The following is a 115,343-nucleotide window of genomic DNA, read 5'->3' on the forward strand; positions in this document are numbered from 1 at the left end:
GATGCAATTGCGGATTACCTTGCAAACAACCAGTCTTCTCTTTTAGTACAAATGACAAACTATTTTCCAACTACATATTTTGGAGCAGTAGCATTAGTAGAAAATGCAAATTGGAAGGGACCTTTATATGTAATAATCTTTGCAGTTATTTCATTTGTCTTCTTTGTGTTGTTTTATTACATAGCAGAGCGTACATATTTAAAAGGGGTTATTGGACTTTCAACGAGTACAGCAAAGAAACAAGTTATTTCGGCGGAAGGTTTACAGAAATCAACAGTACAAAGTTCGCATTTAAAAGCGTATGTGAAAAAAGAATTTAAAACGTTATTCCGTACACCACAATTTTTCTTAAATTGCATTGTACAAACTTTCGTTATGCCAATTATGTTGTTCTTTATTTTATTTGTGCAAGATGGAAATTTAAAGTTTATTACAGAGTATATTAACAATCCAGAGACAACGGGATTTGCAATTGGTGTTGGCCTTTGTGCATCGTTATTTTTAATGGGTAGTAACGTCATTGCAACAACGTCATTTTCACGAGATGGAAGCTCTTGGTTTGTGAATCGTTATTTACCAGTAAAGGCTTCGGATATCTTTTTTGCGAAAGCAATCACTGCTTGGTTAATTAATGTGATCATTTTAGCAGTATTCGGTATTACGATGGCAGTTGTAGCTGGGATTTCTCCAGTCTTTATGATACTGTGGTTTTTACTAAGTGCGAACGGGTTGTTATTAATTAATTTAATCGGAACACGCTGGGACGCGCAAACTGCAGATATTCATTGGGATACAGAGCAGAAATTATTTAAAAGTCGATATACAACTTTATGGAATTTTTTAGCTAATATTTTAATAGCTTTAATTATTGTGGGGGGAGTAAGTGTATTATACTTCTTCCTTCATGTCGGACTGTGGGTTATGTTTATCGTTTTATTTGTAATGTTTACGATTGTAAATTATATCTTTATTAAAATGTTAAAATTAGGTGCTGAACGTATACTGTCAAATATTCAATAAGAAGATAGATCCTCTGTATTCATGCAGGGGATCTGTGTATAGATGGAGGAGAAAAAGGTGAAGAAAATAGCAATTGTAACAGGGGCAACTCGTCTGAATGGAATTGGTGCAGCTGTATGCAAGGTGCTTGCTCAAAAAGGGATAGACATTTTTTTCACGTACTGGCCAAAGTATGATAAAGCGATGCCATGGGGAATGAGTGATCAAGAACCCTTTTTGCTGAAAAAGGAAATTGAAAGTTACGATGTTCGATGTGAAATGGCAGAAATCAATTTATCGCAGTCTTATTCGTCAAATCGTTTGTTTTATATGGTATCAGAACGGTTAGGTGATCCATCTATTCTAGTTAATAATGCAGTATATTCTACTCATACGAGAATTGAGGAATTAGATGTAGAGCAGTTGGATAAACATTATACAGTTAATGTTCGGGCTACTATGCTATTAAGTTCATTGTTTATAAAACATTATTCACTTAAAACGGGCGGGAGTATTATTAATCTTACTTCAGGACAGTCAGTAGGTCCAATGCCAGATGAACTAGCATATGCAGCAACGAAAGGGGCAATTGAAGCATTTACAAAGTCAGTAGCACCAGTTGCGATGGAGAAGGGGATTACAGTGAATGCTGTAGATCCAGGACCGACGAATACAGGATGGATTACAGAGGAGCTGAAGCATCATTTAGTATGGAAGTTCCCGCAAGGTAAAGTAGGAGAACCGGTGGATGCTGCGCGCTTAATTTCTTTTTTAGTAAGTGAAGAAGCGAAATGGGTTACTGGGCAAGTCATTCACTCGAATGGTGGTTATTCATAAAAATATTATGTTAACAAATGTTGAGAAACAAAAAACGAAAGAAAATTTTATTTTTTTGTATAAATAAAATGTCAAGAAAGATAAAAATTTGATAGAAGAGTATATCGTCATATGAAGATAGTAATTCTTAATGTGACAATATACTCTTTTTCTTTTACTTGCGAGTAGAAAAATGAAGTAGAAGAAACTCGAATATTAAAATGAGTTTATCAGTTTTTGTACGTATTATTATGAAGATTACTGTCGGAAAGATGATAATTCGTATGAAAAGGGATTTTTTAAGGGGGAATCGAATCGTAAAGGGGAGGATAAATTATGTAAAACATAGGGGGATTTATATGAAAATGAAAAAGGTCGCTATCGCATCGATAACAATTGGTACAATGCTTACTATGGCAGCTTGTAGTCCTTCAGCAGATAAAGAAACAGAAAAGAAAGAGCAAGTAACTGCGCAAAATGATGGAGAAGCAAAAACGACAAGTGCAGATGAAGCGTCAAAAACAATGAAAGATACTGAAAAAGAAACAAATACTTCTTCAAATGAAAAAACAGATAAGGATGCAAAAAATACGAAAGAATCATCAGGGACAGAAAGTAACGGCAAAACGTCAACTCAAAACGAAAATGTAAAAACAAAAGAAAAAGAGACGACAGGAAAAACGAATGATCAAACGACTAGCGGGAAAACAACAGATCAAAGCACAAGTACAAGCACAAACAATAATGGAAAGACAACGAAAGATCCGAAGAAAAGTGTTGCTGTGAAAACGAATGTTAAAGAAGTTGTAGCATTAATTGATAGCTTGGACAAGCAGTTAGCTGCTAATCCAAAATTGGAAACAGTGAATAAGCTTGGCAAACAAATTAATGAAAAGTGGGATGTGATTGAAAAAGAGCTAGAAGCATCACATCCGACGGATTCTAAAACAATCGGTCAAAGTATGTATCCGTTAATTGTAGGAGCGGAGAAAGAAAAAATCGATATTAATAAAATGAAATCATTAACGACGAAAACGAAAAAAGATTTAAATCAGTTATTGACGAAACTTTCATAGTTTCAAAAGCCTACTCGTGTGAGTAGGCCTTTTTTAGGTTGTTGTAATGTGCACAGTATAACTTATTTATTTTCATTTTCAATTACGATGCGAAAGGAACTGAATGCTTGTTGACTGATATAATCTTCTTCGCTAACTTTATAAGGAAATGGAAAAGCGACGAGTTGCAAATTACTTTCCTGATCCACTGAAGGCAATGTGAAATTAAAGATTTGTCTTGTTTCAGGTGCAACCTTAGTATAAACGACTTTTCTATTGTTAAATATTTCAACTTGTTTCCAATCTTTAAAAGCCACGATTGCGTAAGTCATTTCATCATTTGTTTCATTACCGTTTGATAAAATTAATTGCTTGCCTTCCTTTTCAAAGAAGACAGTTTGTAAGTTCTCTTCACGGTTCGTAACAAATACTGGTTCGTAAAGACCATCTTTTAAAATAGCATCTGGATCTATAAGGGAGAGTTTTATTTTTTCGTTTTCTTTCTGAAGAGGATGCATTGAATATCGCATACTTAGAATATCTTCTAAAATAGCTGCTTTATTTAAGTTATTATCTTTTAATTTGTATTCAGGTTTTTTAATTATTAAAAAGGTTAATTCACTTGCATTAGGAGAAGTGTGTAAAGAGATTTTCGTAGTAATTGAACTGTTTGGTTTCATATCAAAAAAATAGTGTGATATTTCATTAGTAGTATCTTCTATTTTAAAAGGTTTTTGTTCGTAATCTTCTAGAACAATTAATCCATATTTTCGGTTTTCATTAATAGTATGTACGAATGATAATGTTACATTAATTTTATTATCCTCACTAGTAATTGTACTACCATTGTTAATATGTTGGCCTTGATTATCCTTCAATCCGTAAGAAATAGTATTGGTTTGTTGCTCTCGTTTATTTTCTATGGAAGGTGGATGAGGTTGTATGAATGAAGTATTGAACAAAATATAAATTGTAAGTAATGAAATAAGTAAAACACCGCTAATAATATATATTTGTTTCATAAATAGCACCTCAATATATGTAAAATATTAGAGAAAAAAGATATGCAAGATACATATCTTTTTTCTCTTTCTTACCAGAAAGCTTTTGTTTCGTGATTCACATCATTATAACCACTTAATTTATAGGTATGATTACCGATAGCGTAATCATCTCCATAATAAATGCTTGTGTTGGTCGCTGTAGCACTTACAAAGGATGATTTTTTTGCACTATTACTTTTCGTATTCACTAATGAGCCATCGCCATTGAAAGTTCTTGCTTTTGCATAAACATAGTCTTCGGTCGTAGTTGATTTCGATTTAGCAACTGTATAGGGGTTACCAAAAAAGGGAGTATATACGCTAATGTTAGAGTCATTCTTAGGTGCAGCTGCAATAGTCAAACTAGGAACACTAGATGTTTTTGTTGATTGAATTGTATCAAAGTCAACTAAAACGGGCTGCTTGTCTACAGTATCGACCTCTGAAGCACTTGCGTTATTAGTAAAACCAAAACCTAAAACCGCTAACCCTAAAGTTGTCACCGATAAAGATTTTTTCATATTCACTAATTTTCCCACCTTTTTAAATTTTTGAGTTCGAACTCAATTCATACAATATATGAAAATTTCGAAACTCTCAATGGTTTATCCCATACTTAACGTTTCTTTTACTTTCGATTCAACATGTCTTCATTTGCAAAAAAGCGAATATATCTTCTAATGCTTAGCCAGCAAGGGATACAGGTTTAATTTTATGAAATTCATGTAAATTTAAATCTATTCATGTCAGAATCTCTGTTATTTTTAAGTTCATATGGGAAACTTATTAAAAAAAGGATGGTGACAAAAATGACAATCGATCGAATTTGTACAATTGGACCCGCAAGTAATAATAAAGAAACGTTAGCACAGTTAATAAAGAATGGTATGAAAATTGTTCGACTGAATTTATCGCATGGCACGCATGAAAGTCATAAAGACATCATTCGTTTAGTGAAATCATTAGATGACTCTATTAAATTTTTGGGTGATGTACAAGGACCTAAAATAAGATTAGGTGAAGTGAAGGGAGAGCAAATTACACTTCAGGCAGGAGATTCTTTTATTTTACATACACAATCAGTTACAGGGAGTAATACAGAAGCGAGTGTTGATTATGAAGGAATTGCGAATGATGTAAAAGTAGGCAGTAGAATTTTAATTAATGATGGAGAAGTTGAATTAATTGTTGAAAAGATAAGTACGGACAAAATAGAAACGAAGGTAAAAACAGGTGGCAATATCTCATCTCATAAAGGAGTTAATTTACCAGATGCGGCTGTTCGTTTACCAGCTATTACAGAGAAAGATAAAAAAGATATTCAGTTTCTTTTAGAGGAGAATGTTGATTTTATCGCGTGTTCTTTCGTAAGAAAACCTAGTCATATAAAAGAAATACGAGATTTTATACAACAGTATAAAGAAACGTCACCTAATATAATTGCAAAAATAGAAACGATGGAAGCAATCGAGAATTTTCAAGATATATGTAAAGAAGCAGATGGAATTATGATTGCAAGGGGCGATTTAGGAGTAGAGTTACCGTATCAATGCATTCCGCTTTTACAGAAAATGATGATTCAGGAATGTAATCGAACGAATACATATGTCATTACAGCAACACAAATGCTTCAATCTATGGTAGATCATTCTATTCCAACAAGGGCAGAGGTGACTGATGTGTTTCAAGCTGTACTGGACGGAACGAATGCAGTTATGCTTTCAGCTGAAAGTGCATCAGGAGAGCATCCAATCGAAAGTGTAAGAACATTACGTCTCGTTTCAGAATTTGCGGAACATGTTAAAAAAGATGGACCTTTTGCGATGAAAGATGTACTGCAATTACTGCGTGAGTCTCTGGATGAGTAATAAATAAAAAGAGGGCGGATATACATCCGCCCGCGTGTTTTTCATTCATACTATTCTTGCTCTTGCTCATCCAAAATCTTTTCAAACGCAGCAGATACTTTATCAAACTCTTCATCATTTTCAATGTATGAAAACTCATTATCTTCTTCTACTTTTAAAAAGAAAATATCAATGTCTTCCTCAGTTTCTGTTTGGATATCTTCAACAAAGGCAACTGCAATATATTCTGCACCTTCGACATCCATCGCTCCAAGTACTTCTACTTCTTGCTCTTCGTTATTCTCATCACTAAGAGTAAACACTTCGCCAACTTCAATATCAGACATATTCATTCTCCTCCTGTTCGACTCTAAAAATAGAGCACTCAAACTGTATACATACTAACATATCTTTCCATGAAAAACCAAATTCATACATAAGAAAAACGACTGATAGTTCTTTAGTATAAGTATCCAGCTATTAGGAGCATTATTTGTCTGTGCTATATTACTTAATCCATTCAACAATTGTATCCATAGTCTGTCTTGTTTTGTCACGCTTTGGCTCTTCTTTACGGTAACCAAAGGCAACCATAACTGATACTTCAAGATTATCGCCTTGTATAATGCCTTCTTGACGAAGTAAAGAATCTACTTCCTCTTTATCAAATCCTTCTATTGGACAAGAATCAATACCGATTTGAGCTGCGCTCGTCATCATATTACCTAAAGCGATATAAGATTGCTTGGATGCCCAATCAAATACAGCACGATCGGATTGTAATAAGTTAAAATCTGTTTCCTGGAACTTTTTGAAGAATTCATATCTAATTTTTTGAGTGTCTTCAGGCAATCCAATAATATCGTTCATCATATATTTAATATACTCTGCATCATAATGCATATCTTTAATGTTTCTTGAAAGAACAATAACAAAATGACTAGCTGTTGCAAGTTGCCCACCAGCGCCCCATGAATACGGTTGTAGTTTTTCTCTTAATTCTTTATTTTGTACGACAATAAATTTCCAAGGCTCATATCCAAAAGAAGAAGGAGATAATCTGCCTGTTTCTAAAATGAATTTGAAATCCTCTTCTGAAATTTTGTGCATAGGATCGAATTCTTTACATGCATGTCTGAAATGAAAAGCCTCCATAATCTTTTCTTTTGTAATTTCGTTTGTATTTGTCATAAAAGTTCCTCTTTTCATGAATTTATTTTTGTAAGTAAATTATATTTTTAAAGTAACATAGATACAAGTACGCACATTTATGTGGTATAGTATCAAAAAAGATACTAATGTTAAGGGAAGGGATTTATTATGGATTGTCCAAACGAAAATAATATAAATTACCCATTTTTAAATAAATATTCTTGTCCAGTTGAAGCTATGGTTGAGGTGATTGGAGGGAAATGGAAAGGGGAAATTTTGTATCATTTATTAGATGGTACAAAGCGGTTTAATGAATTAAAAAGATTAAAACCAAATATCACACAAAGAATGTTAACGCTGCAGCTGAGAGAACTTGAAGCTGATGGCATTATACATCGTGAAGTATACCGTGAAGTGCCACCTAAAGTTGAATATTCGTTAACTGAGCTTGGTGAATCACTACGTCCAGTGATTCTATTAATGATGGAATGGGCAACTCATAATATGGAGAAGGTTTTGGAGAATAGGAATACGAAAAATAATAGTTAAGAGTTGAAATTGATATAGACGAGTTATGTGAAATAGTTGTAGAAATAAAAGGTGTTTCCATACGTGAAAACACCTTTTATTTCTATATTTTTTACTTTTTAACTTCAACTGCTGAAGTTGGAAAGTTATTTAAGTTTGCAGTTTGACCATACCAATCAGCATGTTTAAAAACAACACCTTTTCCATATCCGTCAGTTGAAGTATGTTCCCATAGTGTTGTTGAATAGCTAGCAGTAGGAGCTGCTGTACGTACAGAAACAATTTGATTTTGCCAACTAGCAGACAAGTTTTTATAACCGCTACTTAGAGAAAAATACTCGCTACCTTGATTTGTGAGTTTATAGAAGTCTGTACTACCAGGTCCGCTTCCTCCAACACCAAGGAGAGTGATTGAATGATTCAACCTTTGTTTATCCTTTTCAATAAAAGACTCTAAACTTTCTTTGCTCGAAAATCCATAAGATAACCAGTCTCCATTTTGATTTTGTTTCGGTAGAACTAACGTTATTTTTACGTCTTCCTTTGATGGAGCACTCAATTTGTTAAACGAATCAACAGTCTTTTCATCTACAGTTACATATTCGAAAGAGGAAATCGTATAATCTTTTTCGGTACTAGCTGATACTAATCCCATTCCTCCAGTTAACGACGAAACAGTTAATAATGCACCTGCTACCAACTTTTTAAGCATGGATTCATCTCCTTAAAACTTAGATTTTTTACATAACTAAAATGTATGTTAATTCGAATGTATTATAAATATTTAGAAATTTATAAAAATTAAACAGAATATTCTTTTATTATTCTGGAGTAAGGAGGGGAATTTAAAAAAGGATTTACTTAAAAAGTAAATCCTTTTTGGGTATTAGCAATGAAGTTATTGTGTAAGTTTTGCAATTTGCTAACCGACTTCAAAACTCTACTGATTAAAGTTTCATTTCATCCTGTTATGAATCATACACTTCTTTTGCATTCGTAGAAGCAGCATCTAATAAAAGGAAAATGGCTGCTATCATATGTAGAAAGATGTCTATATAAGGAAAGAAGGCAACTAGAGTAACGATAATACCGATATAATGAGGGTACGTATTCATGCCTTCTTTTTTAGCTAATAAAATAGTATTGATATGTAAAACAATCAATAGTAGTAAAGGTAACCCATATAGGTTAACAAGACTTGGAAATACATAATAACAAGGAAGTAATAAAAGATGATAGATCCCTGTAGTCCACTTTAGTGCTTGAATGTAGGTTTTCAAAGTGAATCCTCCTAAAACAATTCGTATCTATATATTACCAAAAATAATAGGTAATTGGATATTGTTTATTTGTATTTTTAATAGATTATAATAATTTTATGTAAACTAATTGTTAGGTATCTATAAAATAGAAAAACCACCCAAACGAGGGTGGTTCGTATTATAAATAATTACTTAAAGAAGAAATCGGAACCTTCACCTCACTACCTTCCTTCATATTCCGCAACACAACAGTGTTTGTACTAAGTTCGTCTTCCCCAATAATAAGCACATAAGGGATATTCTCTTTATTGGCATAATTAAGGGCACGTTTTAATTTGCGTCCTGCTAGTTCTAGTTCGACTTTTAAGGAAGTGGTAGAACGTAATTGCTGGGCAATTTGTAAGCATTGTAACTCTGTCCCGAGTGGGATGATAAATAGATCCGCTGTAGATGAGATTGTTTCTTTCTGCGATAGTGCTGTATAAATAACGTCTAAACCGAATGAAATACCGACTGTTGGATAGTTTATATTATCACCACGGAAAGCTCCGATAATGTTATCGTATCGACCACCGCTACCGATGCTAGATGTAATCGATCCATCTTTTAAAAAGATTTCATATACAGTACCTGTATACATTGTGAGTCCTCGCGCTAAAAACGGGTTGAATATCGTATTTTCATTTATTCCAAGGGCGATTAAATATTGCTGTAATTGTTGTAGTTCGTTTACTCCATCGGCAACGAGTGGATTATTGAAAGCTTCTTTAAAGTCAGCGATAGTAAGTTTTAGACAAGATAATACGGTATTACATATCGTATCAGCCATTTCTTCAGAAATTCCGCGCTCTAATACATCTTTTCGTACACCATCAATCCCAATCTTTTCGATTTTATCTAATGATAAAATGACGTCACTTGTTAACTCAGTAGGGATGTTAATGGCCTGAAGAATACCATTTAACAATTTTCGGTTATTATATTGAATCGTTATCTCTAAGTTTAACGTTCGGAACAGCTCAAACGCCATAGCCATAAGTTCAGCTTCTGCCATGACAGACTCAACACCGACGATATCAACGTCGCATTGTATAAATTCACGAAATCTTCCTTGTTTAATTGGCCCATCTCGAAATACTTTCCCAATCTCATAACGTTTAAAAGGGAGGCGGAGGTTCGGATTCATTGCCACAACCTTTGCGAATGGAATAGTTAAATCGTATCGTAAGGCGAGCTCACGTTTTCCTTGATCCTGAAGTGTATATATTTCTTTTAATATTTCATCGCCACCGCCGTACTTGTAAGACATAAGCTCATACATATTTAACGTCGGCGTTTCTAAAGGTTTGCATCCGTATCGTTCAAACGTATCTTCACAAGCTCTTTTAATTTTATTTCGCAGCACTTGCTCCTCTGGTAAATAGTCTTTCGTTCCTTTTACATTTCTCATTTCCATCATAATCACTCCTTTTTCAAATTAAAAAAAGCTATGCAGGTATAAAAATACCCACATAGCTTTATGAACGCTTCGTGGGTCAACAGGAAAAGCCCTGTACCCACGAAGAAAAATTTTTCTTCGGATACACGGCGTTACGTTTGATGATGAAGTTGGAAAGAAGTATTAAAATTTAGCATTGCAAATCTCTCCTTAACGTAAGTTTTTCCAAATTATATCAGATGATTTTTGAATTATCAATATTTTTAGTTTTGAAATATACGTGAAGTTATGTAGGAGAAATGGAAAAGGGTGTATAATAAAACTTAATAATATGAAATAACCTTTTAAGGAGATCACTATGAAAAAAGATAAAACAAATGCGATGCGAATATTAGATAAAGAAAAAATTGAATATTTGATGATGTCATATGATCCAGACGATGGGAAAATTGATGGCGTATCAGTAGCCGAGAAAATTGGAAGAGAAGTGAGAGAAGTATATAAAACGTTAATCGCTCAAGGAAATAGTAAAAATTATCATGTGTTTATTATTCCGGTAGATGAGGAACTAAATTTAAAAGCTGCCGCAAAAGCAGTAAGTGAAAAGAAAATTGAAATGATTCCTGTAAAAGATATTACGAAAGTTTCAGGATATATTCGCGGTGGTTGTTCACCAGTTGGAATGAAAAAGCTATTTTCTACATGTATTGATGAAAGTGCCCAATCACTTGAAACGATGATTGTAAGTGGAGGGAAAATCGGTATACAAATTGAGCTTAAAGTAGATGACTTGGCGAAAGTGACGAGAGCGCAGTTTGGAGAGGTAACGAAGTAAATATACATAGGAAAAGAAGTTCTAGTTTTATCCCGCTATTTGCCGGGCAGTAAGACCCTCATCTCAAATTTCAGCGGAAGCAAAGAAATTAGGTGGGGATCAACTGCCCGTAAAAGCCCGATTGGTGAGGGCTGATTGTCCTTTTTTATTTACAAACTGGATAAAGATTGAATGTTTAGTTTGATATAGGCATGTAATCTGAATTGTTTGTTTGGCTTTGGGAGAAGGACTTAAAATAAACAACTAGAGTCACTTTTAAAGATAGACAAAGGACGGGAGAGTGTTTTAATGAAGGTTCAAGAAATGCAATAAGAAAGCGTATATTCGGGAATGTCAGTATGTTTGAACCCCCCTATGCTAAGAGTATGCAAGATTTTATACAGTTTTTTTGCTAATCCAGTAACAAACAAGAACCCTAAAACGGTACCAGGATAGGAATGTATACAACATGTATTGAGTCATAGAACTAAAAAGAAGGTTCCTGTGTGAGAGCAGGGTTCTCCTTTTTCACTGCTACCGATAATGAGACGTTATGTTAACTAGGTTTGAATATTGTATACAGACTAAAAACAGAGAAAACTACCTGTCGTGTAGGTTGTTTTTTCTGTTTTTTTGATGATAGTTGTTAACTGATGTCTCACATTTCAAAAAACAACTTTTTTGTTTGCTTGTCCACACCATTTCACCTCTTTATGAATTATATAGTATTAAAGGAGGTGAAAAGAATGAATGAAGATATTATTTCAATTGGGGCAAATTGTATAGTGAGAATTAGAAACAGATTCTTTCTTCTAGTAGAAATTGAAGTGGAATTTGGAAATGTAGCCATAGAGGAATTTGTTTTTATTCGAATATCTGAGCAAGAAGCTAGAACATTGTTAGCAGGGGGGATTCAACGTTGTACTATTTCTAATTGTATTCCTAGGTCTCATGATGATTTAGAAGTAGAATTCATTTGTGTTTTAATCGTGGGTGGGGAAGCATTTGCGGTTTTTGATGTAGAAGACGATGTTGATGAAGCTGTACTTGTTCCAATTTCATTAAGAGAAGCCGAGCGTTTAATCTGTAGAGGAGCAAGACGATGTACAGTTATTAATAGATAAGAGTAAGCCTTTTGGGAGCTAAAGAGGTTTCATTTTGTGTGGCTTCTTTTAAGAATGATTATGTAAATATGAATATCCTCCAGAGTACTTAACTGGAGGATATTTTTGTAGACTTCTAGATGTATTAACTACCAATAACGAAAATTATGTAAATAAAATGTTCACTGGATTCCCATAGAAAACTGTGGTGAGATGAAATGTTTGATTTTGAAGCACTTCAAAATCTTAGCTAGATTGCCATGTATCGGTACCCCACAATAAAAAGGCAGGAACATATCAAATATGTTCCTGCCTTTCATTTTAGAGAGATGTTTCCTAACAGTTGATTTTGTTAACGAAAGTCGACTTTAAATCCATATTTTGTGTGAAATAAAAGCATATAATAAAAGTATGAGGTGATGATGTGAAGGAGATAAACATTCATAAAATAATTGCGGATAAGAGAAAAGAAAAGGGAATTACGCAGGAAGAGTTAGCGATGTATATTGGTATTACGAAGGCATCTGTTTCCAAATGGGAGACAGGGCAGAGTTATCCGGATATTACATTTTTACCACTGTTAGCATCGTACTTTAACATAAGTATTGATGAACTAATTAGTTATACACCACAAATGGAGCAGGAAGATATTAAGGATTTATATCATAGACTAGCGGAAGCTTTTAGTGAAGAACCATTTGATGAAGTAATGATAGAGTGCAGAGGAATAATCAAAAAATATTATTCTTGTTTTCCGTTATTACTTCAAATGGGACTACTTTTTATTAATCACCATATGTTAACAGAGGATACGGATAAAAGAATTGAAATGTTAGAAGAGGCAATGTCTCTCTTTAGCAGGGTACAGGAAGAAAGTGACGATGTTTCTCTTGTGAAAGAGGCGGTATCGTTTCAAGCAACTTGCTATCTTATACTCAATAAACCAAATGAGGTGCTTCAATTACTTGGCGGAACGATACGACCTAACGTTCCAGCGGAAGATCTAATCGCACAAGCGTATCAAATGCTTGGAAATGTTGAAAAGGCAAATGAAATAATGCAAATTAGTATGTACCAACATTTAATACAACTCGTTGCGACAATACCGAATTATGTAGTAGTAAATGCCTCAAGCGCTGAAAAGGTAGAGGTAATTTTAAATAGAGCTTTCATGTTAATAGATATATATGAAATAGAAACATTACATCCTAATATGACTTTAAAAGTATACTATGCTGCTGCGCAAGTATATTGTATGCAAGGTAATTTTGAAAGAGCATTAGAAATGTTACGGAAATATGTAGCGGTTTGTGCGGCTAGCTTTACAGTAAATAGCCTGCATTTACATGGAGATTCCTATTTTGATGCGATTGATGGATGGTTTGCAGAGTTTCCGCTCGGCGCTAAAACAGTTAGAAATGAAGAGATTATAAAGCGAAGCATGTTACAAAGTATTGCAGAGAATCCAGTTTTCGCTCCAATGAAAGATGTAAGAGAGTATAAAAATATAATAACGAGTTTGAAATTTAAATTGGATATAAAAGAATAGGGGGACAAAATGATGACTTTTGATGAATATGAAGTAGCGATCAATAGTGAGTGTACTTTACAAGGTACGATTACAAAGCCAAAAGCTGATGGGAAGTATGCGGCTGTTGTCATTATCGCGGGATCTGGAGAGATTGATCGTGATGGAACGATCGTACCGCTAAAGCTTGAGGCGAACATATATAAAGATTTAGCGAATGTAATAGCGGGGCTGGGTGTAGTGACGCTCCGCTTTGATAAGCGCGGAGTAGGAAAGAGTGATGGAGAATTTCTGAAGACTGGAATGTGGGATTTAGTTAGTGATATAGAGTCTACGATTACGTATTTAAAAGAACAACCATTTGTTGATCCAGAAAATATCATTTTAGCTGGTCATAGTGAAGGATGTATGTTGGCAACAGTAGTAAATGCAAGAACACCAGTTAATGGGCTTATCCTTCTTACAGGGGCTGCGGAATCATTAGAAGAGGCTACGAAAAGACAAAGGGAAATTGCATATAAAGAACTAAAGGAGCAGAAAGGAATAAAAGGAAAACTAATGCGCCTTCTCAATGTAGAGAAACGTGGAGAGAAGCAAATGGAAAAAATAAAAGAGAAAATGATGAATACAGAAAAAGATACGATTAAAGTTGGTTTTAAACCGATGAACGCAAAGTGGTTTAGAGAGCATTTTCAGCATGACATTTATAAAGATTTAATGAAAGTAACGTGCCCGGTATTAGCAATCGCTGGTGATAAAGATATTCAGGCTGATCCTGAAAGAGCGAAGCGGATCGGTGATTATGTGAAGGGTGATTCTGAAGTACATGTAATAAAAAATATGGATCATAGTTTGAAAGTTTTTGAAGGTGAGTTTAAAGCATTAGATTTTAAAAAGAATTATGAAGAAGGGGCAAGAAAGCCACTTCATCCAGAGTTGGAAGAAATAATTGTGAATTGGCTGGATACAATTTTTAACTCGCAACATGCGGGTAGTAAGATTCCCGGCTCAATATTAGGCGAAAGTGAGGAAGTCGGAAGGAAGAGTAATTGTCTGTAAAAAAACGGTTGTTGTAGGTTGATTTAGTTTAGTATATGAATTTATTTTTTTTGCGAATTCATTCATTATAAAATGTTCGTTTTTATTAATTAACGAGATAAAAACGAACATTATTTTATTTTAAATAAATTGGGTAATTAGACTATAACATTAATGCTTATCATTGAATATAATAATGATATAATGGAGGTGGTGTTATATGGCTCTTACTACAGGACCAATTGAAAACGTAGGAAATCAACCTGCTAATGCAAATAAAGTTAGGGTGAAGATCCTTAACCGTACTGCGGGCCCACTTACTGGAGTAGCTAGAGTTTTTAGACTTGACGGTTCATTAGTATTAATTGAACATGTAAACTTCAATGTGAATTCTAATGCTTCTACTTTTGCAACTCTAAGTTTAGTTCATCCTGCTCTTGGACAAGCATTTGAATATGAAGTTCAAATTGTTCCTAATCAACCTGGTGGACTATATAATGTTTATGGACTAACAGCTGAAAATGTTATTATTACTGCACAACGTGTTGTGAACTCAGAATTGACACAGTTTCTTTAATTAAAATAGATTGGTGCCTACATGGTATCCAATCTATTTTTGTACGTATTATTCAGAGAAAGAATGGTTTTACACAAAAATAAAGATAGTTATGGAAAAGGGAAAAGTCGAGCTATCATCTTAATTTTTATTATTTCTGTCTTAGACCGTATCTGTTTTGTGGCACGGTTTTCTTTGAATGCATTTTATTCAAACTGTTTTTTAAAGTATTTATCAAATATGCATTATTGCATAAATAAATTTAAATTTATAAGTTAATATTAAACTACTTTTTAGTTGTAAAGAATATGTTAATAATCTTTATAAGAAAAGGATATTCCTTGTAAAAAGTGAAATTGTTTGGAATGTGAATAAACAAAAAGTTTAGAAGTGATACAGACTGGATAGAGTCTTGTATTAAATAAACAGAAAAGGGGTATGGGTTTCTAAAAGGTTTCGGGGGTTAGAAAGCACTTTTTAGTTAATAGCTTTAAATTATATTTTAAAGGGGAATGGGTATATGAAGTTTCGAAATACAAAGATTGCTATGGTTACACTATCTTCATTTTTTATTTTAGGTTCTGCATCTCTATCATTCACAGATACTATACACGGTGAAGTGGTTCCTGCATCAGCACAGGAGATTATTGTAAAAAATTATGACGATACATATTATAATAACGCAATAGGGAAAACGGGGTTAGAATTAAAGAAGGAACTGCATAATATTATTGATAATCATACAAAGTTATCATACAGTGCGGTTTGGGAAGCGTTAAGAGATACTGATGAAGATCCAAATAATAAAAATAATGTGATACTCTTATATACTGGTCGTTCGCAAGGGAAACTTACGAATGGATCAGGAGTAAATAACTGGAACCGAGAGCATGTTTGGGCAAAATCTCACGGTGACTTTGGAACGACTGCAGGACCTGGAACAGATCTACATCATTTAAGAGCGACGGATGTATCTGTAAATAGTTCACGTGGAAATCTAGATTTTGATAATGGTGGTGTGAATCATTCTGAAGCGACAGAATGTAAATATGATAGTGATTCTTGGGAACCTCGTGATAGTGTAAAGGGAGATATTGCTAGAATGCTGTTTTATATGGCTGTTCGTTACGAGGGAGACAACGGCGAAATAGATTTAGAACTAAATGAAAAAGTGAATAACAATAAAGATCCATACATGGGGAAACTATCTGTCTTATTAAAATGGAATGAACAAGACCCGGTCGATGATTTAGAGCGAAAGCGTAATGAAGTGATTTTTACAAAATATCAACATAACCGCAACCCTTTTATTGATCATCCAGAATGGGTAAATAAAATCTGGAACTAAGATTTTTAAAGGTATTATATTTTGATAAAAGGGATTGATCATTATGATCAATCCCTTCTTATATTTTTACTAGAATAAATGATTTTTATAGGACTAGTGAGGGAAATAGAATAGATATTTATATGGAACGATAGTACTTATTTATCTAGTTAAGTATTTAGTAAGGTCCCCACTCAATATTCACCCCAACAATAAGAAAAACAAGTCCAATGATAAACCAAATGAGTGCAAGTGGAGCCATGAAACGAATCCATTTTCCATAAGAAATCCCGCTTGCTGCGAGAACGCCCATTAAAACACCGGAAGTTGGATTTAAGCAGTTTACTACACCTTCTCCGAGCATAACAGCCTGTACTGTAACTTGGCGTGTAATGTGCATGAAATCAGCTAATGGAGCTAATATCGGAATAAAAATAACCGATTCTCCTGTCCCGGATGAAATAAGGAAATGTAATGCAGCACTACTTACGTACATACCGATAACGCCAAATACAGGGCTTTGTCCTTCAAGAGACTGTGCGAGCTGGTTAACGATAGTATCAAGTAATTTGCCTTGTTCTAAAATGACTGAAATACAGCGAGCCATTCCGACAATTAAAGCACCATAGATAAGGTTTTGGCAGCCAGTTAGAAAAGTAGAAGCGATATCGTTTGCTTTCATGCCACCTATTATTCCGGCTGTAATTGCTATGAAAATAAAAGTAGCGGTCATTTCTGCGTCCGTCCAATGCAGACGAAAAGCGCCTATTAAAAATGCAATTAATGATAAAGCTGAAACGAGTAAAATTAATTTATGACGTATCGTCCAAGGAACTTCCTTTTTCTCTGCTTCTTTTTCGCTTGAAAGAGTGTTACTTGGAAACCAGTTGTCGCCAAGGATGCTTCCTTTATTCGATTTTTTCAAGCGCTTTACATACCAATTTATATATAGAATGGTAGCAAGTAAAAAAGATATATAAATTGCTGTGCGTAAACCAATTCCCGAAAACATCGGAAGTTCTGCGATCTTTTGTGAAATGCCTAAAGGTGAGGGGGATAAAATAGTAGCATTAAAACCAGCATAAGTGCCTAAATAAATAATTGCTACGCCAACGATAGCGTCCCATTTTAATGTGCGGGCAACGATGATGCCGATAGGGATAAAGCCGATAACTGAGTTAACGATAATGCCAGTCGTTCCGAGAATGGAAAAGAGTGCGGCGACAATACATATGAAAAGTAATTGCTGATTACGAAATTTGTTAATAACATGATAGATTAAACCGTCAAGGGCACCTGTCTTTTCAAGAATTGCAATGGCTCCACCTGTAAATAAAATTAGAAAGATAATAGGAGCAGCAAGTGTCATTCCTTTTTCAATAGCGGTAAAAAAAGAAACAAATCCTACAGGTGATTGCGGAACAGAATGGTAGCTACCTGGTATTGTCGTTGTAACGGTCCCGTTTGTAACCCTTTTAAATTCTCCAGCAGGAACGAAATAAGTAGCAATGGCGCAAAGTAAGGCAATAAAAAATAGCAGTACGTACGCATCAGGCATTTTAAACTTTGGTTTACTAGGTTGTTTTTTTGCCTCAGTTTGTATTTGCATAAAATCCCTCCTTCTTCACTTGGTTAATTTTTAATATTCTGAATTTAATCTGTGAAATAGATTATAATAAAGGTAGCTTCTTAAGGCAATAGTTTTTATATCCTTTTCCCGCACGTACAAATTATTGCAATATTAGACAGGGAAACGATAATAAGCCAAGAATATGTTATGTAGAAAGAAAAAGGAAAAGAGGGAACAAGATGTGGAAAACTACTGATCTATGTGATGAATTTGAAAAGGAATTACAAATATGTCGCCAGTCTTTTCGGTCTTTTGGGAAGAAAGAACAATTCCACGGGAAAATTGCAACTGTAAAAGTGAAAGATGATAATGTACTAGTGAAGGAAGGATTGCAAACATTACCAGAAGGAACAGTATTAGTTGTTGATGGCGGAGCGTCTACGAATTGTGCGTTACTTGGTGATAATTTGGCAGCTATTGCGGAAGAAAGAAAGCTAGCAGGAATTATTGTGAATGGGTATGTTCGTGATTCTAGTGAACTAAAGAATATTAATATTGGTATTTTAGCGTTAGGAACGATGCCAAATAGAAGTGTGAAAGAAGGAAAAGGAGAACGAAATATTTCATTGCACTTTGGACAAGTGGATTGGAATCCAAATGAATATGTCTATGCGGATGAAGATGGCGTCATTATTAGTGAAAAGAGTTTACATCGTTAAGAGTTAATAAGTTATTATTCTTAGAAAATAAATCCGATAAAGCATGGACAAAATTCTTTGTCAATAGTAAAATAATACAGAAATTTAAAATTTACAGAATGTATAGGTTTATCGTTTTACGATAACTTAAATGGAAGTAAGTTGTGCCAAAAAAAGTGAATGTTATCACAATGATACGTTCATAAACAAAATTATTTTTCCTATACAAATATAGCCGCGAATAATGCGGGTAGGAGGTGTTGTACATTTTTGTTCGACACTTACAAAAAGAGAGTGTCAATCGCACGCCCTTGAAGGGCCTTTTTTTGTGTAAATGGTAGTAAGGGAGGAAATTTTGGGATGGCAATGTTGAAAAAGTGGCTGCTTACGTCGTTAATGGCAGTGACACTTGTATTTGTTTCTTTTGCGAATACAGTACATATTACGTTTGCTGAAGAAAATACAGCAAAACTTGCAATTATTGGGGAATCACAAAAGGGCATTATGTTATGTCCGAAAGAAGAGCAAATTAAAGATGGGGAAACAGCTTTAAGTTTGCTGCAAAAGGTCATGGGGGACAAAGTAGAATCTGAAACGATGTCGTTTGGAACATATGTAAAAGGAATCGATGGTTTAATGGCCGGGGCTACAAGTGCTTGGCTGTATGATGTAAATGATAAGTCTGCAGAAGTCGGAGCAGATAGTTATAAATTAAAATCTGGAGATGTTGTTGTCTTTCGCTTTGTTTCAGACTGGAGCAATATAAGCCAGGAAACATTGAAAGAAACGTTAGATAAGTTCGGGACGTGTAAAACAGAAGAACCTAACGGTGGCAAAACAGAAGAACCAAAATCAGAAGGTCAAGATGATAAAACGCCAGGTGGGAAAAACCAAGGTGACCAAGACGGTAAAACGCCAGATGGGAAAAACCAAGGTGACCAAGACGGTAAAACGCCAGATGGGAAAAACCAAGGTGATCAAGATGGTAAAACGCCAGATGGGAAAAACCAAGGTGACCAAGACGGTAAAAAGCTAGATGGGGAAAACCAAGGTGACCAAGATAGTAAAAAACCAGAACAACCAGAGCAAGAGAATGTTCAAATTTCAGCGAAGCAATTAGAGGAAGCAATCTCAAAAACATCTGAAAAAATGTTACAAGATGGAATTGAAAGTGACTGGGTAGCTGTAGCGCTTTCTCGTTCTGGAAAGAATGTGCCAATTGAGGCAAAATTAAATTATGTTAAGTCAGTAACTGAAAAAGTAGAAAAGCGCATTAATCGTTTTTCAGCGACAGATTTAGCTAGAACAATTATTATGATGAATGCAATGAGTGCAGACCCTAAAAATGTAGGTGGACATAATTTAGTTCAAAAATTGTATGAGTCAGATAAGGTGAATTCTGTTACAGGTTATGCATTTGCTTTACTTGCATTTGATACGAAGAAGTATGAGATTCCAGTTGAATCAAAATGGAACAGAGTTGCTCTAGTGGAAGCACTGTTAAATAATCAACATACAGACGGTGGATGGACTTATAATAGTTCAGGTAGTAAAGATAGTGCTAGTAGTGTTGATGTAACAGGTATGGTTTTATCAGCATTAGCTCCTTATCAAGAGCGATCAGATGTGAAACCAGCTATACAAAAAGCTGTTGCATATTTATATAACGAACAGCTGCAAAATGGTGGTTTTTCAGCTGATGGACAAGAAAATTCAAATAGTACTGCGCAAGCAATTATTGGATTATCGCTTGTTAAAGATGTAGATCAAAATCGTCTTCATAAGGCAATGCAAAACCTATTATCATATCAACTTTCAAATGGTGAATTTAAATGGTTACCAAGTGATCAAAATGGTAACGGAATGGCTACAGAACAGGCTCTTTTAGCATTACTTCAATTTAAGGAAATGGGAAAATCTATTTATGATTGGTCTAATGTAGACGCTGGTGATGTAATTAAGCCAAAACCGATTGAAGAGCCAGAAAAGGTCGTTGAACCAGAAAATAATGTAGTAGAAAAAGAAGTTACTGAAGAACCGAAAGAACAAGACCAAGTACAACAAGAAACAAAAGATGAAAATCTAAAAGTAGTTGTAGATAACGAACCGGTTAAGAATAAAAAAATCGGAAACGGTAACAGTCTACCAAAAACAGGAGCATCTTCTCATAGTCCAGCAACAGAAGTAGGTATGGGTGTATTATGTATTGCTTCTGCATATGTATTATGGAGACGTAAAGCAGCTTAACAAAAAATTAGGAGCAATTATTTGCTCCTAATTTTCGTATGAAAGGTGAGAGATAGGATGAGTAAGGTGAAATGGTTCATTTCTTTACTGCTTTCGCTCGGGCTACTTGCCGGATGTGAAGAGACAGCTGTAAAGCCTGAGAAGAAGGTAGAACCGAAGCAAGAAGAGGTAGCGAAACAAGAAGAACAAAAAGATGAAGCGAAGCCGGAAGAAAAAACAGAAGAAAAGCAAGCTGAATCAGAGCAAAAGCAGCAAGAAGAGCAGAAAGAGAAACAAGAACAAAAAGTAGAAGAGAAGCCGAAAGAGGAAAAGCCGCAGGCACAACCAGAGGTAAAGAAAGAAGAGAAACAACAACCGAAAGAACAGCCGGCTGTAAATAAGCAACCAGAGCAGCAACAAGCACAAGAAGAGAAACAACAACCGAAAGCACCAGAAGTAAAAGAAGAAGCAAAGGTTGTGAATCAGCCGAAAGAAACACCGAAGCAGGAGCAAAAAGAAGATCCGAATAAAGCGGAGAAAACGATACCGACTCCGACCGTTCCAAATTCTGAACAACGAAAACCAGATCCGGTTCCACCGCCTAAACCACAAGCAAAACAAGTAACAATCTCGGTAAAAGGAAATAACGGATATATAATGGGTGCGAAAAAGATGGATGTACAAGAAGGCGATACAGTGTATAAAGTATTGCAACGTACAGGATTAGATGTTGATGCAAGCGGATCTAGAGATAGTATTTATGTAAAAGGTATTAATGATTTATATGAAAAAGATATTTCGGATACTAGTGGTTGGAAATATCGTGTGAACGGTGCTTTTCCAAACCATAGTGCTGGTGTAGCTACGGTAAAACCAGGAGATACAATTGAGTGGGTATACGTATTACAATAAGAAAGGCATTCGGTAAAGGGCTATGAAAATAAGTTTTTCTTCTTTACATCCTTTTGTGAATTTTTTCTATTATATCGGGGTGATGATACTATGTACGATGTGTCTTCATCCTCTTTTTTTAATTGGAGCAATAGTATTAATTATTATGTTAAATGTGATGCAAGGAAATAGCGAAAAGATAAGAAAGATGCTACCGAGCACAATTGTTTTCTTTTTTATGGTAATTTTATTTAATTCGTTATTAACGCATAGAGGTCGAACTACGTTATTTTGGTTAGGTGATAGCCGTATTAAGCTTGAGGCGATTATGTTTGGAATAGTAATGGGGTTATTACTAGTTGCAGTTATGTTTACGTTTGCGTCATACAATGATATTATTTCCAGTCATAAATTTTTATATTTGTTTTCAAGAATTTCACCGAAAGTTGCATTGTTAACGATGATTACAGTGAGATTTGTTCCTTTGTTTATAAGACGATTAAAGAAAATCACACTCGTCCAAAAAACGAAAGGTGTGCAGGTAGATTCAGGTTCGATAATTGAACGCGTCAAAAATGGTATGCAATTGCTGCAAGTATTATTAATTTGTTCATTAGAAGATGCACTGCAAACGGCAGATTCTATGCAAGCTCGTGGATTTGGTGTAACGAAGCGTACGACGTATATTCGCTATAGAATGGAAAGGCGTGATTGGTATACGCTCAGTTATTTAATCATTTTATTTATAGCTGCTATTGTATGTAGTAATTATGGCGGAGGGAAATTGATTATTTATCCGAAAGTCGAATCTATTTTATTCCAGCAATACGATAGAATGATGTTTGTATTATTTACACTGTTTATTAGTTTACCAATTATGATGGAAGGGAGAGAATGGATATGGTGGCGCATGCAGAAATAAACAATTTATCATTTGTATATGCTGATGAAAACGAAGACGCGTTACAGCATATTTCTCTTTCTGTTCAAAAAGGTGAGTTTATTGCACTTGCTGGAGGATCGGGATCTGGGAAGACGACGTTATTAAAACATTTTAAAAAGGAGTTACTTCCAATTGGTACGCGTTCTGGAGAGATATTTTATGAGGGTGTTTTAATAGAGGAAGTAGCTGATTTGTTATCTGCCCAAGAAATTGGGATGGTATTTCAAAACCCAGAAAACCAGATCGTTATGGATACAGTGATTCAAGAATTAGCATTTTCTTTAGAAAATATAGGATTACCATCACATATTATTCAAAAAAGAATAGCAGAGCTTATTAGCTTTTTAGGATTTCAAGATTTATTGCATCAATCTGTTCATACGTTATCTGGTGGGCAGAAGCAGCTTGTCAATTTAGCTGCGGTATTAGTTATGCAGCCGAAATTGCTATTATTAGATGAACCGACAGCGCAGTTAGATCCAATCGCTGCAAAAGAATTTTTAGGATTATTAAAACGGATTAACGAAGAACTTGGAATTACGATTATTTTAAGTGAACATCGCTTAGATGAAGTTATCCCGCTTGCAACACGCGTTGTTTGTATGGATAATGGCCGTATTATGTATGATGGTAGTCCTAAAATTGTTATTACGGATATGTGGGGAGTAGAAACATTCCGTCCATTTATTCCGCAAATTCCAAGGCTATTTTTAGAGTGGAATGTGAGAGATATTCCGTTTACAGTGCGAGAGGCGCAAATGAAAATGAATGATTTTGCAGCGATATCATATGTAAATGAGCCAATAGCACAAAGTGAAAAGCAAGAGGTAATTTTAAGCGCAGAGCATATTTCGTTCCAATATGAAAAAAATAGTCCGCTTATTTTACGTGATTTATCAGTTTCGATTGAAAAAGGAAAATGGGTAGCGCTCGTTGGGAAGAACGGTACAGGTAAGTCTACACTGTTAACGATTTTAGCAGGATTACAAAAAGCGAGAAGAGGGAAAGTAAAGTGGAACGGAAAAGTGATACATAAAATCGATTCGAAAGAACGATTTAAAAGTATTGGGTATGTATCGCAGCATCCGTATTATCATTTTACATTTGATACAGTATGGGATGAGGTTTATGAACGTGCACGTGAATTATACGGAGAACAAGGAAAAGAAATAGCAGAAGATACGCTAAAACAGTTTTGGTTGTATTCGCTTAAAGAACGCCATCCGCACGATTGTAGCGGAGGAGAGCAACAATTACTTGCGTTATGTACGACGTTGTTATCAAAGCCGACTTTATTATTACTGGATGAACCGACAAAGGGATTAGATCCATGGAAGAAAGAAAGAGTAGGAGAGCTATTTAGGAAGCTACAAAAAGAAGGTACAACAATTGTAATGGCAACGCATGATATTGAGTTTGCAGCGAAATACGTGGATCAATGTATGATGTTATTTGATGGAACAGTCATTATGAATGATGCACCGAAAGAATTTTTTAGCGGCAACTTCTTTTATACAACATCTATTAATCGATTCATTCGAAAAGACTTGCCATATGCATTAACGTGGGAGGATGTGTACGAAGCTTGTCCAAACGATATGTTGCATTCATAATATGTATCTTTGCAGTAATAATCGGCACATTGCTTTTTACGACACTTGTTATGGACGGTTATTACATGTTAAGTAGTTTGTTTATATTAGCGGTTATTATGTTACCTTTCTATATCCGTTTTGAAAGAAAGGCGTTTGTTTCACGTGAAATTGTTCTCGTTGCTGTATTAGCGGCAATTGCAGCAGTAAGCCGGGTGCCATTTTCTATTTTACCAAGTGTACAACCAACTTCTTTTGTCATTATCGTTTCTGCAATTGTATTTGGAAGTGAAACTGGTTTTATGATTGGTGCTACAGCAGCAATCGTATCTAATATTTTTTTGGGACAAGGTCCATGGACACCGTGGCAAATGTTTTCGTGGGGCATGATTGGTTTTATAGCAGGTTTACTTCGTAATACATTTTTTATGAAAAAGCTATGGGGGAGACTTCTTTACGGAGTAATTGTTGGCTTTTTATTTGGCTGGATTATGAATTTCTGGGGCCTTCTCGGTTTTATACGAGAAGCAACATGGGAAACTGTCATTTCGTATTATATCGCAAGTTTTTACTTTGATTTGAGCCATGCGATTTCGAATGTTATTTTCTTATTACTATTTAGTACTTCATGGATTACGATTCTTACAAGATTTAAAAAGAAATATGGTATATTAGATGAGCATAACGTGACATAGAAAAGCATACTCATATAAGGTAGGGTCGCGACTTACATATTCGTTTGCCTCTTTCATGCTTCTTACATATTGTAAGGAGCATTTTTTTGTCAAAAAATCGATTTAATATGCATCCGCTATTATATAAAATTATTTGTATAATTGTAGGTGAGAACTTTTTTCAAAAGGGAGGTGTATAGTTAATGAAGTTAGTTATTCCGAAGCAACATGGTGCATGGGCTATGCTTGTTATTCCTTTTTTATTAAGTGTCATACTTGGGAAACCTACTATTTATCATATTCCATTGTTTTTAGCGTGGTTCTTTATCTATTTAGCCACGTATCCATTTCTTACGTACATAAAGCAAAGACGAAAAAAAGAGTTTTTACAAGTTGCCATTATTTATTTTATTATTGCGTTCCTATTTGGGATGATTTCTTTATTATATGAGTGGCGAATTCTTTTATTCGTAATAGTAATGATTCCATTATTTATAGTGAATATGTATTACGCTCGTCAAAAAAATGAAAGAGCACTATTAAATGATATTTGTGCGATTATTGTGTTTTGTATCGGTGGGTTAATTAGTTATTACTTTTCAATGAAGCAAATCGATCATACAGCTATATTCATTGCACTTATTTCATTTTTATACTTTTTAGGCAGTACGTTCTATGTGAAAACGATGATTCGTGAAAAAAATAATCCGAAGTATCGTCTTATATCTTGGGGATATCATATCGTATTAACGATAATTGTATTTGCGATTAATCCGTGGTGTTCTCTCATTTTTATACCAAGTGTCATTCGAGCAATTGTGTTGTATGGCAAAAAAATTTCTATTATAAAAGTAGGAATTTTAGAAATTGCTAATTCTGTATATTTTTTAATCATAACGGCAATAATTATGAAGTATGCCATTTGAAAAAACTTCCCATCAATTGATGGGAAGTTTTTAATCTTTTTCTAAAATGTGAACGGTGTACTCGCAACGTTGAATAGCTTGTTCAACAGCATAAAGTGATTGTTCAATACGAGCGCGATTAAAATCTTTTTCAACTGTTTCGAGCGCTTCTTCTAAACAATTTTTAGCTTCTTGTAATGATTGAAAAGAATCTTGTACATATCCGCGAGCATTTTGATGCATTTCATAATCCTCCTTGCGTGTTCGTATATGGGTAGTATGAACAGTAAGGAAGAAAATATAATTTATTATATTTGTTTGACAATTAAAGTGGAATTACGTATAGTAAGAATTAAGTGAATATTTTCTTATCCAGAGAGGTGGAGGGACTGGCCCGATGAAACCCAGCAACCGCGATGCAGGTGCTAATTCCAGCAGAACATATTTGTTCTGGGAGATAAGACGAAGATATATACGTAACTTCTTCTTATCGGAGGGGTTTTTTTATTGCAAAAAAACCGATTACGAAAATTTATATTAAGAAGAAAGGGGTTGCGCATTACTGTGACACTCGAAAAATACGTAAAACTGCGTAGTACAGTTTATGAATATATGATAGAGCAAGATAAGCCGATATCATTGTTAGATATTCAAGAACATATCGTTTCGCATCATGAAGGAAAATTCACGAAAAAGATGTTGCATCAATTTTATTTATCAAGATTATTAGACGAACTAAAACTGGATGGGAAAATTACATTAGCTGATGAATATCTCTATGCTGAAAAAGGGGTATTGTATAAGGCGAGAAAAGGGAGCTAAGCTCTCTTTTTTCTTAAAATAACGGAGTATGTAGAGTAAAAGACTGCTAAAGCAGCCTGATACAGGGAATGGTGTTGAGTGTGTAGTGTCAAAAATTGAATGTGCCTGAAAGAGGCAATTCATATCGGCTGCAAATGAAAAGAGACACCTTCGCCGAATAGGTGTCAGTCGTTTTGTCACGTAGACTTGCTACTTAACAGTAATTAGAATAACATGCAGGATTTTTGAAGTCAAAAGGGAATTAAAGGAAGGGGTACAATTATGTACGCTTACTTATTAAAAGATATAACGAAATGGATCCCAAAGTACATTGTAGATAAGGGATATGAATATTATGAAGATGGGCATGTAGAAGATGTTGAAATACAAGATAAAAAAGTGTTTGCTTTCGTTACTGGAAATGCAGGGAATTATGAAGTAGTTATCGATCTCGAAGATTTTTCAGAAAGTAACTGTGAGTGTCCCTATGAAAATTATTGTAAACATATGGTGGCAGTTGTTTATGATATTCAAGGTGCTGGTGAGAGTGCAGTTAAAGAGAAACTGAAAGATTTAGAAAAAGAAGAGTTACTTATATTATTAAATCGATTGTTGCAAAGTTCGAAAAACGTACAAATTGTAGAGAAGTTATTAAAGAAGGAGAAACTTTAACGTATAGAGGGAGTTGTTTTGTAGTGAACGTACTAATTATATATGCTCATCCTAACCCTTCAAGTTTTAACGCGGCGATTTTCAATCATGTGCAAAAAGGACTACAGGAAACAAATCATTCAGTTACCGTACTTGATTTATACAAAGAACAATTTGATCCAGTCCTCGTATTTAATGAAGAGAAGAAAAGACGCGATTTAGTAAATGAAGAGGAAACAGCTCGGTATAGAACGTTAGTAGAAGAAACAGATACACTTCTATTCATCTATCCAATATGGTGGTGGGGGATGCCAGCAATTTTAAAAGGATTTATCGATCGTATTTTCGTAGCTGGATTTGCTTATAAATATGAAGGGGCTCTGCCGAAAGGATTATTGCAAGGGAAAAAAGCATGGGTTATTAATACGTTAGACTCGCCTCTATGGTACGTCGCATTGTTATATCGATCAGCAGATTGGATTATGATGAAGAGAGGTATTTTACGTTTTTGTGGCATTCGCGATATAAAACGGTCAGTGTTTCAATCTGTGAAAACGAGTAAAGTATCAAAGCGTGAGAAATGGTTATTACAAATAGAAGAAAAGGCTCGTGCATTATGAATGAAGTCGATCGTATTATAAACTGTGTTCAGTATGATGGCGAACTTTTTCGGAAGTATGTTACATGTTTACTTCAATTGAAAAAATGTAGCGAAACATTTCAGCAAATTCAAATAGAGTTAAGAAATGATTATTTAATAAGAGGAATTTGTGAAAGAGAAGTTGATGAGGTAGTACGGGGAAGTAAAGAATATGAAATGCATTTTCTTCCTAAAGTATTACAGTGGAATTTTTTGAGGGGAAATCCACATCTAATTGAAAAAGTGTGCGAAGATTTTTTTGCATTTGAGTCATTACATCTTACGGAGTCAGAGTGGGAGAAGATTATAAATTGCGTGGGAAATAAGTGATTTATTATGTAAAAAAGCTAGTATAAAACTAGCTTTTCGTTTAAATAAATAAGAAACATAGACTAATGATAAAACCCGCATATAGTAAGTTCACAACACAAAATCCCATAATGTCACGAGCACCTAAACCAGCTATCGCTAATGCTGGTAATGCCCAGAAAGGTTGAATTAAATTCGTCCAAGCATCGCCCCATGCAATTGCCATTGCTGTTTTTGCAGCAGGTACACCAAGTTCAGCGCCAGCTGGAATCATAATTGGTGCTTGCACAGCCCATTGACCGCCGCCAGATGGAACGAAAATGTTAACAATGCCAGCACTTAAAAATGTAAAGAGCGGAAAAGTCGTTTCATTTGAAATGCTAATAAAGAAATTAGAAATAGCTCCTCCAAGTGAAAGTCCTTCACTATTTACTCCAATCATCATGCCCATAATTCCTGCGTAAAACGGAAATTGAAGTAAAATGCCAGAAGCACTTTTCGTAGAGTCTGAAAAAGCACGAATATACTGAATCGGAGTACGGTGGAAAATAAGACCTGCAATTAATAACATAAAAATCACGATATCGAGAGTAAGGTTAAAACCTTTCGTATAAAAGTAATTGAAAATATAAATGAGACCTAACAATCCAACGCAAAGTGTAATAATAATGCTATTTTCCATCTTTTCAGCGAACGTATTTTTTTCTACTTCTTGAGCAGCAGCTTCTTCATGGAACACGCTAGGATCTACTGTAATCGTATGTTTTTCATCTGGATGCATCGCTTTATTAATGAGAGGCATCGTAATGAGAAAAATAATAACTGGAACGAGAGCGTATGGTGAGAATAACGTTTCTGTTATTGGAATCGCCTCTTTAATACTTCCAGCAGTCGTTTTAATTAACGTTTCACCGCCTGTTGCTAACGTAAGAGGGATAGAGGCAGAAAGACCGGCATGCCAAATGAGAAATCCAGAGTAAGAAGAGGCGATTGCTAGTCTATAATCTAATCCGTCCAGCTGCCTTGCCACTTCTTTTGCGTATAAAACAGATACAACAATTCCAAAGCCCCAGTTTATGTATGCACCGAGTAAACTTACAATTGAAATGGCAATAATGCCTTGTCCAGTTGTTTTTGGTAGTCTGGCAGCTTTCGTTAATCCTTTTTTAATAAGAGGAGCATTTGCTAAAGCAGATCCAGTCACGAGTACAAGTGCCATTTGCATAGAAAAGGCGAGGAGTCCCCAAATTCCATTACCCCAGTGATTAATCATTTCTACAGGTGTTTGGTGAGTCGCAAACATACCAAAGAAGATAACGAAAACAGTTAGTAAACATGATAAAATAAACGGTTCTGGCAAGAAGCGTTGCACTAAGGCGACGCAACCATTTGTAAAGGAACGAAACAAAATAGATCAACCTCCTTATGTATATGTATTACAATTATTCGAGGTTGTTTAGGAGATAACCTTCAAAGTAAAGAAAATTCAGATATTTACAGAGTGTTAATTTATTGATAGATTGATATAGAGCCTCGTATCAAATTCTGCTTTTAATATACTAGAAGAAAAACGGTTGGAAATGGGGTAGCACTTATAGGGATAGTATAGAGAAAGGTTACTAGCTGGCTTCAAAGCAACTGTTGCAAAGGGAGAGGAGATTCAATACAATAGTGTTGCATTACATGAGAAATATGTTTTAGCACAAATCTAGCTAAAAATGTTTATACAAATACATTTAAAATTGATGGGGGAATTATGATCAAAAGTTTTTATCTTTTAAAGCCTAAAATGTTTACGGCAGATATATATTATAAAGTTTTTATTACAGGTGACTGTATATATTTTATAAAGATTGGCGGACAGTTTCATAGCCGACATGCTTATAAAAAACAATTACCTGGTATTTCAGAGCTATTGTTTTTGTTTTGGTTCAAAAAAATTGAGAAAAAACAATTAAACTTAGAAACTGAAATAGATGTAAAAATACATACTGGCGATGTACATGAACTCTTGCAATTAAAGAATAACTTTTCAATTGAAATAAATATAATTGAAGAGGTACTATTAAATAAACGAGGAACGTTTCATACAGGTTTTAATGATAATGGAACGATTTCCTTCATGTTAAAAAATGGTCAAAAAATAAAGTTCATCATCCCGGAAGAAACTTTATTTTCATCTATAGAAGAAATTTTCGACCAATATGAACAGACAATCTTTGTAAGGGAAGTGTTTTAAAGGAAACGATTAATTTATTATCTTTTTAATAAAGTGATAGAAAGCTTCATTAAAAAGATGAAGCTTTTTACTTATAAAAGATAACAAAAGTAATACATTCATTACTACATTTGTGTGTGAATTCAAGAAAAATTAAACCACCTAGCCCCTAAAGAGAATATAGGAAGCAGATGGTTTAGGTGTTTTGAGAGGTATCCTGTTTTCAGGATTTAGTTCAAATTATTGATTTGCATTTTTATATCGAGTAAATTTAAGTTTCTGGAATAATTGTAATAGCGACAGTCCGAACCGGAGTCTCTATTTCGTCGCCTTTACTTTGGCTATTGTAGTATTTAATCATTAATTCGTTAAGTTCGTTTTGAAATTTTCCAAAGTGTTCTTCATCTAGCTTTAATTCTACTACAGAAAAAGTAGCAGTATCTTCTTGACTGTTTTGTTCCTCTAATTTCTTAAGGTAACTTTGATATTGTGTCATAAGTGATAACTGATAATAGGAAATGTAGTTTAACTTTTCATCATCAGATAATCCTTTCCATTCACTTCCTTCAATTTTTGCATCTTCTTCATTGATTGCGTAATATTTTTCAGAAACAGATTTTACCTTTTTTTCTTTAATTACATGAACGATACCTGAATCAACCATAGTTTGTAGCTGTCTATATAGTGTTGCTTGTGGTACATTTTTAATGATTTTTACCATTTCTAATGGTGTTAACCCATCTTCTTTATTTCTCATTAACACTTGGCAAATTTTCATTCTTACCGGATGCATTAAAATTTCAACTTTATTACTCATTATATCACCTTATGTATTGTTTTTTATTCTCATTATAAATAATGAGAATAATGATTGCAATCCATCCGCTTTTGTTTTATCATTATCAATAATGATAATGAGATTTAAAAGGAGTGATGACAATGAAAATACATTATGGATTGAATGATCTTAAAGACATTGATATTATGGCTTTTCTACCCATTATATTACCAGTTATTGCAGTGGGAGCACTTTTAGTTTTAATTGCATTCATTGATTTATATCGACATAGGAAAACAAGAAAAAATGTACTTGTATGGACGTTAATTATTCTTTTCGTTAATATATTGGGACCTATCTTGTACTTTGTTATAGGGAGAAAGGACAGTGAGAAATTATGAAATTAGAGATTAAAAATGTAACAAAATCATTTAAAGGAAAAATTGCTGTGAATAATTTCTCGATGGAACTGCAAGCAGGGGAATGCGTCGGATTAATTGGACCAAACGGAGCAGGGAAATCCACATTAATAAAAGTAATTTCGGATATTACTAATCCAACTGCTGGTGAAGTTTTATTGAATGGGATAAAAATATCAAAAATGAAAAGTGAAATTGGTTATTTACCTCAATATCCTAATTTTTTTCATTGGATGACAGCGAGAGAAACGCTTACGTTTATGGGCCAACTTTCGGGGTTGAAAAAAGAAGAATTGTCAAAGTCGATTCCAAAAATGTTGGAGAAAGTTGGACTAAAGGAAGAAGAAAATGCAAAGGTTAGTACATTTTCTGGTGGAATGAAACAACGACTTGGTATTGCACAAGCATTATTGCATAAACCTTCGCTTATTGTCATGGATGAACCAGTATCCGCATTAGATCCGATCGGCCGGCGGGAAGTATTGAATCTGATTAAAGAAATAAAAAAAGATACAACCATTTTATTATCAACCCACATCTTAAGCGATGCAGAAGAAATCTGTGAACGATTTGTCATTATAAAAGATGGAACAAAAATAGAAGACACAACGATTACGGAGCTTTTACAACGTAATCGTGAAAATAAATTAATGATTGAAATAACAACTAAAGATCAAAATTGGATTGAAGTTGTAAAGAAATTACCGTATGTGAAGAATGTAGAAGTGGTTGGGCTTAAAATCAAAGTGAAGGTTGAAAGTATCGAAATAAACAAAAATATGTTACTGCAAAATGCACTCGAACATAAAGTGGACATTGTTAAATTTAAAATGAGCAACGATACTTTAGAAGAAATTTTCTTGAAATTGGTGGTGTAAAAATGAATAACTCAATGGTATTGATAAAAAAAGAATATGTTCAAATGTTACGTGATTTTAAGATTATTTGGCTACCAATTGTTTTTATATTTTTAGGTGCAACACAGCCGATAGTAACTCATTATTTGCCATCAATTCTAGAAGCATTAGGTGAAGGCCAGGGAATTACAATTGATCTGAGTATGGCAGCGCAAAAAGGGGGCGAAGTATTAGCGAGTACTTTAGGATCCCAGTTTGATCAGCTTGGACTTATGATTCTAGTGATTTCTATGATGGGTGCAATTCAAACAGATAAAGCTAATGGTATGTTGGCCTTTATTTTAACAAGGCCCGTTACTGTTACTTCATATGTAGGTGGGAAAATAGTGTCAAACTATTTAATGGTAGCGTTTAGTGTAACAATTGGATACGTAGCTTCTTATCTATATGTAAATTTTCTTTTTACTGCCGTTCCATTTGCACACCTAATTACTGGATTACTATTTTATCTAATTTGGGTTCTTTTTATCGTATCTTTCACAACAATGATAAGTGCTATTTTTCACAGTCAAGGTATGATTGCATTAATTTCAATTGTTTTCCTTTTAGCCTGCAGAGTAATCGTCGGTTTGAATCCAATAATGGATCAGCTTAATCCAGCCGGTATGAGTAAGTATGCAATGGAAACGTTAGTCACGGGGGTAGTAAATTCAAACGCAATAATTACTGGATTACTAACTATAGTGTGGATTTTATTGACACTCTTCGTAACGTATTATTGGATTGCTAATAAAAAGTTTCATTATGAATAACCGTGATGAGGGTAGTAGTTTCAAATAAAACAACGCAATAAGAAGAAGCTTTCACTACCGTGGAAGCTTCTCCAAATGATGTGCAATATCAATATACATATTTGAGTAAACCGAATGTATTTCATTACTTGGCGTTGCGTTAGAAGAGAAGTGAGCGATTACCATATTTGCTTTCGGATCGATGTAAAGTGTTTGTCCGTAACTACCTAACACTTCGAAAGTACCTTGTTCATTGTGGGGAATCCACCATTGATTATGATAAGAAATGGAAGCTCCAGGGCCAATTGCAAGTTCACCTTCTTGGACATTTTTTACACTTTCTGTAATAGAAGAAGGGAGAATTTGTTTTCCGTTATATTCCCCATTGTTTAATAGTAATTGCCCGAATCTCGCCATATCTCTAGCAGTTGCATTTAATCCAGCACTAGCTTGTTCTACTTTTGTTTCATCTGTAACGTAATACGCGTTTTCTTCCATACCAATTTGAGACCAAATTCGTTCGCTTACATTTTCAGCTAGTGATTTACCAGTAATAGTTCTAATAATCCAAGCGAGCGTTTCTGTTGATCCGTTATTGTAAGAAAAGGAAGAACCAGGCGGTGCAGTTTCTTCGGCTTCTCGTAACATATCATAAATTTTCATCGGACCGTCGTAATTTTTGCCGCGGGGTAAAATATTGCTAGCTAAATATAATTGTGCATCTTGATTTTCTAGCCCAGGCTGCTCATATCCGTGGGTCGGGTATTCTGCTGACACTTGCATGTCCATTAATTGCTGAAGTGTGGCATTACCGAACGGTGTGTTTTTTAATTCTTTTATGTAAGTGTCAGCTGTTTTCTCTAAATCGATACGATTCTCTTCAGCGAGAGATTGTATAATTGCCCCGGTAAAGACTTTTGCTAATGATGCCATACCATGAGGTTCATTCTGTTTATACCCATTGAAATATCGTTCGTAAACAAGTTGTCCATTATGTACAACGACAAAAGCATCTGTTTTGTTATCATCTAAAAGTTTTTTTAGAGGAGTTGTATTTCCAAATCTACGCTCCACAGCAAAATCGTCTAAGTTTTGCAATGCGGAAGGGAAGTGAGCAATTTGGTCAGGATTGTTTTTTACGTCATTAACTAAAGTGAATTCTTTCATGTGTGTGTACGACCAACGTAAGTAAGGGTCATTTAACCAGTTTTCTTTTGTCACATTATGTTTTGATGGGGTCGTTTTATTTTGTTTGAAGTAAGTAAACCCAAGCCCTGTAATTACAAATATGAATGTTAGTATAAGTAAGAGTAGGGGAGATTTTTTTAGTTTCATATATGGCCCTCCTTTTTATTTCTACTATAAGTATACGCTCGTCTTGAAAGAAATACAAAATAAGGAAAGTAAACGGGGAAGTTTACTTTCCTTATTAACGTTAAGCGGAAATTTTTCCGTCTGTAGGTTGTTTCTTGAATTTTTGTTTTCGTCCGTGTAATCCATAATATAAAAGTAAAGTGAACGCAACGATAATAGCTGCGATAAAATACATATTATGATAACTGGATTTCGCTGCGACAATACCTAAAATGAAAGAACCAAAACCAATACCACTATCAAAGAATGAGAAATACGTAGCTGTCGCAGAACCACGTCTATGGTTTGGAGCGGCAGAAATCGCAATCGTTTGGAAACTCGGAATTAATGTCCCGTAACCTAAACCGATTAGCATACCTGCGCCAAGGAACCAAAATGAAGTTTGTGCTTGGCTTAATATGAACATTCCGATTGTGAAAATAATGATAGCAGGGTAAACGAGTACATTTTCACCGAAGCGATCAAAAATCTTTCCTGTAAATGGACGAGAAATGACAACAACAAGTGCGTATAAAATAAAGAAGTAACTTGCAATTTCACTTAAACCGAGTTCTTTCGCATAAATAGGAATAAAGGATAAAATACCACTATAAGAAAAGGCTAAAACAAATCCTGTAAGTGCAATCGGAATAGAAGATGGTTCGATTAAGTCTTTCCATTTCATTTTTTCACGTTTTTGTTTGCTAACAGGTGCTTCGTGCGGAATATCTACAAGTAGTCCTAATAAAAATGCAAGTAATGAAAATACGGAACAAACGATAAATAATACAGTAAACGAAAAATGAGAAATAATTGTTAAACCTAAAAAAGGACCAATTACCATCGGCAGACTCATAAATACGCCGAAATATGCAAGCGCTTCGCCTCGTCGATGAGCTGGCGCAACATCAGTTACAATCGTACCAGTAGCTGTCGTTGCCATCCCGAACCCAATACCGTGCAAGAAGCGAAGGGCAAGTAATAAGAATAAACTTTGCGCACCGAAATACATAACAGTAGCGGCTAAAAATAATGAAAGTGAAATAAATAATATTTTCTTTCTTCCTAAATCATCGAGCCATTTTCCTGTGAATGGTCTACATAAAACAGAAGAAATAAGAAACACAGTTGCAACTAAACCAATTTCCTCAGGTTTTCCTTTTAGGCCGTCTATGACATAGACAGGCAGAGTAGTCATAAGCATGTAAAATGTTAAGAAAAGAAATAGACTACTAAAACAAGTTCCGAGGAAATCCTTCGTCCAAAGTTTCTCACTTTGCATCGTCATCCCTCCAATTTAATCTAAATTTTTAATAATTTGTTGTAACACTTGAAATGCTTGATGTAAATCATCTTCATTAATACCTTCTAGCGTTTTTTCTTCGAAAGTATCAACTTCTTCTTGCCATACTGGAATCATCTTTATCGCCGTTTCGGATAAAGAAATGAGCTTCTCGCGGCGATCTTTACCTTCTGTACGAATAATCCATCCCATCGTTTCCATACGTGTTAACGTACGAGTCATCGTTGGTGATTCAACATTTAAATACTGGCACAATTCTGTTTGCGTACAAGAACCAGTTTGATTAATGCGGAAAATAACAGCCCATTGCGCACTAAATAACCCTGTTGGAGATACACGTTCATTAAATTTCTTCGTAAACTTTCGAGAAGTCTGGCTGACGATGTGAAAAAAATGTTGTTTTTCGTCCATGTATTTTGATCCTTTCAAATTAGTTACCTAGCTAACTATATACTTTTTTATAATAATTGTCTAGTAATAGACATGTTGATTTATGTAAAAAATTCTTATAGGTTTTATGTTGCGAACGTATATTCTACGTGCTATTCTTTAATTAAATAAAGAATTTTCTTTCTATTAAATAGAATGGGGGAACTTGTGATGATTAAGCCTGCAACAATGGAGTTTGTTTCACTATCGAACGGAGAAACGATTGCATATCAGGAAGTTGGAAGGCGAAATACAGATATTCTTGTACTCATTCACGGGAACATGACATCGTCACAACATTGGGATTTAGTTATTGAAAAGTTGCAAGATCAATACCATATTTACGCTCTTGATTTAAGAGGGTTTGGACAATCAACGTATAATCAGTCGATAGATTCATTACAAGACTTTGCAGACGATGTAAAATTATTTATTGACGAGTTAAAGCTAGAGAAATTTTCATTAATGGGCTGGTCAATGGGTGGTGGCGTTGCGATGCAATTTACAGCGAATCACCCAACTTTTGTAGAAAAGTTAATTTTAGTAGAATCAGTAGGAATGAAAGGATACCCAATCTTTAAAAAAGATACGAATGGGCAGCCGATTGTATCAAGTTTAGTAAAGACGAAAGAAGAAATTGCGCAAGATCCAGTACAAATCGCTCCAGTATTAGATGCGATAAAAAATATGAACAAACTATATTACCGTACAGTATGGAATCTATTAATATATACACATAATCAACCTGAACCGGATCGTTATGAAAAGTATTTAGATGATATGTTAACGCAACGTAATTTCGTAGATGTGAATTATGCGCTCATTACATTTAATATTTCAGATGAACATAATGGGGTTGTAGAGGGAAGTAAACAAATTCATCGTATTAAAGCGCCAACACTCGTCATACAAGGTGATAGAGATTATGTCGTACCGCAAGTAGTCGGTGAGGAATTAGCGAAACATTTGCCAAATGCAGAGTTGAAGGTATTAGAAGATTGCGGACACTCGCCGTTTATTGATTGTTTAGATGTATTTATAAAACATGTAGAGGATTGGTTAGAACAGAAATAATCCCCGAAATGAGAAGTGTTGCATATACTATAACATTTGTATGTATAAGGGGAGATTATCAATGCATAAACCATCCTTAATCGCTTATTCGCCATATAATCATCATATCTATACAAAAATAATGATAGATCCGATGTATATGCAAGTTTCACCAGCTGTAGTTCCTTTACAAATGCAGCAGCCACTAACAGCTCATATGCAACATTACTTATATGGACCTTCATTTTATGAAAATCCATATTTTAAACACTTTCATTACAATGTGAAAGCGCAAGTTTGGGAAGGGTAAGATAACAAGCTAAAAGGTTCATTCTTTTAGCTTGTTTTTTATTGCGAATATTCGTACACGCATTTGAAGAAACAGTTTATAATGAAAAGTGGAAGCGTGAGAAGGAGAGGGACAGAGGATGTCAATGCGTTTTACTTTTTGGATTATGGTTGGGATTGTAGCAATCTCGGGTTTGTCACAAGGAATGCTCTTACCGGCCATTGCAATGATTTTTGAACAAGAAGGGGTTAGTTCAAGTATTAATGGTATTCATGCGACGGCATTGTACATTGGGATATTAGTTATTTCGCCGTTTCTTGAAAAACCGATGCAAAGGTTTGGAATGAAGCCGATTATTGTTATAGGTGGGTTTCTCGTTATTATTTCATTATTCTTTTTTACACAAACATTTTCATTTTGGGTATGGTTTATCCTTAGATTTCTAGTTGGAGTTGGAGATCATATGCTTCATGTCGGAACACAAACATGGATTACGACGACATCAGACCCAAGTAAAATAGGGAGACAAGTATCGATATACGGTGTATTCTTCGGAATTGGTTTTGCCGTTGGTCCGTATTTAGCAAGCACTGTGCAGTACGGTCTTGCAACGCCATTTATTATATCTACTATACTTTGTTTAATAGGTTGGCTTTTACTACTTCCAACAAAAAATGCATTCCCAGCGCAAGATGAAAGAGAAGTGAAGAGTGAATCATCATTTTCTCGTTATAAACAAGTTGTTGGAATAGGATGGATTGCACTGCTAGGACCACTTGCATATGGCGTACTTGAAGCAATGTTAAACAGTAACTTACCAGTATACGCACTTCGTAAAGGGTGGTCTGTTTCAGATGTATCCTTCTTGTTACCAGCATTTGCAGTTGGGGGTATTATTACACAAATTCCGCTCGGTATATTAAGTGATAAATACGGAAGGGACCGTATTTTAACGTGGACGTTTAGCATAAGTACGGGCATTTTTCTACTTGCCGCCGTATTTGATCAATATTACTGGATCGTCTTTGCCTGCATGCTTTTAGCGGGTATGGTTATTGGATCGTGCTTCTCTTTAGGGCTTGGATTTATGACTGATTTATTACCGAGACACTTACTACCAGCAGGTAATATATTATCCGGAATCGCTTTTAGTTTAGGAAGTATTATGGGACCTGTATTAGGCGGCGTATTTATAGAAAAAATACAGTATACAAGCTTTTTTATTGCGGTTATGATTATAATGGGAATTCTCGCAATGTTATATATGGTCTACATGAAAAATCAATTCGCATCAAGAAAAATAGAAAGTAGGTTAGGGCATGACAAAACAACCTAATAAAAAGAAATTTGAAGTACTTGAAAATGAAACAATTACAGACTGCTTAGCACGTATGGAACAAGAAGGCTACGCTCCGTCTCGTCGTATGGAAGAGCCAATCTTTCATGAAGTAAAGAAAGACGGCAAAACAGTAGTTGAGCCGTGCGGTAGGAAGATTGTTTTTGAAGGGAAATTGAAGTAATCCAATAACAAATTCTCTTTATAGTATAGAGCCATCCAATAGTTGGGTGGCTTGTTTTTTTATTAATCAATGAAGGAATTGAATAGAATGAATCTCTCGTTCATTTCTCCTAATTGGCTTCTTTATATGGGGCAAAAGATTGCTACTTTTTTCGTATATTGGTAAAATAAGTTCTTGGGTCTTACTTATTGTTATCGGTATAATGTTTGTCGCTTGAATGAAAGAAATTAGTTGCAAAAATTTCGCACTATGTAAAGGGGTACAGCAACGATCCCTTTTTTGGGAGGCACCTTAAACATAAAGCGAGAGAAGAGGCTATATGAACGATTCTCCTATCTTGTTTAAATATTAAACGAGTTACTGCAATTGGAACAGGTATATCAAACTAGTCGACATCCTGATGGATCATCTTTTTCTAGTAATCTATCACTTCTGATGGAATCGATAGATTGCTAGAAAGCGGAAAATAATTATTAGTATATTCCGAAGCAGGTGTAATAGAGTGTCCTTCCATAATTAAGGGTAAAACCAAAATACGTTGTTGTAAAGAATGATTTGTTAGAACTAGTTATAAGGAATAAAACAGAAAAGAGGATTACATGTTAGATACTTTACAGAGAAGTAAAAAGTTTTTTTTAGTATGTCTTATTTTTTTAGTGCTTTTAACCGCTTGTGGTAATACTGATGTTAAGACATCTAAAGCTTCATTACCACCGGCTGAATCCAATATAGATACATCATTAAAAGCACCAAATTGGGTAGAGAAAAGTCCTATCCAACAGTCTCCTAATTTTACGGAAGATAAAAAAGTACAATCGGTTGTGAATTTAATAGCAACGGGTGATAATTTATATCATGACGCAGTAATTAAAGATGGCAAACAAAAAGACGGTTCATATGATTATAATTATATTTATGAAAATATCAAAAAAGCTGTTAAATCAAGTGATCTTGCTATAGTGAACCAGGAGACTCCGATTGCCGGAAATAATTTAAAAGTACAGGGATATCCGACTTTCAATACACCTGAAGAAGTAGGCCAATCTTTAGTGGACACTGGATTCAATATAGTGACGCAAGCGACAAATCACGCTATGGATATGGGGATTAAAGGTGTTGCGAATACAAGAGAATACTGGAAGAAATATCCGGATGTTATCCCGGTAGGTATTAATGAGAGTAAAAACGAGCGTAATGAAATAAAAACGATTACAAAAAATGGTATTCGTTTTGCGTTACTCAATTATACATATGGTACGAATGGAATTAAAATTCCAGCTGATAAGTCTTGGGCTTTAAATTTAATTGATAAAAAAGCGATACAAAATGATGTGGAAAAGGCGAAGAGTAGCTCTGATATGGTAATTGTTATGGTGCATTGGGGAGTAGAATATACCTCAACACCTTCAAAGCAACAAAAAGAAGTTGCTCAATATTTAACAGATTTAGGTGTAGATGTAGTAATTGGAAATCATCCACATGTAATTCAACCAATTGAGTGGAAACAAAATAAAGATGGACATGAAACGCTAATCTATTATTCTCTTGGAAATCTTATTTCTGCGCAAGAAAAACTAGAAACATTGGTTGGAGGATTATCTTATGTACAATTTGTTAAGTATGAAGATAAAACTTTTGGTATACGACAAGCGGCAATCGTACCGACAGTAACCGACTATGCCGATGGTAAGAAACAATTTAAAATTCAATTTTTAAAAGATTATTCGGATGAAAATTCTAAAAAACATGGAATTAAAAAATTTGTCGGCCCCGTTTCTTTGAAGGATTTCAAGGAGATTCCTAGAGACGTGTTGGGAAATTGGTATAAAGACTAATAAACAAAAAGGGAATGAGATACAATTAAAAAATTTATAATTTTAGCATTGGTATTAGCAATGGGATGGAGTCTTGCTGCTTGTAGTGGAAAGCAAACATCTCAGGCAACTACTAATAATAACGATAAAAATAAAAATGAAATACATGCGAAGAAAAAAGATGTTTTACCTATCTCTGATGTTAATGATTGGAGAATTATCCTTGTAAATAGAGAGCATATGTTATCAAAGGAACTAGGAATTGAATTAACAAGTATCACCCAAAATGCGAAGCCAAATATGAAAATAGATAGTAGAATTGCAACTTCCTATCAGGATATGGTAGCAGCTGCAAAAAAAGAGGGAATCAATCTTTATTTAAGATCAGGTTATCGAGCTATAAAATTACAACAAACTTATTATGATGCTTCAGTTAAAAGCTATAAATCTCAAGGTTTGTCGGATAAAGAGGCTAGTGCTAAGGCATTGGAATATCTTCAGTATCCTGGTGCAAGTGAACATCATACTGGATTAGCGTTAGACATTATTTCAGTTGAATGGCAGAATACTGTAGAAGATTTAAATGCAAAATTTGAAACTACCGATGCATTCAAATGGTTAGATAAGAACGCTGCAGAATATGGATTTACTCTCCGCTATCCAAAAGATAAAGAGAATATTACTGGCATTAAGTATGAGCCGTGGCACTATCGTTATGTAGGGAAAGAAGTTGCTGTTTATCTAAAAGAAAAAGGGTTAACTTTAGAAGAATATAACGAAAAAATTAAGTCTGGTAAGTAAAAATATGCTTTAATTTTATTAAACATTATGCACTGCTACAAGAAAAGGTGAATCTGAGGATGTGTTAACCTTCCGCCTAGTATTGTAAAAACTGAGTATGATAATTTGAGCACGTATGAACCAGTTATCGTGTAAAAAGATGTATGTATTAAGAAATTAAAGTTAAGGATCTGATATTCATATCAGATCCTTTTTCTATTGTTCTTTTAATCGCGACTGAGCCAAAATATTGGAATGAATATAGAAATAAAACAGCCTAAGGAATAGTATAACGAATCAGGGAGCCTACTCGTACGCTTCATTGGGATTATCCAGAAATAGTTGTTGATGAAATAAGAAAGAACTGGTCTTACTCTCAAGCAAGGATTTAATACGAATGAATTGGATAAAAGGTAGTAATAAAAAACACTGCGCCTGGCAGTGTTTTTTATTATTTCTGCACATAAATACATAGTCAAATTGATTAAAGTTTCACTTTATTGAAGAAAAATGCGAAAGCCATTCATAAAATATGGAAATGTTAAAATCCCTTTGATAAAATAGCAATATGTAAAAATAATTATTTGTTAATTCTTAATGTAATGAATATTCATGTTTAAATATACGGATTTAACTACATAGTTATTGTGCTAAAGGGGGAGAAAGATGTTAGATGAATTGTACAATGCTTTTTTAAATGCGTCTGGTTTTACAGAAAGTGCGAGGAAACGAGATCGGTATGATGATTTACATGATTATTTAAAAGATAAAGAAAGAGAGTTAAAGCAATTCATTCAAGAGGCTGAATCAGCAAAGAGAGAGTATGAGAGTAAAAGTAATGGCTTAGAAGCTAATAAAATTCCGGCAGTTGAATTTGAACAAAAACGTCATGAAAAGGATGAAGACTTAAATACAGTATTATCCTATTTTAAAAGTGCATTAAGCGATATTGGATCTGCAAAAAGTACAGCTTATGCAAAGTATTTGGAATATAAAGCGAAAGCAGAATCGGAGAAAGCGTCAGCATACGCCGCAGCGACCAAGGCTTTTGAAGAAAAGAAAAAGGAATTTGAAAACTTTATCCATTAAGCATACAAAGAATGGAGGGAACCAACATGAGTGGTAAAGAGGTTGAAATTATAGGAAGTAACACTGCAAGTGCCATTTCTTACGCACAAAACATTGAAAATGGTATGAAGGATTCTTTAAACCAAGCGAAAGACTTAAAAGCATATGTCACAGGTGCGAAATGGAATGGAAAAACGAGAGATGCATTTTTAAGTTATCTTGATTTGATCATTCAATATAATTCAGAAATGGTAGAGGCATTTGAAGGACATACGAAAGCTTTGAAAGAGTTAGATAAAAGCATTCAAACGTACGGAGATAAATCGGAAGTAAGGGCGATAAAACAACTGTGATGGAGAAACGAGGGATAAAAGAATGGGGAAAGAAATGAGTTTTGCACCTGCTGAATTATATGTTCTCGCAGGTGCAGCTGGGGTTACCGATATATTTGGATTGCCAAACCGTGACGCAATTATTTTACTTGATGCAGAATGTGTCACGAAAGCAACTACGAGTTTAAAAGAAAAAGGCCTACTTACAAGTGAAAATGGAATTACCCCTGCAGCTTTTCAAATAATTGAACTATTAAAGGAATATGAAAATTGTCATGAATACACGAGAATGAATAATGTATTAATTGGCTTTTTAAAAGAGGATAAAGATCGAGTGGCTGTATTAACGGAAATAGAGCCAAATAAAAAATACGAGATCGACTACATACCAAAGCCAGACGTATATTTTTCATTATTAACACGCATCCCTTTCTTATTGAGAGAACCGAGGGAAATAGAAGATACATTTTTCTCAAAGAGAATGACAGAAGAAGAACAACAAACATTTGAGGAAAAAGATTTATCAAATAAAGATGTTATAGCGATAGAAACGTATACGAGGCCTCGGAGTAATAGAGGAGGAAAATGGGAATGTTTCTTATATTTCACTGAAGGAGAAGATTTCGTTCAAATTGATGTAGAACGTAATCGATATGACTGGGTGAGTCTCTATGCTGTAAATAAGAAATTGTATGACGTGTTAAAAATGCCGTATAAAAAATTAATTGACCCGAGACAATTTTCGTTAGGAGGTATTGAATAATGCAAGTATCAATGGGAGATGGTGGTTCTGGTGGTGGAGAAGAAGTATTAGTTAATTTTCAAGAACTACTTGATATAGTAATGAAATTAGAAAATATATATAAAATCCATGTAGACGTCATTGGAACGAATATTGAGAGTTTATTAAGCTGTGATTTTTATCAAAAAGGTGAAGCGATGAGAGTAATTGAAAAATATCCTGATATATTACACAAAACACTTGAATTGTCTGAACACTATTTGAGGTCGGCGAAAGTTGTAGGAAATGTATGTGTAGAAATGCTTGAAAAGGACGAACAATTACGTGAAATATTAAGTAAGTTGTAGAAATCACCATACGGCTGGGGGATGAAAACGAGATGGATGTGAAATATAGACCTGAACCATGGCAAAACATGGGAGATGGTATGAATCGAATTACAAAAGATGCACTCATGAAATTACGGGAAGCAAATGAGTCATTAAAAAGAATTGATGGAAGAATACGAGATTTAGACTCGGATGGTAGTATACATTTTAATCCTAAAGATCAATCGCAAAAAATCAGTGAATTACTTGATAGTTATACGACATTACAAAAATATTGCGGAGAAGTAGGGCGAATAGTCTCTGAACATATAGATAAACCTTTTTTAGTAGAAATGGATAAATTCGCTCAAAAAATGAGAGATACATCTATTCTCAGTTTCGAAACAAATAACCGAATTGGCTCTACAACAACGACAGTATTACCAGGTGCGCATGCAGGCTACGGAAGTGTACCACAAACAATACAGAAGAAGAAAGATAAAATAACAGTAGAAGATATTTTTAGAGATTCACCTGCATTTGATAACGTACTGAGAGGGGAGTACAAAGAACTAAAAAAACAAAATCCAGATGCAAAATTAAATTATGAAGAATACAAGAAAGTAGTCCCATCCACACGAGGATTTGAATACAAATCGATAGAAGATGAACAGAAAAAACTAGAAATGGTGCGAGACATAGGAATAGGCGTAGGAATCATCATCACAACAATCCTTTGTCCACCACTCGGGGCCGCTGCCGCAGTAGTATACGGAGGTGTACAAATAAAAAGCGGTATCGACGGAGAAGACTGGGGAACACACCGGAAATTGAGCCAAGAAGAGCGGGTAGGAAACATCATTTTTGGCGGATTAGATGCAATCCCAGTTGTTGGAGCGGTAGGAAAAGGAGTAAAAGCATTCAAAGGGACGAGTGAATTAGCTGATTTAGCCAAATTATTAAAATTCAAAGAAGGAATGCCTGGTTTTAATCCAAATTTGGGTAAAAATGTGGTACAATCGCTTAAGGAAAATAAGACTTTAAAAAATGCACTAGATGCTATGAAAAATACTCCTATTCCAGTAGCAGTTAGGACGGTGGATACTGGAATAGGAATGAAGCTTCCTTATATAGAATCTTCAACTGTTGGAGAAGTAGCTGGAAAGTTTTCAAAGGCAAGTACGGCAGCTAAGGATGACGCTTATCAACTTGCTAAGGGTAGTGGAGGGGTTAAGGGTACGGGTAACACTGTTCATAGATCAGAAATTGACGAAGTAATTAAAAACGACTACGATATAGACGGGAATTTGGTTAATAGGTCAATTGTGCCTAAAGGTTATGATAGTGTTGAAGACTTTTTAACAAAAGTAGATGATACTACTATTAAAGAGTTTGGATATGATAGTGTTGAGGAATTTAAAGCGGTAGTAGGGTATGTTGATGCTCATTTAAATGCTTCACCAAAACATAATATAATTAATAAAGGGCTAGCAGGTGGCACACATATGAAAGGTATAGATTACGATGTTTTAGGTTTTCCGATTTTTAAAGGTGAGGATGTTAAGTTTACTCATAAGTTAGATGAAAGTTTATTTATAGCTAAGGATGATGCACAATTTGAAGAGTGTACAAGGCAATTGAAGGCAGCCATAAACAAAGGAGAGATACCGAGAGATATTTTTACACCTAAGCAATTAAAAATGATAGAGTTGGAATTGCCACGAATTGTAGATTTAACATGGCATCATCATCAGGTGCCTGGAAAAATGCAATTAGTTGTTTCAGCAAAGCACAGTGTAAATCATTTAGGTGGTAATAAATTATGGGGAGGCGGAATTAGATGAGAAAAGATTTAACATGGCCAGTACCAGATGAGCCGGTTTCAGCAGAATATATATATGAAGTGGGTAAGCAGATGGATTTTATATTTCCAAGTGATTATGTAGAGTGTGCTACTACTAATAATGGTTCAGCGGTATTACCATATAAGTTTGAGGTGGATGGAGTAACAAGAGTGTTTGGGACATTGCTCTCTTATGATACGGATAGTAGCGAATATATTGTTAAAGTATATCGTACTTATGCCCCTACTATACCTAAAGAGTTAGTTCCTTTTGCTTTTGACCCAGCAGGAAATTTAATATGTTTTGACTATAAAAATGACAAAAATAACCCTGTTGTGGTATTTTGGGAGCATGAGAATGCTGGCGAAAAAGAAATGTTAATGCGTCAAGAAGGTTTAACAGAAGCACAAGTAGAAGAACTGGCAAGAGAAAATGTATTTTATATTGCAGATACATTTACTGATTTTTTAAGTAAATTACACGATTAAAAAATATAATGATGAATGAAAAATAAAGTTTATGTGAAATGGATAGAAAAAATAATAGGGTGTTTGAAAATATATACTCCATGATGGTTGTACCGTCATAGAGTAATATGTGCAATGATAGAATAGAAAACGAAGTACGAGCTTAGGCGATATGACATTTTACATGGCGATGAATATAAACACATGGAATGTATATTAAACTAACGAACTCGTACAAACTTGTAAGTTTTAACGTAGTAGTTGTCACAATATATAAAAGGTGTCAAACTGCACTACAAAAATTATAAAATTATCCATAATTAAAAACATATTAACTTAAAGTACTTGATTGCCGACTAAAGGCAACAAGTGCTTTTTTAATTGAAAGGTATACTATAAATTTATAAAAGTTATTTTTATGAATTAAAGCTAACAGAAACTATTAGTATTATATAATTGAAAATACATTAGCAAAAGGTGTGGACTCTGTAACTCCATTCGTTAAAGGTGCAGAAATACTGCCAGATGGAAGTGTCGCTAGAACTGGAACGAACTATAGCGGGAAATTCCAAGGAGCCCATGATACCTCAAAGGCGAGTATTCAGAGTAGAATCTCGAATTTGGAGAGTGGTGGGGTTAAGGGTACTGGTAGTAACGCAAACCCAAACAAAATTAAACTAACCCCGGAAAGAGAAAAATACTATCGAATAAAAATAGATGAAGCCAAAGCACGGGGGGATTACAAGGAAGCAGATAACATTAGGTATAATCGTCATTGTGAAGAAACAAAAGAGCCTTTAGAACGTAAAGAGTGGGATGTTAAGCGTGAAAATTTAAGGAAAAGTCAAGAGCGTGGAAGAGAAGAAGAAATAAAAGGAAGAAAAGCTTTGGGAGAACACCTAAATCGTACATTAGAGGACAATAACTCCGGCAAGGTTGTTACGTATACATCCAGTGAAGGGCATCTTACGCGTCCAGATAGTATAGGTCGTAATGCTAAGGATGAAATCGATTTAGTTCATGATCACAAACACAAAATAAGTGACAAAGAACACGTTATTCATAATGACAGTCAAATGCGAGCTGAAAGAGAGATGCTCGAAGATAAAAATGGAAGTCATATTGTGACAATATCAAGCGATAAACCCGATTTGAATGGGATTCCTCCTCATCCAAGACCAAGTGGGCCTTTGGGTAAGGATAGTGATGTTTACTACACTGATCCAAATAGCGGTAAAGTGACTCATAAATGGGAGAACAATACACGTTTACCTGGTGGAGGTAGGTGGAAAAAGCTGTGAATAAAAATTATTATGTGACTATATTTTTTAATATTAAGGGGGATATACATGAAACCAGATTTTTTCACAATTACAATGTATCCTACAGTATCTTTTAACGAAGAAGAATTATTAGGTCGTCTTTTGGATGTGTTTGAGTCAAATGAAAAATTTGCTCCTACTCATTGGGGCAACTGTGAAACGGTACGGGTAGAATATAACCGTCAGGAAATTCTGGAAAAAGTAGTTTCAGAGCGTATAGTATCAGAAGTTTACCTGTATCGTGATAAATCTGTGAACTACACAGGACGTTTTCAAGTTAACTGGAGCCATCGTTCATTTTTAGAGTTTGAGTTTCATAAATCAATACCTAAAAAATTATGGTCTGCTTTTTTTGAGTTATCTGATCAAATCGCAGAAGCTGCGAAACCAAGTTACGGAGTAACTCAAATTTTTTGGCCTTTATCATATCCGTGGAATACCGACCGTGAACGTTTACAGATGTGGATGGAAATATCTTCCCAGCCAATACCGGTTAGGTTTCTTCCTAACGGTCCCTTAGGGATAGGCGCTAGAACATACTTTAGTGGTCATATTTTAGAAATGTTTGATAAGGAATTATTACAAAATAGTCCAGCTGTGGTATCTGAGCTAGATTGGGGTGGCCTTTGCATTGATATTTTAAATAATCCATTAGGGAGTGATAGTGATACATTACTTGATAATTGGCTACAAGTAATGAAGTATTTGGAACCAGCACAAGTAATGGCTATACCAAGTTTTGATGAAGATCAAATGGGTGTAACTTATTCTCCAAATATTGCTTGGAAGGACTATCTGAAAAGCTAAATGAAAGGAGATCGTAATAATGAATGAGAATGGTAATGATAGAATAAGAGTCATGGAAATATTAAATAGATCTCAATACAATGATGAGGTTATAGATGGGCTAGATATGAGCAATTTAGATCTTACTTTTTCAGATTTTTCAGAGGTGATGGCAGAGGGTATCATGGCAAAACAAGTCCATTTAAGAGCTTCTTCACTAATGAGAGCATCTTTTTTTGATTGTGATTTTGAGTTTGCTGATTTCAGGAGCTGTAATTTAGAGGAAATACATATTGCAGATTGTAGATTTGGTGAAGCTAATTTCTCTAAAGCCAATATGAAATATGCAAAGGTAAATATAAGTAGTTGTTTTGAAACATGTTTTGATGAAGTTGATTTTTCATATGGAGAATTAGTTGGAACAATATTAAATCATGCTACTTTTCGACAAGCAAATTTATATAAAATAGATGCAAAACAGGCCGACTGTACGGGAACGGATTTCAGCAACGCGAATCTTACAGAAGGTAACTTTGAAAAAGCATATTTAGAAGATGCTAATTTATCAGAAGTAGATGCTAGAAATACAGATTTTACAAACGCGGATTTAACAGGAGCGAACCTTTTAAATGGGAATTTCACGGATGCGAATTTTACCGGTTCCAAACTAGACAATGTAGTTTGGAAGGGAGCACAGGTAGAAGGAGCCAAGTTTGACGAAAATGTGAAGGAACAAATCTTAAAAATGATTTAAATATGATGGGAAGTATATACATTTGAGCACTCGAAAACCTATTATTGGTAGCGAGTGCTTTTTTCGTAGAGATATTAGAGATTACTAAATTAGTGAAAATCAATATAGATTATTTTTAAGGATTATTAGATAGATTAAGTCGGGAATATTATATAATTGAAAATACATTAGCAAAAGTTGCGGACTCCGTATCCCCAATCTTTAAAGGTGTAGAAATACTGCCAGATGGAAGTGTCGTTAGATCTGGAACGAATTATAGCGGGAAATTCCAAGAAGCCCATGATGCCTCAAAGGCGAGTATTCAGAGTAGGATCTCGAATTTGGAGAGTGGTGGGGTTAAGGGTACGGGTAACGCTGTTCATAGATCTGAAATTGACGAAGTAATTAAAAATAATGACGAGATGGAAATTTGATTAATAGATCAATTGTGCCTAAGGGATATGATAGTGTTGAAGATTTCTTAAAACAAGTAGATGATACTACTATCAAAGAATTTGGGTATGATAGTGTTGAAGAGTTTAAAGAAGTTGTAGAACTAACAGAAACATATTTGAATACTAAAACGAAAAATAATATATTAAATAAGCCTTTAGCAGAAGGAACACATGTGAAAAAAGGAGTAGATTTTGATATTTTAGGATTCCCAATATTTAAAGGGGATGATGTTAAGTTTTCTTTAAAGTTAGAGAAAGATTTCTATGTTATGAAAGATACAGATCAATTTAGGGAATGTACTAAATTGGTAAAAGAAGCAATTGAGAAAGGCGAAATCTCAAAAGAATTATTCACTAAAAAGCAGTTAGCTCAAATAAATGATGGTTTGCCTAGAATAGATGGATTAATATGGCATCATCATCAAATACCGGGGAAAATGCAATTAGTAATAAAAGAAGTTCATAGTGTGAATCATTTAGGTGGAAATAGATTATGGGGAGGCGGAATTAGATGAAGAATTTAGAATGGAAGTATGCGGATGATTCGGTTACGGAAGAATTTATGGAGAAAATAGGTCAATCACTGGGAGTTGAGTTTCCAAAAGATTATATCGAGTGTGCAAAGGTAAATCATGGTGCTAATGTAATACCATATTGTTTTGATGTTGAAGGAATAGAAAGAGTTTTTGGTGCATTACTTTCTTTTGATGAGGAGAGTAGTGATTATATTGTAAGAGATTATAATCACTACCGTGCTACCTTACCTAGAGATGTAATTCCTTTTGGAATTGATCCAGCAGGAAATTTAATTTGCTTTGATTATAAAAATCATGAAGAAAATCCAATTGTTGTTTTTTGGGAACATGAAGATGCATGGGAAAAGGAAGCGCTGATGGAAAGTGAAGGGATTACGGCAGAAGAAGCAGAGAAAATCGCAAGAGAAAATGTATTTTTTGTTGCTAATACGTTCACAGAGTTCTTAAGTAAATTACATGATTAATAGAGCGTTAAAATTAAAGGGGTATCTTATAAGTGGCGGGTTTCACCTGCTTATGAGATACCCCTTTTAATTTTAGAATAGAACGGTTATTTAACAGAGAGGTTCAACAAACTACTACCTATGCTATTGCAAATTTACTAAGTATGGAAAAATCCAGAATTCATAAGGGGATAAGCTTGGCAAAAAATAGCGAAAAGCATAGATGATATGAAAGTCAAATCGAAAAGTTTTAAAAGTGACGATTAAGGTTTAATAACGTCTAAACGAAGCTGGGTGAATAAGCATCATACAGAAAGTAATAAGATTATAGATGATAAGATTAAGGGTGTAGAGGCTTCTCTTGCTAGTAAAAGAGTAGATAATACTGGTAATAAGGTCGCTGGACTTGATTCAAATGGGGAATTTTTTGATGATGTATTAGAATCTAAGTATCAAGATTATGTAAAAAGAAAGACTAAATCTGGTAAAAGTGTTCGTGACCGATTAGATTGGAAAGAAGCTTCTGATAAGTGGGCGAAACTACGGAATCAAGGAAGAGATTTTGAAATAGAAGCAATAAATGAATTTAAGAAAGTGGCTACTGATGTTCAAGAACAGATAACAATTGTAACTAAGGACGGAACAAAAATTAGAGTAGATGCAATTGGATATGATAAAAAACAGGAGCATTGTTAATAGAAGAATATAAATCTTCTGCTACAGCTCCACTAACTTCAAATAAAAGAGATGGATTTGTGGAATTACTTGAAAGTGGAGGAGTTATTGTAGGAGAAGGGAATATTTATTAATGGAGTCGAGATTCCGCCTGGGACTGCTGTTAAAATCGTTAGACCCAACATAAGGGAGTGATATAATATGAAACTTAAAAGAAAAGATTTAGATAAGAAGATTAGTGCCTCGATAAAAAAAGAATTGAAAAAATATAAACTAAAATCAAGAGGTGGAATTTATTATAAGAAAATAGGACAATATTTTATATATATGCATATTGGTGCGACTGGTGTGGAAAATGATATTGTTAGAATTAGAGGGCATGTGAAGCCATATATAACAGATGATATTTTTTGGGAAGTTTTTAATATGGAATCTAATAGTAATGAACCTATTGGATTACGAGCAAACGCTGCATACAAAGTTGACGGATTTGAGGCTTTTTACAATGATGTAAAATATGGTGATGTAGAAAGTCTAGGAGATGTTGCTAATGAATTAATAGGTAAATGCTATGAATATTTGGAGCAGACTGTAGAGTCTTTTGAAGATTTTGAAGATTTCCTTTCTTTCTCTAAATCTTCGGATAAAAATCAACTTTATGATTATAACCTTGTTGATATGTTATTATTAATAAATACAGGAAAGTATAAAGAAGCTAAAAGTATTGCAAAAAATCTAATAGCAAAACACGAATATGGAAGATTTATTAATGAAGAAAAAAATATATATGAGTACATTGTAGATTATTGCAATAGCCATATATAGGATAGGAGAAAATATGGCAGTTATAGATGTGGATCAGATAGAAGCAATTGGAGTAGAAGGTAAAAATCTAAAGTTGTCAATAATAGACTATCTAGATTGGGAATATGAAGACATGCATCTAGACGTACTACAAGAAAAAATTAATAATTACTTAGTGTATATTGAAGATAAGCAGTATTTTAAAGATTATGGAGACAACTTTGAGAAAAAATAATTGATATAAAATTTCAACATAGTATTTCGGAAAATGGAATGAAATTTCTGAACGTAGTTTCCAGTCAATTAAATGATACTGACATATTCATCAATATTCACTTACCAAGAGAATAATTTTTTATGACTTGTTTACGTTCTAATTTATTTTGTTAGATCTTTGAAACAAGGAAAAGTTTTGTAGAATTGTACATTTAATAAACTATTTTACCTAGCTTTGAGTAAGCGAAGGGAAAGTAACAGATGGGCTTGATGTATAATTACAAAAGTTAATGAAAAATGATGTTGAAGAAGTATTTAACTTTAATTGGGAGAATACTTGTAAGTAAGGAAGAGTAAGCGGTAATTGGTAACCCAGTTACCGCTTTTTGTTTTAACTAAGGGTACGGGTGAAGGTGGAAAAGGGAATTCTGATTTACTTGATAATACTGGTAGATTTAAAGATGCTGAGTTGCAATCTAAGTATGATGTATATTGTGAAAGGAAATATAAGAATAGTGAAGCGCCTAAAGAGCCACTGGAGTGGAAAGAAGCAAGTGAAAAATGGGCATCACTTAAAGAGCAGGGGCAAGAATTTTCTGATGAAAGTTTTAATCTATTTTCACAACAATATGAAAATGCTGAACGAGAAATAACCATTGTTACACATGAAGGGACTAAGGTAAGAGTTGACGCAATTGCATCTGATGAATATGGGAATGTTATTATACAAGAATATAAAAGTTCCGCTACTGCTCCCTATACTACTAATCAAGAAAAGGGATTCCCTGAATTGAAGAATTCTGGTGGAAAGGTCGTAGGTGAAGGAAAGGGAGATTTTTCAGGGGGATACGAAGTGCCTAGTGGAACAAGGCCGCAAATTGTTCGTCCTGAAGGGACAACTTATTTTGATGAATAAATGAGGTGAGAGATAAGTGTCAATATTAGACAAAAATAAAATAGATGGAATTGGCAAGAGTATGGGTGAAAATAAGTTAGCATTAATGATTGCAGATCATTTAGATTGGGAAAATGAACTTCAGCACTTAACATTGTTACAAGATAAAATTAATGCCTATGTATCTTTTATTGAAAGTGGGCAAATCTATAGTGTTTATCCGGATGCTAAGTTAGTAGATGGCTTTATATTCGATTTAAGATTTAAATATAAACCAACTGAAAATTGTAATAAATTATTGGAGGTTTTTAGGAAGAATACTCAAGATTTGAGGATTGAGTTTAAAATATATGAATCTTAGGTAGTTTGAATTGGAGATGTAATATGAAAGCAAATAAAGCATTTGAGCGCGTATGTAATCTAATATCTGAAAAGTATTTAGATAATGGCTGGAAATATTCTAAGTCTGGTCATTGGATGAGTAAAAAAGATAAAAATTTCATTTATAAGGTACTCTTTTATACAAGTTGGAATAATATATCTGATAAAAATGTAGTATTTTATGGTGAATGCGCAATTCTTCCTTTAAAATCTAAAGATAAAATATTTCATATTAATACACGTCAGTGCAATGTACCAAGCGGTCAGTTATATTGGAACATAGCAAATGAGGAAGAGTGGGAGCGGACAGTTAACGAATTCACTAATTGGTTAAATAGTGTATTTATGCCAATTGTAGAAAGGTGTACGAATGATTTGAACAACTTTGTAAAAGAGGTTGTTGAAAGGGGTTTTTATCCTCAAAAGGGTTATATGGTAGATATTAATTTTATATTAACGCACGGGTCGCGTGAATTGGCAGAGGAAGCTATCAAAAGATACTATGACAGTTTGGAAGAGTCAATAAAAAAAGAATTTAAAGATAACTATGAAAGTATGGTGTGTGGTAATGAAGCGGTTAGTGCATATGGTAATAATATGATGAGAAATTACACCAATTTTAGAACTATCATAGATAATAAAATAATTGTTACTTTATAGTACATAAAATGGTTTGACTTAGTAAGTGATAATTGGTACCCCAGTTATCGCTTTTTGTTTTAACTAAGGGTACGGGCGAAAATCAAGAAATAGTAAAGTTTACAGAGGAACAATTATCTACTAAACCCTTATATTCTAGAGATCCTGAAAAATGGCAGAAAAAAGGTGGGGGAATTGAAATTAGCGAGGAAGGAATATGGACTTATATTGATTGGGAGATTCCTCCAAATCGAGTTTCTTATCCTGGAGGTTTTTCCGACTTTAAATCTGCTGGGTTGGAAGACAAGAAGTTCCGATAGGTGAATTTAATAGATATGACATTGATTTTGCTAAAGCTGATGAATTAGCTCCAAATGGAACAAAATTAGATGAAAACACATGGCACCATCATCAAGATTTAACAACAATGCAAGAAGTTAGTAAAGAGATGCACAGAAGATTTCGACATATGGGTGGAATGTCATTAGCTAAGAAGTTAAAAGATTAAATAGGAGTGAAATAAATGAATTTAAATGCTTTTGGTAAAGCAACTGAAGAATCAATTGAAGAATTAGAAGAGTTTTTAGGGTTTTTACTTCCGGAAGATTATAAAAAATTTTTAAGTGAATATAACGGAGGGACTTCGAAAGTTAGGTATAGTAAATTTTTGGTTAAAGAATTAAATCAGGAAATCCCTTTAGATGTTTTGTATGGTATAGGTGTAAAAAAAACTTTTGATTTAAGTGAATGCTATGAAGAGTTTGAAGAAGATATGTTACCGACCAGTTTAATCATAGGAGATGATCCGAGTTCAGGGTTAATTGTACTTATTACAGATACTGAAAACCATGGTGTATATTATTGGGATCACTCTTTTTATTTTCCACAGTCTAGTGAAGAAGAAAATACGTATAAAATAGCTGATAGCTTTAAGGATTTTATTAATGGATTGAAGAATCCTTAATTACCAACTTTTATATGTTGTAATTAATAATTTAAGATATTAAGCAAATATACGAAATGGATTACAGTAATTTTATAAATGCTAAAACTATACTTTATATATGAGAATGCTAAAAAATGTGGTGCTTGGTTAAAGATAACAATCATATATGTAGATGAATAGAAAATAAAGTGTATTTGCAGTGGAAAAAAAGAGTAGGCTATTAAAAAGTGCATACTTCAAAACACATGGAATGCATATTAAACTAACGAACTGATAGAAACTCGTAAGTTTTAATGTAGTAGTTGTCATGACATATAAAAGGTGTCGTACTGTTACTAAAAAACTTACAGATTTATGCTATTTAAAAATACATGAACTTAAAGCACTTGATTGTCTCCGAAAGGCAACGAGTGCTTTTTTATTAGATAGACATGCTATAAATTTTTAGAAATTATTTTTTATGAATTCAGGCTAACATAAATTATTAGTATTATATAATTGAAAATACATTAGCAAAAGGTGTGGACTCCGTAACCCCATTCGTTAAAGGTGTAGAAATAATGCCAGATGGAAGTGTCGTTAGATCTGGAACGAACTATAGCGGAAAATTCCAAGAAGCCCATGATGCCTCAAAGGCGAGTATTCAGAGTAGGGTCTCGAATTTGGAGAGTGGTGGGGTTAAGGAGACAGGTGAAGGTAGTAATACAAACCCAAACAAAATTAAACTAACTTCAGAACTTGAAAAATACTATCGAATGAAAATAGATGAAGCCAAAGCGCGAGGAGATTATAAGGCAGCAGATGATATTAGATATGATCGTCATTGTGAAGAAACAAAACAACCTTTAGAGCGTAAAGATTGGGACGCTAGGACTGAAAATTTAAGGAAGAGCCAAGAGCGTGGAAGAGAAGAAGAAATAAAAGGGAGAAAAGCCTTGGGAGAACATCTTGATCGCCAATTAGAAGACAATAACGCTGGTGAGGTTGTTACATATACATCTAGTAGATGTCTAACGTTTAAATATAGGAAGAAAAACAATTAAGCTTTTATTTTATTTAAAATGGATACTCTATTAGTAGTGAATAATAAATAATTTTGCTTTACTGTCTTAATTAAAATACGATCAGTTGTACCATATGCTGTTCCAATTCGGATTGCGCTTTTTTCTTCAACACCAGCATATGTATTATCTTCCGTCACCTCAGTGATTTCACATAATGGAATATGAATTTTAGAGAATTGCCATGAAATAATTAGTTCATCTTTTGTTTTTTCAACATGAATACCTAACATATTAACAGAACCTTTCTATAATAAAATTTCACTCGTACTATTTTATTATACAAATTTATAAATTGAATTTCTATTTTTTTACAGAGAGTATACAATTAACAACGAGAAAAATGTTCATCATTACTTTCATTCCTATTATAACGAATTCTACAATAGAAAACAGAACGTATATTTGGTATAATCGAAATATACTATATGAAACGATGTACATGAGTTTGGGATTTATGAAAAAAGGTAACATAATAATACATACGCTATAGGATTCAGTTCATGTTATACAAATCAATCGTTAGAAAGGAAAAGAAGTATGAATCAAATTTCATTCGAAGATTTATTTGAAGAAGAAAACAAACGAGAAAAGGTGGAGGTAGCTGAGACCCCCGTGCCTTTATCGCCCTTACAAAAGGATATTTTAGAGTTAATTAATTCTGAAGAAATAAGTGCACTTGAGTTATGCGAACAATTAATACGAGCTGGTAAAATATCAGATGAGAGATTCACAACGAATAAGCCTAAAGCATATGGGCAAGTATGCTTACTATTAGAAGGTTTTGTTAAAGAAGAAAAGCTTATTTTTGTCAAAAGTGATGAGAAAAGAGATAGAGTATATAAATTGAATGAAGAAGATTCTAACGAATAAAATGTGTAAAGTATAGTAATGAAATAAAGAAGTCCTCATATTTGTGTTGAAAGATTATTTTCACATAAGCGTGGGGATTTTTTTTGAGGGAGGATGTATGAAAGCTATATTGCTAATAATTTTACGGAGTTTTTAAATAAGTTACATGATTAATAGTGGAAAGGATTCAAACTTATCTGGCAGTGATAAATGAAAATAGTTACATAACTTCGTTTCTAATAAAAAGGGGGGATTAAAATGAAACCGAATTATTTTACAATCGCAATGTATCCGACTGTAGCATTTAACGAAGAAGAGATATTAAATTGTCTTCTAGATGTATTTGAGTCAAACGAAAAATCCGCTCCTACTCATTGGGGAAACTGTGAAACGATGCAGGTAGAATATAATCGCCAGGAAATCATAGAAAAAGTAATTTCGGAGCGTAGAGTATCTGAAGTTCACCTGTATCGTGATAAAACAGTGCATTATTAACTCTACATCAGTAGAGTTAATAAATTATTTAAATAAAAAACTGTTAATAAACAACGAGAATTAATGACGGGTTATATTCACTTAAGAATATAACCCTATTTATTAGAACCAGTAGTATATAAGGAGATTATTCTACGAGTTATATACAAATATTAGACGAGGAATATTTGACGCTGTAAAAGAAAAAATATTGATTCTTATATCATTATTGATATTGTCCTCAATTTTCCTCATGTAGCACTTGAAAATCAGTAACAAGTGAAACGATTTTTCCTGCTTCATCGATTCCCCAATAGGAAGGATAAAATCCATCTCCATAACCTGAACGGAATATAATGATATTACTTCCTGTTTCCTCACAAACCACGCAATTTCCCCAATCTTCATCATGTTCTGTTAGTATGTCATCTATAAGATCATCATACAAACTAGTAAATTCTTCTCCTAGTTCTTGTTGTAACCTATCTTCTATTTCTTCTAACTTATCAATTGCTTCAACATCTGCAAAGCACCCTAAGCCTGTATCAACCGGGTAACCAAAAATATATCCGTCTTCCAGTTCACTGACATTTTGTTCTGGTTTTGTTGCCATCGTCCATCCTACCGCTTTTGACTCCGACAATTTCAATTCAGCACCAGCAATGACTCCATCTTCCTTATGCCACCAAGCAACAATTGAATATGTACCTGGCTGAATTGTTTGTTCGAAGTGATTTTTATTAAAAATAAGAGGATCACAAGCAACAATTTTACCTGAAGTAACTTTTAACTGTTCTAGTGCTTCGGAACGCAGGGCCTCACTATCCGGTTTAGATAATTCACGTAATAACTTTGACATAATGTTTCTCTCCCTTTCCTTTTAAAATATTTGTTGGTGCTGCCTCCCATATATTTTTACATGAGTTACATTTGTGTTCTGTGGTATTTCTAGCGCCTTTGTATGTTCTTATAACTTCGATATTATCGCCATGAACTTCTAAAACCTCTGCGGCATATCGTACCCGCGTTTTCTAATAGTTCCGCAACATATTCTTCATGCGTTTTACGTTTTCGGATATATTGCTCCGTACAAGTGTAGATGGAACAAACCTTTATTCATTGAAAAATATAACAAATGAATTTGACTTTAAAATTAGACCCAGTTTTGAGGATGTAAATAATAATCCACCCATTGATTATATTATTTTAAGGGTAAAAATGCATTAATTAAAAATTCAATAAAAGAAGATTAGACTAGATAGTCTTTCTAGATTAATCTTCTTATTTTATATTCTCAAGGGATATCCCACTTCACTGCGACTCATTGCAATATGTCTACTTCTGTGACACATTACACAATTGTACAGTGATAATGAAGTAATATGAAAAAAATATAAAAATTTAAATTTAATCCTATATATTTTTTATAAATTCTAAAAGTAAATCCCTTATTTTTGGTATGATTGACAGAGACTATTTAATTTCTTATGAATATTCTTGAAAAGGGAGTGATGCTGTATGAAATCAATAAATGTAAATGGGAATATATATCATATTGAATCCGTTCCTTTTGAAGATAAGAGTGAGCAGGATGAAGAAGGATACTACGAATATTTTTACAAAGGAGTCAATTTATCGTTTCACTCGGACAAAGAAATAATTAAAGCCCGAATTTATGACGACGAAGAAATAATATATTTCTTAAAAAATCCATTTCTTGCTTTTGGTAAAGATTTTGAAGCTATAAAAGTATATATAATTAAAGAATATGATGTAAATAAATTTAAAATTCCAGGTGAAAAAAAGCCTATATAGAATTATAGCTATAATTCTATATAGGCGTTACCATGACCAATTATAATAAAACAGGAAAACTCACAAAGTACTTATGCCTGTGGGCTATGAAAGGAATGTATTCGAAATTGAGTAAATCAAGTGAAATAAGTAGATTTGAAAATAGATTCTCAGAAAATGTGATTGAAATAGCAGCTGTCACAGGGGCATTAGGAATCGGTGCATCAAAAGGCGGTGACAACATTTTGTGGACTGCGTCAATTGATTTGATTGCGTGGAAAGACTTACATAACAATGAAACGATTAGAAAAGAAGACATACGACTGGCATGGTTGGTTGATGATGCAGAATGGAGAAAATCAAAAGACATTTTGACAGCAAATACAGTTGTAGCATTACAGATGCGCAAGTCAGAAAATTCATTGATGCTTGTTAAGGTTTTGGAAACACCATATAAAGATGATGAGTTGGAAATCATCTTACAAGATGCAATGAAACCGCTTTTTTATCATGATGAGATGTTGGGTGTGTTCGAACTCGATAAAAGAGTGAAAACTTTTGAAAAGAGAATATCTTGGGCTGGTGAAGAATGTCATTTATATTTTGATTGGAGTGAAGACAAACATATGATGAAGTCTGCACTGGAAACAGCACATGCACTTTTCAAAGAGCAAGATGAATGGAAAATGAAAATGAAAATGTACGCTGCAAAAGAACTGGTAGAGTTAGCAAATGAATGGCTACAAGATGATGATGAAGCAGAAATCGACGAAATTACAAAAGAAATGTTCATTAATTCCATCACATTAAGCAGCTTAAGCGTTTATTCAGAAGGTGATTTTGAAATATTCTTTTCGGATGGAGATATATTTTGGGGACATTCTATCATTGTAAGCGGAAATATTCATGAGGGGCTCTCTTCGGCTGAGATTGCAGGATAAAGTGAAACTTCCATTTGCAGCATGTTTATTAGTATATTCAAAAATGATTGATAAGGCAGTAGAGATAAATGGTGAGGATGCCTTTATCGATAATAATATACCAGAGTTTACAATAAGTTGGTTGAAGGAAGAATTGAAAAAAATTGATGATAAGTGTATGGAAAAGGGTTCTTTTTGGTGTATGGAAATTGAGAGCTTATATGAATAATTGGAAGTGAAAATGAAAATGTATGGTGCATTGAAGAGGAGTATGGTGATAGTGAAGAATGCTATGAGTACATATTTTAAATTAAGAAAAGAATATTTTGATAGAGGTTTGAATTTCTTATTTAAAACACCGTATAACGAAAAAGTCAATTTCGTTATCTATCATGGGGAAATAGAGGAAGAAGAAATTTCATGGAAACCGGTTGAGAAATATATTAAAACTAATTTAACAATACTTGAGGAGCGGTTCGGAATTAAGTTTCATGATTCAGTTCATCACTATTTTAATTCATATTGGTTTACTGATTTGGATGGGTTTATCGGTGACCATTATATTAGTTTAGAGGCTGTATTGCCAAATATAGAGTTGGACTCTTTCAAAGAGAAGTTAGAAAGGTATGAAAAAAATCATCGTAAGCTAGATAAGATTCCTATAGGAGTAGAAGGAAATGGTTTACTAGTTGTTTTAAATAATGTAAGTGGCAAAGTCGAATTGGAGGATTTCGAACGTGGGTTGTTTATGGAGATTTCGAACAGTTTAAATGAGTTGATTTCTAGTTTGAGATTACAAAAATAGTAAAGTAAAGAATGTTTATATGAATTATAGACCGGCTAGATGGGGTGGGAAAGTGGAATGTAGTGGAATGGCTTCAGTTTGGTTTGGAATTTCTAAATCACTCCAAAATCTTGAGGAGTATGTCGAAATAGATTACACGATAGATGGTGATTCAGTTCATTCAAAGTTTGGGACGAGCTTTGAATTCGGTTATTATGATGAAGATAATATTGAAATTTGTTTTTATGAGAATAATAAAAGGGAAATTGAACATATTTTAAATGATTTTTCTTATAGTGAACGAATTATTTCTAAAATAAAAAAGCTAGTAAATGGAGATAGTTTAGCGAACGATATTAACTTTGCTATTGTTCTTTATGATTTTAAATATAATGAAGTGAAAAGAGAGGATATGTTTGATGGTTTAGAGGTTACATTTATTGGTTCTATGCCGTACAGGTAGTTTGCAGGGAGCTGCAAATTCATTTCATAAACACATGGATAAACCTTGTAAAGGAGGGATACAAATGCATGCTTTGCCAAATCGTTTAGAAGAAGTCTTGGAAGAAGATATATATAAACGGGAAGATAAAGGTCAGGTGAATGAAGTAATAAATAGGTTAGGTGTAGAAGTGTCTAATACATTTAGAGAGTTTTATTATCGATTTGCAGGACCATTTTGGGAAGTGCATGTTCCTTATGAATTACTTGACATTATAGATGAAGAGAATAATATAAAATATTACACAATTATTGCTCGAAAGGAACATGGATTTCCTAATAAGTATTTAGTATTAACGGAAATGACAGCAAATGCTGTATTGGTCCTTGATAGTGTAACCGATAAAGTTTACTCAGTAAATTTTGAAGGTGGAGATGAATTACTTTTAAATGGAGAATTAAAGGAGAGTTGGCCAACGTTTTATATGTTTTTGAAAGAGTATTTCAAGTGTTAAGTGTTGATGGAAGTTAACAAGAAGCAGGGACACCTTAGTAATAAGTGCGAGAGGAATGACAGATAAATGAGAGTGAACAATTCAGTTTTTGGAGAGATTGAATATAATTATGCTTGGGCTAAGTGTATGCCTATAACTTTTATAGGCAAAATGTAACTGAGATTGATTTGATGATAGATGGTGAAGAAGATGGAGTGTTTGATGAAGGGCAGTATGTAGCATATCAATCATTAATAAAAAATTGGGAAGAGGTACAAATAAGTTTATTACATTCTATATTAGATTATTACAAACAAAGGCGATGTGAATTAGGATATGATGTTGGAATGCAAGAAAATTATCCATTAATTGAAACAAATGATCAAATACTAGAGATGATTAGTTTAGATGGTATTGTTGTTCCGTATGCAGATATTATGGAGGGAAAAGAGGTTGGAATTACATTTAATTGTACGTGGGATATAGAAAATGGTGTAGGAGTTCGTTTATTAAATGAAAAGGTAATGGAAGTAGGTTATCAGGATATTATTTTTTAATATAAGTCAGGAGATATATAACCTGAAGGAAAAAGGTGTCAACCTTTCTCGAATTGACACCCAGATACGAATCTGTTTAACATCTTACATACTTACGCTTGAAACCAAGTCTTCCTCTATCAAGTTCTTTCTGAATACTCTCTGTAGCATTTAACAAACTGCTTTTTTTATTATCACGTTTAACTTCAACTATACCAACTTCTTTTGCAATCTCGACTGCTTTTTCATGTAGTGGTACATATGAGATTGCCACAGTGTTTAGGAAATTATTCATAGCGGATTTTGTTCGTTCTGGAGAATGATGAATTGTATCTTTCACCATTTCAAGCATATCGGAAATTTTACTTTCGGAAAACTCATTGTCTTTGCGATTTCCTAATAGCCAACAGTAGCAACTCCAGCCTGCAGACATTTTAAGCTCGTCCCCACTTGCAATCCATTTATCAGCAACATCTTGTGCGATATTTGACTCCGATAAAGTTACTGCCACCACATAATCGGATAGCATATAAAAATATGCCCCGTCTATCCAGCGATCAAAATCAGACTCACTCATAGCTTTTGGATCGGCAATAATACCTGCAAAGTACATAGCATCGTAGTTGCCTGTGGCATACAGTTCTTCAGCTAATTCTTGGTTTACTTTTATTTTTTTAGCGATTGGTTTCATAGCGCCTGTAGCTACGCCAAAAACTGGCTCATGGGCGCCGTTAGATATGTATATTTTTTTCGTTCGTTCCTTACCTAGAGCTTCAAGTTCTTGCATAACTGTTTTAAGATCCATAGTTGTGCAACTTCCTTTCTTCATGTGAAAGCCTTTTTAAGCTTTTCGTATTTCATATGTTAATACTAATTGTATTCAAGAGGTATGTCTACTTTCTAAAGGTATCAAAACCAGTTAGTAATTTTGAAGCTTTTGATTTTGTGACTGCTACAAGCTATCTATAATGGTAAGAAGGTCACTGTAAGGTAAGGAAGAATGAAAAGTATGTATAGTTTTTCCAATAAATATTTGGTATGATGGTGAATGGGAAAAATATACAAGTTGTTAGTTTTTCAAAAAAGGGGGATTGAATTGAAAAGAACACCTGAATTTGTATTAGGTTTAATTGGTGGCATTTTGGGAATTATTATTTCCATAATATTAATAGTTGTAGCGTTTAATATTATGGAAGGTGTTGATTACGAACTTTTAGCTTATTACTCTATTATTTTAACGGTTCAAATAGGATTGTTCATTTTATCGTGTTTAGTAAACAAGGTTAATAATAAAGTTTATGGAGTTTGTATGATTGTGATTCCTATAGTTATGTTGTTTATGTCATTATTCTTTTTACTTATTCCGACAATTTTACAAATTATATCTGGTTCATTTGCATTTAGGACATTAAAGTTAGAATCGAATGTAAGCTAAATATAATTATCAACGTCTGAATATTCGGTTTTTTAAACATTTTCGTTTGCAGTTCAAATTAACATAAAGTACAAAGTTGTACGCTTTAGGAGGAGAAATAGATGATTATTTGGTCTGGTTGGGGTTTTTTGGTCGCAATTATTGTAATTATTAATACTCTTTTGGGTAAGGCTATCTTTGGATCTATAACGGGGGACGCTACATATTTTCAAGACCATAGTTGGCCAATGGCGGTAATGTTTATTATATCAGGTGTTATGTCTTGGTATTTAGGTAAATATATTAATAAGCCAGATGGGAAAGTTTATATAGATGCCGAAACTGGTGAAAAAGTTATGTTTAACAAAAAGCACTCATTATTTTTTATAAAAATGGAATATTGGGGACCGATTCTAGGAGTTATTGCGATTGTAACTTTAATTACAAGATAAAAAAAGAGGATGGGTATAGCAAGAGTAATCTATTCAAGTAGAAGGGGAAATCAGTCATGAATGCAAAGAAACTACTAGGGGTAGCAGTTCCGGTCATGTTGTTATTTGGTTGTGGAGTTTCTGAGAAAACGAACACTTCTAAACAGGAGAAAACGGAAGAGTCTAAAGTAAAAGAATCGAAGTCTAATAGTAAGAAAGAAAAAGTTTCAAAGGAAGACTATCCTAATAAAGTGTATAAATTAGGGGTAGAGTTTGATAAGTTGTTTGCGGAGCATAACAATATTACAAGAGAGGTTTTTGACGGTAAGAAAAAGAAATCAGATATAGTAGATAGTGTGAAAGAATTAAATAAAGTGTTAGATAAATTTGAGTCGATAGATCCCCCTGCAGAGTATGTAAATCAACAAAAGGATTTTGAAAAAGCAATTGGTTATTTTAGAGAGTCTTTTTCTTTAATAAATGAAGTATTCACCCGAAAAGAAAAAAGAGAAAAAGGCGATAAGACTGATAAAGAGTTAATGGAGAAATCCGAAAAGTTAGTGAAAGAAGGAGATATTTACTGGCTTAAGGCATTCAAAGATCTTGAAGGGGATATTAAAATCGGTGACGGTACAGTATCTGTGAAAGATTTGAAAGAGTTAGATAAGAAAGCTGGAATTAATACGGATAACGTTATGAAGAATGTGAAAGATGGTACGGAATTAATCGGTAATTGGGGATTCAAAGGAACAGACGGTTTCATTATGTCACTTATTCTAAAAGGTGATAAGACATTTGAAACGTATGGTAAAGGTGAGTATCCAAATAAAAAGAATTATATTGAAGGAACTTGGGAATATGATAAGGAAGCTTTTACAATCTATTTACATCTCAATAAACGTTTAGTAGACGGTGTAGAAGATACAATTCAAAAAAAGAAAATAGCATATAAAGTTCAAGATTATGATGGGGAAAACTTGCAATTATTTAATGAGACGTCATTTCATACAATTAAGTATGTGAAGCAAAGTTAAAGTTATGTAGGACTAGGTTTAAATGGCCTAGTCCTTCATTAAAGTGCGAGTATGTAAATAATATGTTATCTTTCGTTCTGTTTACTTAATATCATGTTATTCTTTAATAGAAGTAATAAATGGAGTTTTACATTAAATATATGAGGTTGGTTACAAATGATAAAAAAATTTACTAGATTCGTATTAATAGTGGTTATGCCAATCAGTCTTATTACAGGTTGTGGGGCTGCTGAAAAAGCTGAAGCACAAAAGCCGAAAGCGGTACAAACGGAGAAAAAGGACTATATGGATTACTCATATGGTAGCAAAGGTATATTAGTAAGTGGCAAAGCGAAAGAACGGCAACAATACGAGATTGGATATATGGATGATAATAAATTAATTGGGATTGATGAAAATATTGAAGACAGCATTATTTTAGATAATAAAGATGAAGCAGGTCTCATTTGGAAACAAATAGAGCGTGGATCTATTATTGAAGTGCAATACGGTAAGGATCGCAATGATATCGTAGGCGTGCAATTCGTAGGAGATCGTGAGTCATATGAAATTAGTGATAAGTTTGATCGGAATACGATAAATGAGATTGTTGAAAACGTTAAAGGGAATTTGTAATAGATGTATTTCGATAGTATAGGATCTCTTATTATGAAATTGTATGCCAGTTATTTGTCTAAGTTTAAATTGATTATTTTGACGGTATTTGTAATTAGTTGTAAAATAATGTTTGTTGATGAATTTTATAAAAAGTATGTTAGATGAAATTCATCTGTAGGGATGACATATAAATATTTTCTTAATGGGTATAAAATATGATAATTTAAATATACGAATAAAAAGAAAACGCATTAAAAGTACATAGTAGATTCATATTTTAAAAAATTAATGTGACAATAAAGGGAGGTTGAGATACATACACGGCGGGAATGTGTATGTATCTATTATAATAATGAATAAGACAATCAAACAACAAGTAATCGCACTATCAACAAGTCTAGTGATTTTAGGGAGCGCACCTTTATCAGCATCAGCAGAAGAGATCAACAAATCTCAAACTGATCAACTTAATATTGCCCAAGGAGAACACGGAACGAGCGGATTAAATTATTCTAATTTCAAGTTGGAAGTTCCTGATCATGTACAAATTAACGAAGCAGAAGTATCTGAAAATGAAAAAATGCTTTTAGAAGAATATAAGCATAAACATGATGAAACAGAAGAATTAAACAAAATGCAAGATGCTAAGAAGGGACAAGTAGCAGAAAAGGAAGCTATTTCAAACATTGAAAAGGCATTTGAATCTGTAGATGGTCGAAATGATGGATCTGATCGTCAAATGAAACCTGTTGCAAAGCCAAGAGGTATTCAATATAGTGCACAGAGTACGAAGAAATATGGAACACTTGCAGGAGTTCCATTTGTGGAGTGGATTGTTCCAGCAGGAAATCCTGATATTCGTCCTGCGAATCCGATGAAAGCACGTTACATTACAATCCATGAGACCGCAAATACAGCCGCTGGTGCGAATGCTGAAAATCATGCGAAATATTTATACAAGCAAGCAACTGAAGGCACTTTCCGAACAGCTTCATGGCATTTTACTGTAGATGATAAACAAATTTATCAACACTTACCAACAAACGAAAATGGTTGGCATGCAGGAGATGGAGATGGTTCAGGAAACAGGGAGTCTATCGGTATCGAGATTGCGGTTAACCAAGACGGTGATTACAATAAAGCGTTAGAAAATGCAAAACGACTTGCAGGTTATTTAATGAACAAAGAAGGAATTGGTGCAGATCATATATACAAGCATCAACAATGGAGCGGGAAAAAATGTCCTGACATTTTAATTTCACGAGGTAATTGGGCTGGTTTCGTACAAGGAATTCAGTGGTATGCAAATATAAATGCGCAGATTGATACGCCTTTACAAGATAAAAATGACTCATTTAATCCAAATGAAAATAATCCAGCTGAACCTAGCATGGAACTAGTGGTAAATGGTAGTGGCATCAATGTACGTAGTGATGCGGGCATTGAACATCGTGTTGTACGTAAAGCTTCAAACGGAGATCGTTACAAAGTATTAGCGGTTAAAAATGGTTGGTATAAAGTAGGTATTGGAGAATGGATTTTCTATGACCCAAGTTGGATTAAAATTAACTACAATGTACCAAAGGAAGAAGTGCAAAAGCCTAAGGAAGAAGTACAAAAACCAAAAGATGATATTACAGGTGGATGGTTTGAAGGGCATATTCGTAAATTAAACAGTCTAGGTATTATGCAAGGCGAAGGCAATGGTGTATTTGCTCCATATCGAAATGTAACGAGAGCGGAGTTTGCGAAATTAATCTCGAATGCTCTTAAACTACCAGAGGGAAATAAGTCATTTGTAGATATCAATGAGGCACATCCATCACTTCATGACGGTATTAAACGTTGTGCAAGTGCAGGAATTATTAATGGTCGTGGTGAAGGGATTTTTGATCCTAACTCACCAATTACTCGTGAAGAAGTATCTATTATGATTGACAAAGCATTACGATATAAAGGAATTACAGGTGAGTTAGTAGCATTACCATTTACAGATAAGCATTTAATAACATACAAAGAATCGGTTCAACGATTATACAGTCTAAAGGTAGTTAATGGTATTGGAAATAATGAGTTTGATCCTCGAGGCACAGCAACTCGTGGTCAGGCGGCTGCTTTTATTGTGAAGATGTTAGATTCAATGCAAAAATAAAAGGAAACTTTAATCAGTGAGGGCCACTCGCATTGCAATCAAGCAGTTTATTCACCAAATTTTGAAATGAGAGTTTTACTGCCCGCAAATAGCAGAAGAAATTGTATGTAGAAGCTGACATTGGTAGAAGTAAAAAATAAGACGAATTTGAAAGGAGCTATCCAAAATAATAATTTGGAATAGCTCCTATTTAGTAGGAAGAACAATTGTATTTGATAGATTGTAATGTAGAATGCCCTTCCAAGCCCCTCATAAGCCCCTACCAAGTAATAAATCACTAAGAAAAAACAAAAACAAAAACAAAAATAAAAACAACTACAAGAACAAAACAAGCGCGAAAAAATGAAACCGGCGTTGTAGTAGTAAAAAAATTGTAATTCGAATGCCAAAACCATTCCCGCATGCCTATCTTTATAATGAAGGATTAAAATTTTCCTATTTACTAGCAAAGAGTGGAGGGAAACATATGGCAGTATACCGTAATGTGCAGGTGAACTTTTGGCAAGATGAATTCATATTAGATTTAACGCCAGAGGAGCGTTATTTTTACATATATTTGTTAACTGGTACGAAAACGAAGCAATGTGGTATTTACATATTACCGAAGCGTGTGGCAGAGCTTGAAACAGGTTACAGTATGGAGACTGTTGAGAAGTTGCTAAACAGGTTTGTTGAGTATGGAAAGATTCTATATGATACGGAAACGAAAGAGGTATTCATAATAAACTGGTTACACTATAACCCTATTTCAAATACGAATGTGGAGAAGTGCGTATTACGTGAGTTAAAGACTATAAAAAGTAATGAGTTCATACATATATTTTTACGTAAATGCCTTGAAGAAGAATACAAGATTCCATTATTATTGCAGCATTTTGGTATGCCAAAAGAAGAGGATAATAGTAGTTCACAAGTAGTTATTGAAGAGAAAGAAGAAGCGGAAGAGGAAGAGATAGAGGTGGAAACCATAGAAGAGGACGTTCCAAATAGTGAAGTTTATAAGTTTTATGAACAAAATATTAGTAGTTTATCCCCATATATTGTGAATGAATTGAAGAATTGGATACAAAGACTTTCTGGAGAGAAAGTGTTAGAGGCACTTAAAATTGCGTTTGAAAATAATAAGAAAACGTTAGCTTATGTGAAGGGGATTTTGAGGAATTGGTGTAAGAAAGGACGAGTAGATTTTAGTGAAGGAATGCATAGGAGAGAAGTATTTGGTTCGTATGATCCATAGTTTGGATAAGGATTTTTTCTAGTCTAAAAGGTTCTTTTACTATAGAAGCGAATAGTGTGAGAAAGGGGTGGTTATATGGAAGTCGTTATAAAGAAGAAACGAAAACGGGGAAAAAGAATTTTTATTTGGGCTAGTAGTATCGTTCTTTTGTTAGTTATTTCCGCTGCGATTTTTTTGAACATATATACGCTGAAATCTATGCCAAAGATAGATGGAACGATAAAGCTAGAGGATTTACAACACGCTGTTACGGTGAAGCGGGATAGTAAAGGTATCCCGCATATTAAATCGGAAAATGCACATGATTTATATTTTTCACAAGGATATGTACAAGCGCAAGATCGGTTGTTTCAAATGGATTTAAGTAGAAGACAAGCTTCTGGTATGTTAAGTGAAGTTGTTGGGGAAGCAGCTGTTGACCGAGATAAATTGTTTCGAACACTCGGTTTACGGCGAGCGGCCGAAGCTTCAGTTAGTCAATATAATGGAGAAGCGAAAGATGCCCTGCAGTCATTTGCTGATGGGGTGAACGCTTTTATACGTGAAGCGAAAAAGGAAAAGAAATTACCAGTTGAGTTTACTATATTAGGTTATGAACCTGCTGAGTGGTCAATTGTTGATACTTTAACGATTGGGAAGTATATGGCGTTTGACTTAGGAGGACATTGGCACGGACAGGCATTTCGATATTGGGCGCTGAAAAATCTTCCGAAAGAGCAAGCGAATGAGCTATTTCCTGCATATCCGAAAGATGCTCCTAGATTGCTAGCTGAACTGAAAAATACAAATGTGGACGTAGCACAAAGTTTTTCAAAAACGATAATTCCGCCGGAGTTTAACGGTAGTAATAACTGGGTTGTGAGCGGTGAGAAGAGTGCGTCAGGTAAGCCAATTTTAGCAGATGATCCTCATTTATCTCTTGCGACGCCTTCTATTTGGTATCAAACGAGACTTGAAATGAAAGGTTTAAATGTGAGTGGCGTTATTTTCGCTGGAGTACCAGGTGTTATATTAGGACACAATGACAAAATAGCGTGGGGTGTTACGAATACAGGGCCTGATGTGCAAGATTTATATATTGAGAAGAGAAATCCTAATAATGAAAATGAATTTCTGTATAACGATAAATGGGAGAAAGCTACCGTTGTAGACGAGTATATTAAAGTAAAAGGCGGGAAGATAATTCCTTATAACGTTACGATTACGAGGCATGGACCAGTAATTTCAGAGTTTGCGGATAAGGGGAAGGAGAAAACGAAAACAGTATTCTCTTTAAAGTGGACAGCTTTAGAACCGTCTGCTGAGTTAAAAGCTGTATTAAATATGAATAAGGCGAAAGACTGGAATGAGTTTGAAACCGCTCTTCAAGATTTTCATACACCAACCCAAAACTTTGTGTTTGCATCAAACGACGGCACAATTGCTTATAAAGCGAATGGAAATATACCAGTGCGTAAAAAAGGTGATGGTAGCTTACCTGTTCCAGGATGGACAGATGAATATGAATGGGAAGGGTATATCCCGTTTGATCAACTTCCAAAAGTAATTAATCCAAAACAAGGGTTTATTTCAACTGCGAATAATAAAATTGTTGATGATGATTATCCGTATCATATTAGCAATACGTGGGCGCAGCCATATAGGCAAATGCGTATTCAAGAATTTTTGCAAGAGAAGGAAAAGTATACGGTGAAAGATTTAGAAGAGTTACAGATGGATCAAAAGAATTTATATGGGAAAGAGTTTACTCCTATATTTTTAAAAGAGTTAAATAAAGCATCTTTAAATGAGGTAGAGAAAGAAGGCGTAGACCAATTAACAAAGTGGAATTTTTACGATAGTAAAGATGAAGCGGCACCATTAATATTCCATTTGTTAATGAAAGAGATTTCAAATACGTTATTTTCAAAAGAAATACCGAAAGATGTAATGGAGTTATTTGAAGGGAAGTCACAAGTTGTTGATGAATTGATTCGAAAAGAAGTAGCGGGAGAAAATAGCGTTTGGTTTACGAAGTACGGAGGTTTCACAAAAGTTGTGCATACATCGTACGAGAATGTAATGAAGAAATTGCAGAAGGAATATGGACCCGATATTGGAGAGTGGAAGTGGGGCGATTACCATCAACTCGCTTTTACACATCCAATTTCGAAATCATCGAGTATGTTAGCATTACTCGCTTTTAATCGTGAGAAACCAGTTCCGATTGGTGGGAGCCAAGTTACCGTGCAAGCAGCGAGTTACGGCGAAAACGGCATTGTAAATCACGGGGCGTCTTGGAGATTCATTATTGATACGAAAGATATGTCAAACGGTTATCATATCGTAGGGCCAGGACAGTCGGGCCATTTTAGAAGCGATTGGTATCATGATCAAATAGATGATTGGGTAAATGGCACGTATCATACGACTACATTGAATACGGAGGGGATAGAGGGGAAGGTGCTAAATTTAGAACCGAAGTGATAGGGTGTTTTTGTTTGTGGAGGGAACTAGTAATACTCTTTTTGATAATGAAAGCTTATCATTTAGAACATAACCCAGTTCTTAAATAATTTTAACAGCCAGCCTACTATCATTTAATTTGATAGTAGGCTGTTTCCATCTTCGAAATACGCTGTAGCAACTTCTTCAGGATTACGATTATTTCCACATGCTGTAAGTGCTGTAACTAATAAAGTCATTACAACTATTAACATGATCATTCCAGTTTTGAGGGGAATTAGTTAACAAAGACTAGGTATTATTTGCAACAGAACTGTTCCTCTATCCCCCTTGTTTCATCATTTTTCTAGGCCAGCCAACTTGACAAATGTTTTTTTATCAAACTACAATGAAAATCATTATCAATAATATAGGGAGGATACTTTGGTCAATAAATGAAAAACAATATATTTATAGGTTAATAATCAGATTTTGTTAAGTTGTATGTACTATTTTTAGTTTAGCGTTTCCCAGAATGTACACCAATTAATCTCGCGAATTACAAGAAAACTATTATTGAAATGAGGCGTGTATTGTGAAGTTAGACGTGAATGAGTTAGCAGAGTATCTTGCCAATACTCCTTTCCGAGTAGAAGGAGTATATCGTTATGCTAAAAATCCAGGTGTGCCTTTTGCTGAATCTACAGATTCTTTCCCAGGATTTGTATTTCCAATTACAGGGAAGACGCAATTTCAATTTAATGGTACGCCGTATACTCTTTCCCCAGGAAAAGTTATACATGGGGGTGCAAAAATGACATTAGCCCATAAAATGCTTGGTGAAATAAACTGGGAATATATTCTTGTTTTATATCGGATAAGCAATTCAGAACGAGAAGACTCTGGATTTACTCATCAGCATTTTGAATTATTAACAGGACAATCTCCTCGTCTTGTCGAATTACTTATGCGTCTTTGGGATGTATATAATCAGCGTGGAGGCATTTCGATGTTTCAGACCGAAATGCTGTTTCGCGAAGCGTTGAATGAAGCTTTATTAAGTGTTTTCAATAGAGAAAGCAATTATGAGTCGCATACTTTATTCGAACGAATATCTAGTTACGTTCGTAAATACTATTATAAAGATATTACAATTCATACACTTACAGAACAAAATAATGTTAATCGAAATCGTCTTTCTTACGTGTTTAGAAAGCATGCAGGTATGGGGGCAGCAGAATATTTATTGAACTATCGTATAAAGATGGCTCAAAAAATGTTATGTACAAGTGATGTGCCTGTACAACAAATTGCGCAGGCTGTTGGAATCGCAGACCCTTTTTATTTTAGTAGAGTTTTCAAGAAGCGAGTTGGCATTTCGCCTACTAAATATCGCGAGAAGTTCATCAATAATCCATACTAATGTCAACAGGGGTCCATTCTTATTTGAAAATCACTGTTCTATACTTATGGAGAGTTAAAGGAAACATTGGATTGAAAGTACTTTCATTGAAATCACTCCTTTGTACTATCTGAATGAAAAGTTCTGGCCGGAGCATTTTCTTTTTAAGCGTAATAACGACTTTTTTACTTATATTACTGTAATATAGTGGAATTTGAAAGTGAGGAGGGATTATTATCCATTACCAACCTATTAAACTAAATGACGAGTTATCTAAAATTAACGATTATTGGTATCCACAAGTGATTGGTGAAATGAATGACGATCAAATTCAGCTTTTTAAAGCTAATGGAGATTTTATATGGCATGAGCATCCTAATACAGATAAGCTATTTATTGTGCTTGAAGGGGAGATGTTCATCGATTTTCGTGATGGACAGGTGAAAATTTCTAAAGGCGAGATGTTTATTGTCCCGAGAGGCGTTGAGCATAAACCTTTCACTGAAAAGGAATCCCATATCATGTTGGTAGAGCCTAAAAGGGAAATGGATTGATAATTGTAAAAAGATAAAAAAGGAGCGGAAATCCGTTCCTTTTTTATTTATCTTACTATTTTTAGGAGCTTAGTATGAGTAAGATGTGAATAAAGGATGAATAGCATTTTTATCAATAAAAATTTATTGGATTTTTTGTGGAATATATATGAAACGTTGTATAAAATAATCAAGAAAGCCAAAAATTATAGGGGGAAAGTTGTGAAGAAAAATAAGAGTTTAATAAGTTTTTTAGGAGTGTTTCTTATGTTGTTTTCTTTTTGTTTTCAAGGAAATGTACAGGCAGATGTAAATACTGTTCAATCTGGAAAAATCAAATCAGGAAACGTAACAGTATGGGAAGTTGGAAATGTAGCGAAAGTGTTAGCTGATGTAGAGCGTTTAAATTTAAATACAGTAAATGTACCGATTCAAGTAGATATCCCAAATGTGACTTCTACGAACATGGTAATTAATCAAGCGCAAAAGCAACAAGCTATTATTTTAATTCAAGAATTATTAAAGCGTAATATTCAAGTTATAGTGGAACCGTTCCCGTATATTCAGCAGGGGAATGTTGGAGAGACAGAATGGAACCCAAGTAACATTAATGATTTCTTCTGGAATTGGAAGACGGTTATTCTGCAAGATATTTTTAATTCCATTACAAGTAAATACAATGTGTATGGACTAAAGATTGCTTCTAATTTCGTGAATATGGAGTATGCAGAAGGATACTGGAGCGATACAATTGATTTTGTTCGTAATCAGTATAAAGGAAATGTTTTGTATCAAATGAACTGGTGGTTAACAGCAAGCTGGGACCCTTCTTATGAAGCGAAGTTTGAAGAGAAAATCAATCGCCCGTATTTAAAAAAGGTGGATATTGTTAGCATAGACAGTTGGTTTGAAGTTTCAGGAAAAAGAAATCCAACATATGAAGAAGTGAAGCAAAGTTTATTTGCGACAACAGTATATAATCGTGGGCAAAATGTTGTTCAGCAATTGGAACAATTACATAATGCAACAGGAAAGCCAGTTTACTTCGGTGGATTTAACGTTCCAGCACGTGAACTTGGATTACAAAATCCATGGAATCCAGATGTTTCAAATGTGTTTTCGAAGGATGTGCAATTAAATGGATGGCGTGCTTACCGCGATGTATTAGAACCGAAACCATATTTTAAAGGTTTTTCAATTTGGTTTATTGGCTCTAATGATAGTACACATGCGTATCAAATACATAGTAAAGAAGCAGAGGCAGTTATTAACGGGTGGTACAGAAAATAAATTTTATAAAATAGGTAAGTTTTAAAGTTTACTACATATATTTCTAGTGAAAGGCCTTTCACCATCTTATCACCTAGGGGGCAATCATAATGAAATTTTTGTCTTACCTTACAGTAATTTTGGTGATTCTTGGCGGTTTGAATTGGTTATTTGTAGCGTTAGATTACAATGTAGTTGAGAAATGGTTTGGTTCTATGCCGGCGCTTGTGGACACTATTTATTGGCTCATTGGTCTCTCTGCTATTTATCAAATTTTTGATCGGTTCTTTACGAACGATTAGCTATTATTCTTTCATTATTAGAGTGTTAAGTACGATTATGTACTTAACACTTTTTTATATGTCCATAAAAAAGTCTGCACTTGCAAGCGATTCCATCGCGTCTTGCGCCCTAATAATAGAAAACAAATTGACCGCATATTATATTTTGGGTTATAATTCAGAAAGTTTAAAAAATAATCCGATGAGAAATAGGGAGGTTATGAGGGTAATGGAGAGAGTCTATAATTTTTCAGCAGGACCATCAATACTCCCTTTGCCAGTTTTAGAGAAAGTGCAAAAGGAGCTATTAAATTATAACGGGACAGGCATGTCTATTATGGAAATGAGTCATCGATCTTCTTATTTTCAAAGTATTATAGAGGAAGCGAGTAACTTACTTCGTGAATTAATGAGCATCCCTGATGAGTATGAAGTTTTATTTTTACAAGGCGGTGCGTCATTACAATTCTCTATGATACCGTTGAACTTAATGAATACGTATAAAAAAGCTGGATACGTACTAACTGGCTCATGGTCTAAAAAGGCATTGCAAGAAGCCGAAAAAGTTGGGGAAGTACAAGTGATTGCTTCTTCCGAGCAAGAGAAGTTTACTACGATTCCTAAACTGGACGGTTTATTAAGTGATGAAAAACTAGATTATGTACATATTACAACGAATAATACAATTGAGGGGACAAAATATGTGGACATTCCACATGTAGAAAAAGTGCCGCTCGTTGCGGATATGTCCTCAAATATTTTATCAGAGCGATATGATGTTTCGAAGTTTGGTCTTATATATGCGGGGGCGCAAAAGAATTTAGGACCTGCGGGCTTAACGATTGCTATTATAAAAAGAGATTTAATTGGGGGAGCAGATGGCTCTTGTCCGACAATGTTAAATTATGAAACTTACAGTAAAAATAACTCCTTATATAATACACCGCCGTCCTTTAGTATTTACGTAACGAAACTTGTACTAGAGTGGTTGAAAGAGCAAGGCGGAGTATCTGCGATTGAAGAACAAAATAGAATGAAATCTTCACTTCTTTATAATTTCTTAGATGAATCAAAATTGTTTACTTCACCAGTTGATCCTACGTATCGATCACTTATGAACATTCCGTTTACAACACCGTCAGAAGAGCTGAACAATGAGTTTTTACAAAAAGCGAAAGAACGAGGACTTGTTACGTTAAAAGGGCATCGATCAGTCGGTGGTATGCGCGCTAGTATTTACAATGCGATGCCAGTACAAGGCGTACAGCAATTAGTAAATTATATGAAGGCATTTGAGCTTGAGAATAGATAGGGAGATGGGGATATGTTTCGTGTTCAAACGTTAAATCAAATTGCAGAAAAAGGTTTGCAAGTTTTTACTGAAGAACGTTATGAAGTAGGAGATAGAATCAATCATCCAGATGGAATTTTGCTTCGTAGCTACTCTTTACATCAAGAAGAGTTTTCAAAAGACTTAAAGGCGATTGCAAGAGCTGGCGCTGGTGTAAATAATATTCCTGTCGAGCGATGTACAGAAAAAGGAATTGTAGTATTTAACACGCCGGGGGCAAATGCAAACGCTGTAAAGGAACTCATTATTGCCAGTCTTATTATGTCTTCACGTAACATTATTAATGGTGTAAGTTGGACGAAAAACTTAGAGGGTGAAGAAGTACCACAGCTTGTTGAATCAGGAAAAAAACAATTTGTTGGATCAGAAATTGCAGGGAAACGTCTAGGTGTTATCGGACTTGGCGCAATCGGTGCTTTAGTTGCGAACGATGCGTTAGCGTTAGGGATGGATGTTATCGGATATGATCCTTATATTTCAGTTGAAACGGCTTGGCGTCTTTCTACACATGTGCAAAGAGCATTTAGCCTTGATGAAATTTTTGCAACGTGTGATTATATTACACTGCATATTCCTCTTACGAATCAAACGAAGGGGATTATTGGGGAACACGCTGTAGAGAAGATGAAAAGAGGGATGCGTCTATTTAATTTCTCTAGAGGAGAACTTGTAGATGAAAAGGTTCTTCAAAAAGCATTAGAAGAAGATATTATTACACATTACGTAACGGACTTCCCGAATGAAAATGTAATAAAGATGAAAAATGTAACAGCGACGCCTCACCTTGGTGCATCTACGTCTGAATCAGAAGAAAATTGTGCAGTAATGGCAGCACGTCAATTACGTGAATATTTAGAGACAGGAAATATACGTAATTCAGTCAACTATCCAAATGTTGAGCTGCCATATATCGGAAAGAAACGCATTACAATTATGCATCAAAACGTCCCGAATATGGTAGGGCAAATTACAGGATGCTTAGCGGAACATCATATTAATATTGCCGATATGATTAATCGTAGTAAACATTCTTGGGCATACACAATGATTGATATCGATAACGGAATTGATGATATAATAAAAGAGAATATTGTAGAAAATATAAGCAAAATTACAGGTGTTGTAGCCGTTCGAATGATTGTGTAAAGGAGAGAGGAATGTGGCAAAAATACGACCGTTTCGGGCCATTCGTCCAGTAGAGGAAAAAGCGGCACAAGTGGCAGCTTTACCGTATGACGTATTAAATAGTGAAGAGGCAAGGGAAGTTGTAAAAGGGAATCCATATTCTTTCTTGCATATTGATAAAGCAGAAATTGATTTAGATCCTGAACTGTCACCGTATGATGATCGCGTGTATGAAAAAGCGGGAGACAATTTAAAGCAATTTATACGAGAAGAAGTGTTCATACAAGATGAAGAGCCAGCGCTATATATTTATGAACTGACGATGCAAGGAAGAACGCAGTCAGGCCTTGTCGTTTGTACATCTATTGATGAGTATGAAGATGATACAATTAAAAAACATGAAAGAACACGTCATGAAAAAGAGCTAGATCGTATTCGCCACGTAGATGTGTGTGACGCAAATACAGGTCCGATTTTTTTAACGTACCGTACAAAAGATGAAGTAAAGCATTTAATTAGAAGCTGGAAAGAAGAGCATGCGCCAATTTATACATTTACAGCAGAAGACGGTGTTAAGCATGTTGCGTGGAAGATTGCAGATGAAGATGTAATTACGACTTTAGTAAACGCATTTGAAGATATTCCTAATCTTTATATTGCAGATGGGCATCACCGTTCTGCATCAGCTGCAAAAGTAGGACTTATGCGAAGAGAACAATATCCAAATTACACAGGAGAAGAGGAATTTAATTTCTTCTTATCGGTTCTATTCCCTCATGATGAATTATCGATTTGGGACTATAACCGAGTTGTGAAAGATTTAAATGGCTTATCAGAGGAACAGTTTTTAAATCAAATTACGCAGTACTTTTATGTAGAAGAAGCAACTGTTTCTCCGTATAAACCAAATGAGCCCAAATCATTTGGTATGTATGTAAATGAGAAGTGGTATAAGCTCACAGTGAAAGAGGAAACGTTTGATGCGAATGATCTTGTTAGAGGTTTAGATGTATCTATCCTGCAAGATCATTTATTAAGCCAAGTGCTTGAAATACATGATCCGCGTTCTGATTCACGTATCGATTTTGTCGGAGGAATCCGCGGATTAGAAGAACTAGAACGCCTTGTGAACAGCGGCGAATACAAAGCAGCATTCGCATTATATCCGACATCTATGGAAGATTTATTAGCAATCGCAGATGCCGGAGAAGTCATGCCGCCGAAATCAACGTGGTTTGAACCGAAACTGCGTAGTGGGTTGTTTGTTCATTCTTTAAAATAAATAGACTTCTTTAGTTAGAAAAACCGAAATGATTTTTAGTTTCGGTTTTTCTTATTTTGGCTCAGTAAACGTTTAATGTTGATTTTAATGTTAAGATTGAAATATGTAACAACAGGTCGCTACAAAAAAAATGGAGGAAATACGATGAAAATGCAGCTGCAAAAAAGTTTTTATGTTGAATTGAAAAATGCAATTCGTTGTCATTATAACGAACTTTTAACAAGATGCGGTGTTGACACAATATACGGGTACTCCATATTAACAGACGATTGTGTCAATAGCATTGGACCAGTGGCAAATAAAGAAAGACTAATCAAAGTTAATAAATCGGACCCTTTATACAATTATTATAGATACGGAGCTGTTGAGTGGAGCGAATGGAACGATTTTGGAATGTTTGATGAAGTGAACAAAATTATTAAGAAATATCATAATATCGTCGAAGATGACTTTAACATACGAGTACATACACTGTTGAAAGAAACGTTAAATGTGTTAATGGAACTTGAATCAGAAGGGTTGTTTAGAGATAGAGATGATAATCGATTTATTGTCATTTGTGTAACTGATTCATCGAACGAAATCATGATTGAATCAGCTCGATTGCTTAATACATTAAAGACATACGAAGAATATGCTTCAGAATTTGCATAAGAATGAACATAAGTAAAACTGCGCTCTATAAGAGGCGATTTTCATTTAATAGAAAGTCACCAATTAATAGTAACCATTCGTTGTGACGTAAGCATTGAACAATTAGAACCTGATGAAAAAACGTCCAAAGATAATTACGATGTTTATATGTATGAATCAACTTGGAAAAGAAGTAATGCAGGGGAGCTTTTCAGGCATTATTCTTTGATTGGTAGGAAAAGTAATGAATAAGTGGGCCCCCGATGCCTCCCAGGCTTAGCGTTTCAATTCCCTCCATAACGTATACTCTGTTCTTTTCTTAACTATTAGAAAATAGTTGAATAAGCTCGTCAACAAAAAGGACATTCCTAGTATTACAAGAAATGTCCTTTCCACTAAATTATAGGATATTTTACTAAAATTCAAACTCTAAAATCAGTTTACTAGTTTGACCTGTAAACTGATAATTATAGGATCCTCTCAGGTTTTCTAAGTTACCGGTAGCTTTAATAATTGTTCCTGGGGAATCTAAATTTCCTTTATCAAATATTCCTTGCTCTATAGCTGTAAATGTCCCTTGTTGCCCCTTATAAATCCCTTCAAAGTGTAAAAATCCAGAAATTTTAGCCGTAGCCAAGTGACCATCATTTATATTTGAGTCTAAATAATATAATAAGTATTCAACAAAAGCCTTTCCTTTTAATTCCCCATCAATATCATATTCGACATGAGCAATATTAATAGGAAAATCTTTTCTAGTATCATCAATTGGTTTTTCATCCCATTTACTTACTGTAAATGTTACTTCCATACACGTAAATCCCCCTTTATCATTAGATAAGTAATCTCCATATCATTTAAAAAGTACCAATTCACTGTCATATCTCATAGGAGTGTTTTTATTTATTTGAGTCCTGTCATATTGCTATCAAGCTCATCAAAATAAAATACACCCTAAAATGAAAAAAAATTATAAAACTTATGGCTAAACTTATTTAAAGTTTTCCTTTATTCCACACCACTCTCCAAAATAGAGAAAGATCCATTCTCACAATCAATTTCTGCCATTGCACCGTAAGGTAAAATAAACTTCGGTTCAGTATGGCCAAAATTTAAATTATAAAGAATCGGCAAATCTTCTAAGTTATGTTCCTTCATAACCTGCAATATTTCCTGTTTATATTCTTCATAGTATTGTTCATCTTTCGGTTTACCAAAAATGATTCCTTTTGCTTTTTGCAGAATACCTTGTGCTGCATAATTTCGTAACCAATATTTTATATAACTTGGTTCTGGATGATCTTCAGAAGTTTCAAAGAAGAGAATACTATTCTCCCAATGTTTTTTCTCAGGCCAAAGTTCCGTTCCTTTTGCAAATTCCAATACTTCAATACAACCACCAATTAAGCGCCCATGTACAGTGGTAGAGCCTTGAAGTACCTCATATCCATTGTTTTGCTGCATCGTACGTCTTGTATCCTTATTTATTTCAATCCATTCTAAATGCTCACTTGTCCATTCATGAGCTGGTTGAATCTCGCCAATCGTTTCATTTGAAAAGAGGGTACGATTTACCATTTCAATTGTGTATGGATCCATTTCTACATTTTCGGCAAAATCGGTCAGAATTGCTGGACCGTATAAAGAGGAAAGCCCTGCTTTATGACAAAATAAATGTGTAATAGTAACGTCAGAGTACCCCATAAAAATTTTCGGGTTTTCGCGTATCACATTAAAATCTATATAGGGAAGTAACCGGATGCTATCTTCACCGCCAATATTCGCGATAATTGCTTTCACGCGTGTATCTTTAAATGCTGTCATTATATCTTCCGCACGAGCCTCTGGATTGTTATAAAGGTATTCGCTACCTTTTAAGCTATTTGGCATTGGGATAACCGTAAGACTAAAAACTTCTTCTAATCTTTTTACTCCTTGCTCATATCGCCATCTTATTTCAGCATCACCTGCTCCTCCCCACGAAGGACTTACTGTCGCTACGATATCTCCTGGCTGTAATCTCTTTGGCTTTATTAACATATGAATCCCGCTCCTACATAATGTAATGAACTACGGCTATACAAACCGTAGAGTTGATGAACATTGTACATGACATTAGTTTCTCCGCCTTCAATAAGTTCACCTGCTGTAATTTGAGAATTTAGTATTAGTGCTGAATATAGGAATAATCTACAAATATTTTTTGCTAAAATTTATATTTGAAAATCACAGTATGCATCATTGCATGAGGAAAACGGTTGTTATTTTTATAACCTGTAACTATAATGATTACAGGTTGGTCGATACCAATCAAAAAAATAAAATCATCATGAATGGAGATGTTACATATGGGTATGAAAAAAATAATTTTAGCAGGTGCTTTAGGGATCGCAGCATTATCAGGAACAAATGTACCAGGATTAGAACTAACAAAAGCGAGTGCAGCTTCTATTGAATCGAATTTCTCGACGTTAGAAGGACGAGTAGTAGAAGTAGATAACGGTGTGATTGTTGTAAAATCTAAGCAATATGAGGAACCTGTTAGTGTGTATATTGATTCACTTTCAAACGTGAAAGTAGGAGATGAAGTAAAAGCTACTGGATCTATGATGCGTAATTTTACAGAATATATGGTTGCAACTGCAGTTGAAAATACAACAAACAAGTTAGGTATGCACATGAAAGAAGATGGCTCACCTAATTATGTAATTGGAGAAGTATCAAAAGTAGGAACGATGGAAGATGAGGGAGACAGTGCTACTAAATATGTTGTAGTTGAGTATCCATCGTTAAATGGGAAGAAAGATATTATTGATGTTTTCTTAACAAAGGGACAAGTATTTAATGTGGGTGAGAAAGTGAGAATTGATATGAAGTATGTAGGGTGGGGCGGAAGTTCTATTAACTGGAACACAGTTGACCATATTGAAAAAGTTCATGAAGCAAAGACGAACGTTGAAAATAATGATGATGTATGGATTTGGTCTTAATAAGGCGAGTATAAATCGTTATTTGCAATTTTCTCCAAACAATACATGTAAAAACTAAATGTATCATGCAGTACCCATCTAATTATCATTGTGTATGACAATTAGATGGGTACTTTTTTATTTGAAATTTGTGCAAGTCAATGTTCAGCATTTCTTTTTAAGAGTAAATTACGGGTGAAATCAAAACTTTATTTGCAGTACATAATAAATAATGTTGATTTTTTATCTTATATTAAAATAAAAACAAACCACTGTTCGATTTGAATATTCCACGATATAATAGTGAGAGTTTATGGCAGAATAAATATTTACATAAGAAGTGAGGTACTGTATGAAAAAAAGAACGACAGACATTATTTTTATTATTATCGGTGCATTTCTTTTTGCGTTAGGTGTCAATTTATTTGTTATTCCGAACGAGTTTGGTGAGGGCGGGGTAACAGGTATCACGATTATTACGTACTATTTATTTGAGTGGTCACCAGGTTTAGTTAACTTAATTTTAAATGCGATTTTGTTAATAGTCGGTTATAAATTTTTAAATAAGATTACAACGATTTATACGATTATCGCTGTAGTCACTAACTCGCTATTTCTTCATTTAACAGAAGGCTGGACGATTGCTTCTGATGAAATGCTCGTAAATGCCATTTTCGGTGGAATATTTATCGGGTGTGGTATTGGTCTTATCATTCGCGTTGGTGGAACAACTGCAGGTACTACGATTTTAGCGAGGATGACACATAAATACTTAGGCTGGAGTATTAGCTATGGTCTACTGTTCTTCGATTTAATCGTTGCGTTTTCATCTTATTTCATCATTGGTGCAGAAAAACTGATGCTGACAATTATTATGTTATATGTAGGAACGAAAGTAATGGAATTTGTAATTGAAGGTTTAAATCCGAAAAAGGCCATTACAATTATTTCTGATAAACCAGATGAAATTGCCGGGAAGGTGACTACTTTAATGGGCAGAGGGGTTACTGTATATTCAGGGCATGGCTATTACACGAAAACTCCGAAGGACATTCTTTATGTTGTTATTAATAAGCAAGAAGTAGTGAAGCTAAAGCGGATTGTTCAAACTACGGATCCCGCTGCGTTCATCGCTATACACGATGTTCGTGACGTATTCGGAGAAGGATTCGTTGATATTTCGAAGGCTTAAAAATTGTTTTTGATTAAAATAATCTTAATACTAAAACGTGAGAATCTATTTTGAATAATCTTTTTTCAAAATAGATTCTTTTTCTTTTTCTTGCAAAAAATCCAATTGTTTCTTAATGTAGTGATGTAGAAGGATGAACGAGAGAGGGTTTAATGAAGATGATACATATTTTATTAGCTGATGACGATAAACATATAAGAGAGTTATTGCATTATCATTTACAAAAAGAGGGGTTTAAAGTTTTTGAGGCGGAAGATGGAAAGGTAGCGCAAGACGTATTAGAGAAGGAAAATATTCATCTTGCGATTGTAGACATTATGATGCCTTTTGTTGATGGTTATACGTTATGTGAAGAAATTCGGAAGTATCATGATATTCCTGTTATTTTATTAACTGCGAAAGACCAGTTAGTGGATAAAGAAAAAGGATTCATTTCTGGTACAGATGATTATATCGTAAAACCATTTGAACCAGCTGAAGTGATTTTCCGTATGAAAGCTTTATTACGCCGTTATCAAATGCTGAGCGCTGACATAATTACACTCCATGGAACGACAATTGATCGTAAAGGTGTTGAAGTAAAGTGTAACGGCCAGACGATTTTACTTCCTTTAAAGGAATTTGAATTATTATCACAACTAGCTAGTTATCCTGGGAGAACATTTTCAAGAGAAGAATTAATTGAATTAGTATGGGGAATGGATTTTGAAGGAGATGAACGAACAGTTGATGTTCATGTGAAAAGGCTCCGAGATCGTTTCTCAAAACGAACGGATGATTTTCAAATTACAACGGTGCGCGGCCTCGGGTATAAGTTGGAGTTGAAATAAGATGAAATCACTATATTCTAGATTTGTATTTATGACGGTCGGCATTATGCTACTTAGTAGTATTATCGGCTTTTTATTAACGAACGTATATTATCAAGTGAAGTTAAAACCGTATAATAGTGAAAAGATTTTAAAGTATGCGGAAGAAGTTAAATCGTTATATGAAAAGCAAAGTGAAGAAAATCAAGAGACGTATTTGCATTCTATTGCAAAGTTAGGGTATGAAATTTATATTGTCGATGATCAAAAGAATGGAAAGCGTATCGGTAATGCGTTTCGTAAGACGTCTATTAGCGATGCTACTGTTCATAAAGTATTGCAAGGAGAAACGTTTAATGGTGTTTCTACGTATCCAACGCGTCTTTTTATTACAGGATTTTTCGATAATGAATTAATAAATAGTGTTGGTGTACCGGTAAAGCACGGTGATAAACAGTACGCGTTATTTATTCGCCCCGACATTCAGAACCAATTTGGCGAAATGCGAATTTTCTTAGCGGTATTACTTGGGTTTATCGTACTATTAAGCATTATCTTTATAGCGATTGCAGCAGGTTATATCGTTCGCCCAATCCGTAAATTTACGAAGGCTACGCAAAAAATTGCGAGTGGGGAATATAAAATTGAATTAGACGTAAAACGAAAAGATGAAATAGGAACGTTATCTACAAGCTTCCAAAAGATGACGAAAAGTATTAAAGAACTAGATGAAATGAGACAAGAATTCGTTTCGAACGTTTCACATGAATTTCAATCACCACTTTCTTCCATACAAGGTTTTTCAAAAACGTTGCAAACAGAAAAGATGAGTGAGGAAGAAAGAAATCATTACTTACAAATTATTGAAGGTGAAAGTAAGCGAATGTCTAGTTTATGTAAACAGTTGCTTACGCTCGCTTCATTAGATAAGGAGGAAAAGGTTTTACAAATAAAAGACTTTTCCTTACAAAAACAAATAAAAGACGTCATTTTTATGCTTGAATGGAAATGGCGGGAAAAAGATATCGCCGTTGAATTTGATGTGCCGGACATTACAATTCAAGGTGATGAAAACTTACTTCATCAAGTATGGAGTAACATTTTCACGAATAGCATTAAGTTTTCAAACGATGGTGGAACGATTGAGTTTTTCGTGGAAGAGTTAGAGTCTAGCGTTATAATTTCTATATCAGACAACGGAATCGGTATGGAAAAAGAAGAAATGGATCGTATTTTTGATCGTTTTTATAAGGTGGATACAGCGAGAGCAAGAAACGTAGAAGGTAGCGGTTTAGGGTTATCAATCGTGCAGAAGATTGTTGAACTGCATAAAGGGACCGTTTCGGTATATAGCACGAAAGGGGAAGGGACGACTGTTCGGGTTGAACTTCCTAAATAGATGAAAGAGGCTGTTTGGGAACAGCCTCTTCTTTTTTTGTCGCTAGTATACGTGTAAAATGAAAAAATATGAGTCATTTTAATTGCATAATCGGATGAGTTTATGGAGTGGGATTAGGAGGAAGTTTATTTAAAAATGTAGAATCTCTACAGAGTTAGAGGAAGTGTATTAAAACTTGAACTGTGTAGGGAGGAAATTACTTTGAAACGAATTGACTTGTTATTAAACGTACTAGATTCAACATTCGACAAAGAGAGTTGGTATGCACCGTTTAAACATGCTATAGAAGGACTTACAGCTGAACAGGCTATGTGGAAACCAGCTGGAGAGACAACGAATACCATTTGGGAGAATGTTAATCATCTCACTTATTACAAAGAAAGACTTGCTGCAAACTTGGAAGGACGTGAATGGACACATAATCTTGACGGTAATGACACCTTTTATCTTACTAAGCAATCTAATAATGATACGGAATGGAAGGAAGTCGTTGAACGCTCTGAAAATGCTCAGCGTAATTTAAGACAGGTATTAAGTGCAATTTCTGAAAGAGAGCTTGAACAAAATTCACTTGAAGGTAAATTACTGGACATCATGCTTCATGATGCTTATCATACAGGCCAAATTATTCAATTAAGGAAAATGCAGGGGGCATGGCCATCAAAGCGTTAACTGCCGTTTTAGGTTGGTGCTTTTGTTGAATAAAATTTAGATATTCAAACGACTTTATTATTATATTTTTAACCCCGTCCCAAATTTAGAACGGGGTTATGTTTGCTGGCTATAAAGCAGCACCTTTCCCGCGCTCCTCCTTAAACTGCACCCCAAAAGTATCCGCTGTAATCTCATCAGCTTTCGGCAATGCTCGTAAATTCGGATGAAGTAGCCATACGAGAGAAATAAATAAAATCCCGATGCTAGCGAGCGCGAAAATGAGTTGGCTACTAAATACATTTGCAGTGTATCCGCCAATTAAAGAACCGATCGGCATAGCAATTGTGCTCATACTTCGCATGACTGAATTGATGCGGCCAATATATTGATTTGGAATTACAATTTGGCTAATTGTCGCAAATAATATGTTGGTTGCACCAATTGGAATCCAAGCTAGGCCGAATAAGAGAATAGATAGCCATTGAAACGGTACGATTGTAGAGAGAAACCAAAAGGTAGCGCCAGTCGCAAAGCCAATAATAGAGACACGGCCAACATTACGTTTACCAACCCATGAACTGAATAATGCACCGATGAGACTACCTGCTGATATAGCAGCTAAGAAGAAGCCATATGATTTCACGCCCCCTAAAGAATCAGCGAAAGAAGGGAGTATGGCCATCGTCATACCAATTGAAAAATTAGCGACAACGGAACCGATTAAGAATACGCCCATTAAGGAACGGAAGACAATTGAAAAACCTTCTTTTAAATCAGAGAAATATTGTTTAGTTGAAAGTGATGTGCCCGTTTCGGTTTGCTTTGGTATTTTCAATGAAAAGAACAAAAGGGCAGTAATCGCGAATGTGAAAGAGTCAATTACATATAAAGTGATCGCGCCAAATAGTGCTACTAATATTCCAGAAAGCGTCGTACAAATTAAATCAATGCCTTGATACGCAAATGAGAAGAGAGAGTTTCCTTTTAATAATTGTGTTTTATGCAGTAGAAGTGGTAAAGCTTTCGATTGTGCGGGATAGGCGAATTGTTCGATAAAGGCTACGATAGGCATAATGATGAGTAGTAGTTGGACTGTTAATAGATCGAAGTAGTGTGTAATAGGAATGATTAAAATAAGAATGCATTGCAGAACTTGTGTAATGACGAGGGTGTGTTTAATGGACCATCTATCAACGAATGGACCAGTAAGAAATTGAAGTGCAGAAGGTAATAATGTAAGAAAACCAGCTAATCCAGAATAAAAAGGATTACCACTTAGCTTATATACGAGCCACATCGCGGCTACATAATACAAACTATCTCCTATGTTTGTAAAAATTCTCCCTAAAAATAATAAGAGGAAATTCCGGTTTTTTAATATGTCCACTTTATCTACTCCTTTATAATAAATTTATTCGGTAAAATAAATTTGACCGTCTCAGTAAAAAAAATCGTATTACGATTTTTCTTCTTCTTTAATAAATTGCTGCATTGTTCTCTCAGCGATTTGAAGTGCAGTAGTAGAAATATAATAAGGTTTACTATTCGGATCTTTATCTGCACCTTTTGTAATTTCGTTTAATTCAGCCATCAATTGATGAAACTTTTTCACCCACACTTGAAATTGTTCTGGCGTAGCATCAAACTCCCAGCAAGATGAAACGTAATTCCAATCAGCAGGATCTTCGCTTTCTTTTCGTAATGTAAAAGCTTCTTCTGGTGCAGCGAGAATTTGGCTTTTCGTTCTTTCTATCATTTGTAAAAAGATTTGGCGACCTGATTTACTTAATATTTCTAAATGAGGTAATAGATCTGTAGCAGGGGTGAAGCCTTTCGCGACAGATTGATAAAACTTTTGAATAATCCCATTCTTTTCTTCTGTATAAACGATCTCTATAAGACCATTCTTTTCTAATTCTTTTAAATGATAATGAATTTTCGCCCTTGAAATGCCGAATTTCTCAGATAGTAATTGTCCAGTATAAGGACGTTCGCATAGACGTATCATCATTTCGGCACGTAGTGGATCGCTTAATGCTTTTAGTTGGCTATAAGTAGTTAGTGTTAATACGGGCTTCAAAATGATCAACTCCTTAAATGAAATTACTCGGTCAAGATTATTTGACTGAATTGTATCAAGGATTTCGAATGTTTTCAATACTTTCTGAAAATTAAATCTTAATCTCTGTAATCTTCTGTTCATATTCCGTTCATATTTCTTTTTTATGATAAGTGCATAGAAAGAAAGAGGAAGGAGCGAGCGAAATGTTTTTAGCTCTGCGTGAATTAAAACAATCAAAATTAAGATACGGATTAATCGGATTGATTATGGTGTTATTATCATTTTTAGTCCTTGTTATTTCAGGATTAGCAAATGGATTATCATATGATAATGCTTCATCGATTCAAAATATGGAGGCAAATAAGTTCGTTTTAGCAGATGATGCGGAAAATAAATTACTTCGTTCACAAATTAAGAAAGACGATGTAGATAACGTAGTAAGTCAAGTAGGCGAGAAAGAGGCAGTTCCGTTTCGTGTGAAAGTTTCAACATATGAAAAGAAAGATAGTTCGAAAAAGGTTGATATCGCTATTTTCTCAAGCGAACGAGATTCATTTTTAGAACCGAACATTGTAAAAGGGGAGAAATTAGGTACAGCAAACAACGAGATGGTTGCTGATGAATCGATTAAAGAGAAGGGAATCGATATTGGAGATACAATTATCGATCCTGTTTCAAAGAAAGAATTTACAATCGTCGGATTTACGAAAGATCAAATGTTTAGCCATACACCAGTCGTTTATGTAAATGAAGACGTATGGGGATCTATTTCACAACCAAACCAAAAAGATTATAGTGCAATTGCACTTAACACAGATAAAGAAATTAAAAATGCTCACGTTATTGATAAAAAAGAAGTACTGCAAAGTATTCCAGGATTTAAAGAAGAGCAAGGAACATTAACGATGATCATTGCGTTCTTACTTGTGATCGCTGCGTTATTAATTGGTGTATTCTTCTATGTTATTACACTACAAAAAACACAGCAATTAGGTGTATTAAAAGCAATTGGTACAAAGAACTCATATTTAGCAAATAGCTTAGTCGTACAGGCGTTATTCTTATCAGTCGTTGCGATGGTAATTAGTATCGTTCTTGTACAAGGGTTAGAACAAATTTTACCAGCGGGTATGCCGTTCTTATTAACAACACCGATGATTGCACAATACGCAGCAATCTTTATCGTAATTAGTATTTTAGGAACACTTATTTCGTTATACCAAGTATTAAAAGTTGATGCATTAGAAGCAATTGGAGGCGGGATGTAATGACTTCATTATTGAAATTAGACAAAGTAAGTAAAGTGTACGGAGAAGGGAATACGGAAGTAACAGCCCTTCATCCGATGTCGCTTGATGTGAAAGCTGGAGAGTTTATCGGAATCGTCGGTCCTTCTGGATCAGGGAAAAGTACATTATTATCAATCGCGGGTGCACTATTATCACCGTCAAAAGGGGATATTTACATTCGTGAGCAAAATATTACGAAGCTATCAGAAAAGGAAATGACAGACATTCGTTTGAAAAAAATCGGCTTCATTTTCCAGTTCGCAAATCTTGTTCCATATTTAAATGTGAAAGAACAATTACTTTACATTGCTAAGTTAAAAAAAGAAAGTAAACAAGAATCAGAAAAGCGTGCGGATCATTTATTAGCGGCATTTGGATTAGGAGAAAGAAAAAATCATTATCCAAATCAACTATCTGGTGGGGAAAAACAAAGGGTAGCAATTGCTCGTGCGTTCATGAACAACCCAGATTTAATATTAGCGGATGAGCCAACGGCAAGCTTAGACTCAAAACGCGCACGTGAAGTTGTTGAAATGATGAAACGTGAAGTGAAAGAGAGCCAAAAAGCAGCAATTATGATTACACATGATGAAAGAATGCTTGATGTATGTGATCGTATATTGACGCTTCGAGATGGACAGTTAATATAAAGAAAAAGGCCAACCGTATATGCGGTTGGCCTTTGTATCATTGTTTTTAATAAGTATAATGGCTTTATTTTGAGAATAACGTTTTAATTTTATTGCGTGTTATTAATAAAATCCCGCCTAATACAGATAGCATTCCTAGAGCCATATTGTTTGATTGCTCGCTACCAGCGTTAGGAAGTTCTTTAGCGTTATTGTTTTTAGTACTATTATCTGCTTGCGTTTGTTTAGACTGTGACACTTCATTAATCTTGTTATCAACATTTTGCTTCGTTGTATGTAACTCAGCTAATTTGTCGTCAATTTTTTTCTCAGTATGCTTAAAGTCGTTGATTTTAATATCTAAGTCTTGTTTTTTCTTTGTTAAATCGTCTGAAACAGTTTGTTTCGATTGTTTAATTTCGTTAATTTTATTTAGTAAATCTTCTCTAGCCTTTTGTAATTCAGCTAGTTTGTTTTTTACATCTTGTTTAGCTAGTTCTAAGTTAGCGGAAAGACTGTCTAAATTGCCTTTAATTTTCTTAAGTTCCTCTAACGTATTACCAGTATTCGGCTTGTTTTCTTTTAGTTCAGCGAGTTTGTCCTCAGCAGTTTGTTTCGCTTTTTTTAACTCAGCTAATTTTTCATCTACTTGTTTTTTAACTTCCTTAAGTTCATTAACCTTTTGATCAATGTTCTCTTTATGTTGCTTCATTTCATTCACTTTTTCATTGACAGTTTGTTTATGTTCTTTAATCTCATTCACTTTGTTATCGATATTTTGCTTATGCTCTTTTACTTCAGCAACTTTATCTTCTACTTGTTTTTTATGCTCTTTAATTTCAGCGATTTTATCTTCGGCGATTTGTTTGTCTTGCTGAAGTTTTGCATCTAACTCTTGTTTATGTTGTTTAATCTCGTTAATTTTTTCATCAGCAACTTGTTTACGTTCATGTAGTTCATTCACCTTCGTATCAACATTTTCCTTAACCTTGTTAAGTTCATTCAATGTTTGATCCACGTTTTCTTTGTGTTGCTGCAATTTCGCATCTAACTCTTGTTTATGTTGCTTAATTTCAGCTAATCGATCTCCCGTACTTTGCTGAGGAGTAGCATCATTTACTTCCGCATGAGCAGGGTTCGCGCCAGCAATCATTGCTAAAGCTAGTGTAGACGCAGCGATTGTTTGTTTTGTTTTCATATTTTTGTACCTCTTTTCTTTCATATGCATGAGCTGTTTTGTGTAAAATTGAGCATATAGAAGTAGATTATCTTATTATTATATACTATGTTAGGCGCTTAGAGGAAGGATTTGCATAATAATCTATGATTATGTAATTTTTATAATCTCTTATTTGGGGTAGGGGAGTACTCTTTAGCAAATGTAGTTTTTCCAACTGTAATGATAACTAATCTTTTCATGACGCCCTCCATTTGTATTGTTATGAACTGGAATATTCGGTGTAGATCGAAATCTTCCTGCTAGAGATTACACAAATTATTGGAGCGTTAGTAGGCTGGGAGCTTGACAAAAAAACTTATTTATGCTATAATTTACCAATATAAAAATAAGGTGTATAATAGGGTTCTCCTGGCCAGGGGAACCCTATTTTTGTTGTGAAAATGAAGGAGAGTGTATGTGCGTGAAACAAGGTGAAGCAAGTGTAACGTCGTTAGTATCAGCTTTCAGCAGGGCATATCATAGTGAATTTGATAATCCGAAAATCTTTGATGATTATGTAGCTAAAGAGTTCATTTCGCCAAAAGAACGAATTAATATTGAAACGAATATGGTTCAAGGAATACATTTTTTCAATACAGACATTGCACAGCAGTTTCAAGACAATCCAAAAGAAATATTAAAATGGATTACGCAAGTTCAGTTATCGCCAACACCTTTAGCACGTGCCGCATATTGTGAAAGAGTATTACTACATGAAATTACATTAGGAGCGAAACAATACGTCATACTCGGTGCAGGCTTAGATACGTTCAGTTTTAGACACCGAGAATTAGAAAATAAAATAGAAATATTTGAAGTGGATCATCCTTCTACGCAGGCGTTTAAGAAGGAAAGAATAAAAGAAACAGAACTTGAAGTTCCAAAAAACCTTCATTTTGTTTCAATGGATTTTACGAAAGGATTTTCCTATGAACAGTTACGCAATGAAGGATTTGAACATAAAAAGACTTTCTTTAGCCTTTTAGGTGTTACGTACTATTTAACGAAAGAGGAACTTGCTAGTTTAATAGAGTGCTTGTTTAAGATAGTTCCAGTAGGGAGTTCTATCGTTTTCGATTATCCCGATGAAAACTTATTTACGAAAAAAGGGTTGTCTAACCGAGTTGAAAATATGGTAAAAATGGCAGTGGTAGGCGGAGAACCGATGAAGTCATGTTATTCTTATCGCGAAATGGAAGTATTGTTAGAGAATTCAGGTTTACTCATTTATGAGCACTTATCACCAGAGGATATAAATACATTATATTTTGCCGGAAGAAATGATTATTTGAAAGCTTTCGAGACGGTACATTATGTGCATGCGGTGAAGAGGTAGGAAATTAACAGGCATGGAGAGGAATCTCTGTGTCTTTTTTCTAATGATATAACCGGATTCAGGACTTTTAACCAACGTGAAAAGTCCTGAGTTAGAAAGTATGGTAGAGTGCTACTGTCAGAAGGAATCTTTTTTTATGTTTTCTATTACTAACGGCGGAGTTGATCTACAGCATCTGCCGCATCCCTTGCCGCATTTGCAGCCTGTTTTGTTGTACGTATTTGCTGTTTCAAAAGATTATTTTGTTCTTCTAACAAAGTATGCTGCACTGTACTTGTTTCAGTAACTTGCCAGATTGCTAAAGCTTCTTTTAAATCATCTGCTGCTCCGCTTTCTAGCGCTACTATACATGCATCAATTTTTTTGACTGAAAAATACTTAATTGGGATTGGTATACTACTTTGAAATTTTTGATCATATTCTTGAATTTGAGGATCATATTTAGAAGCAGTAAATTTTCTAAACACGTGTATTATAGATGGCCACGCAGCAACAAATACAATTAAAAAAACCCACATAATAAACATACTACTTGTATCATTATAACTAAATAATCCTCCTGGTAAGATCATCAATAATACGAATGCAATTAATATCCCAGGTATACGGCTAGGACGTTTGTGTATCTTTTTCATGATACTTTCATAAGAAGTTACATAATATCGACCCTCTTTTAATCTTTGAACCCATTCTTCCTTTTGCATATACATGGCACCATCCTTTTTTTGTGAAGTATATTACTACTTAATTATATAACTTAAAGGGGTAAATAAACAGAAAATTCAGTGTAAAATATTTTTTCGCCCTGTAGGAAAATTATTTCATTTAATAAATCTATCTAGTTGTAGAGTATGCTCTAGTTTTTAATCCTTATATACTACATCCATGAATAATATGCGAGATTTATTATATGATGCAGACAACGGGAATATCGATACATTGGGATTTAGTAAACATTCAAAAACCAGGGTATGGAGGTGGTGAAATTTGGTTTGATGATGTACTGATAAGAAAAAATGGACATTTTATTTTACAAGAGTTATTCAGATTAAATGAAGAAAATTTGAAGGGGTAAAGCGCTTTATTGAGAGAGTGTAAAATAGATTAAAGTACAACATACCAAACCAAGAGATTTATCGTGTAACTTTACATTCATTTAATATTAATAGGATACTTGAAAAGGTAGCGCTATGGAGTGTGTAAAAAAGACAAAATCTCTTAAAAAAAACTTAAATTTTTACTCCATCAATCTTTACAATCACCCCCTATAATGTGAATTGGACAAGCACCTAAGAGAAAGCAGAACATGTCAGTTTGTACATTCTATTATTAGGGGGAGAATTTGTATGAAAAAGACAGTTGCTTCGTTAGCAGTTATGACTGCATTATTACCGACGTTTTCAGTGCATGCGGAAGGGAAAGAGCAAGCCCGAAAATCAGCTACAACTTTTAATGTTATTAGTGATATTCAAGGGGATTTAGGGGATTTTGATCATGTGCTAAAAGATATGAACAAAGTGACGCCACTTTCTAGAGCGCTTATTATGAATGGGGATATAACGCCGACTGGACAACAGTCACAATATGATGATGTAAAGCGTGTGTTAAATAAAAATAAGCATCCAGAAAATGTATGGTCTACTGTTGGGAATCATGAGTTTTATGCTGGTAAATGGACAGCAGATGGAAAACTCTCTCAAAGTACATGGCCAAATGGTGTAAATGAGGAAACTTTATTTAACCGCTATCTGAAATTTAGTGGACAAGAAAGGGTATATCATAAAAAAGAATTAGACGGTTATCCGTTTCTATTTTTAGGAACGGAAAAATATATGAAATACCACGATTCAAAAATGTGGGACGAAGTATATATGAGTGATGAGCAATTAGGTTGGTTAAAACAAAATTTAGAAGAGTACAGCCAAAAAGATAAAAATAAACCAATTTTCATTTTCTCTCATCACGTTTTACCTGATACTGTGTCTGGGTCAAGACAATCACCATATTTACAAGACTATTTAAACGTTGATAAATTGTACGATATATTAAAAGACTATCCGCAGGTCGTTTTCTTTACGAGTCATACGCATTGGGATTTAAACTTACCGGACTGGGCTGGTAAAAAGAAAATTGCAGGCGGAGATGAAAAAGGTTTCACTGTTGTAAATACGGGCGGGATTGAAACAGGCTGGATGTCAGCAGGACCGAATGGAGGAGAGAAAACTGCTCCAGATGGCTATTCATTTAAACAAGGGTTACAAGTGAAAGCATATGGTAACGATGTAATTGTGACAGCTTACGATTACAAACGTGATAAGGATATAAAGAAGTTATTAATTAGTGATTCAAAAATTGCGCAGATGGCACCAAATGTAATGGCAGATGATCGTAAAAATATAATTGTCGGTGCAAATGAATATATGGAGTATTCTATAGAAGGAACGAATGAGTGGCATACGTATAGTAAAGCAAACCCTCCGAAATTTGATGGAGATAAAACTGTATACGTACGCCATAAAGGTGAAATGAATTTAGAGCCGGGATTAACGCAGTTACTTCGTTTTTCGGTAAATAAGTGATTGGAGGGAGTCTGCATTTGAATGTGTGGGCTCTTTTTTTGTTGATGAGAAAGGGGTTGCCTGTCTGTCGTTTTTTGTCGATAGATCGATATATTAAGAAAATCGTTGATATACTGCAAGTTACGATCGATATATTTGAAAAATCGTTGATATATTGTAAGTAATGAACGATATATTTAAAAAATCGTTGATATAAATTTCATGTACCGTAATTAAGTTAAAATCATTAATACGGTTTTACTTATCAAAATGAAATTCTAATACATTTTTAACCGAGAAAGATGACTTCACCATTTTTACGTGTAATAATAGTAACGTTACATATATTGTGAAAGAAGTACAAAAGGAGCGTTACAATGAATTTAGCTAAATTCCCGAGGAAAAAATATACAGAATCATATACACCAATTGAAAAGTTAAACAACTTTTCTGAAGCACTTGGTGGTCCGACTATTTATTTTAAACGAGATGATTTACTTGGTTTAACAGCCGGTGGCAATAAGACGAGAAAGTTAGAATTTCTAGTTGCAGATGCACAGGAAAATGGTGCAGATACGTTAATTACAGCTGGTGGTATTCAGTCAAATCATTGCCGCCTGACACTTGCTGCTGCGGTAAAAGAAAACATGAAATGTATTCTTGTATTAGAGGAAGGGCTTGAGCCAGAAGAGAAGAGAGACTTTAACGGAAACTATTTCTTATATCACTTATTAGGTGCTGAAAACGTCATTGTTGTACCGAACGGAGCAGACCTGATGGAAGAAATGCATAAAGTAGCAAAAGAAGTAAGTGAAAAAGGAAATACACCATATGTAATTCCAGTTGGTGGATCAAACCCTACAGGCGCTATGGGATACGTTGCTTGTGCGCAAGAAATTATGGCGCAATCATTTGAGCAAGGAATTGATTTCAGTTCAGTTGTTTGTGTAAGTGGTAGCGGCGGTATGCATGCTGGTTTAATTACTGGTTTTTCTGGAACACAAAGCCATATTCCTGTAATCGGGATTAATGTAAGTAGAGGAAAGGCTGAGCAAGAAGAGAAAGTAGCAAAACTTGTAGATGAAACTTCAGCACATGTTGGTATTCCAAACTTTATCTCGCGCGACGCTGTTACGTGCTTTGATGAATATGTAGGACCAGGCTATGCGTTACCAACGCCGGAAATGGTAGAGGCAGTTCAGTTACTTGCGAAAACAGAAGGTATTTTACTTGATCCAGTGTATACAGGTAAGGCAGTAGCGGGATTAATCGACTTAATTAGAAAAGGTAATTTTAATAAGGAAGACAATATTTTATTCGTACATTCAGGTGGTTCACCAGCTTTATATGCGAATACTTCTTTATTTGCGTAAGTGTAAAAAGCATTGGGTATCCAATGCTTTTTTGTTATATACTGGAATTATCGAGAGGTAGGAGGATGATATGAATTCAAATTTAAAATGGATTATATATACGGTACTCGGCATTTCTATTCTATTAATCTTATTTGTGGCTTATGGGGTGTATTCTTATTTTACATTTTAAAAGCGTGATGGAAGTGAACCATAATGTAATGTATGTTATAGTTTGATATGTTAATTAATTACAATACTTTCCACAAGGAGAATACATAATGAGAGCAAAGAAACTAGTAACGTTAGCAGTTCCATTTATGCTGTTAGTCGGATGCGAGGTAGGAGATAAAGATTCTACTCATAAGACTGAGCAAACTAGTAAAGCAATAACAATACTTTCCGAACAACAGTATCCGTACTACATATGTGAGCAAGTGGTAGAGTTCCAATTTAAGAAGGATGAACTATTACTAAACTTAGGAGAATCCTTAAAGGATAAAGAAAAAGCAAAAGCTGTTTTAAAAACATCAAACGAGATAGATAAAATTTTAGATAATATGGAACACATAAAAGTACCTGATACATACAAAGACATTCACAAATCCATACAAGAAGGGGTAACAGAGGCAAGAAAAGCAACGAAGTTAATTAAGGATGCTGGTAAAGAAGATAAACAGAAGATTCAAGAAGCTGCAATGAAAGGTACTGAATTTTTATCAGGTGTAGACGGAGAGCATTGGAAAAAAGCAGTTTATGAGTTATCACAGGAAAACAAAGATGCTTATAGTAAGGCACTTGATAAGAAAGTAAAGGAGTACTCAAAGTAAAACAGTAACTTGTAACAATACATATCCACCTAAAATTTCCGCGAATGCTATGCTAGGAAGTTAGGTGGGAGATTACTGTCCTTAAATGTGGCTGATTAAAGCTACAGCCACATTCTCCTGTTCTAATTAACTAAAAGAAGAACTTCCCCATCCCGATTAGACTACTAATCATTCCTATTCCACTCATGGTGCCTTTTCCTGCTGTAAGTAAGTTTCCAAGCATTCCTAGCTGACCGTTACCTCCGTTATTTCCCCATCCCATTGGGGCCCACGGACCACCCCATCCTGGAGGGTTTCCAAAAACACCTGAGTTATTGGTATTGAAATGAAAAGGCTTGGCTGGCGGCGATAGTAAAGCGGCAAGATGACCTTGTGCGAACATCCCTGTATGATTGAATGGTTGGGCCCAGGGGAAGGGAGGTTTTTGAAAATTAAAACCTGCATGACTTGGTAATGGAGTCCAATTAGTAGGGTGACCTTGTGGTATTATCCCTGCATAATTGATTGGCTGCTGCCCCCAAGAGAAGGGAGGGGGTTGGGGATTGAATCCCGTATAATTGGCTGATGAATCCCAACTAACTGGATAGACTCGATAACTCCAATTCTCAGGAATCTTCAAATCATTCATTACCTCAGATTTAGTTATTTCGGGCTGTGAATATAATGAAATTTGGTTAGTATATTGTTCCCCGTTTCCCTTTGAATTCAAATACCAATATTGGTGCATACGCTTATTCTCCTCACTTTAAAAATGTAATGTTAGACTTAGCCTATGTAATATTCCTTTTTATGGATGGTTACATAACTAGATCTACAAGCCTGTATTTAAAGGAATGGGTGTGTGGACTTGTTGATTTAAAGTTTCACTTTATTTTAGAAGGGTATTTTCAGTTGCTTCTTTTATATATTTCAGCCTAATTTAAATTCCGTTAATAAACGTTTTTATAAAGGTTTAATCAACAAAAAGATTTTAAAATGGTATGTTGAGCAAGTGGAATTGCTAAAAAGAGAATATCCATTCGAAGAGTTTGGCAAAATACTGCAAGGGTAATGTTTTCTTGTGCAAATATGTAAACGATTTAAACGAATCAATGAAATTTATAATGAAGGGGCAATTAAATATATGAGTGAAACATTACATAAAAGAAAACCACCATATTTAATGCTTGTAATTCTTTTTATTGGGGCATTTGTTTCATTTCTAAATAACTCGCTTTTAAATGTAGCCTTGCCATCAATAATGAAAGATTTAGACATTCAAGATTATTCAACGATCCAGTGGCTTTCTACAGGGTATATGCTTGTAAGTGGTATATTAATTCCGGCATCAGCATTTTTAATAACGCGTTTCTCGAATAGAAGCCTATTTATTACATCTATGTTGATTTTTATTCTTGGTACTGCCTTAGCGGCTGTAGCGCCGAATTTTGGTTTATTACTTACTGGTCGGATGGTTCAAGCGGCAGGCTCTTCAGTTATGGGACCTTTGTTAATGAATATTATGCTAGTAAGCTTTCCGAGAGAAAAAAGGGGAACAGCAATGGGGATTTTTGGACTAGTTATGATTACAGCTCCAGCAATTGGACCGACACTATCAGGTTATATTGTAGAGTATTATGACTGGCGTTTGCTTTTTGAAATGATTTTACCGTTAGCAATCATTAGCTTACTGTTAGGGATTTGGAAATCTGAGAATGTCATGAAACAAAACAAAAATGCAAAACTTGATTATCTCTCATTACTATTATCTTCTGTCGGTTTTGGCGGTTTGTTATATGGATTCAGTTCTGCAAGCTCCGATGGTTGGACAAATAAAGTTGTCTTAACAACCTTAATCATAGGCGCTATTGCCCTAATTGCTTTTATTATCCGCCAATTAAAAATGGATGAGCCGTTATTGGATTTACGTGTTTACAAGTACCCAATGTTTGCACTTGCGTCTGTAATTGCAATTGTTAACGCGGTGGCCATGTTTTCGGGTATGATTTTAACACCAGCTTATGTACAAAACGTCCGTGGTATTTCGCCGCTGAGCTCTGGGCTGATGATGCTTCCAGGTGCGGTTATAATGGGGATTATGTCACCAATTACAGGTAAACTATTTGATAAATATGGTCCTCGTATTCTTGGTATAGTAGGACTTTCCATTACAGCCGTTTCAACTTATATGCTAGCAAACCTGCAACTCGACTCTAGTCACACACATATTATTCTTATTTACACACTGCGGATGTTTGGGATGGCGATGGTGATGATGCCACTTATGACAAATGGTCTTAATCAATTGCCAACTCGCTTAAATCCGCACGGTACAGCTGTTAATAATACAGCTCAACAAGTGTCCGGTTCGATTGGTACTGCTATTCTTGTTACGATTATGAATTCTGTAACAAAAACAAAAGTTGAAAGTTTAATGTCTGATATAGATCCAACAACCTTCACAGAAACTACGAAGGCAATAGTAACTCAAAAGGCTTTATTATCTGGAATTCAGTATTCCTTCTATGTAGCGCTTGGCATGAATGTTGTTGCACTACTATTAGTTTTTTTCGTTAAACGTGTAGATACAAGTGCGGAAGCCGTCGAGAAGTTAAATCGGTAGAGAAGAATAAAACGCTAGATAATGATTCCTACAAGTTGTTTGCTGATTAGATAGACTATAAAGAAATGCAAATTTTTACTGCTAAGGCGCCGGTATTTAAAGCTGGAAAAGAACTGAAAGAAGCAGTGACATAATTATGTAGTGAAAGAGGACCTGATGTTCATATCAGGTCCTCTTTCATTAGTAACACGGTATATTGCTTATTGTATTGGTTTAACTAAACCACTGATTTTTCAAATACTACAATCTTAAGCTCGTCAACTTCTCTATTTTGGGGTGTTTTAGAAGAAAATGAATTAAAATGATTGTTTTATAAACAAATACAAGAGATGAGATCCGTTTGCAATTTCTCATAAACATTATAATTTTAGATTATCTTTTAACACCAACATTAAAAGGGTCCAACTATATTTATTCGCTTCATTTTAATTTAGTATTTTTCTACAAGTTATAAATCTAATTGCCAAGCTTATACGTAATATCATAATCATGAATAGTTAGGGAAAAGATAAAATAAGGTAATCAATTACATATCTTTATTTCATGCTTTTTTGAAAGGGTGTTTTTAATGGAAAAAAAAGTATCTGCCATTCCTCAGCCGAAAACATATGGACCGCTGGGTAATCTCCCATTAATCGATAAAGATAAACCGACCCTATCCTTTATCAAGATAGCGGAAGAGTATGGTCCCATTTTTCAAATTCAAACTTTAAGTGATACCATCATTGTCGTTTCTGGACATGAATTGGTAGCAGAAGTCTGTGACGAAACACGGTTCGATAAAAGTATAGAGGGTGCTTTAGCAAAAGTTCGTGCCTTTGCTGGGGACGGATTATTTACTAGCGAGACTCACGAGCCTAACTGGAAAAAAGCTCATAATATTTTGATGCCTACATTTAGCCAACGGGCAATGAAAGATTACCATGCCATGATGGTCGATATTGCTGTACAACTCGTTCAAAAATGGGCACGGCTTAATCCGAATGAAAACGTGGATGTTCCGGAGGATATGACTCGTCTTACGTTAGATACAATTGGTCTATGTGGTTTTAATTACCGCTTCAATAGCTTTTATCGTGAGACACCTCATCCTTTTATTACTAGCATGACCCGTGCTCTAGATGAGGCGATGCACCAATTACAGAGGCTGGATATAGAAGACAAACTCATGTGGAGAACGAAACGTCAATTTCAGCATGATATCCAATCTATGTTTTCTTTAGTAGATAATATTATTGCTGAACGTAAAAGTAGTGGAGATCAGAAAGAAAATGATTTACTTTCCCGTATGTTAAATGTGAAGGATCCGGAAACTGGTGAAAAATTAGATGATGAAAATATTCGTTTCCAAATTATTACCTTTTTAATAGCTGGACATGAGACAACAAGTGGATTGTTATCTTTTGCAATTTACTTCTTATTAAAGAATCCGGATAAGTTGAAAAAAGCCTATGAAGAAGTAGACCGTGTTTTGACAGATCCTACTCCAACATACGAACAAGTTATGAAACTGAAGTATATACGGATGATTTTAAATGAATCGCTACGTCTATGGCCTACCGCTCCAGCATTCAGTCTCTATGCAAAAGAAGATACAGTGATTGGCGGGAAATACCCAATTAAGAAAGGAGAAGATCGTATTTCTGTTCTTATTCCACAGCTACATAGGGATAAAGATGCATGGGGAGACAATGTGGAAGAATTCCAACCTGAACGATTTGAAGAGCTGGATAAGGTTCCTCATCATGCTTATAAGCCATTTGGAAATGGCCAGAGAGCATGTATCGGTATGCAATTTGCACTTCATGAAGCCACTCTTGTGATGGGAATGCTTCTTCAACATTTTGAATTAATCGATTATCAAAACTATCAGCTGGACGTAAAACAAACATTAACGCTAAAGCCCGGTGATTTTAAGATTAGGATTCTACCTCGAAAACAAACTATTAGTCATCCTACTGTTCTTGCACCTACAGAGGACAAGCTGAAAAACGATGAAATTAAGCAGCACGTCCAGAAGACACCTTCTATTATTGGGGCCGATAATCTTTCACTTCTTGTTCTGTACGGCTCGGATACAGGTGTAGCAGAAGGTATTGCAAGAGAATTAGCAGATACAGCTAGTTTAGAAGGAGTTCGAACGGAAGTGGTAGCTCTTAACGATCGAATTGGAAATTTGCCAAAAGAAGGAGCGGTACTTATTGTAACTTCTTCTTATAATGGAAAACCGCCAAGTAATGCAGGGCAGTTTGTTCAATGGTTGGAGGAACTAAAACCAGATGAGCTAAAAGGGGTTCAATACGCAGTTTTTGGTTGTGGAGATCATAATTGGGCTAGTACCTACCAACGGATTCCAAGATACATTGATGAGCAGATGGCTCAAAAAGGAGCAACAAGATTTTCTAAACGCGGAGAAGCAGATGCAAGTGGTGATTTCGAGGAACAGCTTGAGCAATGGAAACAAAGCATGTGGTCTGATGCGATGAAGGCATTTGGATTGGAGCTCAACAAAAATGTGGAAAAAGAGCGCAGTACTTTGAGTTTGCAATTTGTCAGTCGTCTTGGAGGATCTCCTCTTGCACGAATATATGAAGCAGTGTATGCATCTATACTAGAAAATCGTGAACTCCAATCATCCAGCAGTGATAGAAGTACACGACATATCGAGGTATCCTTGCCAGAAGGTGCTACATATAAAGAAGGAGACCACCTTGGAGTGTTGCCAGTTAATAGCGGGAAAAATATCAACCGAATTTTAAAACGTTTTGGATTAAATGGGAAGGATCAAGTTATACTGAGTGCAAGTGGACGAAGTATAAATCACATACCTTTAGACAGTCCTGTTAGTTTATTGGACCTTCTTAGTTATAGTGTTGAAGTTCAAGAAGCAGCCACTCGAGCACAAATACGAGAAATGGTAACATTCACAGCATGTCCTCCTCATAAAAAAGAATTGGAAGCATTATTAGAAGAAGGAGTTTACCATGAACAAATACTAAAGAAACGGATTTCAATGTTGGACCTTCTTGAAAAGTATGAGGCTTGTGAAATCCGATTTGAACGCTTTTTAGAACTTCTTCCTGCGCTCAAACCGCGTTACTATTCTATTTCAAGCTCTCCACTCGTTGCACACAATCGTCTGAGCATTACGGTCGGTGTTGTTAATGCGCCTGCATGGAGTGGGGAAGGGACATATGAAGGAGTCGCTTCTAATTACTTAGCTCAGCGTCATAATAAAGATGAGATTATCTGTTTCATTCGAACGCCGCAATCAAACTTTGAATTACCTAAAGATCCAGAAACACCAATTATTATGGTGGGGCCAGGTACTGGAATTGCACCATTCCGTGGATTCTTGCAAGCGCGTCGTGTTCAAAAGCAAAAAGGTATGAACTTAGGACAAGCGCATCTATATTTTGGTTGTCGTCATCCTGAAAAAGATTATCTCTATCGTACAGAATTAGAAAATGATGAAAGAGATGGATTAATCTCTTTACACACAGCTTTTTCTCGTTTAGAGGGACATCCAAAAACATATGTACAGCATTTGATAAAACAAGATAGAATCAATTTAATTTCGTTATTAGATAATGGAGCTCATCTTTATATATGTGGTGATGGAAGTAAAATGGCTCCGGATGTAGAAGATACCCTTTGTCAAGCATATCAAGAAATTCATGAAGTCAGTGAACAAGAAGCAAGAAATTGGTTGGATCGTGTGCAAGATGAAGGGCGATATGGAAAAGATGTTTGGGCTGGTATATGAATGTTTCTTAATTAGATACATATTAACTAATGAACTTCTTTCGAATAAATTTCACTTTATTAGTATAGTGTATTTAGATGAATAGTGATTAACCAGATTATTTAGTATCTACTAAATAAAAAACAGGACCTGATATACATCTATCAGGTCCTGTTTCACATAGACATTATACATCGATATTTTCCACACATTATCAATGTTTGTAATGTAGTTAGCCTTTTGAGTCAGCTATAAAATCAGATATTATTTTTTCGATATCGAAAGGAGTAATCCCTTTATTCAAAGAGAAAATAGTTTCTGCTTCTTCGATGTCTTGAACGAGTTCACCTCTAGCTTCAATATGTAATCGGAACAAGTCATATAAATTCGGTTTAACTAAATTAGTTAAAGCCTTTCCAACTAGTATCATACCTTTTTGATTAGCTTCGATGGTATTATCATAAGTTAGATCTCTTGTAAGAGACAAATCTGTCCAAATCAATTTTCGTTCCTTTAAGTCTAAAATAACTGGAATAGAGATTTGGGTGTCGGCAGTAATATCCACTTTATCTTGAACAGTAGAAGGTTCAAATATTTCACCTGAACCAGGATATTGACGAACCATCCAACCAGTAAAGCATTCTGGTAAATCTTTATATGGTTGGTCTGTGTAAGAAAGCAAAGTCATAACTACATAGCGTCCACCATATTTCAGCACAGACGGAATATCGAAATCAATGAATTCAGATGCCCCCTTTGGTGCAGAAGTAATATCTCCGCTATGGTAGGCTTTGAAATTTTTTGAACGTAAGTTCGTGAAGGATACATGTTCTTTGTATTGCCAATCTTCGTCGTACATTGCAGCAGACAAATCAATGTCAACACGTCCTGTATGTTGTCCATTCACATAGCCTTCTTTCCACCATAGGAAAAAACGAATCGTATCTCCTTCTGGCAAATCTACTTTACTTCCTCGAGATAATGTGCGAAGCGCTTTGCTGGCTGAACGTTGAGAGAAGGGAACTAAGTGATTTTTTAACTGTTCATCCAAAAATACTTTTCCGAGACTTGGAAGTTCTGCGAAGCGATTTTTTAAAGTATCTTCACACATTTTTACAATCATTAAACAAATATCCTCTGAGATAAATGGAAGTGTATTTTCAATACCAATAGCTTTTGCTACATTTCCCTTTGGAAAAAAGGTGCGAAATTCATTTTTATCATTTCGATGCTTAAAATGAGCCGTGAGTTGAAGTAATACAGGAGTAGAAACGTCTCCTATTATACTTAGAAACTCTTCGAGAATATTGAAAACATTTGTTGATGTATCACTACATAAACGGATTAAATGATCCAAGCGTCTGGCAAATTCCCCCGGGCGAGTTTTTAAAAGATTTTTCGCTGTCATGATATCACGATTCAACAAAGCTGCTTCTATTTTTCCATTAAATGTTTCAACTTTAATGTTGTTGCGAAGAATCTCAAATGCTCGGTGGGTTTTTGGGAAACGAGTATGATATTCTGCTGGATGAAGAATTTCACCTAAACGAATCCAACGTTTTTTGTATCGAAGCATATCTTCGGTAATGTTTCCGCATTGCTCTAACAATCCTAAAAGGAAGCGTCTTTCTGCTCGGTTAAACTTCTTGAATCGAACGGAGGATGCTAAACTCACATCGCCTTCAGATAAAGCAACTGCAAGGCGAAGAACATCAGTTGCTGTTTTAAAATACTTTGCAGCAGCATCGGCTGATATTTTTCTGTTTATTAATAAAACCCCAATTATAAAAGACATATTTTCCTTATGAGGAATTACATTAGGTAGAAAACAGGAAACATCTTCAGTGTGTGTAATAGCCCATTCTACATCTGTCTTATCAGTTGAGGAAATAGAGCTGTTTGCACGAATCAATTGAGAAATCATTTGATTGAAATCTTCTTCACTTCCTAAGTCAATAACTTTCAAATCAACGCTATCTAAAAGAGGAAGTCGTTCTTCTACTTTTGATACAGGTAGGCGCAACGTCACATAATGAATAACGGCATTGATGTATAAATCAGCGTCACTTAAATCCATCATTTGTTGCGGAAAGTTTGGATACATAGGAGTAAACTGAATATGTGCACCAACCATTTCTTTTAAATGTTTTACCAACTCTTTGTAAAACGATGTGAATGCACCAACCGAAAGTGTTTGCAACTCTTCTATTAAAGGCTCAGAAAAAGTAAATCCTAAACTTTCCAAGTTTTTTAAAGCAGTGGCTAAATACATGTTCGGTAGTTTATTTTCTTCTCTTTTTATAATTACTTTCAAACTTCTTCTTATGTAAATAGAATTTTTCATGAGAACGCCAGCTATTCACTCCTTATAAAAGAGGGGAATAGTCTGACTGTCCTCCTTTCAGTGGTAGATTTTTATTTTTACATGCATAAACACACTAATTGTAGAGAAATGCACTGAGGGTATAAAGCTATTTTTTAGTGAAAAATTAGGGGTATAACATTTAGTTGTTAAGTGGTAATTTGTTAATTAAGAAAAGAAAACCTCTACATCAATGGTTGATAAACTAAAGTTTATTCAAATCCAAAGAAGAAAGAGGTTTTATAGTCTAATTATTTTCATAGGAAATTGACAACTCTAAAACAATTTGAAATTTCTACAAAGAAGGAAGAATTGTCATAGCCTATGTGTTTAGCAGGAAAGTAACATCCCTATTTCGCCAAAGAAGTTAGAAGGAAGGAACGTCATAGCCTGCTTTATTAGTATATTCTCTTGCGAAGAGCAATTCAAGTATACTGTCTGATTTTTTATATTTTTCTTAAAGGGGAATTTTCATGTTTATCCCGCGTTAACGGGCAGCCAGATTGGTGAGGGTGATTAAAGTTTCATTTTATAAATAGGGGGAACATCACATTCTCTTTTTATAATACTATTAAGGGAGGATTTTTATTTTTGATATATTATACCATTTATTTAATGGTATAATATGGTATGTGTTCTATGGAATGGAGTTGAATGAGTATTATAAATACAAAAGGTGAAATTAAAAAAACGAAAAGAAAAGTATTACTAACTATACTTACTATGTTAGTAATTATAATTGGATTTGGATATTGGAAACTTTTTAGTTTGCAAGGTGTTCCAAAAGGGGAATTAATTCGAACAGTGGAATCTCCAGATGGAAAATATCTCATCAAGACTTATTTTCATAATGCAGGATCATTAAGTGCGGATGCTGTTAGGGGTGAATTAGTTAACCTTGATACAGATTCAGAGAAAAATATATATTGGAATTATCCAGATACCGATCCATATATTGAATGGGTAAATAAGAATATTGTTAGAATTGGAGATCAAACTTTAGATATTTCACAGAAAGAAACCTATGATTGGCGTGATGATGATGAGCACGTTAAAGAAATGCCTAAACAGTTTAGTAGATAAAACAAGAAAATTTAAATTTATTTAATCTTATTCGTTTAACTATAGATAGGATTATATGAGTGAAAAAGTCCATTTAGATCTTCTAAATGGACTTTTTTAGGTTTCTAGATACGACTACTGATAAAAATGGAACAAACTTGTTACTTAGGTTGTCTATTAAGTATACGTATAAAACAGGGGTTCATGATAGTTCACTCATTTTATGAAAAGTGAGATGCAAGAGAGTGATATCCGATACACTCTTTAATTGTATCGATATGTATAACACCTAAAAAAACATATATTCTTGAAAGAGGTTGAAAATGTATGATAGTCTTAAACAAGTTTTTTAACATTTTACATTACAAAAAGATGGTACCTGTAGTATTTCTTTCATGTGCAACGCTTATAGGCTGTTCTGATGGTAATACTCAATCTGAATTACCTAAACAAACGAAACAAACAAATCCAATCAAACAAGAAATTACTGGTAATGATTCTTTTGTTAAACTTGAAAAAGAATTTGATGCTAAACTCGGTATTTATGCATTGGACACTGATACGAATCAAACCGTTACTTATCAATCAGATGAACGGTTTGCATACGCATCTACTCACAAAGCTTTAGCTGTGGGAGTACTTTTACAAAAGAAATCAATAGAAGATCTAAATCAAAGAGTTTTGTATACCCGTGAAGATCTTGTTAATTACAATCCAATTACAGAAAAGTATGTTGATAGTGGTATGACCCTGAAAGAGCTTGCAGATGCTTCTCTTCGATATAGTGATAATACTGCACAAAATCTTATTCTTAAACAATTAGGTGGACCTAGTGAATTCAAAAAATCACTAAGAGAAGTAGGAGACACCGTTACAAATCCTGAACGTTTTGAACCAGAATTAAACGAAGTGCTTCCAGGAGACGTACGTGATACTAGTACCCCAAAGGCATTAGCTACTAGTCTTCAGGCTTTTACGCTAGGAGATGTACTTTCAACTGAGAAACGGGATTTATTAATAGATTGGATGAAAAGGAATACTACCGGAGACAACTTAATTCGTGCCGGAGTTCCAGGAGGATGGGAAGTAGCTGATAAGACTGGCTCGGGATCTTATGGAACCAGAAATGATATCGCAATTATTTGGCCACCAAATAAAAAACCAATTGTTCTTGCGATACTTTCTAATCATGATAAAGAGGATGCTAAATACGATGATAAGCTTATTGCAGAAGCAACCAAGATAGTGTTAGATGCTTTAAAAGTGACAAATAAATAATAATAGTAACTAGTTATTATTATTTTCCCGGTTTTTAGTCACAATATTGTGAGTCATGATTTTGCTAGCGGACTAATGTTTATGGGGTTCTTCGTTGGAGTTGCATTTTTAGCAACGATGGCAAGTTGCTTAATGTTTAAAGTTCTGTCGGGAGCATCAAAAGATGTGGCACGTTATCAAACGTTTCGTAAAATTGTTGTCCGCCGAGAATTATTAACAAACTCAATCTATAAAGAGTTATACTTCATGTTTTTATTCCCAGCAATTGACGGGATTACTCATATATTATTTGGTATGAACATGTTTAGTCCTATTTTAATCGATCCGTACTCTCGTATTTGCTTACCACTTGTTATTTTTGTAGTAATTTACTCGATTTATTACTTGATTACAGTTCAATTATATAAAGGAATTGTACTCTCGAAAAAAGATCAATGTAATGATGTTATTCATAAAGAATGATAGATAATCCTTTTTGGAAAGAACAATTAAGAGAGAGATAACATTAATTATCGACTGTATCGAAAGTGAAATCACTTCTTTACAGAAGGAGATGGAGAATTAAGTCAATCGAATGAATATTATAGCCTGCTAATATCCCAGAGTATGTTATAAATAATATTGCCACTTGGGTGCAAGGAAGATTGAAATGAAATTAGCAACCATATTTTTAAATAGTTATTTTCAGAGGCAACAAGTGTATTAGGGAGGGGGCATTTGGCTTAGAGGAATCTTCATGTGAAAAGACCTGAAACAGCCTTCCCTATAGCAATAATAAAGATGTCTAATTTCTAATATAGAAAATAATAGCGTTGCTACATTCAATATGTAGCAACGCTATTTAAATTTTTTAAACAGGGTTAAATTTTTCAAGAAATTTAACCCTGTTTAAAAAATGATATCCAATTAAATTTATCCTCTATGTATTTTGTAACTACATTTCATCTTGCTGTAGAGAAACAAAAAACATTTTTCTTATTCAATAATTCCAATTTCTAGAGCTTTTTGAACAGCTTCTTCTTTGTTACGGACTCCTAGCTTTGTATAAGCTGTGGAAGCATAATTTCTGACCGTACCATTTGATAAATATAACCTTGATGCTATGGTAGTGTATCGAAGTCCCTTTGCTACTAGCTGCAAGATTTCTATCTCCCTAGCTGTTAGCTCATAAGCGGTTGCTTTTGATTGTGGTGTCTCTTTTTGCGCATCAAACTTCTCAAATATTTTGTGAGACATTCCCTGATCAATCAGTGTCCCACCTTTGTGAATAAGTCGGATCGTATTAGCTAGCTCCAATGTTTCAATAGATTTGAGTAAAAAACCGTCCGCACCGTTACGAAGCGATTCTAACGCCTGTTCGGTATCCTGAAAAGTTGTAAAAATCAATATGCGGATATGTGGCCATTGTTGCTTAATCTTTTTGGTTGCTTCGACTCCATCCATGTGTTGCATATCTAAATCCATAAGTATAACATGAGGTTGAAGGCGCCCACACAAATCGATGGCTTCATTGCCATCCTCGGCCAAACCGACTACATTTAAATCTTCATATCTATCGAGTAGTGTCCTCAAACTTTCCCGAACAAACGGCTGGTCGTCTACAATTAACAAACGAATAAGTCCATCTTTTATTTCAGTTTGTCGCGGTATGGTACATGTAACAAGCATTCCTTCATCTGGCTTTGTATATACAGACAATTGACCTTGCAAATTCATTGCTCGTTCTTTCATCGTATTCATACCGAAGCCTTCCTGCCATTCTACATTTCCTTTTCCATTATCTTGAACTTCTAATCTCGTATATTGTTGTTCAAACTGCAATGAAACTATAATTTCAGTTCCCTGACCATGACGTACTGCATTCGTAAGGGACTCTTGTAAGCAACGAATGAACGCTATCTTCGTTTGCCGAGACAATTCATATTCCTCTCCGTATGTCCGAAAACTTACATTAACCTGAGCGTGCTCCTGAAATTCGGCTCCAAGATTTTGGAGAGATTGAATTAAGGAAGGCGATTGACACGGAGACTCCATTTGATGTAGGTAACCTCTCACGTCCTCGATGCTTTTACGTCCCATTTCAAGCAGAGAATCTAGCCTCTGTATACCCATTTCAGTAGCAAGTTCGGTGCGCAACGTTTCCATTCCCATAATAATAGAAGTATAAGCGTGACCAACTGTATCATGAAGCTCACTCGACAGTCTGTTTCGTTCTTCCCCCAGTGTGATGCGTTCAATTTGAGACATATATTGCTCAAGTACCGCGTTTTGTTTACGAATTGATTCATTTTGCTTATGATTGACGATTAATAAATGAAAAGCGAAGCCCATTACATATGCGAATCCATAATAGGTAACCATAATCCAATAGCTATTACTTGGCGCAATCGCATAGAAAATTCCAGTTGTTATAAAAACTGTTATTGGAGCTGTCCAATAATAGGACAAATGCTTACTATTTGCAGCAATTAGAAACACCGATATAAGAAATGTGTTGTAAGCTTCCGGAAATAATGAGGTTAAATATATACATATTCCACCATATAGCAGTATTTCTGTGAACAAATAATATTTATAATTGAATAGTAAGGCTACCCATGGAATTGAGAAGGCAATAATTTCCCAAAGAATAATAATCCAAAGTGGTAATGTTAAACCATCCTGAAAATTTAATGTAGCTAGAATGATAGACACACTAGCAAGTAGGCGTACTCCTAACATAATCCAATCATACCAAAACCAATACTTAACCATATCTAACAAGTCCTTTACCCCCTAAATAGCCTACCATTTTACTTCCTATATTATAATTTAATCCTTCCTGCCTTATTATACTTTTTAATTTAAAACTGTGATACTACTCACAGACTGTAAACTTCTATTGATTTAGTTGCCGAATCATACTACGTGTATAGCCCCCAATTTTCTTTGTCAAACCATCTACTATTCTAATACTTATGGCGGTAAATACTATACCCATAAACATTACAAAGAGTGACTTGGCAAAAGTATCTATCTGTATAAATATAATATTCATATCGATGTATCGATACAGTAGTGGTGCCAACAGGAACATAAGTGGCATTACATAAAAAATGATTGCACTAATGAGACTGAAAATGCCAATCACAAATTTCTGCATTAACCAATAGACAGCACACCAAGTGCGACGATCTGTAAGCGCTAATTTCACCTGAGCCCAGTTCGATGTATCCATTGTTATACTTCTATCGTAAGAGTCTGTTGAAATATCTGTATAAATTTTCGTTTGTATGCGCTCGAATTGGATAAAGGGTGTGGTAGTCTGTAGTACGCGTATAATTAATGGAATCCCAACAACAGTAAATGAAAGCGTTAAACTAAATAGCAGAGCTATTAGGTAAAAACAAAAATAAAAAAATCCTGTACCGAAAGTTAGCAATAAAAAATAACCATTATGGATGAATCTTGATTTCATAAAGTTCATCACTCCTATCTATGTAATAACCGAATCATACTGCTTTTTTTGTCAGTCTCACTAGTGTAAAAGTGTCATATGACAGTTCTAAATGATGTTAAAAAGGGGAGAGCAGCCTACTTCTGTTTAAAAAAGATGCTTTTATCCCGCTATTTACTGGGCAGTAAGACTCCCACCTCAAAATTCAGCGTTAGGTGGGGGGGCGGGCTGCCGGTAAACGCACGATTGGTGAAGGCTAATAATCAGTGGGGGATGAACAAAAACCTGCTGATTAAAGTTTCACTTTATTAATCCCCACAAAACAACCCCGTTTTTGCATATGCAAGAACGGGATTATTTTGTACTTTTATTTAATATGAGATGGACTTGTTTTTCGAATATGAAAAATAATATCAAATTGCTCAAGCAATGAAGTCTCAAAGTATACCGAACTGTTCGGGATGATTTGTCCCCCTATACTTAGTAATGGTCTTTTTGCTTTAGCCCATTTCTCTGCTTGTCCTTTAAGGTGACGGTTATCCAATAAAAACATTTTATATGGCACTTTTCCGAGAGTATAATTGAAACTTTTTACATCTTGTGGAATAGTGTCTGTTGTAATCTTACCTCCAGTGGAAGGATCATATTCGCTGTATAAGGTGAAATTTCCCTCCGTAGTTGTACTACCAATTGTGACATAATTATTGTCTAAACGTTCCTTCAAAAACTGCCCCGCAACATAAGGGTATAATTTCTCATCGATAATTCCTTTAGCTATATGAATATTGTGTGCCCATACCATCGTTTTACCACCAAATGTCTCTTGTGCCCACATTGCATGATCGGCCAAGTATTGTTCATGTAGTTTTATTATACTTGGATAGTCGTTAGGAAGTAGCATTGTGGTAAATTTCTCTATTGCACTTGCCGTTGCTTTCGCCCAGATGTACTCGGATGGAATTATTTCTGCGTTGGCTTGCTCGTTCTCATCATTTAGTAATCGGGCTACTCTCTCAGCGTTTGCTTTGAACTTCTCTTTCAATTCAGGAGTAAGTTTCATATATTCTTGTATACTGCCGGTAAAAGATGATAATTCTTTATAGTTTTCTTCTACTTCTGTCAGCAAATCTGGTCGATGCACCCTTACATAATCAATTACTTTATTAAAGCTACTTTGGTCCAACGTTTTTAAGTCGAGTCCAATAAATTGGATCTTTTTTTTATTGGATGGATCAGCATTATAATCTTTCATCCACTCAATCATGGCTATGATTTCATCAGTAGGATATAACAATTTTAAAAATTCCCTAGGGTTTCCTTTTCCTGTTTGGATATATTCATTTAGCTTTAAGCCGTTTCCCCAATCTTCTTCCAGTGCGAAATTTGTAAAACCCATCTCAGTAACCAAATATTTCACAAGGCGAAATTTTATAGTGAAAATTTCAGAGCTTCCATGGGTATTCTCTCCTAATCCTACATATTGTGCGTTCCCAATCATTTTCTTAAGTGGTTTTAAATCTTCAAATGGTTTTGACGGCTCTATCGTTTTTAATGGGTTAGCCTGTGATTGTATTGATTTAACTATATTTTTTTGGATTGATTGACCTGAATTTTCGATTGCTACCGTTTGAGCGTTTCCTACTTCTACACATCCTGTGACTAATAAAGCTGTACTAACCATTGCAATTATTCTTTTCTTATTCATTTTTTTCCACCTCAATTGAATTATTTGTAAAAGCAAAATTGATTCATGTACTTGCACGAATCAATTGCCTTAATTCAATTGTTATTTATTCCATATCATATTTTCTAGTTACATATTGTCATAAGGTTAATTGACACAGGTCATAGATTAATCATTACACTTTTGTACTATCGGTTATGACAACTTATAAATAATAATTACATTGTTGAGCCGCAAGTAAGATTAGATTATGAATTTGGGAGGGATTGTAAAGATGAATGAATCTGTATGCCAAAATATCTTTATTCTAAGTTGTAGCTGTTGAAATGACAGGAAGTAATTTTGATAAACAAATGAATAAAAGGGGAAGGGCGGATTACAATGTTATTACGCGGAGAAGCATTCCACAATAAAGATAAAATCCAACGTGCTAAAATAGGACTTCAACTTTTTCTAAGTATCTTAACTATTACTTCTATTATCCTAAATGTACTAGTAATGATTACTAAAAGTATGCCACTTATTGTGGTATATATGTTTACCCCAGCATTTTCTTCTATTTTGACTCGCATAATATTGAAAGAAGGGTTTAAAGATGTATCTTTTAGTCTCGGTAACTTAAAGATATGGAAGGGGATTGGTTTTGCTCTGCTAATACCTATGATTATTTGTGGAATTACTTATTCTATCGCCTGGTTGAGCGGAATTGCGAGGTTTCAGCCCCCGCAAGGTGGTATGCTAGAACCTATTTAC

General features: G+C 34.6%; 117 protein-coding genes, 8 pseudogenes and 1 riboswitch (2 of these 126 cut by a window edge). Of the genes and pseudogenes, 96 read left to right on the top strand and 29 right to left on the bottom strand.

The features are described 5' to 3' along the window. From ACTFP3_RS10325 to ACTFP3_RS10335, 3 genes are all read left to right on the top strand, one after another. On the top strand, window positions 1-1,020 hold the 3' portion of the coding sequence (locus tag ACTFP3_RS10325) for a putative ABC transporter permease subunit (RefSeq protein WP_000036884.1). It extends 639 nt beyond the left edge of the window; 1,020 of the gene's 1,659 nt are visible here — the last part of the coding sequence; its start codon lies off the left edge, out of view; the stop codon is at window positions 1,018-1,020. Window positions 1,021-1,077: 57 nt separating this feature from the next. Further along, window positions 1,078-1,836, top strand: coding sequence for an SDR family oxidoreductase (locus tag ACTFP3_RS10330; RefSeq protein ID WP_033687768.1), 759 nt, complete (start codon window positions 1,078-1,080; stop codon window positions 1,834-1,836). Window positions 1,837-2,174: 338 nt separating this feature from the next. Beyond that, window positions 2,175-2,891 carry a hypothetical protein gene (locus tag ACTFP3_RS10335; protein ID WP_000782540.1) on the top strand — a complete coding sequence of 239 codons (717 nt, stop codon included), beginning with the start codon at window positions 2,175-2,177 and terminating at the stop codon, window positions 2,889-2,891. Window positions 2,892-2,953: 62 nt separating this feature from the next. Here the strand turns inward: ACTFP3_RS10335 and ACTFP3_RS10340 are convergent, their stop codons facing one another. Beyond that, a complete protein-coding gene (locus ACTFP3_RS10340; protein WP_242283499.1) occupies window positions 2,954-3,892 on the bottom strand; it encodes a hypothetical protein in 939 nt (312 codons plus the stop codon). A 71-nt stretch (window positions 3,893-3,963) separates the two neighbouring features. Beyond that, window positions 3,964-4,440: a XoxI protein gene (locus ACTFP3_RS10345; protein WP_440010316.1), complete on the bottom strand. Its 477-nt coding sequence runs from the start codon at window positions 4,438-4,440 to the stop codon at window positions 3,964-3,966. Window positions 4,441-4,722: 282 nt separating this feature from the next. On the opposite strand from ACTFP3_RS10345, the gene ACTFP3_RS10350 reads away from it, so the two are divergent. Beyond that, window positions 4,723-5,781 (top strand): pyruvate kinase, encoded by a 1,059-nt coding sequence (locus tag ACTFP3_RS10350; protein WP_000151084.1) that lies wholly within the window; start codon window positions 4,723-4,725, stop codon window positions 5,779-5,781. Window positions 5,782-5,831: 50 nt separating this feature from the next. Here ACTFP3_RS10350 and ACTFP3_RS10355 read toward each other — a convergent pair whose 3' ends face one another. Both ACTFP3_RS10355 and ACTFP3_RS10360 read right to left on the bottom strand, forming a co-directional pair. Continuing rightward, on the bottom strand, window positions 5,832-6,113 hold the full coding sequence (locus ACTFP3_RS10355; protein WP_002005464.1) for a DUF1292 domain-containing protein: 282 nt from the start codon (window positions 6,111-6,113) through the stop codon (window positions 5,832-5,834). Window positions 6,114-6,267: 154 nt separating this feature from the next. After that, window positions 6,268-6,951, bottom strand: coding sequence for an NAD(P)H-dependent oxidoreductase (locus ACTFP3_RS10360; protein ID WP_000185712.1), 684 nt, complete (start codon window positions 6,949-6,951; stop codon window positions 6,268-6,270). 129 nt (window positions 6,952-7,080) lie between these two features. Here ACTFP3_RS10360 and ACTFP3_RS10365 point away from each other — a divergent pair, with 129 nt between their 5' ends. Then, a complete protein-coding gene (locus tag ACTFP3_RS10365) occupies window positions 7,081-7,461 on the top strand; it encodes a winged helix-turn-helix transcriptional regulator (protein WP_440010320.1) in 381 nt (126 codons plus the stop codon). A gap of 91 nt (window positions 7,462-7,552) precedes the next feature. On the opposite strand, the gene ACTFP3_RS10370 is transcribed toward ACTFP3_RS10365, so the two are convergent. The 3 genes from ACTFP3_RS10370 to ACTFP3_RS10380 form a co-directional block, all read right to left on the bottom strand. Beyond that, complete coding sequence (locus ACTFP3_RS10370; protein ID WP_017657569.1) at window positions 7,553-8,152, bottom strand: hypothetical protein; 600 nt, start codon at window positions 8,150-8,152, stop codon at window positions 7,553-7,555. 256 nt (window positions 8,153-8,408) lie between these two features. After that, window positions 8,409-8,720, bottom strand: a complete 312-nt coding sequence (locus tag ACTFP3_RS10375; protein ID WP_000860725.1) for a hypothetical protein — start codon at window positions 8,718-8,720, stop codon at window positions 8,409-8,411. A gap of 160 nt (window positions 8,721-8,880) precedes the next feature. Then, entirely contained in the window at window positions 8,881-10,158 is a 1,278-nt protein-coding gene (locus tag ACTFP3_RS10380; protein ID WP_440010327.1) for a histidine--tRNA ligase, read from the bottom strand. Between the two features lie 340 nt (window positions 10,159-10,498). Here ACTFP3_RS10380 and ybaK point away from each other — a divergent pair, with 340 nt between their 5' ends. The 6 genes from ybaK (at window position 10,499) to ACTFP3_RS10410 (ending at window position 16,527) form a co-directional block, all read left to right on the top strand. Further along, on the top strand, window positions 10,499-10,975 hold the full coding sequence (gene ybaK, locus ACTFP3_RS10385; RefSeq protein WP_440010330.1) for a Cys-tRNA(Pro) deacylase: 477 nt from the start codon (window positions 10,499-10,501) through the stop codon (window positions 10,973-10,975). Window positions 10,976-11,700: 725 nt separating this feature from the next. Beyond that, window positions 11,701-12,078: a hypothetical protein gene (locus tag ACTFP3_RS10390; protein ID WP_001001282.1), complete on the top strand. Its 378-nt coding sequence runs from the start codon at window positions 11,701-11,703 to the stop codon at window positions 12,076-12,078. A gap of 403 nt (window positions 12,079-12,481) precedes the next feature. Then, window positions 12,482-13,606: a helix-turn-helix domain-containing protein gene (locus ACTFP3_RS10395; protein ID WP_000659028.1), complete on the top strand. Its 1,125-nt coding sequence runs from the start codon at window positions 12,482-12,484 to the stop codon at window positions 13,604-13,606. 9 nt (window positions 13,607-13,615) lie between these two features. Then, window positions 13,616-14,644, top strand: coding sequence for an alpha/beta hydrolase family protein (locus ACTFP3_RS10400; protein WP_440010334.1), 1,029 nt, complete (start codon window positions 13,616-13,618; stop codon window positions 14,642-14,644). Between the two features lie 199 nt (window positions 14,645-14,843). Further along, complete coding sequence (locus tag ACTFP3_RS10405) at window positions 14,844-15,200, top strand: ATPase (protein WP_440010336.1); 357 nt, start codon at window positions 14,844-14,846, stop codon at window positions 15,198-15,200. Window positions 15,201-15,699: 499 nt separating this feature from the next. Next, complete coding sequence (locus ACTFP3_RS10410; RefSeq protein WP_000672193.1) at window positions 15,700-16,527, top strand: endonuclease I family protein; 828 nt, start codon at window positions 15,700-15,702, stop codon at window positions 16,525-16,527. Window positions 16,528-16,684: 157 nt separating this feature from the next. Here ACTFP3_RS10410 and ACTFP3_RS10415 read toward each other — a convergent pair whose 3' ends face one another. Beyond that, window positions 16,685-18,115: a YfcC family protein gene (locus ACTFP3_RS10415; RefSeq protein WP_440010339.1), complete on the bottom strand. Its 1,431-nt coding sequence runs from the start codon at window positions 18,113-18,115 to the stop codon at window positions 16,685-16,687. A 200-nt stretch (window positions 18,116-18,315) separates the two neighbouring features. On the opposite strand from ACTFP3_RS10415, the gene rraA reads away from it, so the two are divergent. From rraA to ACTFP3_RS10450, 7 genes are all read left to right on the top strand, one after another. Further along, window positions 18,316-18,795: a ribonuclease E activity regulator RraA gene (gene rraA / locus ACTFP3_RS10420; RefSeq protein WP_000266037.1), complete on the top strand. Its 480-nt coding sequence runs from the start codon at window positions 18,316-18,318 to the stop codon at window positions 18,793-18,795. A 339-nt stretch (window positions 18,796-19,134) separates the two neighbouring features. Beyond that, window positions 19,135-21,021, top strand: coding sequence for a DUF4430 domain-containing protein (locus tag ACTFP3_RS10425; protein ID WP_440010342.1), 1,887 nt, complete (start codon window positions 19,135-19,137; stop codon window positions 21,019-21,021). 57 nt (window positions 21,022-21,078) lie between these two features. Beyond that, complete coding sequence (locus tag ACTFP3_RS10430) at window positions 21,079-21,912, top strand: DUF4430 domain-containing protein (RefSeq protein WP_400856026.1); 834 nt, start codon at window positions 21,079-21,081, stop codon at window positions 21,910-21,912. 22 nt (window positions 21,913-21,934) lie between these two features. Then, the gene (locus tag ACTFP3_RS10435; protein ID WP_400856023.1) at window positions 21,935-22,813 is read left to right on the top strand and encodes an energy-coupling factor transporter transmembrane component T; all 879 of its coding nucleotides are present in this window, start codon (window positions 21,935-21,937) and stop codon (window positions 22,811-22,813) included. Continuing rightward, the gene (locus tag ACTFP3_RS10440; protein ID WP_440010346.1) at window positions 22,786-24,447 is read left to right on the top strand and encodes an ABC transporter ATP-binding protein; all 1,662 of its coding nucleotides are present in this window, start codon (window positions 22,786-22,788) and stop codon (window positions 24,445-24,447) included. The genes ACTFP3_RS10435 and ACTFP3_RS10440 overlap by 28 nt, the downstream gene beginning before the upstream one ends. Then, the gene (locus ACTFP3_RS10445) at window positions 24,420-25,121 is read left to right on the top strand and encodes an ECF transporter S component (RefSeq protein WP_000044901.1); all 702 of its coding nucleotides are present in this window, start codon (window positions 24,420-24,422) and stop codon (window positions 25,119-25,121) included. The genes ACTFP3_RS10440 and ACTFP3_RS10445 overlap by 28 nt, the downstream gene beginning before the upstream one ends. Window positions 25,122-25,303: 182 nt before the next feature. Then, window positions 25,304-26,026, top strand: coding sequence for a YwiC-like family protein (locus ACTFP3_RS10450; protein ID WP_332284537.1), 723 nt, complete (start codon window positions 25,304-25,306; stop codon window positions 26,024-26,026). Window positions 26,027-26,056: 30 nt separating this feature from the next. On the opposite strand, the gene ACTFP3_RS10455 is transcribed toward ACTFP3_RS10450, so the two are convergent. Continuing rightward, window positions 26,057-26,248: a hypothetical protein gene (locus tag ACTFP3_RS10455; protein ID WP_000554032.1), complete on the bottom strand. Its 192-nt coding sequence runs from the start codon at window positions 26,246-26,248 to the stop codon at window positions 26,057-26,059. 122 nt (window positions 26,249-26,370) lie between these two features. After that, window positions 26,371-26,469, top strand: a riboswitch (SAM riboswitch). 100 nt (window positions 26,470-26,569) lie between these two features. Between ACTFP3_RS10455 and ACTFP3_RS10460 the strand changes: the two genes are divergently transcribed. The 4 genes from ACTFP3_RS10460 to ACTFP3_RS10475 all read left to right on the top strand — a co-directional run bounded on the left by ACTFP3_RS10460 (window position 26,570) and on the right by ACTFP3_RS10475 (window position 28,427). Beyond that, complete coding sequence (locus ACTFP3_RS10460) at window positions 26,570-26,827, top strand: hypothetical protein (protein WP_000171476.1); 258 nt, start codon at window positions 26,570-26,572, stop codon at window positions 26,825-26,827. A 261-nt stretch (window positions 26,828-27,088) separates the two neighbouring features. Then, window positions 27,089-27,478, top strand: coding sequence for an SWIM zinc finger family protein (locus ACTFP3_RS10465; protein ID WP_025966664.1), 390 nt, complete (start codon window positions 27,089-27,091; stop codon window positions 27,476-27,478). Window positions 27,479-27,501: 23 nt separating this feature from the next. After that, the gene (locus ACTFP3_RS10470) at window positions 27,502-28,077 is read left to right on the top strand and encodes an NAD(P)H-dependent oxidoreductase (RefSeq protein WP_400856016.1); all 576 of its coding nucleotides are present in this window, start codon (window positions 27,502-27,504) and stop codon (window positions 28,075-28,077) included. Beyond that, complete coding sequence (locus tag ACTFP3_RS10475; protein ID WP_001006473.1) at window positions 28,074-28,427, top strand: hypothetical protein; 354 nt, start codon at window positions 28,074-28,076, stop codon at window positions 28,425-28,427. Before ACTFP3_RS10470 ends, ACTFP3_RS10475 begins: the two co-directional genes overlap by 4 nt. A 40-nt stretch (window positions 28,428-28,467) precedes the next feature. On the opposite strand, the gene ACTFP3_RS10480 is transcribed toward ACTFP3_RS10475, so the two are convergent. Next, window positions 28,468-29,814, bottom strand: a complete 1,347-nt coding sequence (locus ACTFP3_RS10480) for a short-chain fatty acid transporter (RefSeq protein WP_000490031.1) — start codon at window positions 29,812-29,814, stop codon at window positions 28,468-28,470. A gap of 348 nt (window positions 29,815-30,162) precedes the next feature. Between ACTFP3_RS10480 and ACTFP3_RS10485 the strand changes: the two genes are divergently transcribed. Beyond that, entirely contained in the window at window positions 30,163-30,645 is a 483-nt protein-coding gene (locus ACTFP3_RS10485) for a hypothetical protein (RefSeq protein WP_000597308.1), read from the top strand. A 250-nt stretch (window positions 30,646-30,895) separates the two neighbouring features. Here ACTFP3_RS10485 and ACTFP3_RS10490 read toward each other — a convergent pair whose 3' ends face one another. Further along, window positions 30,896-31,441, bottom strand: coding sequence for a transcriptional regulator (locus tag ACTFP3_RS10490; RefSeq protein ID WP_049108471.1), 546 nt, complete (start codon window positions 31,439-31,441; stop codon window positions 30,896-30,898). Between the two features lie 122 nt (window positions 31,442-31,563). Between ACTFP3_RS10490 and ACTFP3_RS10495 the strand changes: the two genes are divergently transcribed. The 3 genes from ACTFP3_RS10495 to ACTFP3_RS10505 are packed head-to-tail and all read left to right on the top strand — an operon-like array spanning window position 31,564 to window position 33,490. Then, window positions 31,564-31,803, top strand: a complete 240-nt coding sequence (locus ACTFP3_RS10495; RefSeq protein WP_000690914.1) for a PLD nuclease N-terminal domain-containing protein — start codon at window positions 31,564-31,566, stop codon at window positions 31,801-31,803. Next, the gene (locus tag ACTFP3_RS10500) at window positions 31,800-32,699 is read left to right on the top strand and encodes an ABC transporter ATP-binding protein (RefSeq protein WP_016122861.1); all 900 of its coding nucleotides are present in this window, start codon (window positions 31,800-31,802) and stop codon (window positions 32,697-32,699) included. Before ACTFP3_RS10495 ends, ACTFP3_RS10500 begins: the two co-directional genes overlap by 4 nt. Window positions 32,700-32,701: 2 nt before the next feature. After that, window positions 32,702-33,490, top strand: a complete 789-nt coding sequence (locus ACTFP3_RS10505) for an ABC transporter permease subunit (RefSeq protein WP_290101298.1) — start codon at window positions 32,702-32,704, stop codon at window positions 33,488-33,490. 54 nt (window positions 33,491-33,544) lie between these two features. On the opposite strand, the gene ACTFP3_RS10510 is transcribed toward ACTFP3_RS10505, so the two are convergent. The 3 genes from ACTFP3_RS10510 to ACTFP3_RS10520 all read right to left on the bottom strand — a co-directional run bounded on the left by ACTFP3_RS10510 (window position 33,545) and on the right by ACTFP3_RS10520 (window position 36,536). Beyond that, the gene (locus ACTFP3_RS10510; protein ID WP_440010355.1) at window positions 33,545-34,804 is read right to left on the bottom strand and encodes a serine hydrolase domain-containing protein; all 1,260 of its coding nucleotides are present in this window, start codon (window positions 34,802-34,804) and stop codon (window positions 33,545-33,547) included. A gap of 100 nt (window positions 34,805-34,904) precedes the next feature. Beyond that, a complete protein-coding gene (locus ACTFP3_RS10515) occupies window positions 34,905-36,104 on the bottom strand; it encodes an MFS transporter (protein ID WP_001190318.1) in 1,200 nt (399 codons plus the stop codon). Between the two features lie 15 nt (window positions 36,105-36,119). Then, window positions 36,120-36,536, bottom strand: coding sequence for a MarR family winged helix-turn-helix transcriptional regulator (locus ACTFP3_RS10520; protein ID WP_000343680.1), 417 nt, complete (start codon window positions 36,534-36,536; stop codon window positions 36,120-36,122). 189 nt (window positions 36,537-36,725) lie between these two features. On the opposite strand from ACTFP3_RS10520, the gene phaZ reads away from it, so the two are divergent. The 27 genes and pseudogenes from phaZ to ACTFP3_RS10655 all read left to right on the top strand — a co-directional run. Next, a complete protein-coding gene (gene phaZ, locus ACTFP3_RS10525) occupies window positions 36,726-37,628 on the top strand; it encodes an intracellular short-chain-length polyhydroxyalkanoate depolymerase (protein ID WP_000594877.1) in 903 nt (300 codons plus the stop codon). 61 nt (window positions 37,629-37,689) lie between these two features. Continuing rightward, a complete protein-coding gene (locus tag ACTFP3_RS10530; RefSeq protein ID WP_000549500.1) occupies window positions 37,690-37,917 on the top strand; it encodes a hypothetical protein in 228 nt (75 codons plus the stop codon). A gap of 118 nt (window positions 37,918-38,035) precedes the next feature. Further along, a complete protein-coding gene (locus ACTFP3_RS10535) occupies window positions 38,036-39,232 on the top strand; it encodes an MFS transporter (protein WP_000062797.1) in 1,197 nt (398 codons plus the stop codon). Continuing rightward, entirely contained in the window at window positions 39,216-39,416 is a 201-nt protein-coding gene (locus ACTFP3_RS10540; protein ID WP_000166303.1) for an NETI motif-containing protein, read from the top strand. The genes ACTFP3_RS10535 and ACTFP3_RS10540 overlap by 17 nt, the downstream gene beginning before the upstream one ends. Window positions 39,417-40,015: 599 nt before the next feature. Next, a complete protein-coding gene (locus ACTFP3_RS10545) occupies window positions 40,016-41,251 on the top strand; it encodes a CapA family protein (protein ID WP_000887606.1) in 1,236 nt (411 codons plus the stop codon). Window positions 41,252-41,299: 48 nt separating this feature from the next. Then, the gene (locus tag ACTFP3_RS10550) at window positions 41,300-42,031 is read left to right on the top strand and encodes a M15 family metallopeptidase (protein WP_000241986.1); all 732 of its coding nucleotides are present in this window, start codon (window positions 41,300-41,302) and stop codon (window positions 42,029-42,031) included. Window positions 42,032-42,676: 645 nt separating this feature from the next. Then, window positions 42,677-43,099 carry a hypothetical protein gene (locus ACTFP3_RS10555; RefSeq protein ID WP_000883462.1) on the top strand — a complete coding sequence of 141 codons (423 nt, stop codon included), beginning with the start codon at window positions 42,677-42,679 and terminating at the stop codon, window positions 43,097-43,099. A gap of 26 nt (window positions 43,100-43,125) precedes the next feature. After that, complete coding sequence (locus ACTFP3_RS10560; protein ID WP_000014535.1) at window positions 43,126-43,431, top strand: WXG100 family type VII secretion target; 306 nt, start codon at window positions 43,126-43,128, stop codon at window positions 43,429-43,431. A gap of 22 nt (window positions 43,432-43,453) precedes the next feature. Further along, window positions 43,454-44,173, top strand: coding sequence for a DUF5081 family protein (locus ACTFP3_RS10565; RefSeq protein WP_048657060.1), 720 nt, complete (start codon window positions 43,454-43,456; stop codon window positions 44,171-44,173). Next, window positions 44,173-44,499 carry a hypothetical protein gene (locus ACTFP3_RS10570; protein ID WP_006920453.1) on the top strand — a complete coding sequence of 109 codons (327 nt, stop codon included), beginning with the start codon at window positions 44,173-44,175 and terminating at the stop codon, window positions 44,497-44,499. The genes ACTFP3_RS10565 and ACTFP3_RS10570 overlap by 1 nt, the downstream gene beginning before the upstream one ends. A 32-nt stretch (window positions 44,500-44,531) precedes the next feature. Further along, window positions 44,532-46,304 carry an HNH endonuclease gene (locus ACTFP3_RS10575; protein WP_149214930.1) on the top strand — a complete coding sequence of 591 codons (1,773 nt, stop codon included), beginning with the start codon at window positions 44,532-44,534 and terminating at the stop codon, window positions 46,302-46,304. Beyond that, complete coding sequence (locus ACTFP3_RS10580; RefSeq protein ID WP_001224283.1) at window positions 46,301-46,792, top strand: SMI1/KNR4 family protein; 492 nt, start codon at window positions 46,301-46,303, stop codon at window positions 46,790-46,792. The genes ACTFP3_RS10575 and ACTFP3_RS10580 overlap by 4 nt, the downstream gene beginning before the upstream one ends. 458 nt (window positions 46,793-47,250) lie before the next feature. After that, window positions 47,251-48,072, top strand: a complete 822-nt coding sequence (locus tag ACTFP3_RS10585; RefSeq protein WP_000378878.1) for a hypothetical protein — start codon at window positions 47,251-47,253, stop codon at window positions 48,070-48,072. Window positions 48,073-48,120: 48 nt separating this feature from the next. Then, window positions 48,121-48,900 (top strand): hypothetical protein, encoded by a 780-nt coding sequence (locus ACTFP3_RS10590; RefSeq protein ID WP_000801403.1) that lies wholly within the window; start codon window positions 48,121-48,123, stop codon window positions 48,898-48,900. A gap of 19 nt (window positions 48,901-48,919) precedes the next feature. Further along, window positions 48,920-49,633 carry a pentapeptide repeat-containing protein gene (locus tag ACTFP3_RS10595; RefSeq protein WP_326036947.1) on the top strand — a complete coding sequence of 238 codons (714 nt, stop codon included), beginning with the start codon at window positions 48,920-48,922 and terminating at the stop codon, window positions 49,631-49,633. Between the two features lie 218 nt (window positions 49,634-49,851). Further along, window positions 49,852-50,582: pseudogene (locus tag ACTFP3_RS10600) on the top strand (HNH endonuclease). Beyond that, window positions 50,579-51,067: an SMI1/KNR4 family protein gene (locus tag ACTFP3_RS10605; protein WP_326036946.1), complete on the top strand. Its 489-nt coding sequence runs from the start codon at window positions 50,579-50,581 to the stop codon at window positions 51,065-51,067. The pseudogene ACTFP3_RS10600 and the gene ACTFP3_RS10605 overlap by 4 nt, the downstream one beginning before the upstream one ends. Before the next feature lie 273 nt (window positions 51,068-51,340). Beyond that, a complete protein-coding gene (locus ACTFP3_RS10610; RefSeq protein ID WP_006915134.1) occupies window positions 51,341-51,742 on the top strand; it encodes a hypothetical protein in 402 nt (133 codons plus the stop codon). A 180-nt stretch (window positions 51,743-51,922) separates the two neighbouring features. Next, window positions 51,923-52,546: a hypothetical protein gene (locus tag ACTFP3_RS10615; protein ID WP_326036945.1), complete on the top strand. Its 624-nt coding sequence runs from the start codon at window positions 51,923-51,925 to the stop codon at window positions 52,544-52,546. A gap of 13 nt (window positions 52,547-52,559) precedes the next feature. Next, window positions 52,560-52,876 (top strand): annotated as a pseudogene (locus ACTFP3_RS10620) (DUF6572 domain-containing protein). Between the two features lie 334 nt (window positions 52,877-53,210). Beyond that, entirely contained in the window at window positions 53,211-53,657 is a 447-nt protein-coding gene (locus tag ACTFP3_RS10625) for a hypothetical protein (RefSeq protein ID WP_033659867.1), read from the top strand. Between the two features lie 16 nt (window positions 53,658-53,673). Beyond that, window positions 53,674-53,997, top strand: a complete 324-nt coding sequence (locus ACTFP3_RS10630; RefSeq protein WP_000025256.1) for a DUF6572 domain-containing protein — start codon at window positions 53,674-53,676, stop codon at window positions 53,995-53,997. Between the two features lie 23 nt (window positions 53,998-54,020). Then, window positions 54,021-54,677 carry a hypothetical protein gene (locus ACTFP3_RS10635; RefSeq protein WP_000646589.1) on the top strand — a complete coding sequence of 219 codons (657 nt, stop codon included), beginning with the start codon at window positions 54,021-54,023 and terminating at the stop codon, window positions 54,675-54,677. A 32-nt stretch (window positions 54,678-54,709) separates the two neighbouring features. Further along, window positions 54,710-54,976, top strand: a complete 267-nt coding sequence (locus ACTFP3_RS10640; protein ID WP_326036944.1) for a hypothetical protein — start codon at window positions 54,710-54,712, stop codon at window positions 54,974-54,976. A gap of 20 nt (window positions 54,977-54,996) precedes the next feature. Beyond that, complete coding sequence (locus ACTFP3_RS10645; protein ID WP_336457738.1) at window positions 54,997-55,164, top strand: HNH endonuclease; 168 nt, start codon at window positions 54,997-54,999, stop codon at window positions 55,162-55,164. Window positions 55,165-55,179: 15 nt separating this feature from the next. After that, a complete protein-coding gene (locus tag ACTFP3_RS10650; protein WP_001052207.1) occupies window positions 55,180-55,620 on the top strand; it encodes an SMI1/KNR4 family protein in 441 nt (146 codons plus the stop codon). 503 nt (window positions 55,621-56,123) lie between these two features. Continuing rightward, window positions 56,124-56,606, top strand: a pseudogene (locus ACTFP3_RS10655) (ADP-ribosyltransferase); the annotation flags it as partial. A gap of 35 nt (window positions 56,607-56,641) precedes the next feature. Here ACTFP3_RS10655 and ACTFP3_RS10660 read toward each other — a convergent pair. Next, on the bottom strand, window positions 56,642-56,896 hold the full coding sequence (locus ACTFP3_RS10660) for a SunI/YnzG family protein (RefSeq protein ID WP_000900619.1): 255 nt from the start codon (window positions 56,894-56,896) through the stop codon (window positions 56,642-56,644). A gap of 307 nt (window positions 56,897-57,203) precedes the next feature. On the opposite strand from ACTFP3_RS10660, the gene ACTFP3_RS10665 reads away from it, so the two are divergent. Both ACTFP3_RS10665 and ACTFP3_RS10670 read left to right on the top strand, forming a co-directional pair. After that, the gene (locus tag ACTFP3_RS10665) at window positions 57,204-57,536 is read left to right on the top strand and encodes a DUF3895 domain-containing protein (protein WP_001071929.1); all 333 of its coding nucleotides are present in this window, start codon (window positions 57,204-57,206) and stop codon (window positions 57,534-57,536) included. A gap of 237 nt (window positions 57,537-57,773) precedes the next feature. Further along, window positions 57,774-58,007: pseudogene (locus ACTFP3_RS10670) on the top strand (hypothetical protein); the annotation flags it as partial. 223 nt (window positions 58,008-58,230) lie between these two features. Here the strand turns inward: ACTFP3_RS10670 and ACTFP3_RS10675 are convergent. Further along, a complete protein-coding gene (locus tag ACTFP3_RS10675; RefSeq protein ID WP_290425875.1) occupies window positions 58,231-58,848 on the bottom strand; it encodes a DUF4241 domain-containing protein in 618 nt (205 codons plus the stop codon). Between the two features lie 659 nt (window positions 58,849-59,507). On the opposite strand from ACTFP3_RS10675, the gene ACTFP3_RS10680 reads away from it, so the two are divergent. The 7 genes and pseudogenes from ACTFP3_RS10680 (at window position 59,508) to ACTFP3_RS10710 (ending at window position 62,979) form a co-directional block, all read left to right on the top strand. After that, window positions 59,508-59,804 carry a hypothetical protein gene (locus tag ACTFP3_RS10680; protein ID WP_326036943.1) on the top strand — a complete coding sequence of 99 codons (297 nt, stop codon included), beginning with the start codon at window positions 59,508-59,510 and terminating at the stop codon, window positions 59,802-59,804. Between the two features lie 86 nt (window positions 59,805-59,890). Next, window positions 59,891-60,724 (top strand): DUF2262 domain-containing protein, encoded by an 834-nt coding sequence (locus tag ACTFP3_RS10685; protein ID WP_440010370.1) that lies wholly within the window; start codon window positions 59,891-59,893, stop codon window positions 60,722-60,724. 13 nt (window positions 60,725-60,737) lie between these two features. Then, window positions 60,738-60,932 (top strand): annotated as a pseudogene (locus ACTFP3_RS10690) (hypothetical protein); the annotation flags it as partial. Window positions 60,933-60,995: 63 nt separating this feature from the next. Next, window positions 60,996-61,508 carry a SecY-interacting protein Syd gene (locus ACTFP3_RS10695; RefSeq protein WP_153595442.1) on the top strand — a complete coding sequence of 171 codons (513 nt, stop codon included), beginning with the start codon at window positions 60,996-60,998 and terminating at the stop codon, window positions 61,506-61,508. A gap of 19 nt (window positions 61,509-61,527) precedes the next feature. Further along, window positions 61,528-61,950 carry an immunity 22 family protein gene (locus tag ACTFP3_RS10700; RefSeq protein ID WP_440010372.1) on the top strand — a complete coding sequence of 141 codons (423 nt, stop codon included), beginning with the start codon at window positions 61,528-61,530 and terminating at the stop codon, window positions 61,948-61,950. Between the two features lie 64 nt (window positions 61,951-62,014). After that, on the top strand, window positions 62,015-62,443 hold the full coding sequence (locus ACTFP3_RS10705) for an SMI1/KNR4 family protein (RefSeq protein WP_326036941.1): 429 nt from the start codon (window positions 62,015-62,017) through the stop codon (window positions 62,441-62,443). A 66-nt stretch (window positions 62,444-62,509) separates the two neighbouring features. Beyond that, window positions 62,510-62,979, top strand: a pseudogene (locus ACTFP3_RS10710) (DUF6985 domain-containing protein). A 76-nt stretch (window positions 62,980-63,055) separates the two neighbouring features. Here ACTFP3_RS10710 and ACTFP3_RS10715 read toward each other — a convergent pair. Then, window positions 63,056-63,763 (bottom strand): DNA alkylation repair protein, encoded by a 708-nt coding sequence (locus ACTFP3_RS10715; protein WP_326036940.1) that lies wholly within the window; start codon window positions 63,761-63,763, stop codon window positions 63,056-63,058. 291 nt (window positions 63,764-64,054) lie between these two features. On the opposite strand from ACTFP3_RS10715, the gene ACTFP3_RS10720 reads away from it, so the two are divergent. The 7 genes from ACTFP3_RS10720 to ACTFP3_RS10750 all read left to right on the top strand — a co-directional run bounded on the left by ACTFP3_RS10720 (window position 64,055) and on the right by ACTFP3_RS10750 (window position 72,289). Beyond that, on the top strand, window positions 64,055-64,393 hold the full coding sequence (locus ACTFP3_RS10720; RefSeq protein ID WP_000831724.1) for a DUF4064 domain-containing protein: 339 nt from the start codon (window positions 64,055-64,057) through the stop codon (window positions 64,391-64,393). Window positions 64,394-64,494: 101 nt separating this feature from the next. Continuing rightward, a complete protein-coding gene (locus ACTFP3_RS10725) occupies window positions 64,495-64,824 on the top strand; it encodes a hypothetical protein (RefSeq protein ID WP_000587853.1) in 330 nt (109 codons plus the stop codon). A gap of 56 nt (window positions 64,825-64,880) precedes the next feature. Next, window positions 64,881-65,837, top strand: a complete 957-nt coding sequence (locus tag ACTFP3_RS10730; protein WP_000992202.1) for a DUF3994 domain-containing protein — start codon at window positions 64,881-64,883, stop codon at window positions 65,835-65,837. 156 nt (window positions 65,838-65,993) lie between these two features. Beyond that, entirely contained in the window at window positions 65,994-66,452 is a 459-nt protein-coding gene (locus tag ACTFP3_RS10735) for a hypothetical protein (protein ID WP_326036939.1), read from the top strand. A gap of 334 nt (window positions 66,453-66,786) precedes the next feature. Next, on the top strand, window positions 66,787-68,586 hold the full coding sequence (locus ACTFP3_RS10740; protein ID WP_153595443.1) for an S-layer homology domain-containing protein: 1,800 nt from the start codon (window positions 66,787-66,789) through the stop codon (window positions 68,584-68,586). Window positions 68,587-68,968: 382 nt separating this feature from the next. Further along, window positions 68,969-69,823, top strand: coding sequence for a DnaD domain-containing protein (locus tag ACTFP3_RS10745; protein WP_440010378.1), 855 nt, complete (start codon window positions 68,969-68,971; stop codon window positions 69,821-69,823). A gap of 75 nt (window positions 69,824-69,898) precedes the next feature. Then, window positions 69,899-72,289 carry a penicillin acylase family protein gene (locus ACTFP3_RS10750; protein WP_440010381.1) on the top strand — a complete coding sequence of 797 codons (2,391 nt, stop codon included), beginning with the start codon at window positions 69,899-69,901 and terminating at the stop codon, window positions 72,287-72,289. A gap of 113 nt (window positions 72,290-72,402) precedes the next feature. On the opposite strand, the gene ACTFP3_RS10755 is transcribed toward ACTFP3_RS10750, so the two are convergent. Beyond that, a complete protein-coding gene (locus tag ACTFP3_RS10755) occupies window positions 72,403-72,528 on the bottom strand; it encodes a hypothetical protein (RefSeq protein ID WP_100650550.1) in 126 nt (41 codons plus the stop codon). A 314-nt stretch (window positions 72,529-72,842) separates the two neighbouring features. On the opposite strand from ACTFP3_RS10755, the gene ACTFP3_RS10760 reads away from it, so the two are divergent. From ACTFP3_RS10760 to ACTFP3_RS10795, 8 genes are all read left to right on the top strand, one after another. Beyond that, window positions 72,843-73,670 (top strand): helix-turn-helix transcriptional regulator, encoded by an 828-nt coding sequence (locus ACTFP3_RS10760; RefSeq protein WP_000762815.1) that lies wholly within the window; start codon window positions 72,843-72,845, stop codon window positions 73,668-73,670. Window positions 73,671-73,963: 293 nt separating this feature from the next. Further along, window positions 73,964-74,203, top strand: coding sequence for a cupin domain-containing protein (locus ACTFP3_RS10765; RefSeq protein ID WP_000997182.1), 240 nt, complete (start codon window positions 73,964-73,966; stop codon window positions 74,201-74,203). Window positions 74,204-74,404: 201 nt separating this feature from the next. Continuing rightward, window positions 74,405-75,472, top strand: coding sequence for a glycoside hydrolase family 113 (locus ACTFP3_RS10770; RefSeq protein WP_048657067.1), 1,068 nt, complete (start codon window positions 74,405-74,407; stop codon window positions 75,470-75,472). Between the two features lie 89 nt (window positions 75,473-75,561). Beyond that, the gene (locus tag ACTFP3_RS10775) at window positions 75,562-75,753 is read left to right on the top strand and encodes a DUF378 domain-containing protein (RefSeq protein WP_000670804.1); all 192 of its coding nucleotides are present in this window, start codon (window positions 75,562-75,564) and stop codon (window positions 75,751-75,753) included. Window positions 75,754-75,961: 208 nt separating this feature from the next. Continuing rightward, entirely contained in the window at window positions 75,962-77,044 is a 1,083-nt protein-coding gene (gene serC / locus ACTFP3_RS10780) for a 3-phosphoserine/phosphohydroxythreonine transaminase (RefSeq protein WP_440010385.1), read from the top strand. 12 nt (window positions 77,045-77,056) lie between these two features. Then, window positions 77,057-78,229, top strand: a complete 1,173-nt coding sequence (locus ACTFP3_RS10785) for a 3-phosphoglycerate dehydrogenase family protein (RefSeq protein WP_000490228.1) — start codon at window positions 77,057-77,059, stop codon at window positions 78,227-78,229. 13 nt (window positions 78,230-78,242) lie between these two features. Beyond that, window positions 78,243-79,490 (top strand): DUF1015 domain-containing protein, encoded by a 1,248-nt coding sequence (locus ACTFP3_RS10790; RefSeq protein ID WP_440010388.1) that lies wholly within the window; start codon window positions 78,243-78,245, stop codon window positions 79,488-79,490. Window positions 79,491-79,634: 144 nt separating this feature from the next. Further along, on the top strand, window positions 79,635-80,144 hold the full coding sequence (locus ACTFP3_RS10795; protein ID WP_440010391.1) for a DUF4303 domain-containing protein: 510 nt from the start codon (window positions 79,635-79,637) through the stop codon (window positions 80,142-80,144). Window positions 80,145-80,538: 394 nt separating this feature from the next. Here ACTFP3_RS10795 and ACTFP3_RS10800 read toward each other — a convergent pair whose 3' ends face one another. Continuing rightward, window positions 80,539-80,934 carry a DUF3224 domain-containing protein gene (locus tag ACTFP3_RS10800; RefSeq protein ID WP_213744398.1) on the bottom strand — a complete coding sequence of 132 codons (396 nt, stop codon included), beginning with the start codon at window positions 80,932-80,934 and terminating at the stop codon, window positions 80,539-80,541. Window positions 80,935-81,131: 197 nt separating this feature from the next. Continuing rightward, a complete protein-coding gene (locus ACTFP3_RS10805) occupies window positions 81,132-82,163 on the bottom strand; it encodes a S66 family peptidase (protein WP_440010394.1) in 1,032 nt (343 codons plus the stop codon). A 308-nt stretch (window positions 82,164-82,471) separates the two neighbouring features. Here ACTFP3_RS10805 and ACTFP3_RS10810 point away from each other — a divergent pair, with 308 nt between their 5' ends. From ACTFP3_RS10810 to ACTFP3_RS10830, 5 genes are all read left to right on the top strand, one after another. Beyond that, complete coding sequence (locus ACTFP3_RS10810) at window positions 82,472-83,113, top strand: hypothetical protein (protein ID WP_149149792.1); 642 nt, start codon at window positions 82,472-82,474, stop codon at window positions 83,111-83,113. A 331-nt stretch (window positions 83,114-83,444) separates the two neighbouring features. Then, complete coding sequence (locus tag ACTFP3_RS10815; protein WP_000747496.1) at window positions 83,445-84,284, top strand: YitT family protein; 840 nt, start codon at window positions 83,445-83,447, stop codon at window positions 84,282-84,284. A 152-nt stretch (window positions 84,285-84,436) separates the two neighbouring features. Then, window positions 84,437-85,114 (top strand): response regulator transcription factor, encoded by a 678-nt coding sequence (locus ACTFP3_RS10820; protein WP_000781961.1) that lies wholly within the window; start codon window positions 84,437-84,439, stop codon window positions 85,112-85,114. Between the two features lies 1 nt (window position 85,115). Next, the gene (locus ACTFP3_RS10825; RefSeq protein WP_000839519.1) at window positions 85,116-86,492 is read left to right on the top strand and encodes a sensor histidine kinase; all 1,377 of its coding nucleotides are present in this window, start codon (window positions 85,116-85,118) and stop codon (window positions 86,490-86,492) included. Between the two features lie 201 nt (window positions 86,493-86,693). Then, window positions 86,694-87,164: a DinB family protein gene (locus tag ACTFP3_RS10830; protein WP_000821001.1), complete on the top strand. Its 471-nt coding sequence runs from the start codon at window positions 86,694-86,696 to the stop codon at window positions 87,162-87,164. A 109-nt stretch (window positions 87,165-87,273) separates the two neighbouring features. On the opposite strand, the gene ACTFP3_RS10835 is transcribed toward ACTFP3_RS10830, so the two are convergent. After that, window positions 87,274-88,533 (bottom strand): MFS transporter, encoded by a 1,260-nt coding sequence (locus tag ACTFP3_RS10835; RefSeq protein ID WP_440010398.1) that lies wholly within the window; start codon window positions 88,531-88,533, stop codon window positions 87,274-87,276. A gap of 69 nt (window positions 88,534-88,602) precedes the next feature. After that, window positions 88,603-89,226, bottom strand: coding sequence for an ArsR/SmtB family transcription factor (locus tag ACTFP3_RS10840; RefSeq protein WP_000805788.1), 624 nt, complete (start codon window positions 89,224-89,226; stop codon window positions 88,603-88,605). A gap of 185 nt (window positions 89,227-89,411) precedes the next feature. Here ACTFP3_RS10840 and ACTFP3_RS10845 point away from each other — a divergent pair, with 185 nt between their 5' ends. Both ACTFP3_RS10845 and ACTFP3_RS10850 read left to right on the top strand, forming a co-directional pair. Further along, entirely contained in the window at window positions 89,412-90,476 is a 1,065-nt protein-coding gene (locus ACTFP3_RS10845; RefSeq protein WP_000477773.1) for an ABC transporter permease, read from the top strand. After that, on the top strand, window positions 90,476-91,147 hold the full coding sequence (locus tag ACTFP3_RS10850; protein WP_000202606.1) for an ABC transporter ATP-binding protein: 672 nt from the start codon (window positions 90,476-90,478) through the stop codon (window positions 91,145-91,147). The genes ACTFP3_RS10845 and ACTFP3_RS10850 overlap by 1 nt, the downstream gene beginning before the upstream one ends. A gap of 64 nt (window positions 91,148-91,211) precedes the next feature. Here the strand turns inward: ACTFP3_RS10850 and ACTFP3_RS10855 are convergent, their stop codons facing one another. Next, the gene (locus ACTFP3_RS10855) at window positions 91,212-92,324 is read right to left on the bottom strand and encodes an LPXTG cell wall anchor domain-containing protein (RefSeq protein WP_440010401.1); all 1,113 of its coding nucleotides are present in this window, start codon (window positions 92,322-92,324) and stop codon (window positions 91,212-91,214) included. A 436-nt stretch (window positions 92,325-92,760) separates the two neighbouring features. Between ACTFP3_RS10855 and ACTFP3_RS10860 the strand changes: the two genes are divergently transcribed. After that, window positions 92,761-93,681, top strand: coding sequence for a class I SAM-dependent methyltransferase (locus ACTFP3_RS10860; RefSeq protein ID WP_098214489.1), 921 nt, complete (start codon window positions 92,761-92,763; stop codon window positions 93,679-93,681). A gap of 149 nt (window positions 93,682-93,830) precedes the next feature. Here the strand turns inward: ACTFP3_RS10860 and ACTFP3_RS10865 are convergent, their stop codons facing one another. Further along, window positions 93,831-94,391 (bottom strand): hypothetical protein, encoded by a 561-nt coding sequence (locus tag ACTFP3_RS10865; protein WP_440010404.1) that lies wholly within the window; start codon window positions 94,389-94,391, stop codon window positions 93,831-93,833. A 137-nt stretch (window positions 94,392-94,528) separates the two neighbouring features. Between ACTFP3_RS10865 and ACTFP3_RS10870 the strand changes: the two are divergent. The 4 genes and pseudogenes from ACTFP3_RS10870 to ACTFP3_RS10885 form a co-directional block, all read left to right on the top strand. Continuing rightward, window positions 94,529-94,756: pseudogene (locus tag ACTFP3_RS10870) on the top strand (aminopeptidase); the annotation flags it as partial. Window positions 94,757-95,027: 271 nt separating this feature from the next. Then, window positions 95,028-96,260, top strand: coding sequence for a DUF4073 domain-containing protein (locus ACTFP3_RS10875; RefSeq protein ID WP_440010407.1), 1,233 nt, complete (start codon window positions 95,028-95,030; stop codon window positions 96,258-96,260). Between the two features lie 356 nt (window positions 96,261-96,616). Continuing rightward, window positions 96,617-97,612, top strand: coding sequence for a D-cysteine desulfhydrase (locus tag ACTFP3_RS10880; RefSeq protein WP_071740811.1), 996 nt, complete (start codon window positions 96,617-96,619; stop codon window positions 97,610-97,612). Window positions 97,613-97,872: 260 nt separating this feature from the next. Beyond that, window positions 97,873-98,421, top strand: a complete 549-nt coding sequence (locus ACTFP3_RS10885) for a hypothetical protein (protein ID WP_001201796.1) — start codon at window positions 97,873-97,875, stop codon at window positions 98,419-98,421. Window positions 98,422-98,551: 130 nt separating this feature from the next. Here ACTFP3_RS10885 and ACTFP3_RS10890 read toward each other — a convergent pair whose 3' ends face one another. Beyond that, window positions 98,552-99,148, bottom strand: coding sequence for a hypothetical protein (locus ACTFP3_RS10890; RefSeq protein WP_016512582.1), 597 nt, complete (start codon window positions 99,146-99,148; stop codon window positions 98,552-98,554). A 396-nt stretch (window positions 99,149-99,544) separates the two neighbouring features. Here ACTFP3_RS10890 and ACTFP3_RS10895 point away from each other — a divergent pair, with 396 nt between their 5' ends. Beyond that, window positions 99,545-101,023: a DHA2 family efflux MFS transporter permease subunit gene (locus tag ACTFP3_RS10895; protein ID WP_016122833.1), complete on the top strand. Its 1,479-nt coding sequence runs from the start codon at window positions 99,545-99,547 to the stop codon at window positions 101,021-101,023. 568 nt (window positions 101,024-101,591) lie between these two features. Beyond that, window positions 101,592-104,789: a bifunctional P-450/NADPH--P450 reductase gene (cypD, locus tag ACTFP3_RS10900; protein WP_152121510.1), complete on the top strand. Its 3,198-nt coding sequence runs from the start codon at window positions 101,592-101,594 to the stop codon at window positions 104,787-104,789. Window positions 104,790-105,000: 211 nt separating this feature from the next. Here cypD and ACTFP3_RS10905 read toward each other — a convergent pair whose 3' ends face one another. After that, window positions 105,001-107,112 (bottom strand): TerD family protein, encoded by a 2,112-nt coding sequence (locus ACTFP3_RS10905; RefSeq protein WP_000798036.1) that lies wholly within the window; start codon window positions 107,110-107,112, stop codon window positions 105,001-105,003. Between the two features lie 672 nt (window positions 107,113-107,784). On the opposite strand from ACTFP3_RS10905, the gene ACTFP3_RS10910 reads away from it, so the two are divergent. The 4 genes and pseudogenes from ACTFP3_RS10910 to ACTFP3_RS10925 form a co-directional block, all read left to right on the top strand. After that, window positions 107,785-108,213: a DUF5412 domain-containing protein gene (locus ACTFP3_RS10910; protein WP_048657193.1), complete on the top strand. Its 429-nt coding sequence runs from the start codon at window positions 107,785-107,787 to the stop codon at window positions 108,211-108,213. Window positions 108,214-108,519: 306 nt separating this feature from the next. Beyond that, window positions 108,520-109,470: a class A beta-lactamase gene (gene bla / locus ACTFP3_RS10915; RefSeq protein ID WP_000636454.1), complete on the top strand. Its 951-nt coding sequence runs from the start codon at window positions 108,520-108,522 to the stop codon at window positions 109,468-109,470. 81 nt (window positions 109,471-109,551) lie between these two features. Next, window positions 109,552-109,932 carry a hypothetical protein gene (locus ACTFP3_RS10920; protein WP_006922771.1) on the top strand — a complete coding sequence of 127 codons (381 nt, stop codon included), beginning with the start codon at window positions 109,552-109,554 and terminating at the stop codon, window positions 109,930-109,932. Further along, a pseudogene (locus ACTFP3_RS10925) lies at window positions 109,932-110,123 on the top strand (alpha/beta hydrolase); the annotation flags it as partial. The gene ACTFP3_RS10920 and the pseudogene ACTFP3_RS10925, both read left to right, overlap by 1 nt. A 322-nt stretch (window positions 110,124-110,445) precedes the next feature. On the opposite strand, the gene ACTFP3_RS10930 reads toward ACTFP3_RS10925, so the two are convergent. From ACTFP3_RS10930 to ACTFP3_RS10940, 3 genes are all read right to left on the bottom strand, one after another. Next, window positions 110,446-112,233: a response regulator gene (locus tag ACTFP3_RS10930; RefSeq protein ID WP_440010413.1), complete on the bottom strand. Its 1,788-nt coding sequence runs from the start codon at window positions 112,231-112,233 to the stop codon at window positions 110,446-110,448. A gap of 115 nt (window positions 112,234-112,348) precedes the next feature. Further along, a complete protein-coding gene (locus ACTFP3_RS10935; protein ID WP_006922767.1) occupies window positions 112,349-112,927 on the bottom strand; it encodes a sensor domain-containing protein in 579 nt (192 codons plus the stop codon). A 346-nt stretch (window positions 112,928-113,273) separates the two neighbouring features. Beyond that, window positions 113,274-114,611, bottom strand: coding sequence for an erythromycin esterase family protein (locus ACTFP3_RS10940; protein ID WP_400855960.1), 1,338 nt, complete (start codon window positions 114,609-114,611; stop codon window positions 113,274-113,276). Between the two features lie 360 nt (window positions 114,612-114,971). Here ACTFP3_RS10940 and ACTFP3_RS10945 point away from each other — a divergent pair, with 360 nt between their 5' ends. Next, window positions 114,972-115,343: the beginning of a CPBP family intramembrane glutamic endopeptidase gene (locus ACTFP3_RS10945; RefSeq protein WP_322369498.1), read on the top strand. The gene runs 507 nt beyond the window's last position; the window shows 372 of its 879 coding nt (coding positions 1-372); its start codon is at window positions 114,972-114,974; its stop codon lies beyond the right edge, outside the window.

The sequence above is a fragment of the Bacillus cereus group sp. MYBK5-2 genome, assembly GCF_051915685.1.
GTDB classification, from domain to species: Bacteria; Bacillota; Bacilli; order Bacillales; family Bacillaceae_G; genus Bacillus_A; species Bacillus_A cereus.

Bases quoted from the DNA above. Each gene is read 5' to 3' on its own strand.
- ACTFP3_RS10335 (WP_000782540.1), top strand. From the start codon at position 2,175: ATGAAAATGAAAAAGGTCGCTATCGCATCGATAACAATTGGTACAATG.
- ACTFP3_RS10340 (WP_242283499.1), bottom strand. From the start codon at position 3,892: ATGAAACAAATATATATTATTAGCGGTGTTTTACTTATTTCATTACTT.
- ACTFP3_RS10350 (WP_000151084.1), top strand. From the start codon at position 4,723: ATGACAATCGATCGAATTTGTACAATTGGACCCGCAAGTAATAATAAA.
- ACTFP3_RS10355 (WP_002005464.1), bottom strand. From the start codon at position 6,113: ATGAATATGTCTGATATTGAAGTTGGCGAAGTGTTTACTCTTAGTGAT.
- ACTFP3_RS10360 (WP_000185712.1), bottom strand. From the start codon at position 6,951: ATGACAAATACAAACGAAATTACAAAAGAAAAGATTATGGAGGCTTTT.
- ACTFP3_RS10365 (WP_440010320.1), top strand. From the start codon at position 7,081: ATGGATTGTCCAAACGAAAATAATATAAATTACCCATTTTTAAATAAA.
- ACTFP3_RS10370 (WP_017657569.1), bottom strand. From the start codon at position 8,152: ATGCTTAAAAAGTTGGTAGCAGGTGCATTATTAACTGTTTCGTCGTTA.
- ACTFP3_RS10380 (WP_440010327.1), bottom strand. From the start codon at position 10,158: ATGGAAATGAGAAATGTAAAAGGAACGAAAGACTATTTACCAGAGGAG.
- ybaK (WP_440010330.1), top strand. From the start codon at position 10,499: ATGAAAAAAGATAAAACAAATGCGATGCGAATATTAGATAAAGAAAAA.
- ACTFP3_RS10390 (WP_001001282.1), top strand. From the start codon at position 11,701: ATGAATGAAGATATTATTTCAATTGGGGCAAATTGTATAGTGAGAATT.
- ACTFP3_RS10400 (WP_440010334.1), top strand. From the start codon at position 13,616: ATGATGACTTTTGATGAATATGAAGTAGCGATCAATAGTGAGTGTACT.
- ACTFP3_RS10405 (WP_440010336.1), top strand. From the start codon at position 14,844: ATGGCTCTTACTACAGGACCAATTGAAAACGTAGGAAATCAACCTGCT.
- ACTFP3_RS10410 (WP_000672193.1), top strand. From the start codon at position 15,700: ATGAAGTTTCGAAATACAAAGATTGCTATGGTTACACTATCTTCATTT.
- ACTFP3_RS10415 (WP_440010339.1), bottom strand. From the start codon at position 18,115: ATGCAAATACAAACTGAGGCAAAAAAACAACCTAGTAAACCAAAGTTT.
- rraA (WP_000266037.1), top strand. From the start codon at position 18,316: ATGTGGAAAACTACTGATCTATGTGATGAATTTGAAAAGGAATTACAA.
- ACTFP3_RS10425 (WP_440010342.1), top strand. From the start codon at position 19,135: ATGGCAATGTTGAAAAAGTGGCTGCTTACGTCGTTAATGGCAGTGACA.
- ACTFP3_RS10430 (WP_400856026.1), top strand. From the start codon at position 21,079: ATGAGTAAGGTGAAATGGTTCATTTCTTTACTGCTTTCGCTCGGGCTA.
- ACTFP3_RS10435 (WP_400856023.1), top strand. From the start codon at position 21,935: ATGAAAATAAGTTTTTCTTCTTTACATCCTTTTGTGAATTTTTTCTAT.
- ACTFP3_RS10440 (WP_440010346.1), top strand. From the start codon at position 22,786: ATGGATATGGTGGCGCATGCAGAAATAAACAATTTATCATTTGTATAT.
- ACTFP3_RS10450 (WP_332284537.1), top strand. From the start codon at position 25,304: ATGAAGTTAGTTATTCCGAAGCAACATGGTGCATGGGCTATGCTTGTT.
- ACTFP3_RS10455 (WP_000554032.1), bottom strand. From the start codon at position 26,248: ATGCATCAAAATGCTCGCGGATATGTACAAGATTCTTTTCAATCATTA.
- ACTFP3_RS10465 (WP_025966664.1), top strand. From the start codon at position 27,089: ATGTACGCTTACTTATTAAAAGATATAACGAAATGGATCCCAAAGTAC.
- ACTFP3_RS10475 (WP_001006473.1), top strand. From the start codon at position 28,074: ATGAATGAAGTCGATCGTATTATAAACTGTGTTCAGTATGATGGCGAA.
- ACTFP3_RS10485 (WP_000597308.1), top strand. From the start codon at position 30,163: ATGATCAAAAGTTTTTATCTTTTAAAGCCTAAAATGTTTACGGCAGAT.
- ACTFP3_RS10490 (WP_049108471.1), bottom strand. From the start codon at position 31,441: ATGAGTAATAAAGTTGAAATTTTAATGCATCCGGTAAGAATGAAAATT.
- ACTFP3_RS10495 (WP_000690914.1), top strand. From the start codon at position 31,564: ATGAAAATACATTATGGATTGAATGATCTTAAAGACATTGATATTATG.
- ACTFP3_RS10500 (WP_016122861.1), top strand. From the start codon at position 31,800: ATGAAATTAGAGATTAAAAATGTAACAAAATCATTTAAAGGAAAAATT.
- ACTFP3_RS10505 (WP_290101298.1), top strand. From the start codon at position 32,702: ATGAATAACTCAATGGTATTGATAAAAAAAGAATATGTTCAAATGTTA.
- ACTFP3_RS10510 (WP_440010355.1), bottom strand. From the start codon at position 34,804: ATGAAACTAAAAAAATCTCCCCTACTCTTACTTATACTAACATTCATA.
- ACTFP3_RS10515 (WP_001190318.1), bottom strand. From the start codon at position 36,104: ATGCAAAGTGAGAAACTTTGGACGAAGGATTTCCTCGGAACTTGTTTT.
- ACTFP3_RS10520 (WP_000343680.1), bottom strand. From the start codon at position 36,536: ATGGACGAAAAACAACATTTTTTTCACATCGTCAGCCAGACTTCTCGA.
- phaZ (WP_000594877.1), top strand. From the start codon at position 36,726: ATGATTAAGCCTGCAACAATGGAGTTTGTTTCACTATCGAACGGAGAA.
- ACTFP3_RS10530 (WP_000549500.1), top strand. From the start codon at position 37,690: ATGCATAAACCATCCTTAATCGCTTATTCGCCATATAATCATCATATC.
- ACTFP3_RS10535 (WP_000062797.1), top strand. From the start codon at position 38,036: ATGTCAATGCGTTTTACTTTTTGGATTATGGTTGGGATTGTAGCAATC.
- ACTFP3_RS10540 (WP_000166303.1), top strand. From the start codon at position 39,216: ATGACAAAACAACCTAATAAAAAGAAATTTGAAGTACTTGAAAATGAA.
- ACTFP3_RS10545 (WP_000887606.1), top strand. From the start codon at position 40,016: ATGTTAGATACTTTACAGAGAAGTAAAAAGTTTTTTTTAGTATGTCTT.
- ACTFP3_RS10555 (WP_000883462.1), top strand. From the start codon at position 42,677: ATGTTAGATGAATTGTACAATGCTTTTTTAAATGCGTCTGGTTTTACA.
- ACTFP3_RS10560 (WP_000014535.1), top strand. From the start codon at position 43,126: ATGAGTGGTAAAGAGGTTGAAATTATAGGAAGTAACACTGCAAGTGCC.
- ACTFP3_RS10565 (WP_048657060.1), top strand. From the start codon at position 43,454: ATGGGGAAAGAAATGAGTTTTGCACCTGCTGAATTATATGTTCTCGCA.
- ACTFP3_RS10570 (WP_006920453.1), top strand. From the start codon at position 44,173: ATGCAAGTATCAATGGGAGATGGTGGTTCTGGTGGTGGAGAAGAAGTA.
- ACTFP3_RS10575 (WP_149214930.1), top strand. From the start codon at position 44,532: ATGGATGTGAAATATAGACCTGAACCATGGCAAAACATGGGAGATGGT.
- ACTFP3_RS10580 (WP_001224283.1), top strand. From the start codon at position 46,301: ATGAGAAAAGATTTAACATGGCCAGTACCAGATGAGCCGGTTTCAGCA.
- ACTFP3_RS10590 (WP_000801403.1), top strand. From the start codon at position 48,121: ATGAAACCAGATTTTTTCACAATTACAATGTATCCTACAGTATCTTTT.
- ACTFP3_RS10595 (WP_326036947.1), top strand. From the start codon at position 48,920: ATGAATGAGAATGGTAATGATAGAATAAGAGTCATGGAAATATTAAAT.
- ACTFP3_RS10605 (WP_326036946.1), top strand. From the start codon at position 50,579: ATGAAGAATTTAGAATGGAAGTATGCGGATGATTCGGTTACGGAAGAA.
- ACTFP3_RS10615 (WP_326036945.1), top strand. From the start codon at position 51,923: ATGAAACTTAAAAGAAAAGATTTAGATAAGAAGATTAGTGCCTCGATA.
- ACTFP3_RS10635 (WP_000646589.1), top strand. From the start codon at position 54,021: ATGAAAGCAAATAAAGCATTTGAGCGCGTATGTAATCTAATATCTGAA.
- ACTFP3_RS10650 (WP_001052207.1), top strand. From the start codon at position 55,180: ATGAATTTAAATGCTTTTGGTAAAGCAACTGAAGAATCAATTGAAGAA.
- ACTFP3_RS10660 (WP_000900619.1), bottom strand. From the start codon at position 56,896: ATGTTAGGTATTCATGTTGAAAAAACAAAAGATGAACTAATTATTTCA.
- ACTFP3_RS10665 (WP_001071929.1), top strand. From the start codon at position 57,204: ATGAATCAAATTTCATTCGAAGATTTATTTGAAGAAGAAAACAAACGA.
- ACTFP3_RS10675 (WP_290425875.1), bottom strand. From the start codon at position 58,848: ATGTCAAAGTTATTACGTGAATTATCTAAACCGGATAGTGAGGCCCTG.
- ACTFP3_RS10680 (WP_326036943.1), top strand. From the start codon at position 59,508: ATGAAATCAATAAATGTAAATGGGAATATATATCATATTGAATCCGTT.
- ACTFP3_RS10685 (WP_440010370.1), top strand. From the start codon at position 59,891: ATGAAAGGAATGTATTCGAAATTGAGTAAATCAAGTGAAATAAGTAGA.
- ACTFP3_RS10695 (WP_153595442.1), top strand. From the start codon at position 60,996: ATGAGTACATATTTTAAATTAAGAAAAGAATATTTTGATAGAGGTTTG.
- ACTFP3_RS10700 (WP_440010372.1), top strand. From the start codon at position 61,528: ATGAATTATAGACCGGCTAGATGGGGTGGGAAAGTGGAATGTAGTGGA.
- ACTFP3_RS10705 (WP_326036941.1), top strand. From the start codon at position 62,015: ATGCATGCTTTGCCAAATCGTTTAGAAGAAGTCTTGGAAGAAGATATA.
- ACTFP3_RS10715 (WP_326036940.1), bottom strand. From the start codon at position 63,763: ATGGATCTTAAAACAGTTATGCAAGAACTTGAAGCTCTAGGTAAGGAA.
- ACTFP3_RS10725 (WP_000587853.1), top strand. From the start codon at position 64,495: ATGATTATTTGGTCTGGTTGGGGTTTTTTGGTCGCAATTATTGTAATT.
- ACTFP3_RS10730 (WP_000992202.1), top strand. From the start codon at position 64,881: ATGAATGCAAAGAAACTACTAGGGGTAGCAGTTCCGGTCATGTTGTTA.
- ACTFP3_RS10735 (WP_326036939.1), top strand. From the start codon at position 65,994: ATGATAAAAAAATTTACTAGATTCGTATTAATAGTGGTTATGCCAATC.
- ACTFP3_RS10740 (WP_153595443.1), top strand. From the start codon at position 66,787: ATGAATAAGACAATCAAACAACAAGTAATCGCACTATCAACAAGTCTA.
- ACTFP3_RS10745 (WP_440010378.1), top strand. From the start codon at position 68,969: ATGCCAAAACCATTCCCGCATGCCTATCTTTATAATGAAGGATTAAAA.
- ACTFP3_RS10750 (WP_440010381.1), top strand. From the start codon at position 69,899: ATGGAAGTCGTTATAAAGAAGAAACGAAAACGGGGAAAAAGAATTTTT.
- ACTFP3_RS10755 (WP_100650550.1), bottom strand. From the start codon at position 72,528: ATGATCATGTTAATAGTTGTAATGACTTTATTAGTTACAGCACTTACA.
- ACTFP3_RS10765 (WP_000997182.1), top strand. From the start codon at position 73,964: ATGAATGACGATCAAATTCAGCTTTTTAAAGCTAATGGAGATTTTATA.
- ACTFP3_RS10775 (WP_000670804.1), top strand. From the start codon at position 75,562: ATGAAATTTTTGTCTTACCTTACAGTAATTTTGGTGATTCTTGGCGGT.
- serC (WP_440010385.1), top strand. From the start codon at position 75,962: ATGGAGAGAGTCTATAATTTTTCAGCAGGACCATCAATACTCCCTTTG.
- ACTFP3_RS10785 (WP_000490228.1), top strand. From the start codon at position 77,057: ATGTTTCGTGTTCAAACGTTAAATCAAATTGCAGAAAAAGGTTTGCAA.
- ACTFP3_RS10795 (WP_440010391.1), top strand. From the start codon at position 79,635: ATGAAAATGCAGCTGCAAAAAAGTTTTTATGTTGAATTGAAAAATGCA.
- ACTFP3_RS10800 (WP_213744398.1), bottom strand. From the start codon at position 80,934: ATGGAAGTAACATTTACAGTAAGTAAATGGGATGAAAAACCAATTGAT.
- ACTFP3_RS10805 (WP_440010394.1), bottom strand. From the start codon at position 82,163: ATGTTAATAAAGCCAAAGAGATTACAGCCAGGAGATATCGTAGCGACA.
- ACTFP3_RS10810 (WP_149149792.1), top strand. From the start codon at position 82,472: ATGGGTATGAAAAAAATAATTTTAGCAGGTGCTTTAGGGATCGCAGCA.
- ACTFP3_RS10815 (WP_000747496.1), top strand. From the start codon at position 83,445: ATGAAAAAAAGAACGACAGACATTATTTTTATTATTATCGGTGCATTT.
- ACTFP3_RS10820 (WP_000781961.1), top strand. From the start codon at position 84,437: ATGAAGATGATACATATTTTATTAGCTGATGACGATAAACATATAAGA.
- ACTFP3_RS10825 (WP_000839519.1), top strand. From the start codon at position 85,116: ATGAAATCACTATATTCTAGATTTGTATTTATGACGGTCGGCATTATG.
- ACTFP3_RS10845 (WP_000477773.1), top strand. From the start codon at position 89,412: ATGTTTTTAGCTCTGCGTGAATTAAAACAATCAAAATTAAGATACGGA.
- ACTFP3_RS10850 (WP_000202606.1), top strand. From the start codon at position 90,476: ATGACTTCATTATTGAAATTAGACAAAGTAAGTAAAGTGTACGGAGAA.
- ACTFP3_RS10855 (WP_440010401.1), bottom strand. From the start codon at position 92,324: ATGAAAACAAAACAAACAATCGCTGCGTCTACACTAGCTTTAGCAATG.
- ACTFP3_RS10860 (WP_098214489.1), top strand. From the start codon at position 92,761: ATGTGCGTGAAACAAGGTGAAGCAAGTGTAACGTCGTTAGTATCAGCT.
- ACTFP3_RS10865 (WP_440010404.1), bottom strand. From the start codon at position 94,391: ATGTATATGCAAAAGGAAGAATGGGTTCAAAGATTAAAAGAGGGTCGA.
- ACTFP3_RS10875 (WP_440010407.1), top strand. From the start codon at position 95,028: ATGAAAAAGACAGTTGCTTCGTTAGCAGTTATGACTGCATTATTACCG.
- ACTFP3_RS10880 (WP_071740811.1), top strand. From the start codon at position 96,617: ATGAATTTAGCTAAATTCCCGAGGAAAAAATATACAGAATCATATACA.
- ACTFP3_RS10885 (WP_001201796.1), top strand. From the start codon at position 97,873: ATGAGAGCAAAGAAACTAGTAACGTTAGCAGTTCCATTTATGCTGTTA.
- ACTFP3_RS10890 (WP_016512582.1), bottom strand. From the start codon at position 99,148: ATGCACCAATATTGGTATTTGAATTCAAAGGGAAACGGGGAACAATAT.
- ACTFP3_RS10895 (WP_016122833.1), top strand. From the start codon at position 99,545: ATGAGTGAAACATTACATAAAAGAAAACCACCATATTTAATGCTTGTA.
- cypD (WP_152121510.1), top strand. From the start codon at position 101,592: ATGGAAAAAAAAGTATCTGCCATTCCTCAGCCGAAAACATATGGACCG.
- ACTFP3_RS10905 (WP_000798036.1), bottom strand. From the start codon at position 107,112: ATGAAAAATTCTATTTACATAAGAAGAAGTTTGAAAGTAATTATAAAA.
- ACTFP3_RS10910 (WP_048657193.1), top strand. From the start codon at position 107,785: ATGAGTATTATAAATACAAAAGGTGAAATTAAAAAAACGAAAAGAAAA.
- bla (WP_000636454.1), top strand. From the start codon at position 108,520: ATGATAGTCTTAAACAAGTTTTTTAACATTTTACATTACAAAAAGATG.
- ACTFP3_RS10920 (WP_006922771.1), top strand. From the start codon at position 109,552: ATGGGGTTCTTCGTTGGAGTTGCATTTTTAGCAACGATGGCAAGTTGC.
- ACTFP3_RS10935 (WP_006922767.1), bottom strand. From the start codon at position 112,927: ATGAAATCAAGATTCATCCATAATGGTTATTTTTTATTGCTAACTTTC.
- ACTFP3_RS10940 (WP_400855960.1), bottom strand. From the start codon at position 114,611: ATGAATAAGAAAAGAATAATTGCAATGGTTAGTACAGCTTTATTAGTC.